Origin of the sequence: Luteibacter sp. UNCMF331Sha3.1 (assembly GCF_900109915.1) — a bacterium.
Lineage (GTDB): Bacteria > Pseudomonadota > Gammaproteobacteria > Xanthomonadales > Rhodanobacteraceae > Luteibacter.
Genome location: NZ_FOBU01000001.1, coordinates 1440346 through 1555688 on the forward strand (window position 1 = coordinate 1440346; position 115343 = coordinate 1555688).

At 67.7% G+C, this 115343-nt stretch carries 92 protein-coding genes and 1 pseudogene (2 of these 93 only partly in view); 41 read left to right on the forward strand and 52 right to left on the reverse strand.

All coding sequences use genetic code 11. The features are described 5' to 3' along the window. A protein-coding gene (gene mgrA, locus BMX32_RS06430) for an L-glyceraldehyde 3-phosphate reductase (RefSeq protein WP_170843574.1) crosses the window boundary here: on the reverse strand, positions 1-840 show its 5' portion. It extends 192 nt beyond the left edge of the window; the window shows 840 of its 1032 coding nt (coding positions 1-840); its start codon is at positions 838-840; its stop codon lies off the left edge, out of view. 128 nt (positions 841-968) lie between these two features. Here mgrA and BMX32_RS06435 point away from each other — a divergent pair, with 128 nt between their 5' ends. The 5 genes from BMX32_RS06435 to BMX32_RS06455 all read left to right on the forward strand — a co-directional run bounded on the left by BMX32_RS06435 (position 969) and on the right by BMX32_RS06455 (position 7267). After that, entirely contained in the window at positions 969-2015 is a 1047-nt protein-coding gene (locus BMX32_RS06435; protein ID WP_089975809.1) for a FecCD family ABC transporter permease, read from the forward strand. Next, positions 2012-2800 (forward strand): ABC transporter ATP-binding protein, encoded by a 789-nt coding sequence (locus tag BMX32_RS06440; RefSeq protein WP_089975812.1) that lies wholly within the window; start codon positions 2012-2014, stop codon positions 2798-2800. Before BMX32_RS06435 ends, BMX32_RS06440 begins: the two co-directional genes overlap by 4 nt. Beyond that, complete coding sequence (locus BMX32_RS06445) at positions 2797-3666, forward strand: cobalamin-binding protein (RefSeq protein ID WP_089975815.1); 870 nt, start codon at positions 2797-2799, stop codon at positions 3664-3666. The genes BMX32_RS06440 and BMX32_RS06445 overlap by 4 nt, the downstream gene beginning before the upstream one ends. A gap of 88 nt (positions 3667-3754) precedes the next feature. Then, entirely contained in the window at positions 3755-5515 is a 1761-nt protein-coding gene (locus BMX32_RS06450) for a response regulator (RefSeq protein ID WP_089975818.1), read from the forward strand. 138 nt (positions 5516-5653) lie between these two features. Continuing rightward, a complete protein-coding gene (locus tag BMX32_RS06455) occupies positions 5654-7267 on the forward strand; it encodes an ATP-binding cassette domain-containing protein (protein WP_089975823.1) in 1614 nt (537 codons plus the stop codon). Positions 7268-7272: 5 nt separating this feature from the next. Here BMX32_RS06455 and BMX32_RS06460 read toward each other — a convergent pair whose 3' ends face one another. Next, positions 7273-9177 (reverse strand): LTA synthase family protein, encoded by a 1905-nt coding sequence (locus BMX32_RS06460; protein WP_244511436.1) that lies wholly within the window; start codon positions 9175-9177, stop codon positions 7273-7275. A gap of 130 nt (positions 9178-9307) precedes the next feature. Here BMX32_RS06460 and BMX32_RS06465 point away from each other — a divergent pair, with 130 nt between their 5' ends. After that, the gene (locus tag BMX32_RS06465) at positions 9308-9931 is read left to right on the forward strand and encodes a YrbL family protein (RefSeq protein WP_170843575.1); all 624 of its coding nucleotides are present in this window, start codon (positions 9308-9310) and stop codon (positions 9929-9931) included. 29 nt (positions 9932-9960) lie between these two features. On the opposite strand, the gene BMX32_RS06470 is transcribed toward BMX32_RS06465, so the two are convergent. Continuing rightward, positions 9961-11643 (reverse strand): ArnT family glycosyltransferase, encoded by a 1683-nt coding sequence (locus BMX32_RS06470; protein WP_089975832.1) that lies wholly within the window; start codon positions 11641-11643, stop codon positions 9961-9963. Between the two features lie 243 nt (positions 11644-11886). Here BMX32_RS06470 and BMX32_RS06475 point away from each other — a divergent pair, with 243 nt between their 5' ends. The 3 genes from BMX32_RS06475 to BMX32_RS06485 are packed head-to-tail and all read left to right on the forward strand — an operon-like array spanning position 11887 to position 15949. Continuing rightward, a complete protein-coding gene (locus BMX32_RS06475) occupies positions 11887-12429 on the forward strand; it encodes an RNA polymerase sigma factor (RefSeq protein ID WP_089975836.1) in 543 nt (180 codons plus the stop codon). Further along, complete coding sequence (locus BMX32_RS06480; RefSeq protein WP_089975839.1) at positions 12426-13457, forward strand: FecR family protein; 1032 nt, start codon at positions 12426-12428, stop codon at positions 13455-13457. Before BMX32_RS06475 ends, BMX32_RS06480 begins: the two co-directional genes overlap by 4 nt. An 8-nt stretch (positions 13458-13465) precedes the next feature. Beyond that, positions 13466-15949: a TonB-dependent siderophore receptor gene (locus BMX32_RS06485; protein ID WP_244511437.1), complete on the forward strand. Its 2484-nt coding sequence runs from the start codon at positions 13466-13468 to the stop codon at positions 15947-15949. Positions 15950-15977: 28 nt separating this feature from the next. On the opposite strand, the gene BMX32_RS06490 is transcribed toward BMX32_RS06485, so the two are convergent. The 6 genes from BMX32_RS06490 to cyoA all read right to left on the reverse strand — a co-directional run bounded on the left by BMX32_RS06490 (position 15978) and on the right by cyoA (position 21870). Further along, positions 15978-16919 (reverse strand): DUF535 family protein, encoded by a 942-nt coding sequence (locus BMX32_RS06490; RefSeq protein ID WP_139206683.1) that lies wholly within the window; start codon positions 16917-16919, stop codon positions 15978-15980. A gap of 34 nt (positions 16920-16953) precedes the next feature. Next, a complete protein-coding gene (locus BMX32_RS06495) occupies positions 16954-17733 on the reverse strand; it encodes an SURF1 family protein (RefSeq protein WP_211664177.1) in 780 nt (259 codons plus the stop codon). Beyond that, positions 17730-18140: a cytochrome o ubiquinol oxidase subunit IV gene (cyoD, locus tag BMX32_RS06500; RefSeq protein ID WP_089975848.1), complete on the reverse strand. Its 411-nt coding sequence runs from the start codon at positions 18138-18140 to the stop codon at positions 17730-17732. Before cyoD ends, BMX32_RS06495 begins: the two co-directional genes overlap by 4 nt. Then, entirely contained in the window at positions 18137-18763 is a 627-nt protein-coding gene (cyoC, locus tag BMX32_RS06505) for a cytochrome o ubiquinol oxidase subunit III (protein WP_244511474.1), read from the reverse strand. Before cyoC ends, cyoD begins: the two co-directional genes overlap by 4 nt. 1 nt (position 18764) lies before the next feature. Continuing rightward, entirely contained in the window at positions 18765-20738 is a 1974-nt protein-coding gene (cyoB, locus tag BMX32_RS06510; RefSeq protein WP_211664197.1) for a cytochrome o ubiquinol oxidase subunit I, read from the reverse strand. Between the two features lie 70 nt (positions 20739-20808). Then, positions 20809-21870: a ubiquinol oxidase subunit II gene (gene cyoA / locus BMX32_RS06515; RefSeq protein ID WP_211664178.1), complete on the reverse strand. Its 1062-nt coding sequence runs from the start codon at positions 21868-21870 to the stop codon at positions 20809-20811. A gap of 154 nt (positions 21871-22024) precedes the next feature. Between cyoA and BMX32_RS06520 the strand changes: the two genes are divergently transcribed. Further along, the gene (locus BMX32_RS06520) at positions 22025-23371 is read left to right on the forward strand and encodes an MFS transporter (protein WP_089975858.1); all 1347 of its coding nucleotides are present in this window, start codon (positions 22025-22027) and stop codon (positions 23369-23371) included. A 92-nt stretch (positions 23372-23463) separates the two neighbouring features. Continuing rightward, positions 23464-24513 (forward strand): bifunctional transcriptional activator/DNA repair enzyme AdaA, encoded by a 1050-nt coding sequence (locus tag BMX32_RS06525; RefSeq protein WP_089975861.1) that lies wholly within the window; start codon positions 23464-23466, stop codon positions 24511-24513. Positions 24514-24552: 39 nt separating this feature from the next. Here BMX32_RS06525 and BMX32_RS06530 read toward each other — a convergent pair whose 3' ends face one another. Both BMX32_RS06530 and BMX32_RS06535 read right to left on the reverse strand, forming a co-directional pair. Further along, positions 24553-25536, reverse strand: coding sequence for an NAD-dependent epimerase/dehydratase family protein (locus BMX32_RS06530; RefSeq protein WP_089975864.1), 984 nt, complete (start codon positions 25534-25536; stop codon positions 24553-24555). Positions 25537-25547: 11 nt separating this feature from the next. Further along, positions 25548-26093, reverse strand: coding sequence for a DUF2058 domain-containing protein (locus BMX32_RS06535; protein WP_089975867.1), 546 nt, complete (start codon positions 26091-26093; stop codon positions 25548-25550). 103 nt (positions 26094-26196) lie between these two features. Between BMX32_RS06535 and BMX32_RS06540 the strand changes: the two genes are divergently transcribed. Next, positions 26197-29307, forward strand: coding sequence for a discoidin domain-containing protein (locus BMX32_RS06540; RefSeq protein WP_089975870.1), 3111 nt, complete (start codon positions 26197-26199; stop codon positions 29305-29307). Between the two features lie 38 nt (positions 29308-29345). Here BMX32_RS06540 and BMX32_RS06545 read toward each other — a convergent pair whose 3' ends face one another. From BMX32_RS06545 to BMX32_RS06555, 3 genes and pseudogenes are all read right to left on the reverse strand, one after another. Next, on the reverse strand, positions 29346-30317 hold the full coding sequence (locus tag BMX32_RS06545; protein WP_089975872.1) for a fimbrial protein: 972 nt from the start codon (positions 30315-30317) through the stop codon (positions 29346-29348). A gap of 65 nt (positions 30318-30382) precedes the next feature. After that, positions 30383-30568: pseudogene (locus BMX32_RS18880) on the reverse strand (conjugal transfer protein TrbN); the annotation flags it as partial. 158 nt (positions 30569-30726) lie between these two features. Beyond that, positions 30727-31287, reverse strand: a complete 561-nt coding sequence (locus BMX32_RS06555; protein ID WP_170843576.1) for a fimbrial protein — start codon at positions 31285-31287, stop codon at positions 30727-30729. 532 nt (positions 31288-31819) lie between these two features. Between BMX32_RS06555 and BMX32_RS06560 the strand changes: the two genes are divergently transcribed. After that, positions 31820-32578: a GAF domain-containing protein gene (locus BMX32_RS06560; protein WP_211664179.1), complete on the forward strand. Its 759-nt coding sequence runs from the start codon at positions 31820-31822 to the stop codon at positions 32576-32578. A 3-nt stretch (positions 32579-32581) separates the two neighbouring features. On the opposite strand, the gene BMX32_RS06565 is transcribed toward BMX32_RS06560, so the two are convergent. From BMX32_RS06565 to BMX32_RS06580, 4 genes are all read right to left on the reverse strand, one after another. Next, complete coding sequence (locus BMX32_RS06565; RefSeq protein ID WP_089975884.1) at positions 32582-33001, reverse strand: VOC family protein; 420 nt, start codon at positions 32999-33001, stop codon at positions 32582-32584. A gap of 59 nt (positions 33002-33060) precedes the next feature. After that, on the reverse strand, positions 33061-34380 hold the full coding sequence (locus BMX32_RS06570; RefSeq protein ID WP_089975886.1) for a methyl-accepting chemotaxis protein: 1320 nt from the start codon (positions 34378-34380) through the stop codon (positions 33061-33063). A 134-nt stretch (positions 34381-34514) separates the two neighbouring features. Next, positions 34515-36881, reverse strand: a complete 2367-nt coding sequence (gene pbpC, locus BMX32_RS06575) for a penicillin-binding protein 1C (RefSeq protein WP_089975889.1) — start codon at positions 36879-36881, stop codon at positions 34515-34517. 11 nt (positions 36882-36892) lie between these two features. Next, entirely contained in the window at positions 36893-42898 is a 6006-nt protein-coding gene (locus BMX32_RS06580; protein ID WP_089975893.1) for an alpha-2-macroglobulin, read from the reverse strand. A gap of 305 nt (positions 42899-43203) precedes the next feature. Here BMX32_RS06580 and BMX32_RS06585 point away from each other — a divergent pair, with 305 nt between their 5' ends. From BMX32_RS06585 to BMX32_RS06605, 5 genes are all read left to right on the forward strand, one after another. After that, positions 43204-43851: a sensor histidine kinase gene (locus tag BMX32_RS06585; protein ID WP_089975897.1), complete on the forward strand. Its 648-nt coding sequence runs from the start codon at positions 43204-43206 to the stop codon at positions 43849-43851. A gap of 123 nt (positions 43852-43974) precedes the next feature. After that, the gene (locus BMX32_RS06590) at positions 43975-44406 is read left to right on the forward strand and encodes a YciI family protein (protein ID WP_089975900.1); all 432 of its coding nucleotides are present in this window, start codon (positions 43975-43977) and stop codon (positions 44404-44406) included. A 22-nt stretch (positions 44407-44428) separates the two neighbouring features. Continuing rightward, on the forward strand, positions 44429-44890 hold the full coding sequence (locus BMX32_RS06595; RefSeq protein ID WP_089975903.1) for a VOC family protein: 462 nt from the start codon (positions 44429-44431) through the stop codon (positions 44888-44890). A gap of 10 nt (positions 44891-44900) precedes the next feature. Further along, positions 44901-45671 carry a YciI family protein gene (locus BMX32_RS06600; RefSeq protein ID WP_170843577.1) on the forward strand — a complete coding sequence of 257 codons (771 nt, stop codon included), beginning with the start codon at positions 44901-44903 and terminating at the stop codon, positions 45669-45671. Between the two features lie 52 nt (positions 45672-45723). Continuing rightward, the gene (locus tag BMX32_RS06605; RefSeq protein WP_089975910.1) at positions 45724-46980 is read left to right on the forward strand and encodes an RNA polymerase sigma factor; all 1257 of its coding nucleotides are present in this window, start codon (positions 45724-45726) and stop codon (positions 46978-46980) included. A gap of 101 nt (positions 46981-47081) precedes the next feature. On the opposite strand, the gene BMX32_RS06610 is transcribed toward BMX32_RS06605, so the two are convergent. From BMX32_RS06610 to BMX32_RS06620, 3 genes are read right to left on the reverse strand one after another with little or no spacing between them, the layout of a single operon-like run. Beyond that, a complete protein-coding gene (locus BMX32_RS06610) occupies positions 47082-47558 on the reverse strand; it encodes a T6SS immunity protein Tdi1 domain-containing protein (RefSeq protein WP_089975913.1) in 477 nt (158 codons plus the stop codon). A 31-nt stretch (positions 47559-47589) separates the two neighbouring features. After that, positions 47590-48750: a serine hydrolase domain-containing protein gene (locus BMX32_RS06615; protein WP_089975916.1), complete on the reverse strand. Its 1161-nt coding sequence runs from the start codon at positions 48748-48750 to the stop codon at positions 47590-47592. Next, the gene (locus BMX32_RS06620; protein ID WP_089975919.1) at positions 48747-49691 is read right to left on the reverse strand and encodes a lysylphosphatidylglycerol synthase transmembrane domain-containing protein; all 945 of its coding nucleotides are present in this window, start codon (positions 49689-49691) and stop codon (positions 48747-48749) included. Before BMX32_RS06620 ends, BMX32_RS06615 begins: the two co-directional genes overlap by 4 nt. A gap of 128 nt (positions 49692-49819) precedes the next feature. Here BMX32_RS06620 and BMX32_RS06625 point away from each other — a divergent pair, with 128 nt between their 5' ends. After that, a complete protein-coding gene (locus tag BMX32_RS06625) occupies positions 49820-50614 on the forward strand; it encodes a TOBE domain-containing protein (RefSeq protein WP_089975925.1) in 795 nt (264 codons plus the stop codon). Here BMX32_RS06625 and BMX32_RS06630 read toward each other — a convergent pair. Genes BMX32_RS06630 through modA form a run of 3 tightly spaced genes read right to left on the reverse strand, consistent with a single transcriptional unit; the run spans position 50611 to position 52697 of the window. Continuing rightward, positions 50611-51273, reverse strand: a complete 663-nt coding sequence (locus tag BMX32_RS06630; RefSeq protein ID WP_089977053.1) for an ABC transporter ATP-binding protein — start codon at positions 51271-51273, stop codon at positions 50611-50613. The genes BMX32_RS06625 and BMX32_RS06630 overlap by 4 nt on opposite strands. After that, positions 51270-51944: a molybdate ABC transporter permease subunit gene (modB, locus tag BMX32_RS06635; protein ID WP_089975928.1), complete on the reverse strand. Its 675-nt coding sequence runs from the start codon at positions 51942-51944 to the stop codon at positions 51270-51272. Before modB ends, BMX32_RS06630 begins: the two co-directional genes overlap by 4 nt. Positions 51945-51950: 6 nt before the next feature. Beyond that, the gene (gene modA, locus BMX32_RS06640; protein ID WP_244511439.1) at positions 51951-52697 is read right to left on the reverse strand and encodes a molybdate ABC transporter substrate-binding protein; all 747 of its coding nucleotides are present in this window, start codon (positions 52695-52697) and stop codon (positions 51951-51953) included. A 151-nt stretch (positions 52698-52848) separates the two neighbouring features. Between modA and BMX32_RS06645 the strand changes: the two genes are divergently transcribed. The 5 genes from BMX32_RS06645 (at position 52849) to BMX32_RS06665 (ending at position 59724) form a co-directional block, all read left to right on the forward strand. Continuing rightward, positions 52849-53841 (forward strand): HlyD family secretion protein, encoded by a 993-nt coding sequence (locus BMX32_RS06645; RefSeq protein WP_089975934.1) that lies wholly within the window; start codon positions 52849-52851, stop codon positions 53839-53841. Continuing rightward, the gene (locus tag BMX32_RS06650) at positions 53838-55265 is read left to right on the forward strand and encodes an efflux transporter outer membrane subunit (RefSeq protein WP_089975937.1); all 1428 of its coding nucleotides are present in this window, start codon (positions 53838-53840) and stop codon (positions 55263-55265) included. Before BMX32_RS06645 ends, BMX32_RS06650 begins: the two co-directional genes overlap by 4 nt. Then, entirely contained in the window at positions 55262-56863 is a 1602-nt protein-coding gene (locus BMX32_RS06655; RefSeq protein ID WP_089975940.1) for an MFS transporter, read from the forward strand. The genes BMX32_RS06650 and BMX32_RS06655 overlap by 4 nt, the downstream gene beginning before the upstream one ends. 131 nt (positions 56864-56994) lie before the next feature. Further along, a complete protein-coding gene (locus BMX32_RS06660; RefSeq protein WP_089975943.1) occupies positions 56995-57393 on the forward strand; it encodes a DUF2946 family protein in 399 nt (132 codons plus the stop codon). Between the two features lie 42 nt (positions 57394-57435). After that, positions 57436-59724 (forward strand): TonB-dependent receptor, encoded by a 2289-nt coding sequence (locus BMX32_RS06665; RefSeq protein ID WP_089975946.1) that lies wholly within the window; start codon positions 57436-57438, stop codon positions 59722-59724. A gap of 83 nt (positions 59725-59807) precedes the next feature. Here the strand turns inward: BMX32_RS06665 and lanKC are convergent, their stop codons facing one another. The 5 genes from lanKC to BMX32_RS06690 form a co-directional block, all read right to left on the reverse strand. Further along, positions 59808-62501: a class III lanthionine synthetase LanKC gene (lanKC, locus tag BMX32_RS06670; RefSeq protein WP_089975951.1), complete on the reverse strand. Its 2694-nt coding sequence runs from the start codon at positions 62499-62501 to the stop codon at positions 59808-59810. A 487-nt stretch (positions 62502-62988) separates the two neighbouring features. Next, positions 62989-64338: a sensor histidine kinase gene (locus BMX32_RS06675; RefSeq protein ID WP_170843578.1), complete on the reverse strand. Its 1350-nt coding sequence runs from the start codon at positions 64336-64338 to the stop codon at positions 62989-62991. Positions 64339-64342: 4 nt separating this feature from the next. Further along, positions 64343-65728 carry a sigma-54-dependent transcriptional regulator gene (locus tag BMX32_RS06680; RefSeq protein WP_089975956.1) on the reverse strand — a complete coding sequence of 462 codons (1386 nt, stop codon included), beginning with the start codon at positions 65726-65728 and terminating at the stop codon, positions 64343-64345. 12 nt (positions 65729-65740) lie between these two features. Then, positions 65741-68128, reverse strand: a complete 2388-nt coding sequence (locus BMX32_RS06685) for an ABC transporter permease (RefSeq protein ID WP_170843579.1) — start codon at positions 68126-68128, stop codon at positions 65741-65743. Continuing rightward, positions 68125-68889, reverse strand: a complete 765-nt coding sequence (locus BMX32_RS06690; protein WP_089975963.1) for an ABC transporter ATP-binding protein — start codon at positions 68887-68889, stop codon at positions 68125-68127. The genes BMX32_RS06685 and BMX32_RS06690 overlap by 4 nt, the downstream gene beginning before the upstream one ends. A 361-nt stretch (positions 68890-69250) precedes the next feature. On the opposite strand from BMX32_RS06690, the gene bglX reads away from it, so the two are divergent. The 5 genes from bglX (at position 69251) to BMX32_RS06715 (ending at position 77556) form a co-directional block, all read left to right on the forward strand. Beyond that, positions 69251-71428 (forward strand): beta-glucosidase BglX, encoded by a 2178-nt coding sequence (bglX, locus tag BMX32_RS06695; RefSeq protein WP_089975965.1) that lies wholly within the window; start codon positions 69251-69253, stop codon positions 71426-71428. A 115-nt stretch (positions 71429-71543) separates the two neighbouring features. Then, positions 71544-73184, forward strand: a complete 1641-nt coding sequence (locus tag BMX32_RS06700; RefSeq protein WP_089975968.1) for an alpha/beta fold hydrolase — start codon at positions 71544-71546, stop codon at positions 73182-73184. A gap of 94 nt (positions 73185-73278) precedes the next feature. Next, positions 73279-74964 carry an alpha/beta fold hydrolase gene (locus tag BMX32_RS06705; protein WP_089975971.1) on the forward strand — a complete coding sequence of 562 codons (1686 nt, stop codon included), beginning with the start codon at positions 73279-73281 and terminating at the stop codon, positions 74962-74964. Positions 74965-74993: 29 nt separating this feature from the next. After that, positions 74994-76697, forward strand: coding sequence for an alpha/beta hydrolase (locus tag BMX32_RS06710; protein WP_089975974.1), 1704 nt, complete (start codon positions 74994-74996; stop codon positions 76695-76697). A gap of 82 nt (positions 76698-76779) precedes the next feature. Then, positions 76780-77556 carry a 3-hydroxybutyrate dehydrogenase gene (locus BMX32_RS06715; protein ID WP_089975977.1) on the forward strand — a complete coding sequence of 259 codons (777 nt, stop codon included), beginning with the start codon at positions 76780-76782 and terminating at the stop codon, positions 77554-77556. 45 nt (positions 77557-77601) lie between these two features. Here BMX32_RS06715 and BMX32_RS06720 read toward each other — a convergent pair whose 3' ends face one another. After that, positions 77602-78780, reverse strand: coding sequence for an OprO/OprP family phosphate-selective porin (locus BMX32_RS06720; protein WP_089975980.1), 1179 nt, complete (start codon positions 78778-78780; stop codon positions 77602-77604). A 189-nt stretch (positions 78781-78969) separates the two neighbouring features. Between BMX32_RS06720 and BMX32_RS06725 the strand changes: the two genes are divergently transcribed. Beyond that, the gene (locus BMX32_RS06725; protein WP_089975982.1) at positions 78970-79377 is read left to right on the forward strand and encodes a cupin domain-containing protein; all 408 of its coding nucleotides are present in this window, start codon (positions 78970-78972) and stop codon (positions 79375-79377) included. A gap of 7 nt (positions 79378-79384) precedes the next feature. Here the strand turns inward: BMX32_RS06725 and BMX32_RS06730 are convergent, their stop codons facing one another. Both BMX32_RS06730 and glnA read right to left on the reverse strand, forming a co-directional pair. Beyond that, positions 79385-80161: a glutaminyl-peptide cyclotransferase gene (locus tag BMX32_RS06730; RefSeq protein ID WP_089975985.1), complete on the reverse strand. Its 777-nt coding sequence runs from the start codon at positions 80159-80161 to the stop codon at positions 79385-79387. Between the two features lie 90 nt (positions 80162-80251). Further along, complete coding sequence (gene glnA, locus BMX32_RS06735) at positions 80252-81664, reverse strand: type I glutamate--ammonia ligase (protein ID WP_089975988.1); 1413 nt, start codon at positions 81662-81664, stop codon at positions 80252-80254. 350 nt (positions 81665-82014) lie between these two features. Here glnA and BMX32_RS06740 point away from each other — a divergent pair, with 350 nt between their 5' ends. Both BMX32_RS06740 and acpA read left to right on the forward strand, forming a co-directional pair. Then, a complete protein-coding gene (locus tag BMX32_RS06740) occupies positions 82015-83829 on the forward strand; it encodes a family 43 glycosylhydrolase (protein WP_089977063.1) in 1815 nt (604 codons plus the stop codon). A 40-nt stretch (positions 83830-83869) separates the two neighbouring features. Next, positions 83870-85555 carry an acid phosphatase gene (gene acpA, locus BMX32_RS06745; protein ID WP_089975991.1) on the forward strand — a complete coding sequence of 562 codons (1686 nt, stop codon included), beginning with the start codon at positions 83870-83872 and terminating at the stop codon, positions 85553-85555. 116 nt (positions 85556-85671) lie between these two features. Here acpA and BMX32_RS06750 read toward each other — a convergent pair whose 3' ends face one another. Genes BMX32_RS06750 through BMX32_RS06760 form a run of 3 tightly spaced genes read right to left on the reverse strand, consistent with a single transcriptional unit; the run spans position 85672 to position 90131 of the window. Next, positions 85672-87201 carry a DHA2 family efflux MFS transporter permease subunit gene (locus BMX32_RS06750; protein ID WP_244511440.1) on the reverse strand — a complete coding sequence of 510 codons (1530 nt, stop codon included), beginning with the start codon at positions 87199-87201 and terminating at the stop codon, positions 85672-85674. A gap of 21 nt (positions 87202-87222) precedes the next feature. Further along, the gene (locus BMX32_RS06755; protein ID WP_089975997.1) at positions 87223-88617 is read right to left on the reverse strand and encodes an HlyD/EmrA/EmrK family protein; all 1395 of its coding nucleotides are present in this window, start codon (positions 88615-88617) and stop codon (positions 87223-87225) included. After that, on the reverse strand, positions 88614-90131 hold the full coding sequence (locus tag BMX32_RS06760) for an efflux transporter outer membrane subunit (protein ID WP_170843580.1): 1518 nt from the start codon (positions 90129-90131) through the stop codon (positions 88614-88616). Before BMX32_RS06760 ends, BMX32_RS06755 begins: the two co-directional genes overlap by 4 nt. A 157-nt stretch (positions 90132-90288) precedes the next feature. Here BMX32_RS06760 and BMX32_RS06765 point away from each other — a divergent pair, with 157 nt between their 5' ends. Both BMX32_RS06765 and BMX32_RS06770 read left to right on the forward strand, forming a co-directional pair. Then, positions 90289-91083, forward strand: coding sequence for an undecaprenyl-diphosphate phosphatase (locus tag BMX32_RS06765; RefSeq protein ID WP_211664181.1), 795 nt, complete (start codon positions 90289-90291; stop codon positions 91081-91083). A 6-nt stretch (positions 91084-91089) separates the two neighbouring features. After that, positions 91090-92646, forward strand: a complete 1557-nt coding sequence (locus BMX32_RS06770) for a winged helix-turn-helix transcriptional regulator (protein WP_089976005.1) — start codon at positions 91090-91092, stop codon at positions 92644-92646. Positions 92647-92689: 43 nt separating this feature from the next. Here BMX32_RS06770 and BMX32_RS06775 read toward each other — a convergent pair whose 3' ends face one another. Both BMX32_RS06775 and BMX32_RS06780 read right to left on the reverse strand, forming a co-directional pair. Continuing rightward, a complete protein-coding gene (locus tag BMX32_RS06775) occupies positions 92690-93799 on the reverse strand; it encodes a serine hydrolase domain-containing protein (protein ID WP_089976009.1) in 1110 nt (369 codons plus the stop codon). Between the two features lie 129 nt (positions 93800-93928). Next, a complete protein-coding gene (locus tag BMX32_RS06780) occupies positions 93929-94918 on the reverse strand; it encodes a LysR family transcriptional regulator (RefSeq protein WP_089976012.1) in 990 nt (329 codons plus the stop codon). Positions 94919-95113: 195 nt separating this feature from the next. On the opposite strand from BMX32_RS06780, the gene BMX32_RS06785 reads away from it, so the two are divergent. From BMX32_RS06785 to BMX32_RS06800, 4 genes are read left to right on the forward strand one after another with little or no spacing between them, the layout of a single operon-like run. After that, positions 95114-96322 carry an efflux RND transporter periplasmic adaptor subunit gene (locus BMX32_RS06785; protein ID WP_089976014.1) on the forward strand — a complete coding sequence of 403 codons (1209 nt, stop codon included), beginning with the start codon at positions 95114-95116 and terminating at the stop codon, positions 96320-96322. Positions 96323-96329: 7 nt separating this feature from the next. Further along, complete coding sequence (locus tag BMX32_RS06790; RefSeq protein WP_089976017.1) at positions 96330-99521, forward strand: efflux RND transporter permease subunit; 3192 nt, start codon at positions 96330-96332, stop codon at positions 99519-99521. A gap of 3 nt (positions 99522-99524) precedes the next feature. Next, positions 99525-100958 (forward strand): efflux transporter outer membrane subunit, encoded by a 1434-nt coding sequence (locus BMX32_RS06795; protein WP_089976020.1) that lies wholly within the window; start codon positions 99525-99527, stop codon positions 100956-100958. Continuing rightward, positions 100955-101725 carry an SDR family NAD(P)-dependent oxidoreductase gene (locus BMX32_RS06800; RefSeq protein ID WP_244511441.1) on the forward strand — a complete coding sequence of 257 codons (771 nt, stop codon included), beginning with the start codon at positions 100955-100957 and terminating at the stop codon, positions 101723-101725. Before BMX32_RS06795 ends, BMX32_RS06800 begins: the two co-directional genes overlap by 4 nt. Positions 101726-101763: 38 nt before the next feature. Here BMX32_RS06800 and BMX32_RS06805 read toward each other — a convergent pair whose 3' ends face one another. The 9 genes from BMX32_RS06805 to BMX32_RS06845 form a co-directional block, all read right to left on the reverse strand. Next, complete coding sequence (locus BMX32_RS06805; protein WP_244511442.1) at positions 101764-102927, reverse strand: AI-2E family transporter; 1164 nt, start codon at positions 102925-102927, stop codon at positions 101764-101766. Further along, the gene (locus BMX32_RS06810; protein WP_089976023.1) at positions 102924-103241 is read right to left on the reverse strand and encodes a hypothetical protein; all 318 of its coding nucleotides are present in this window, start codon (positions 103239-103241) and stop codon (positions 102924-102926) included. Before BMX32_RS06810 ends, BMX32_RS06805 begins: the two co-directional genes overlap by 4 nt. Positions 103242-103245: 4 nt before the next feature. Further along, positions 103246-103728 carry an ABC transporter ATP-binding protein gene (locus BMX32_RS06815; RefSeq protein ID WP_244511443.1) on the reverse strand — a complete coding sequence of 161 codons (483 nt, stop codon included), beginning with the start codon at positions 103726-103728 and terminating at the stop codon, positions 103246-103248. A 26-nt stretch (positions 103729-103754) separates the two neighbouring features. After that, positions 103755-104144 carry a hypothetical protein gene (locus tag BMX32_RS06820; RefSeq protein ID WP_170843581.1) on the reverse strand — a complete coding sequence of 130 codons (390 nt, stop codon included), beginning with the start codon at positions 104142-104144 and terminating at the stop codon, positions 103755-103757. Between the two features lie 148 nt (positions 104145-104292). Then, entirely contained in the window at positions 104293-104451 is a 159-nt protein-coding gene (locus tag BMX32_RS06825) for a DUF1328 domain-containing protein (protein ID WP_046965775.1), read from the reverse strand. Between the two features lie 106 nt (positions 104452-104557). Beyond that, positions 104558-105199: a YbhB/YbcL family Raf kinase inhibitor-like protein gene (locus tag BMX32_RS06830; protein WP_089976026.1), complete on the reverse strand. Its 642-nt coding sequence runs from the start codon at positions 105197-105199 to the stop codon at positions 104558-104560. A 113-nt stretch (positions 105200-105312) separates the two neighbouring features. Continuing rightward, positions 105313-106314, reverse strand: a complete 1002-nt coding sequence (locus BMX32_RS06835; RefSeq protein WP_089976029.1) for a YheT family hydrolase — start codon at positions 106312-106314, stop codon at positions 105313-105315. Continuing rightward, entirely contained in the window at positions 106311-107111 is an 801-nt protein-coding gene (locus BMX32_RS06840; RefSeq protein WP_089976032.1) for a lysophospholipid acyltransferase family protein, read from the reverse strand. Before BMX32_RS06840 ends, BMX32_RS06835 begins: the two co-directional genes overlap by 4 nt. A gap of 83 nt (positions 107112-107194) precedes the next feature. Next, positions 107195-107674, reverse strand: coding sequence for an Lrp/AsnC family transcriptional regulator (locus BMX32_RS06845; RefSeq protein WP_089977082.1), 480 nt, complete (start codon positions 107672-107674; stop codon positions 107195-107197). A gap of 136 nt (positions 107675-107810) precedes the next feature. Between BMX32_RS06845 and phhA the strand changes: the two genes are divergently transcribed. Both phhA and BMX32_RS06855 read left to right on the forward strand, forming a co-directional pair. After that, positions 107811-108698 (forward strand): phenylalanine 4-monooxygenase, encoded by an 888-nt coding sequence (phhA, locus tag BMX32_RS06850; protein WP_089976035.1) that lies wholly within the window; start codon positions 107811-107813, stop codon positions 108696-108698. 71 nt (positions 108699-108769) lie between these two features. Continuing rightward, positions 108770-109018 carry a hypothetical protein gene (locus BMX32_RS06855; protein ID WP_089976037.1) on the forward strand — a complete coding sequence of 83 codons (249 nt, stop codon included), beginning with the start codon at positions 108770-108772 and terminating at the stop codon, positions 109016-109018. Positions 109019-109287: 269 nt separating this feature from the next. On the opposite strand, the gene BMX32_RS06860 is transcribed toward BMX32_RS06855, so the two are convergent. The 6 genes from BMX32_RS06860 to BMX32_RS06885 all read right to left on the reverse strand — a co-directional run bounded on the left by BMX32_RS06860 (position 109288) and on the right by BMX32_RS06885 (position 114380). Further along, positions 109288-109995: an SGNH/GDSL hydrolase family protein gene (locus BMX32_RS06860; RefSeq protein WP_089976039.1), complete on the reverse strand. Its 708-nt coding sequence runs from the start codon at positions 109993-109995 to the stop codon at positions 109288-109290. An 18-nt stretch (positions 109996-110013) separates the two neighbouring features. Next, a complete protein-coding gene (locus BMX32_RS06865; protein WP_089976041.1) occupies positions 110014-110715 on the reverse strand; it encodes an RES family NAD+ phosphorylase in 702 nt (233 codons plus the stop codon). Continuing rightward, positions 110712-111113, reverse strand: coding sequence for an MbcA/ParS/Xre antitoxin family protein (locus BMX32_RS06870; RefSeq protein ID WP_170843611.1), 402 nt, complete (start codon positions 111111-111113; stop codon positions 110712-110714). The genes BMX32_RS06865 and BMX32_RS06870 overlap by 4 nt, the downstream gene beginning before the upstream one ends. Before the next feature lie 81 nt (positions 111114-111194). Then, a complete protein-coding gene (locus BMX32_RS06875) occupies positions 111195-112922 on the reverse strand; it encodes a DUF885 domain-containing protein (protein WP_089976046.1) in 1728 nt (575 codons plus the stop codon). A 48-nt stretch (positions 112923-112970) separates the two neighbouring features. Next, positions 112971-113672 (reverse strand): helix-turn-helix transcriptional regulator, encoded by a 702-nt coding sequence (locus BMX32_RS06880; RefSeq protein ID WP_089976050.1) that lies wholly within the window; start codon positions 113670-113672, stop codon positions 112971-112973. 69 nt (positions 113673-113741) lie between these two features. Next, positions 113742-114380: a glutathione S-transferase family protein gene (locus BMX32_RS06885; RefSeq protein ID WP_089977086.1), complete on the reverse strand. Its 639-nt coding sequence runs from the start codon at positions 114378-114380 to the stop codon at positions 113742-113744. 241 nt (positions 114381-114621) lie between these two features. On the opposite strand from BMX32_RS06885, the gene BMX32_RS06890 reads away from it, so the two are divergent. Beyond that, positions 114622-115343 carry the 5' portion of a class 1 fructose-bisphosphatase gene (locus BMX32_RS06890; protein ID WP_089976054.1) on the forward strand. It continues 304 nt past the right edge of the window, so 722 of the gene's 1026 nt are visible here — the first part of the coding sequence; it begins with the start codon at positions 114622-114624; its stop codon lies off the right edge, out of view.

Genomic DNA, 115343 nt, shown 5'->3' on the forward strand with positions numbered 1-115343 from the left:
CTGCGCGAGCGTCTGACCGCGACGCTGCGCGATGGCGTCGAGCGCACGGATGCGTTCGAGATTCGCCTCGTTGAGCTGACCCTTGCCGAGGGAACCGTCGCGCGTCGCGCGCGCATCGTCGGGCACGCCGTTGAGATACTTCGACGTCAGGAGGCCCTGCGCCAGCGGGGAGAACGCGATGCAACCGGTCCCGAGACCGCCGAGCGTGTCGAGCAGGCCATCCTCGATCCAGCGGTTGAACATCGAGTAGTTCGGCTGATGGATGAACAGCGGCACGCGTTCCTCCGCCAGGATCGCCGCGGCCTTGCGCGTCAGTTCCGGCGAGTAGCTCGAAATGCCGACGTACAACGCCTTGCCCTGGCGATGGAGGTGCGCGAGGGCGCCCATCGTTTCTTCCAGCGGCGTGTCGGGGTCCACACGGTGCGAATAGAAGATGTCGACATAGTCGAGACCCATGCGCTTCAGCGACTGGTCGAGGCTGGCGATGAGGTACTTCCGGCTGCCGCCGATGCCGCCATAGGGGCCGGGCCACATGTCCCAGCCCGCTTTCGTGGAGACGATCAGTTCGTCGCGGTAGGGCGCGAAGTCGCTCGCCATCACGCGGCCGAAGTTTTCTTCGGCCGAACCGTACGGCGGCCCGTAGTTGTTGGCGAGGTCGAAGTGGGTGATGCCGCGATCGAAGGCACGGCGCAGGATCGCGCGCCCGGTCTCGAACACGTCGGCCCCACCGAAGTTCTGCCAGAGTCCCAGCGAGATCGCCGGCAGGTCGATGCCGCTGCGGCCGCAGCGGCGATAAGGCATGAGGTTGTCGTAGCGATCCGGGGCAGCTTGATAGGACACGAAGGACTCCAGGGGACGGGGGGAGGGTCGGTCTTCCATGGTACGTGAGCCGGATACGAGGGTATATTCGGCTCACAGCATGAGCCGAATAGATGGGATAATCGGCGAACACCGCGACAAGGCGAGGCATGAGCGACCCTATCTGGACCCGGGAACAGCCCGCCTCGCTTCGCCCGACCACGTTCGCCTCGGCGCTGCGCCTGTGGATCGGCATGCTGCTGTGCGGGTTGGCTGTGCTGCTGGCCTCCGTGCTGATCGGCGGCGCCGATTCGTCGGTGCACGACTCCTGGCGCGCGCTCGTGTCGTCGACGGGGACGCCGATGGATACCATCGTGTGGCAATTGCGCGTGCCGCGCGCCGTCGCGGCCTACGGCGTGGGCGGACTGCTCGCCGTCTCCGGCTGCCTGATGCAGATCCTCGTGCGCAATCCGCTGGCCGATCCCTACACGCTCGGACTATCGGGCGGTGCCGCCGTGGGCGCGCTGGGCATGATGCTCGCAGGCGCCGGCGCGCTGGCTACCGCACTGGGCGCGGCCACGGGTGCGCTGTTCGCGTGCGTGGCCGTGTTCGTGCTCGCCCATCGCGACCTGCTCGCACGCACCCGCGCGGCGCAGCGCGAGGATTCCACCGATCTGATCCTGATCGGCGTCATGCTGGCGGCCGGCCTCGGCGCGATCGTCAGCATGATGCTGGTGCTCGCGCCGGACAGGAACCTCCGCGGCATGCTGTTCTGGATGATGGGCGACCTCAGCGGTGTGGCGAACTGGTCGTTGCCGGCGATCACCCTGCTCGCCTGCGTGCTGCTGGTGGTGCCGATGGGACGCCAGCTCAACCTCCTGATGCGCGGCGAGGAGTCCGCGAGCGCGCTCGGCGTGCGACCGAACGTCGTCAAGTCCACGATCTTCGCCATCGCGTCCATCGCGACCGCCGTGGCCGTGACGAGCGCGGGGACCGTCGGCTTCGTCGGCCTCGTGGTACCCCATGCGCTGCGACGTGTCGTCGGCAACGATCAGCGCGTGCTGCTTCCCGCGTGCGCGATCGGCGGCGGCATCGTGGTGACCATCGCCGACACGATCTCGCGCGTCGTCGCGGATCCGATCCAGCTTCCCGTCGGTGCCGTGATGGCGGTCATCGGCGTGCCGACCTTCATGTTCCTCCTGGTGCGGCGTCGATGAGCGCCGGCCTGGTCACCGAGGCGCTCAGTCTGTCGGTGCGCGGCCGTCTGCTCGTGCGCTCGCTCGGCCTGCGCGTCATGCCCGGCGATGTCTGGTGCGTGCTGGGGCCGAATGGCGCGGGCAAATCCACGTTGCTGCGGACATTGGCGGGGCTGCGCGATCCCGATGGCGGCCGCGTGCTTCTCGACGGACGGGACGTCGGCGACTACCGTCCGATCGAACTGGCGCGTCGCCGTGGGTTCCTGCCGCAGAGCATCGTGGATGCCTTCAGCCTCACGGTGATGGACGCGGTCATGTCCGCACGTCATCCCAGCCTGCCGTTCTGGGCGTGGGGCGAGACCGATACGAGCCACGCGCAAACCGCGTTGCAGACGTTCGAGCTGGACGAACTGGCGGGGCGCGACGTCACCACGCTGTCCGGCGGCGAGCGCCAGCGCGTGAACATCGCCACCCTGTTCACGCAGGACGTGGACGTGCTGCTGCTGGACGAACCACTATCGTCGCTCGATCTGCACCACCAGATGAAGACGCTGCATGAACTCATGCGCGTGGCGATGGATGCCGGCAAGTCGGTCGTCTACACCGTGCACGACATCAACCTCGCCTTCCAGCACGCGACGCATGCCGTGCTGCTCGACGGCAAGGGCGGCGCGCTCGCCGGCCCGAAGGACGATGTCGTCACCAGCGAACACCTGAGCGCCGCTTTCCACCATCCGATCCACGGCGTGATGCTGGACGACGAACTGTTCTTCCGCGCCGGCCGCCTCAACGGGACATCTCCATGATCCGCTCGCTCGCCCTGCTCGCGCTGTTCGTCGCGGCGCCCGTCGTCGCATCGGTGTCCGTGGTCGACGACGCGGGGCGAACCGTGACGCTACCCGCACCGGCGCACCGCATCGTCAGCCTCGCGCCCAACGTCACCGATGCCCTGTTCGCCGCCGGCGCCGGCGCCTATGTCGTCGGCACGTCGCGCTTCACCGAGTATCCGGAGGCCGCGCGAAAGGTGCCGGTCGTCGGCGACGCCACGATGATCGACCTCGAACGCATCGTCGCGCTGAAACCGGACATCGTGATCGTATGGAAAAGCGGCAACGCCGCCTCGCAGGTCGAGAAGATCGTGCGCCTCGGCATCCCGGTGTTCTACGCGGAGACCACGCGCCTCGCCGACGTCGCGGCAGCGACGCGCCGCTTCGGCGTCCTCGCCGGCACGTCCGACGCGGCCATGAAGTCCGCGCAGGCGTTCGACCAGTCGCTCGCCGACCTGCGCACGACATACGCCGGAAAGAAGCGGCTCAAGGTGTTCTACCAGATCTGGGACCGCCCCCTCATGACCATCGGCCGCGCGCAGATCATCGACGACGCGATCGCCCTGTGCGGCGGCACCAACGTCTTCGCCGATCTCACGCAGGCGGCCCCGACGGTGAGCCGCGAGGCCGTACTGGCGCGCGACCCGGACGTGATCCTCAGCGGCGGCGCGACCGGCGAGGCACTGGACGGCTGGAAGACGTCCGGTTTCCTCACCGCCGTGAAGCACGGCAACGTTTTTTCCATCGATGCGCCGACGCTGGCCCTGCCCTCGCCGTCGATACTGCCGGGGGTGGCGACGCTGTGCCACGCGCTCGACGACGCGCGGCGTCGCAGCGCGGGATGACCCCGGCCAACATGGGCCCGCTTCTTGCGTTCTTCGTCACATAGCGGCCGCTTACACTGGGCCCGATACCTCCCGGACCTTCGATGGCATGACGACCGTCCCCACGCCCCCCGCCGCCGGTACCGATCCGCTTGCCTGGCTCGATGGCACTGGCGAGACCGGGCGGCTGATCCGCTCGATGGACTGGACGCCGAGCGGCCTCGGCCCCGTGGAGACGTGGCCGCCGAGCCTGCGCGCGGTGACGGGCATGCTGCTGCTGTCGCCAGTGCCGATCGTGCTGCTCTGGGGCGAGCCCGGCATCATGATCTACAACGATGCCTATTCGGTATTTGCCGGCAACCGGCATCCGGCGCTGCTGGGTTCGGAGGTGCGCAAGGGTTGGGCGGAGGTCGCCGATTTCAACGACAACGTGATGCGCGTCGGACTTGCGGGCGGCACGCTCGCCTACAAGGATCAGGAGCTCTCGCTCATCCGGCACGGCAAACCGGAGCCTGTGTGGATGGACCTCGATTACTCGCCCGTGCCGGGTGAGGATGGCAAGCCAGGCGGGGTGATCGCGATCGTCGTCGAAACGACCGAGCGCGTCCTCGCCGAACGACGCGCGCGGGAAACCGAGCGACGATTCCGCGAGGAACTGGAAGCGCAGGTGCGCGACCGCACCGACGCGCTGGCGCGGAGCGAAGCCAACAGCCGCAAGGCCGAGCAGGCGCTGATGCAGATGCAGAAGATGGAGGCGCTCGGCAACCTCACGGGCGGCATCGCGCACGACTTCAACAACCTGCTGATGGCCGTGCACGGCAGCCTCGAACTGCTGCGCGAGCGACTGCCGGACGATCCGTTGCTGCGGCGCCTCGTCGACAACGCGCTTGCCGGCGCGCAGCGCGGCAGCACGCTGACTCGGCGGATGCTCGCGTTCGCGCGACGCCAGGACCTGAAGACGGAGCGCATCGACCTGCACGCCCTGATCGACGGCATGCGTGAGCTGATGCAGCGATCGCTCGGCGGGACGATCGTGGTGGAGACACGTTTCGCCGCGGATCTTCCGCCCATCGAAGCCGATGCGAACCAGCTCGAGTCGGCGCTGCTCAACCTGGCCGTGAACGCGCGCGATGCGATGGACGGCGTGGGCACCATCGTCATCGCGACGAGCGAAACATGGGTGAAGGATTCGGATGGCCCCGTCCTGCCAGGACACTACGTCCGCCTCTCGCTCTCGGATACCGGATCGGGCATGGACGATGCGACACTCAAGCGCGCCACCGAGCCCTTCTTCACGACCAAGGGCGTGGGCAAGGGAACCGGCCTTGGCCTGTCGATGGTGCACGGCCTGGCGGAGCAGCTCGGTGGCGCCCTGCGGATGACCAGTCGCGAGGATGTCGGCACCACCGCCGAAATCTGGCTTCCCGCCGCGCAGGCCTCCTTGGCCGCACCGCCGCCGGCACCCGTCGCGGCGACGAGCGTCCGTCGCTGCGTTCCCGCACAGACCGCCACCATCCTCACGGTGGACGACGACGACCTCGTCCGCATGACGACCGTCGAGATGCTCGAGGACCTCGGTTACTCGGTCACCGCGGCACGCTCGGGCGCCGAAGCCCTGAAGCTGCTGGAGGAAGGGTGCGTCGACCTCGTGATCACCGACCACGCGATGCCCCAGATGACCGGCGCACAGCTCGCGGCCACGCTGCACGAGCGGTATCCCACGTTACCCGTGATCATGGCGACCGGTTACGCGGACCTGCCCGCGGGCCAGCCACTCGGCCTGCCCCGACTGGCCAAGCCGTACTCGCAACAGTCGCTGGCGGACATCGTGGCGCGCACCATGCCCCGGCCGGAACAGCCAGGCACCTGATTCCGGCGTGATGATATGATGCCCGTCCGATCCCTTCCGCACGAGGTATTCGTCCGATGCGCAAGTAATGCCCTCACCCCTTTTGGGTGACTCGACTCTCCCGCCCGCGGGAGCCGATGGCATTGCCTGGATTCGCATATGACGACGACGTACCTGACGCTCGATGGCGTCTCTTTCGTTCTGCCGGACGGCAGGACCCTCTTCTCCGACATCACCGCCTCGTTCGACGAGCGCCGCACCGGCCTCGTTGGTCGCAACGGCGTGGGCAAGAGCGTGCTCGCGCGCATCCTCGCCGGCGGTCTCGCGCCCGGCGGCGGACGCTGCGCGCGGTTCGGCCGCGTGTACTACATCGCCCAGCGCGTAGCCGACGACGCGCGCGAGTCCGTGGCCGCGCTGGCGGGCGTGGGCGACGCGATGGCCGCTCTGGCGCGCATCGAGGCCGGCAGCAGCGATCCGGCCGATTTCGACGCGGTGGGCGATCGCTGGGACGTCCGCGAACGTCTTCGCGATGCGCTCGATCGCGCGGGACTCGCCCATGTCGGGACCGACGACTCGGCAGGCACGCTCAGCGGCGGCGAGGCGATGGCGGTCGCCCTGCTGGGCGCGCGACTCGACGCTGCGGATTACCTCATTCTCGACGAACCGAGCAATCACCTCGATGGCGCGGCCCGCGACGCGCTGCTCGCATGGATCCGCGCATGGAAGGGCGGCATGCTCGTCGTCAGCCATGATCGACGCCTGCTCGGCGCGATGGAGCGCATCGTGGAACTCACGCCGTCGGGTCTGCGCCACTACGGTGGCGACTACGATTTCTACGTGCAGGCGCGCCGCGAGGAGCGCGAGGCGTCGTTGCGCGCGCTCGACGCAAGAAGGGCGGAACGCCGGCGCGGCGAAGCGGCGTTGCGCGAACAACAGGAGAAGCTGGCCCGACGCCAGTCGCGTGGGCAGCGCGATGCCCGCGGCGCGAATCAGGCACCGATCCTGCTCGGCGGACAAAAGAGCCGCAGCGAAGCCGCCGCGGGCAAGCTGCGACGTCAGCAGGACGCGCTGCGCGACGATCTCTCGCAGCGTGTCGCGGAGGCCGCGCGCCGTGTCGACGACGACGCGTCCGTGGCGGTGCTCGCTCCGGCCGTCGCGCAGGCTTCGCGTCGACGCGTCGCCCTGCTCGAAGACGTCGTGCTTCCCTTCGTCGGCGATGCCATGGCACCGATCGCGATGACCCTGATGGGCGGGCAGCGGGTCGGCGTGACCGGTCCGAACGGAAGCGGCAAGTCGACGCTCCTGCGCGTGCTCGCGGGTCGGCTCGCGCCGGTGGCCGGGCGTTGCGACGTGTCCGTGCAAACGGCGTGGCTCGACCAGCGCCTGTCGACGCTCGACCCGTCACGACCGTTGATCGAGCAGATGCGCGAAGCGAATCCGGCGACGGGCGACGACCTGCTGCGCCTGCGCCTGGCGCTGCTCGGTATCGACGCCGATCGGGTCTCGGTCGCCGTCGGGCACCTGAGTGGCGGCGAACGCCTGAAAGCGGCACTCGCGCACGCACTGGTCGCCGAGCCACCACCGCAACTCCTGCTCCTCGACGAACCGGGCAACCATCTCGACCTGGCCTCGCTGGAAGCGCTCGAAGCGATGCTGCTCGACTACGACGGCGCGCTCGTCGTGGTGTCGCACGACGAGACGTTCCTCGATCGCCTGGGGCTCACGCATCGTCTCGCGGCCGGCCAGGGCCGCTGGACGATGCAACCGGTCTGACGCCGTTATTTCGTCTCCGCCTTGGGCGGAAGGCGGTAGCGCTGGTGGCCGTAGGCCCAGCTCGGCCACAGCGCATGCGCCAGCGCGGTCTTTTCCAGCGTCGCATCCACGGCTTCCGGATCCAGCTTCTCGCCCTGCACGCCGTAGTGGTACTGCGTGGCGGGCTGGTTCGGGCGCAGCACCACCAGCGTATCGTTCTTCAGATACCCGTAGTTGTCGCCGTACTGCATGATCGCGCGGTCGGGATAGCGTTGCGTGAGGTCGGCGCCGAGCATGGGATGCTCGCTGCTGATGCCGATCAACGACAGCAACGTCGGTGCGAGATCGATCTGGCTGACGATGTGGTCGTCCTTCTTCACCGGCACGCCGGCACCGATGATCAGCGCCGGAATGTGGAAATGGCGCACCGGCACGAGGCTCGCGCCGAACACGCGGGCGTCGTGGTCGGCCACCACCAGGAACACCGTGTGGTTCCAGTACGGTGCCTGTTTCGCCTTCTCGAAGAAACGACCGATCGACCAGTCCGCGTAGCGCACCGCGTTGGCGTTGCTCGCCGCCTCGCCTTCCGGCTGGATGCGCCCTGCCGGGTATTCCCACGGCGTGTGGTTGGACACGGAGAAGGCCACGGTGAGCGCGGGCTTGTCGCCATCGTCGAGCAGGCGCTGATGCAGCTCGTTGAACATGTCCTCGTCCGACGCGCCCCACGAACCGACGAACGACGGCCGGGTCTTGAACGTCGCGCGGTCGACCACTTCGTTGAAGCCGTTACCGAAGAAGAACGAACGCATGTTGTCGAAGTGCGCTTCGCCGCCGTACAGGAAGCGCGTGTGATACCCGAAGGTGTCGAGCAGCGCGCCGAGCGTGAAGAAGTCGCGCTGGCTGCGCGGCAGTTTCAGCACCGCCTCGGCAGGCGTCGGCAGGAAGCCCGTGGTGACCGCTTCGAGCCCGCGCGCGCTGCGCGTGCCCGTGGCGTAGGTGCGCTCGAGCCACCAGCCCTCGTTCGCGAGCTTGTCGAGCTCCGGCGTGTAGCCGGCGCCGCCCAGGCTGCCGACGAACTGCGCGCCGAGGCTTTCCTCGAGGATGATGACGAGGTTGAGCGGCTTGCCGTCCTGTCGCGTCGCCTGCTGGCGATGCAGGCTGGGGTAGGTCGGATCGATCGGCGCGCCTTCGAAACCGGCGGTGGCGCGGACGATCGACTGCATTTCCTCCTCGGGCATCTTGCCGTACACGGCGGACGCGGAGCGTTCGTTGCCCAGCGCGATGGCCGCGTTGAGCACGTTGTAGAGCGAGTTCAACGGCAGCGTGTTGACCATGGCATCGCTGGTGAAGGCGACCTGCGACGCGTTCAGCGGCCGATGCTGCAGCGTGCCGCGTCCGGCGAGGAAGGCCACGGCGAAGATGACGACGGTAGCGATCGGGCGCAGCCATCCGCGCATCGGTACCGGATCGGGACGACGGGTGGGCAACAGCCGGAAGCCGATCCATCCGAGCAACAGGAACACGACGAGGCCGGCACCGACGGACAGCTTATAGCCGTGCCACAGCATCGCCGCGACTTCGTTCGGGCTGGTGAGGTATTCGAACCACAGGCGGTTGGGGCGCGTGTCGTACTCTACGATGAACTGCGGCGTGGACACCTCGAGCAGCACGAACGCGAGCCACCAGAAGCGCAGCCACCAGGCCGTGATCCGCGTGGGCCATTCGCGATGGCCGAGCCAGGGCGAAAGCAGCGCGGGCCAGGCCACGATCATCGCCACGAGCGAGAGGTCAATGCGCCAGCCACCCAGGAGGATCGGCCAGATGCCGCCGGCATCGTGGACACGGGTCCCTTGCCATAGCGACAGGCCGACGCGCGAGAGCGTCAGGAAGACGAGGGCGGCGACGATGAAACGCCAGGAAAGCTTGCGCACGAGAGGGGTCCTGGTGGAGCGCGGCACGCCGCCGCGCATGGAAAACGCATGTTACCGGGCAGTGACTTTACACTGTGCGCCTTGTCGCCAACTTACGGCCGCCTTTCGGGCGCCCCTGCGAGGATCCACGATGTTCAGACTGGCCGATGCCACGCCGATCGCCACGGGCCACGTGCGCGAGGTGTACCAGCACCCCGACGACAACGACCTGTTGATCAAGGTGATCTCCAGCGCGTCGATCGAGGAACGCTGGAACAAGGCGCCCTGGTACCGGCGCCGCGCGCGCAGCGGTCCCTACAAGGACTTCGTGCGTGAGTTCCGCGAGTACGTCACCGGGGTCTATACCGGTGGCTACGACACCTCGCCCATCGCACGCGTGGTGGGTCTGGAAATGACCGACATCGGCCTCGGCCAGATCGTGGAGAAGGTGCGCACGCCGGATGGGCGGCTCGCGCCGACGCTGCACGACTGGGTGGCGCGCGAGGGCTTCAGCGCCAGGGTGCAGTCGGAGCTGGAGCAGTTCTATGCCCGGCTGCTGTCGCACAACACGATCGCGGCGGACCTCCACGCATGGAACGTGGTGTACGGCGAAGACTCCCGCGGCGGCCCCCGCCTCGTGATGATCGACGGGTTCGGCGAGAAGAACATCATCCCGCACTGCTCCATGAATCGCGCGCACAACGCGTCGCGCACGAAGAAGAAATACGAGCGGATGCTGCGCCGGACGAAGGCCGAAGCGCCGTCGCGCGCCTGAGCCATCCGGTGGGAGCCAGCATTCCCGGACTACGGTGTCGGAGTGCAGCCCGGTTTCGACGCCGCCGCCGGTAGCAGCGAGAAGCTGACGCGGTTGGCCTGGCCCAGTGCCACGATCTTGTCCTTCACCACGCACTCGTCGAGCGCGTGGTCGTTGACGAGGATCCAACGGTGGGTGGGGTCGGCGGCCTGCCATGCGCGCGCGTCGCGTAGCTGGCTGGCGGCGTCGCGTGCGAAGCCGAACTCGGCGACCGGACGGCGCGCCTGGTACATCAGCTCCTCGCGCCACAGCACCAGCGCCAGCTGGCCATCGGGGCCGATGGCCGTATCGGCCTCTTGCATCAGCTGACGCGTCGACTGATTCGCATCGAGAAGCGGATACGTGCCCAGCGGCCAGATGATCCACGCGAGCGCCATGCCGCCGAGCAGCGCCGCCACGCCCCGCCGGGGCCGGCCGATGACGGCGGCCAGCAGAAAGCCCGCGCCGACCAGGATCACGCACACCCATAGCGCCTGCCCGTGGCCGCCCAGCTCGTAACCCTGCGCGATGCGACGCGCGGCCGCCGGGGCCTTGACCAGCGCCCACGTGCCCACCGCGGCGAAGATCGCGGCGCAGGCGATGGTTACCCAGAACGCCAGGCGCTGGAGCCAGCGGGCCTTCAGGAGGTCGAGGACGTACGGCGCCATGGCGAGCGCCAGCATCGGCAGGGCGGGAAGGATGTAGATCTCGCGCTTGCCGCTGGGGATGGAGAAGAACACCAGCACGAGCAGCACCCAGGTCAGCGGCATCCACACGCGCGGCTCGCGCAGGCGCAGCGCCTCGCGCCAGGGACGCAGCACGAACGGCACGAGCAGCCAGGTGGGAATCCAGTGCGTGAGGATCACGATGCCGAAGTACCAGGGCGCCTCCTCGTGCTGCCAGGAGTTGGCGTAACGCTCCGCGGTCTGCCGGAACAGGATGTCCTGCACGTACGCGAGGTATTCGGGCGTGCGGAAGCCGTACGCCCCGATCAGCATCGGCGCCAGCCAGAGCGCGATCGCCAGCAGGAACGCCAGCGCGCCGCCTGCCCAGCGCCAGCCGTCGCCGCGCGTGGACACGACGCCCGGCCAGCCGCGCAGGCGCATCGCGACGTAGGGCACGAGCATCAGAAGCGCGATGACGCCGACACCCTTGGTGATGACGCCGAGCCCGGCCGCGAAACAGCCCATCCAGTAGAGCCGCCAGTTCGGGCCGCGCAGGCAGTGCAGCAGGATCCCGGTGTTGCCCAGCGTGATCCAGAACAGATTGAGCGGGTCGATCTGCGCGTGGCGGATGACGTCGACGAACTGCATGGTGGCGAGCAGGAGCCCCGCGGCGACGAGGCCCACGCGCGGGCTCCACAGGCGGCGGCCCAGGTGCCAGACGAGCGCGAGCGTGCCTAAGCCGGAGAACAGCGACGTGAGGAGGAAGGCGCCGCGCCAGCCACCGGTGAGCCACATCCAGAACGCCTCCGTCCACATCAGCATGGGCGGCTTGTCGGAATAGAGCTCCATGCCCCGGTGGGGAAACAGCCACTGGCCGGATTCGAGCATCTGGCGCGCGACCAGCGCGAAGCGGGGCTCGTCGGGTGGCCATGGGTCCCGCATGCCGATGCCGGCCGCGAGGACGATCAGCGCGATCGCCATGAACCAGCCGAACTCGCGGCGAAAGGTGCGTTCGTCGTTGCTAGGCATCGAAAACCGGGGTCCTTGGCAGGCTGGAGGATCCTAAGGGATGGAACGAGTTTCTACCTGATCAACGGCTTATGACCAGTGAAGAGATTTTGTCCGCCTTCCATTTCAATTTTTCGGAGCTGGCACGTCTTAAGGGTTCGCCGGTGCGGAAATCGGCGTTCGTCCCTGCCCGTACGGGCGTCGATTTCCCACCGTGCGACCATAAGCATCCACCCAGCCCCCATGAACGCGGTCAGGCACACCATGGATCCATCCGAGGCTGCCGCTTCACCGGGCGGCAAGCGGGCCCGACAGGTCGTCGACCTCTTCCGGGAGCACAACGCGGCCCTCGTCGCCTTTCTGCGTACCCGGCTCAATTCGCTGGCCGACGCGCAGGAAGTCGCCCAGGAGGTCTATCTCAAGCTGCTCTCGCTGGGCGAGGACACCGTGATCGACTCGCCGCGCGCCTTTCTGTTCCGGGCAGCATCGAACCTGGCCGTGGATCGCATCCGGATGCGCAACGTGCGTGCCCTCGCGCCCGTCGATCCGGACGCCGACGACTGGCACGTCACGCCCGTTCCCGAGCAGCATGCCTCGGCCCACGAGCAGTGGCGAGACCTGCGCCGCGCGCTGGACGAACTGCCGCCGAAAACAAGCCGTGCTTTCGTGATGCACGTGATCGACGGGCGCGACTTCGCGGCCATCGCACGTGAGATGAACCTCAGCGAGCGCATGGTGCGCTACCACGTCGGCAATGCCCTGGCGCATTGCCGCGAACGCCGCGATCGTGCGGAGACACCCCGATGAAACCGACTCACTTCCCGTTCGACCGGCAACTGGAGCACACCGCCGCCGACTGGTGGGCCCGCCTGCGCGATCCGTCGCTTCCCGACGACGAGCTCGTCGCCTGGAGCGAATGGCTCGACGCGGACGCGGCGAACGCCGCCGCGTATGAACGCGTCTCGGCCCTCGCCGAGCTCATGGGTGGCATGGACGAGGTCAACCGCAGGGCGTTCGTGGCGCGCTTCGCGCCGGTACCGGCGCGTACCGCCCCGGTCGCACGTCGCCCGCGCGCGCGGCTCGCCATGGCCCTGGCCGCGGGTGTGACGCTCGCGCTGCTCGGCGCGGGCGCGTTCCTCGCCCTGCGCCCGGCCGCCACGGACACCGAAGCCCGCTTCGCCAGCGCTCATGCCGGTCATCGCGACATCGCCCTGCCGGACGGTTCCAGCATCGAGCTGGGCGGCGCCAGCTCGGTCACCACGCGGTTCGGCCGCGACGAGCGCCTCGTCGATCTGGACGCGGGCGAAGCCTTCTTCCGCGTGGCGCACGCCGAACGCCCTTTCATCGTCCATGCCGGTCCGCTGCGCATCCGCGACCTGGGCACGGCCTTTAACGTCCGCCGAAGCGGCGAACGCGTGACGGTGACCGTGACGGAAGGCCGCGTCCGCGTCTCGCCGCTCGCCGCCCCGAACGACGCGGGCACTGTCGAACTCGGCGCGGGTCGCGAAGTCTCATTCGACGCCGAGACCCAGGCCATGCGCATTCTCGATGTCGATCCGGCCAGCGCCACGGCCTGGCGCAGCCACCGGCTGGAGTTCGTGAACGAGCCGCTGGCCTCGGTGGTCGAGAACGTGAACCGCTACGCGGCCCGCCCGATCCGCCTTCAGGATCCTTCGCTGGGCAAGATGACGTTTACCGGTACCGTCGAGGTCGATACCATCGACAGCTGGGTCGCCGCCCTGCCGAGGGTTTTCCCGGTGCGCGTCGTCACCTACCCCGATCGACTGGAGCTCGCCCGTCAGACGACGATGGCGCGGAGTGCCCAGCCGCGCTGACGAATCACTTGGGGCCGCAGGTCTTGCCGTATACGTATCGCGGGCGCCGGCGCGCACTCACCGGCGCGTTCGCGCTGGTCGTGGCGATCCGTGCCGCCTGCGCGGCCGACGCGGCCGCCGACGGCACCCTTTCCCCCAAGGCCTTTTCGATCGCACCCCAACCGCTCGCCACCGCGCTACTCGCGTGGGGCCAGCAGGCCAACGTGCAGGTGCTCACCGCCTCCGGTTCCATCGCCAACTGGCGCAGCGGTGGCGCCAGGGGGGTTCTCACGCCCGATCAGGCGCTCGACGAACTGCTCGAAGGCACGGATCTGGAGCGCGAGTCGTACGACACGCGAACGGTCGTGGTGCGCCAGCGGCAGAAGCGGGACAACGCGACGCCCGGCCCCATCGACCCGGGAGTGACCCTCGACCCGTCGACGGTGGTGCCGCTGGCCACCGTGGACGTACGCGGGCTGGTCTCCGAGAACGGCTACAAGGCGGATTCCACGCGTACCGCGACACGCAACGAGACCCGGCTCACCGACGTACCGCAGTCGGTGTCCGTGGTGACGCGCGAGGTGATCGAATCCCAGCAGGCCGTCGACATCGGCGACGTGGCGCGCTACGTCGCGGGCGTGCAGTACGTGGACGGTTACGGCGGCTCGCCGCTGTTCCTCATCCGCGGCTTCGACGCCGGCCATGGCATGACGGACGGCATGCCGAACGGCATCGCACGCACGGAGGATCTCCCTCCGCTGATCGGCATCGAGCGGGTCGAGGTGCTTCGCGGTCCGGAAGCGATCCTCGGCGACGCGTCGCAGAACAACAACTTCGGCGGCTCGATCAACGTGGTGATGAAGCGGCCGCAGGCCGGGACCGTGCGCAACCTCACCTGGTCGCTCGGCGAATACGACGGCGCGCGCGTCGGGCTGGACCTGGCCGGCACGGCATCGAAGGACGGTGCGGTGACGTACCGCTTCGTGGCCGCGGGACAGCGCGGCGAAAAGACCCCCCAGGGCTTCGGTGGCGGCCGCGGCGCGTACCTCGCGCCCTCGCTGGCGTGGCAGGGCGATGCCACGCGCGTGATGGTCGGTGCCGAACTCGTGGACAACCGCGTGCCGGGACCGGATCACACGGTGCTGCTTGGCCCTACCCTTTCCACGGCCACGCTGACGAGGTCCCCGTCCCGCGATCCGTCCGACATCTCCACGTTCCGCACCAGCCGTGGCGTGTTCGAACTGGACCACGAGTTCGGCGACGACTGGACCTTCCACAGTCAGGGTCAGTACGTGCGCCAGCACAGCGACGGCCGCAGTCAGTCGTACCTGATCAGCGGCATCGTCGGCGCGCTCGACGCGGTGGACCGGCGCTTTCGTTACTCGGGCACGTACTGGACCTGGCAGAACGATCTCACCACGCGCTTCCAGCATGGCGACGTCACGCACACGGTGTTGATGGGCGTCGATCTCGCGCGCACGCACGCCGGCGACGATGGCAGCGGCAGCGTGGAGGTGGGCGACGCCACGGCCAGCGCGCGCGACCGCGACGCGGTGATCGTCACCCGGCCGCTCGCCTACGACCTGCGCACGACGAGCGACTTCTCGGCGAAATACAACGCCATGATCGCGCCGGTCAGCACCACGGTGCAGAACCTCGGCGGTTCGTGGCAGACCAACGCGGGCCTGTTCCTGCAGGACCAGATCGCGATCGGCGACGACTGGAACGTGCTGGCCGCGTTACGCCGCACGAGCTATCGGCTCGAGACGCGCTGGGAAGACGGATCGCCCCGCCGGGTGGACCAGTCCCGGTGGATCCCGAAGTTCGGCGTCGTCTACAAGGTGTCGCCGGACGTGGCGATCTACGCCGACACGTCGACCGGTTTCCAGCCCGATCCGCTGCTCGGCAAGGATGGCCAGCCGCTGCCCGTGGCGACCTCGCGACAGATCGAGGTCGGCGGCAAGTTCGACCTCTTCGAGCAGCGAGCGCGCCTCACGGCGGCGCTCTATCGCATCCATGTCGACCACAGCGTGGACCTGGTGTCGCCCGAGCCGCCGTTCTTCGCGACCCCGGGGCCAGGGCAGACGAATCGCGGCGTCGAGGTCGAATTCGCCGGCCAGGTCGCGCCGGGGTTCGACATGCTCGCGAGCCTCACCGAGGCACGCATCCAGAACAACGACGACACGCGACCGACCGGGGCGCCGAAACATCAGGCCGCCGTCTGGGCGAGTTACCGTTTCGGCGGGGGCGTGGTGAAACCGTGGGGCGTGGCCGCCGGCGTGCTCGCACGCAGCCGCAGCCTGGGCCGCACCAGCGCCGACGGCACGTACTTCGGCATCCCGGGGCAAGCGAGCGTCGAGACCAACGTGTCGCGCTACGGCGAGCGCTGGCGTGTCACCCTCGGGGTGAAGAACCTCTTCTCGCGCACGTTGTACGCGGTGAACTTCGACGAGACGTTCGTGCCGATCCGGCAGGGGCGCACCGTGCTGCTCACGGGCTGCTACGATTTTTGATGGTGGGAGCCAGCCTGCTGGCTCCCACCTACATAGCAAGCTGAGGGCGTGCGAACGACTTGAGCGCCACGTCGCAGGCTTCGCGGCGAAAGGCATCGCGTTCCGCGCTGCCAGTCGCCATGTCGATGCGCGATAGTTCGAAGCACCCGTCCGCACCCGGCACGCCACCATGGCGTTTCCAGAATCGATCGTAGGCTGCCGTGGTCACGCCGTGCCGACGGTCCAGCGGATGGGCGGCGCGCGATACCGCGCGCACGCGCTCGATGCCGTAATGCGTCGCCAGCGCACGGACCACGGCGAGCAGCAGGTCGCGCGGACGCAGGCCGCCGGTCGCGCGGGTGAAGCGGGCGATGGCGTTCCGGCCCAGGTAGGCCCAGGAGCCACGCATCGCGCCCACAAGCACGCCATCCGCACCCGCGAAAGTCACCGTGCACGACGACACCACTTCCTTGTCCGCGTTCAGCAGGTACAGACCGAGCTCCCCGGTACATTCGTGCTCGGGTGCCCGGGCGTGCAGGTAGGCGATCTCGCCATTGCCGAGCGGCAGCGTCGCCAGCCGCACGTCGTGACCCTTCAGCATGCGGCTGCTCAGCCGCGCCGGGAACTCGCGGGCCACGAACCGGTAGTGGGCTTCGATCATGCGGGCGCGCGCATCGAGGCTGAAGGCGCGCGAGATGTAGTGCGACTGCCAGCGCTCGTAGACGCGCGGGTTGGACTCGGCGGCCGCGCGCATCACGCGTGACGTTCCCACAAGACGCAGCCACTCCGCCTTGCGACGGAAGGCGGCCAGCGTCTTCAGGAGGTACGCCAGGCGCCGCTCGGGCAGGGGCCGCGAGCGGCTAAGGGCGGCGCGGCGCCGGGCATGGCCGATGATCAGGGCCAGCGGGCCGCGCTCCGGCGCCTGGCGGGGCGACGACCAGCCCCGGGGCAGGTCGTCGAACGGCGCGGTGTGTGGGTAGCGGGACTGCATGCCTCTAAGACGTGCGAGCCCGTGAAAATTGAAATCAGCTCCGGCGCTTACGCCGTTCGTCCCGCCATACCACCCACGCGCCGACCAGTGTGAGCAGGGCGAGGCCATACCAGGTCAGCGCGTAGCTCAGGTGGTTGTCGGGAAAGGCGATCACGGTCAGGCCGCCCACGGGGCCGTCGTTGCCCTCGCCCCGGCCGGGCGACGAGGCCGCGTCGGCATCGACGAAATAGGGAGCAACGTCGGTCAGGCCCTTCGCCTTCGCGATCGCCGCGACGTCGCGGGAGTACCAGCGATCGTTCGCCGGGTCGTTCGGCTGGAAGAGCGCGCCCTTCGGCTCGCTGATGCGCAGGAGGCCCGAGATCGTGGTCTCGCCCGACGGCCCGGGCGTGCACGAGGCCTTGCCACCGCACCAGGTGGGCGACACGAAGCCACGGTTCACGACGACCACCGCGCCATCGCGCTGCAGGAACGGCGTCAGCAGCCACGACCCCATGCCCAGCGCCGTGCTGGCCCGCACGCGAACGCTTCTGTCGTCGAGGAAACGCCCGGTCAGCCGGACGCGACGGTACTCGTCGTTGGCCGCGCTGACGAGCGGCCACTGACCCCGACGCGGCGCGTCGACCGGCGGCGAGTGCACGCGCGCGTCGACGCGCGCCACGAGGTCGTGCTTCCACGCGCTCCGGTGTACCTGCCACGTGCCGAGGGCGACGAAGCCGGCGAACAGCAGCGCGCCCAGCACGACGAGCAGGCCCAGAACGAAAACGCCGCGCGGTCGGCGCGGCGTTTTCGGCTCGTTGGCGGACGTCGCGCTCAAGGCAGGTTCTTCACCTGTTGCTCGGTCATCTGGTGCGACATGCCCGGCATCATGTTCGAGTTGAGGTGGAACATGACCCAGATGGAACCGGCCAGCGTGATCACCACGATGATCAGCGTGAACATCAGTGCCAGCATGTTCCAGCCGCCTTCCGACCGCGGGTTCATGTGCAGGAAGTAGATCATGTGAACCACGATCTGGATGGCGGCGAAGGTCAGCAGCACCACCGCCAGCGTCTGCGCGTTGGGGATGACTTTTTCCATCACGAGCCAGAACGGAATGGCCGTCAGCACCACGGCGAGGAAGAACCCCGTCATGTAACCCTTCAGGGTGCTGTGGCTGGCGCCATCGTCGTCGTGGTGATCGTGGCCGCCATGGGCGTCATGCGATTCGGTATGCGCACTCACGAGAGGGACCCCATCAGGTAAACGAAGGTGAAGACGCCGATCCAGACCACGTCGAGGAAGTGCCAGAACATCGACAGGCACATGATGCGACGCTTGTTCGCCGGCGTGAGGCCGAGGCGGCCCACCTGGAACAGCAGCGTGATCAGCCACACGATGCCGAACGTGACGTGCAGTCCGTGCGTGCCGACCAGCGTGAAGAACGACGACAGGAACGCGCTGCGCTGCGGACCCGCGCCCTCATGGATGAGGTGCGAGAACTCCCACAGTTCGATGCCGAGGAACGCCGCGCCGAAGAGGCCGGTGATGATGAGCCAGGCCATCATCGAACCCTTGCGGTTCTTCTGCATCTCGAGCACGGCGAAGCCGTAGGTGATCGAGGACAGGAGCAGCATGGTCGTGTTGACGGCCACCAGCGGCAGGTCGAACAGGTCGGCACCCGAAGGGCCGCCCGCGTAGCTGCGGCCGAGCACGCCGTAGGTGGCGAACAGGCAGGCGAAGATGAGGCAGTCGCTCATCAGGTAGACCCAGAACCCGAGCAACGTACCGTTGGCCGGGTGGTGGTCTTCCTTCATCCAGAACTCGACGTCCTGGGTCGCGACGGCCGCGGAAGGGGTGGCGTGCATATCAGACATGGGCGGCGAGCTCTTCCGTGCGGGCAGCCTCGGTCCGGGCCACTTCGTCGGCGGGAATGTAGTAATCACGCTTGTAGTTGAACGTGTGGCCGATCGCGGTGGCGATGAGCGCCACGAACGCGATGCCCGCGATCAGGAACATGTGCCAGATCATCGCGAAGCCGAACACGAACGAGATACCGGCGAGGATGATGCCCGCGCCCGTGTTCTTCGGCATGTGGATCGGCAGGTAGCCTTCGAGACGACGGCCCGCGTTGCGCTCCTTCATGTCCCACCAGGCGTCGGAATCGTGGATCACCGGGGTGAACGCGAAGTTGTAGTCGGGCGGCGGCGACGACGTCGACCACTCGAGGGTACGGCCGTGCCACGGATCGCCCGTGACGTCGCGCAGTTCGTCGCGACGCTTGTAGCTGACCCACAGCTGCACCAGGAACGAGCCGATGCCGAGCGCGATGAGGAAGGCGCCGAACGCGGCGATCTGGAACCAGATCTGCAGCGACGGATCGTCGAAGTGGTTCATGCGACGGGTGACGCCCATGAAACCGAGGACGTACAGCGGCATGAACGCGACCCAGAAACCGACCAGCCAGAACCAGAACGAGCACTTGCCCCAGAACGGATCGAGCCGGTAACCGAAGGCCTTCGGGAACCAGTAGTTGATACCCGCGAACAGGCCGAAGATCACGCCGCCGATGATGACGTTATGGAAATGCGCGATCAGGAAGAGGCTGTTGTGCAGGAGGAAGTCGGCCGGCGGCACCGCGAGCATCACGCCGGTCATGCCGCCGATGACGAAGGTGACCATGAAGCCGACGGTCCACAGCATGGGCACGTCGAACTTGATGCGCCCGCGGTACATGGTGAACAGCCAGTTGAAGATCTTCGCGCCCGTGGGGATCGAGATGATCATCGTGGTGATGCCGAAGAACGAGTTGACGCTCGCGCCGGATCCCATGGTGAAGAAGTGGTGCAGCCACACGAGGTACGACAGCACCGCGATGACGACGGTGGCGTAGACCATCGACGCGTAACCGAACAGGCGCTTGCGGCTGAAGGTGGCGACGACTTCCGAGAACACGCCGAACACCGGCAGCACCAGGATGTAGACCTCGGGATGGCCCCAGATCCAGATCAGGTTCACGTACATCATGGCGTTGCCGCCGAAGTCGTTCGTGAAGAAGTTGGTGCCCGCGTAACGGTCGAGCGCCAGGAGCACCAGCACGGCCGTCAGCACCGGGAAGGCGGCGATGATCAGCACGTTGGTCAGCAGCGAGGTCCAGGTGAAGATGGGCATCTTCATCATGCTCATGCCCGGCGCGCGCATCTTGACGATGGTGGCGAGCAGGTTGATGCCGGAGAGGGTCGTTCCCACGCCGGCCACCTGTAGTGACCATATGTAGTAGTCGACACCGACATCCGGACTCTGCGCGAGGCCGGAGAGCGGCGGATACGCCAGCCAGCCGGTGCGGGCGAACTCACCGACGAACAGCGACGCCATCACCAGCATCGCGCCGGCCACGGTCATCCAGAAGCTGAAGTTGTTGAGGAACGGAAACGCCACGTCGCGCGCGCCGATCTGCAGCGGCACCACGTAGTTCATGAGGCCCGTGACCAGCGGCATCGCCACGAAGAAGATCATGATCACGCCGTGGGCGGTGAAGACCTGGTCGTAGTGATGCGGCGGCAGGAAGCCGGGGTTGCCGTTGAAGGCCATGGCCTGCTGGGCACGCATCATGATGGCGTCGGAGAAGCCACGCAGCAGCATCACGATGCCGAGCACCATGTACATGATGCCGATCTTCTTGTGATCGATGCTGGTGAACCACTCGCTCCACAGGTAACCCCAGAGCTTGTGCTTGGTAATCAGCGCCAGCAACGCGATGCCGCCGATGGCGACCGCGATGAAGGTGCCGATGAGAATCGGCTCGTGATACGGGATCGCCTCGATGGTGAGGCGTCCGAAGATCAGTTTGGCTAGATCGGGCATGTTCATTACCGGACTCGGCAAAGGCTTGAATACGTGGGAGGCGTCGCGCTCAGAGCGGACGTCCGGCAGGGGTCATCGGCTTGCCGTCGGTGGCGGCGACGCACAGCGCCCCGACGTAGCGACGATCGTCGTCCTTCAGGCCCACGCGCGCACGGGTCGCGGCATCGAGCGAAGTGACGTTGTAGGCACCGACCACGCCTTGGCCGCCGCGGGCGTCGAGCGCCATCATGTCGTTGGCGCACATGCGGTTGGATTCGACGCAGCGATTGAGGATGGCGTTGTACAGGCCCGGGGCGACGCTGCCGTAGTAGCGGACCGGCTCCTTCTCGCTGGGCTGCTCGAGCTTGAGGTAATCCTCGCGGCTCAGCTCGCCGCCACCGCCCTTGGCCTTCGCGACCCAGGCGTCGAACTCGCCCTGCGACAGGCTATGGAAGCGGAAGCGCATGTCGGAGAACCCGGCACCGCTGTAATTGGCGGAAATGCCTTCGAAATCGCCGGTTTTGTTCATCACGGCGTTCAGCTGGGTTTCCATGCCCGGCATCGCGTAGATCATGCCCGCGAGCGACGGCACGAAGAACGCGTTCATCACCGTGGAGGCGGTGATGTGGAACTCGATCGGGCGGTCGACCGGCGCGGCCATCTCGTTGACCGTGGCGATGCCCTGTTCCGGATAGAGGAACAGCCACTTCCAGTCGAGCGCGACGACGTCGACGCGGAGGGGTTTGACCCCCGGGACGAGCGGACGGCCCTGGGCGACCTGATCGAGCGGCCGGTACGGATCCAGCTTGTGCGTGCTCGTCCAGGTGATGGCGCCCAGCGCGATGATGATCAGCAGCGGGGCCGACCAGATCAGGAGCTCGAGGACGGTGGAGTGGTTCCAGTCCGGCGCGTATTCGGGCTCGGCGGCCTTGTTCGACTCGCGGTACTTCCACGCGAAGTGCAGGATCATCACGATCACGGGCACCACGATGAGAAGCATCAGGACCGTGGAAATGATGATCAGGTCGCGCTGCTGCCGGGCGATGTCGCCGGACGGCGAGAAAAGCACGGCATCGCAGCCCGAAAGGAGCAGGGCGAGGGCGGGGATCAGCAATCCGCGCAACATCTTCATGGACATTCGCATGATGGAGGCAACCGTGGGGACACGAAAAAATACGCCGATCCGCCTGCGCTCACCATAGGACACTTTGTCCCATGGCCCTACAAGCCGAGTAGTGCGATCCTTCGCTATCCTGCCATCTACCTCCCCGAGCCGGCCGAATCCGATGTCGAGCATTTCACACGCCCATCACAATGCCGCGGAAGGCGCCGAACAGGACGTCCGCCGCCAGCACCAGACCAGCCACGCGCCCGTCGCCCCCGGTGAGATCGCCGTCGGCGTCGTCATCGGCCGCGCTTCGGAGTACTTCGACTTCTTCACGTACGGCATCGCGTCCGTCCTCGTGTTCCCGTCGGTGTTCTTTCCGTTCCTGAGCCAGCTGGACGGCATCCTGCTGGCCTTCGCTATCTTCTCGTTCGCGTTCATCGCGCGCCCGATCGGCACCACGCTGTTCATGGCGATCCAGCGCGAATGGAGCCGTGGTACCAAGCTCACGGCCGCCCTGTTCCTGCTGGGCACCTCCACGGTCTGCATCGCCTTCCTGCCGGCGAACACGTCCCACGGCTACACCGTCATTGTGATTCTCTCGGTACTGCGGTTCTTGCAGGGCATTGCGCTGGGCGGCTCGTGGGACGGCCTGCCGTCGCTGCTGTCCCTCAACGCCCCCAAGGAGCGCCGCGGCTGGTACGCGATGCTCGGCCAGCTGGGCGCCCCCACCGGCTTCCTGATCGCGGCCTCGCTGTTCCTGTTCCTCAACACCCAGCTGTCCCGCGAGGACTTCCTGGGCTGGGGCTGGCGCTACCCGTTCTTCGTGGCGTTCGCCATCAACGTCGTGGCGCTGTTCGCGCGCCTGCGCCTCGTGGTTACCGAGGAGTACACCCAGCTGCTCGAAGAGGGCCAGCTGGAGCCGATCGGCATCGTCGACATGTTCCGCGCGCAGGGCTACAACCTGTTCATCGGCGCCTTCGCGGCTCTGGCTAGCTATGCCCTGTTCCACATCGTCACGATCTTCCCGCTCTCGTGGATCACGGTCCACCAGACCCAGGAAGTGGACAGCGTCCTGATCGTCCAGATCGTCGGCGCCTTCGTCGCCATCCTGGCCACCGTGGCCTCGGGCGTCATCGCCGACAAGGTCGGCCGCCGCAACACGCTGGGCACCATGGCCGTGCTGATCGGCCTCTTCGCCATCGCTTCGCCCTGGCTGCTCGGCGGCGGCAAGATCGCGCAGGACGCCTTCCTGATCATCGGGTTCGCGCTCCTGGGCCTCTCCTACGGCCAGGCCGCCGGCACCGTCACGGCCAACTTCTCGAAGCGCTTCCGTTACACCGGCGCGGCCCTGACGTCCGACTTCGCCTGGCTCATCGGCGCGGCCTTCGCCCCGCTCGTGGCCCTCGGCCTGTCCATGCGGTTCGGCCTCGGCGCGGTCAGCGTCTACCTGCTGTCCGGCGTCGCCTGCACCCTGCTCGCCCTGCGCATCAACAAGGCGTTCGAGACGGACCGCAACAAGGCCTGATCGGCGGGTGGGAGCCAGCCTGCTGGCTCCCACCGATATAGCCGCCCGATTTCCGGCGGCACCGTGCGCCGTCCCGGCGTAACCTCCCGCCCATGCTCTTCGACCTCCCCGACCACGAGACCCTCTACCGGGCCCTGCTCGAGCGCGACCCGTCGTACGACGGCCACGTGTTCGTCGGGGTGACCAGCACCGGGGTCTTCTGCCGGCTGACCTGCCCCGCCCGCAAGCCGCTGATGGAGAACACCCGTTTCTTCGATTCGGTGGCTGCCTGCTTCGAGGCCGGGTTCCGTCCGTGCCTGCGCTGCCGCCCGCTGGACCCGGTCGGCGAGCGCGAGCCGATGGTCTCCGCCCTGCTTCGCCACCTCGAGAACGAGCCGGAGCGCGTCTGGTCCGAAGAGGACCTCGTCCGGCTCGGATACGACCCGTCCACGGTCCGGCGCGGCTTCAAGCGCCACCTCGGCCTGACCTTCCTCGACATGGCGCGCCTGCGCCGGGCGGGGCGTGGCATGGACAGGCTCGTCGCGGGCGCCAGCGTGGTGGATTCGCAGCAGGCGGCCGGCTACGCATCGGGCAGCGGTTTCCGCGACGCCATCGTGCGCCTGCTCGGCGACTGCCCCGCCGACCTGCGTGGCCGCGAACTGCTGAAAGCCGACTGGATCGAGACGCCCATCGGCAGCATGCTCGCCGTCGCCGACGCGCATGCGCTCCACCTGCTGGAATTCTTCGATCGCACGGCGCTGCCGAGGGAGCTGAAACGTCTCCGGCTAGCGACGCGCTCGACCATTACCTTCGGGCGCACGTCGGTGATCGATCGCATCGAGGCGGAACTGCGGGATTACTTTGCCGGAACGCGGCACGTGTTCGAGACGCCGCTCGGGCTGCATGGGTCGGTCTTCACCCGCAGGGTCTGGGACGAACTCATGGCCATCGCGCCGGGAACGACGCGCAGCTACGCGCAGATCGCCGCCTCGGCCGGGCGGCACACGGCGGTCCGCGCCGTGGCCCGAGCCAATGGCGCGAACCAGCTGGCCATCGTCATTCCATGCCACCGCGTGATCGGCGCCGATGGGTCGCTCACGGGGTACGGCGGTGGGCTATGGCGCAAGGATTGGCTGCTGAGGCACGAACGCAAGTTCGCCTGACTCCACAGAACACCGGCAGCTTTTTTGGTGGGAGCCAGGTCAAACCACCGGGTACGGGCCGTGCTCGAACGTTGTGTCGTGGTAACCCTTTTTGCCGATCGCCAGGGCCATCGGGCTGCGGAACTCCTCGCCGCGGCGCAGGCAGTCGAGCACGAAGGCGAAGTCGCGCTTCGGACGCCAGCCGAGATCGCGCACAGCGCGTGAGCTGTCGTAGACACGGTCGAGCGTCGGCAGCAGTTTCCAGCCGCGCTGCGCGTAGAGCGCATCGACCTCGGGGTAGAGACGCCGCACGACGGCGCCCGCGTCGGCACGCAGCGCCGCCAGGTCGTCGCGTGAGAACGGCGGCGGCGCCGAGACGATGTAGCGTCCGAAGCCGAGCGCCGGTGCGCGCTCGAGCGCCCGTAGATGCGCCTCGACGATGTCTTCGATGTCGGCGCGGCGGTAGAGCAGCTCGTTGGCCTGCATGTTCGCGGTGTCGTAGTCGGCGCGCACGCCCGCGTTGTCGTCGTCTTCCGGAAAGAACCGCGAGGTGCGCAACACGAGCACAGGCAAACCGTCGTTGCGCGCGACGAGTTCGCACAGGCCCTCCGCCGCGATCTTGGTGGCGCCATAGATGTTCTTCGGGATCGGCATTACGCCTTCGTCGATCCAGGCGGCCGGCTCACCGGCCGCGGGCGACAACGCGGCGCCGAACGCGCTCGTCGTGCTCGTGAACACGAACGACTGCACACCCTGCGTGGCTGCCGCTTCGAGCAACGCCATCGTGCCGGCGACATTCGTCTCGACGAAATCGCGTTTCGAATGCGTGGCGACATGCGGTTTGTGCAGCGTCGCGGCGTGGATGACGCCGGACACACCCGCCGTCGCGTCGCGCACGAAGCCTTCGTTGGCGATCGAGCCCACCAGGTCGGTGAAGGGCGAGGGCTTGATATCGAGACCGATGACATGACGGCCATCGTCCCTCAGCCGCCGGACGAGCGCTTCGCCGAGGTGGCCGGCACTGCCCGTGACGAGTATCGACATCGGGTGGCCTCTTACCAGATCAGGTCGTCGGGCACGACGAACTGCTTGTAGTAGTCGTCGACCTCTTCGTCGGACGGCGCGGCGTCGCCTTCCTTGCGCCCGTGGTCCAGCACGATGGTGTCGGTGGAGCGCGCGTGGATCTTGTCGGCCGGACCACGCGGGATCAGCTCGTAGCCGTCGCCGAGGCGCGCGATCGCGAGCGCGCCGGAGGCGAGTTGCGCGCGCAGGCTCTCGTTGACCAGCACCGTGGCGATCTTCCCGCCATCGGTGAAGCGGTAGGCGACGTCGCCATCGCGCTTGACGCGTGTCGTCTCGACGATCTGGCGCACCTGGGCGCGGATCTCTTTCGCGCGCGCCTCGGCGTTCCGTTCGGCCGCCAGCGCACGATCGCGCTCGGCACGTTCGGCCTGCAGCCGGCGGGCATCGACCTGGTCGTCGACGGCCGGCGCGGGCGCCTTGCCCTGGCGCTGCTTCGCCTGGTCGCGCACGATCTTCGCCGCCTTGTCCTTCTTGACCAGGCCGGCCTTGAGGAGCTGTTCCTGCAACGGATTGCGCATGGGTAGACGTTTCTGGCGATCGGGAGCACGAATTCTAACGCCGAAGGCTTGGTTACATCCCGTTACGTGCCTAGGCTTGAGGACCTCTCCGGAGGATATCCCCATGCAAGCCCGTCCTTTCCCTCGTTCGACGCGCCTCGCGCTGGTTCTCGCGTCGCTGCTCGCGTCGCCCGTCTTCGCCGCCGACGGCCTGCCGCCCCGCGACGGCTGGCAAGCCAGCAGTTCGTCCCAGCAGGTGCCCGCCCTCGCGCCGGCCAAGGGTATCGATGGCGACGAGACCACGCGCTGGGGCGGCGCCTTCAGCCCCGGGCACTGGTTCCAGGCGGACCTGGGCAAGGTCTCGAACGTCGGTGGCGTGCGCATCCACTGGGACAGCGGGTTCGCCGCGGCGTATTCGATCCAGACCTCGATCGACGGCAAGGATTTCCATCCGGTCTACACCGTGACGGACTCCCCCGGCGGTACCGAATATCTCGTCTTCCCCGCCACGAAAGCCCGTTACGTGCGTCTGGCCGCGCCCGCCCGCACGGCCGACTGGGGCGTATCGGTCTTCGAATTCGAGCCGTTCTCCGCCGATCAGGCGGCGCGCATCGCCGGCCTCGACGGCAAGGACGATGGCGCGACGCTCTGGGCCGACGGCACGTCGCGCGGCATCGCGGGCAAGGGCCCGAAGGGGGCCCGTCAGCTCGACATCGCCCTGCCCCATCCCATCGACATCGCGGGTCTGGAGGTGTCGTGGGACGGCCCGCGCGACGGCGCGACGCTGGAAGGCCGCGATGCGCAGGGCCACTGGTCGACGCTCGACAGCGATCCGGGCAGCGTCGGCGACACGTCGTACCTCGCCGCGCGCGCGTCGCGGCCCCTCACGGCCCTGCGCCTCGTCGTGGGCGCGAAGGGCAACGCCACGCCACGGGTGAAGCGCTTGCGCTTCCTCGGCCCGCTGCGCGTCATGACGGCCATGAAGCGCTACCAGATCGCCGCGTCGCGCGAGAACGCCGCGCTGTTCCCTTCGTCGCTGCACATGCAGCAGGTGTACTGGACCGCGGTCGGCGTGCCGGCGGGTCTGCAGAAGTCGATCTTCGACGAGTACGGCAACCTGGAGCCATTCAAGGGCGGTCCGCAGATCCAGGCGATCTGGCGCGACGCCTCCGGCCGTACGGCCGTATCCGATGGCGCCGAACGACGGCACGCGCTGCGGGACCGATGGAAGCCCATGCCGTCCGTCGCCTGGACGGTGCAGCCGGGACTCACGATGACGAGCGAAGCCATCGCCGTCGAGGGCAACGGGCAGCCCGTGGTGCTCCTGCGCCATCGCCTGCGCAACGAAGGCGCCACGACGATCGACGGCACGCTCTCGCTGGTCGTGCGCCCGATCCAGATCAATCCGCCCTGGCAGAACGGCGGCCCTTCGCCCATCCACGACATCGCGATCCAGGGCGATGGCGCGCACACCGACGTGCGCGTCGACGGCCGCTCGTTGCTCGCCTCACTCACACCGGTCGACGCCGCGGGCGCCGCGCCGTTCGGCGACCACGGCGAAACGGAGATCACGGCGCAGGTCGCCGCGGGGACCGTGCCCGACGCGCGCGAGGCGCACGACGCCGACGGTCTTGCCGCTGGCCTGCTCGACTATCGCGTGCACCTGGCACCGGGCGAGCAGCGCGATGTGGTCGTCGCGGTTCCGCTCGGCAACGCGCCCGCCGACGCAAAGGGGCATCTGCCCGAACCGCCGCCGGTGGATCGCACGGCGCTGACCGCCGACGGTTTCGATCGCGCGGCGGATCGGGTATCCGCCGCATGGCAGAAACGGCTCGGCGGCGTGGGCCTGTCGCTGCCCGACGAGTCGCTGGTCGACATCCTGCGTTCGCAGGCGGCGTACATGCTCGTGAACCAGACCGGCCACGCGATGCAGGCCGGACCACGCAACTACAATCGCTCGTTCATCCGCGACGGCGCGGCGACCGCGTCGATTCTTCTACGCATGGGCGAGGTCAAGACCGCGCGCGACTACCTCGACTGGTACGCGGCGCACGCCGTGCACGAGAACGGACTGGTGTCGCCGATCCTCAACGCCGACGGCACCGTGAACACCGGCTTCGGATCGGACATCGAGTACGACAGCCAGGGCGAATTCATCAACCTCGTCGCGGACGTCGCGCGTTTCGGCGGTGGCCCGGCCAGCGTTAAGAACTACCTTCCCAAGGTCAGCGCGGCGATGCACTTCATGCAGGCGCTCCGCGAACGCACGATGGTGCCCGGCTATCTGGCTGACCTGCCGAGACCCGAGCGCTTCCACGGCATCATCGCGCCGTCCATCAGCCACGAAGGCTATTCGAGCCCGACGCACAGCTACTGGGACGACTACTGGGCCCTGAAGGGCTGGCACGACGGCGCGTGGCTCGCCGAGCAGTGGGGCGACAAGGCGCTCGCCTCGTACGCGCGGGAACAGTACGCGGCGCTGCGCGAATCGCTGAGGAAATCGATCGAGGCGACGATGGCATGGAAGGGCGTCGACACCATCCCCGCGGCGGCCGATCTCGGCGATGGCGACCCGACCAGCGTCTCCATCGCGCTCGATCCGGCGGGCCAGATGGATGTGCTGCCGCACAAGGCGCTGGTGACGACGTTCGATCGGTATCTCGCCGACGTGCGCAAGCGCAAGGCACCCGGCGAGCTCTATGCGTACACACCGTACGAACTGCGCAACGTGCTGACGTACGTGTACCTCAACCGGCCCGCCGATGCGCAGGAACTGCTTACCGATGTCGTCGGCGACCGGCGCCCACCCGAGTGGAACATGTGGGCGGAAGTGGTGCACTCGCGCCTTCGCCATCCGGGTTACCTCGGAGACATGCCGCATACGTGGATCGGCTCGGAGTACGCGCGCACGATCTTCGGCATGCTGATGCGCGAGGCCGACGACGGCCTCTACCTTCTGCCGGGCACGCCGCCTTCGTGGGTGGCCGGCAAGGGCCTCGCCATTTCGCGCCTGCCGGTCGCCTACGGCACACTGACCATGACGGCGCGCCGCGATGGAAAGACGTTCACGGTGACGCTCGACAAGGGCATCGCGGCGGGCACGGCGATGCGCGTGTTCTGGCCGGATCGGGTGAAGCCGGTAACGGTCACGGTGGATGGAACGGCGGTGACTGATTGGGACGCCGATGGCGTGCGCCTGGTCAAGCCGTTCCATCGCCTTGTTGCCGAATACTGAGATGGACGCGGGCCGGCCTCGCCGGCCCGCGCGGTCGATCAGTTGAAATCGACCTGCACGCGCACGGGCCGGACGAACGCGCCCCCGCCCTCGACCGACGGGCGTGTTTCCCGGAGGCGGGCCGCGAACACGAAGTCCTTGCCCGTGCCGAGCGCATTCAACTGTATGGGCTCGCCCGGCTCCATCGTACGGTGATCCTCGTCGCCGAGTTCGAGGCCCACGTTCTTCGATCCCGATCCGGCCATCGAGAAGACCTCCGGAAGGTCGGCATCCGCATCCGAAGGCATCCCGAAAGTGAACTTCGCGATCATGCCGACGGGCTCCAGGCACTCTTCGACGCGGAGCCTGAAATCCACCCACGGCGTAGCGCGATCCGCGGTCGCGAAGTTGCTCGGGTTGTAATCTCCCAGCTTCACCGTCTGATTCAGCGTCTCCGCGGAGATGCTGCACGCGGGCCGGCGAAAGATCAGCTTGAAGATCTCCATCGAACGGAACACGACGAGCGCGCCGTTCGGCTGGTCGACGCTCGATTGTGCGATCGGCCCCGGATCAACATCGCCGAATTCCACGGGTCCACCCAGGCGAACGATCTCGTAGCCCACGCGATCGTCGCTGCTGGTGACGGTCTCGCCCTGACGGAAGGTTCGCGTGAAATCGTGCGGAAAGGGGCGGGTCGGACCGCCGACGCCTTCCTGTAGCGTGAGCCGGATCCCGAATCCGGAAGGCCTCCCACGGACGGTGAGCGGCACGGGGTCCGTCGTAGTCTGGCCGCCCTCCCAGCGACCGCGAAAATGGGCATCGCCCGCCTCGCAGACGAGCAGGACCTTGCCCTCGCCGACGGCGCTTCCGGTGCGGATCACGTCGCCCTGAGCCATGCCGTTGTGCACGTCGACGTACGTCGTCTGGCCGATCTGGTAGGTGGCGAGATTCTCCTTGCGACAACCCGCATGGGCGATAGAGCTCGCGAGGGCACCGGCGATCAGAAGGCATCCTGTCGCGAGTGGCCGCATGGCATGGGGTCGACCCCTATTCATCATTAAGTACCTCTCTCCGTAAGGTCGGCGCCCACGACGGCGTCGTGGGTGGGGAAGTGGCGATCGAGCCACGTGGTCCAGCGCACCGCCCGGCGGATGAGATCCGCCCGGTAGCGCGCATTGAATGTCGGCGTGCGCGAGTGGTAGTTGGCGGCGCGCGTCCACACGTCGCCGGCGTCCTTGCGCAGATGCCCCCGTATTCGCCAGGCGGCGAGCAGGTAGGGATAGATGTATCGCGTTCCATTCATGACGACACTCGCGTTCGCGGAGCCGAACAGACCCAGTGCGATCGCCGCGAATGCGTGACGGATATTTCCTTGTCTCATGCTGCCGTTCCTTCTCGACGTACATCGATCGCCGGCGACGCCGGCGATCGACTCCATGCTTAGCTTTCGTAGCGGACCGTGTAGATGACGGAGCTGTTGGCCGCACCGGCCGCTACCGCACCGACGGCCTCGTAACCCGCCGCGTAGACCAGGATCGCCTGGTTGTCGGCCACGGTTTCCTTGACGCCATCGTTCTGGCTGTTGCCCAGGATGTCGATCGGCGCGTTCAGCTTGTCGAACAGGCGGATCTGCACGCCGGTGGCGCTGCCGGCACCCGGGGTGACGACGAGCGCGCCCGTCGCCGGGTCGACGGTCGAGCCGTTCTCGAAGGTCGCCCACACCTTGGTGCCGTTGGCGCACGCGGCTTCACCGGTCTTGCCGATATAGATGCGGAAGCCGATCACGCCGGCGACGTCACCGACGTTGTCGAGATCCTTCGCGCTCACCGGACCGATGTCGACGGTGAAGTTCGGATCGTCCGTGCCCGGCGTGCCGCCGCTGACGGAGCAGGTGACGTTCGAGATCGAACCGGTGAACTGGATTTCACCGGTCGACGCGAAAGCGGAGGGAGCAGCCATGCCGGCGAGCAGCAGGGCGGAAGTCATAATTTTGAGGTTCATCCGATTAACCTTGATAGCGTTCATGTTTGAACAACGTTTCCTTCGGGAAACGTCGGCCTTGAGAGACACGGGTCTCCCCGCGCATCGCGTAGCCGAGCTCGACACCGCGAGCGCCAGAGAAGTTTGTCGGATTACCCCTACTCGCAATATAGAAATTTCCTCAAAAATCGGAATTTTTCCTGGGCGGCCGGAAACCTCCCCTCGGGCTGCGAGGCTTCATGGCGACGGTGGGGGGGGCGACCCGTCAGCGCATCACTGACCGATACGACGCAGCGGCTTGCCACTCATGAAGTCGCGTCCCTCGACTGGCTGCACCTCGGAACACCGCGTCCAGATGAGCGGGCCAGCCGACATCGCGAATTCAGGCGAATCGACCACAAGGGGATGCGCGTTTTCGGCAAATGACACCATGCCTGTCGCCGGTACAGGGCATCGTGGCGGAGGCCGGGCGGGCAGGCGCGCGTCGTGCCAGGCGTCTCGTGTGAGGCCCTGTGATAGCGTCGGTGCGTTTACCCGACGGATGCTGCGCGCCTTGTCCACCATCACGCCCTCTCCTGCCGACGAGCACGACCCTGCCCTGACCACCCGGGAGGCGGCCGCTTTGCTCGGGATTTCGGTCAGCACGGCACAGAAGTGGATCGAAGGCGGGGCCGTCGAATCCTGGAAGACGCCGGGGGGCCACCGCCGGATGCGGCGGAAGGCCGTGCTCCGGCTCCTGGAAGAGCGCACGGCGATGGCCAGTGCGGCACCGGACACCGCCACGCACGAGCTGCGTCCGCTTTCCTCGCCCACCTACGCCGTGGCGCCCAGCGAGGCCGCCCGCCTGCGCGCCGTTGGCCGCACGGGCCTTCTCGATACGGATGCCGAGCCGACCTTCGATCGCATTACCCGGCTGGCCGCCATCATGGCGGGCACGCCTTTCTCGGCGATCTCGCTCCTGACGGCGACGCGGCAGTGGTTCAAGTCGCGACAGGGGATCGAGGCCTGCGAAACGTCGCGCGATGTCGCCTTCTGCAATCAGGTCGTCGTGACGGAGCAGCTCGTCGTCGTGGAAGACGCCCGCGACGATCCCCGGTTCCGCGACAACCCGGCCGTGACCGGAGAGCCCTACGTACGGTTCTACGCCGGCTGCCCCCTGCACGCGCCCGATGGCCTGGTCGTCGGCACCCTGTGCGTGTTCGATCGCACGCCGCGGCGGCTCGACAGCACGCAGCTGGAATGCCTGCGCGCGCTCGCGGAAATCGCCGAAGACGAGATCCGACTCTATATGGTGGAACGCGGCCGGCGCTGAGGCCTAGGGCGACGCCCAGGGATCGTAGCTGCCGAAGTACCAGAGGTGACCCTCCGGGTCGCGTGCGGAGTAACCCGCGCCGCCGTATTCCTTTTCGTCGTAGTCGTCGACGATGACGGCGCCTGCGGCCTTCGCGGCGTCGTAATGGGCGCGCACGTCCATCACGGTGATGCACGCGCACTGCGTTTCGCGCCCGCCGATCTCGTCGGGCTGGACCATGTGGCGGCTGAAAGGCGTGTCGTCGCGCACGGAGCCCAGCATCACCATGCCGCTACCGAACGTCAGCTGGGCATGATCGACGAGCGTCGGATCGCTGGCGTTCGCGTACACGGCCTGCGCCGTGAAACCGAAGGCACGGCATAGAAAATCGATGGCGGCCGGCGCGTCGCGGTAACGCAGGCAGGGAATGATCGTGCTGCTCATGGGGGCCTCCGGTCTGGAAGCCCGACCGTACCCCGAAACCCGACGCGACGTAACTGCCGTCAGGCGAGTTCGGCCACCGCCCGGCGCACGGTATCGATGCCACCGGCCTGGCGGTCGGTCGCCTGTGCCACGTCGGACACGCGCTCGAGCAGCGTGCCCACCGAGGCGAGGATGTCGCGCATCGCCACGCCGGCTTCGCCGCTGCGTTCGCTCCCTTCGCGTACGCGTTCGAGCGTGCCCTCGATCAGGGCGCGGATCTCGCGGGCGGACTCGGCACTGCGTTGCGACAGCGTGCGGACCTCCTGCGCCACCACCGCGAAGCCCTTGCCATGCACGCCGGAACGCGCGGCCTCGATGGCCGCGTTCAGCGCCAGGATGTTCGTCTGGAACGCGATGGAGTCGATCATCGAAACGATCTCGGCGATGTCGCGTGCACCGTCCTGGATCGCGGACATGGTGGAGATGACCGCCTCGACCATCGCGCCGCCGTCCGCGGCCGAGCGACTGGCTTCGTTCGCCAGAGCGTTGGTGGCGCGTGCCTGCGCCGCGATGGCGGGCACGGTGTCCGCGAGTTCGGCCAGCGACGAGTGCAACGTACGGGAGGCGCGGGTCTGCGTCGTGACGTCGGTGGCGTACTTCACCACCTTGAACGGGCGACCCGCCATGTCGAGGATCGGGTTGTAGCTGCCCTGGATCCATACCTCGCGCCCACGGCGGTCCATGCGCCGGTAGAGGCCTGCGTCGTATTCGCCGCGACCGAGCTTTTCCCAGAAATCGAGGTACGCGGCGCTGGCGCGGTCGGCCGCCGCGACGAACATGCGATGGTGCTGACCCAGCACCTCGTCGCGCTCGTAACCCATGGTGGCGAGAAAGTTGTCGTTGGCCTCGAGGATGATGCCGTCGAGCGTGAAACTGATGACCGCCTGCGCCTTGTCGATCGCCGCGAGGCGTCCTTCCATGTCGGCGGCACGCAGGCGCTGCTCGGTGACGTCGGTCGCGAACTTCACCACGCGTACCGGGCGGCCCGCACGGTCGAGCACCGGGTTGTAGCTGGCCTGGATCCATACTTCGCGACCGCCCGCGCCGATCCGCCGATAGAGGCCGACGTCCGGTTCGCCGGAGCCCAGGCGCTGCCAGAACGGGGCGTAGTCGGGCGAGTCGACTTCTTCCGGCGCGACGAACATGCGGTGATGGCGCCCGACGATGTCCGCGCGCTCGTAGCCCATGGCCGAGAGAAAGTTCGCGTTCGCATCGAGGATCGTGCCGTCGAGCGCGAATTCGATGACCGCCTGGGTGCGGTTGAGTGCGTCCATCTTTCCGCGCACGCCCAGGGAGCGCCGTGCCGCGTGGCGGAGTCGTGCGAACGGATCGAATGCCATGGGTCGTAATACTCCGCGGAAGGTGCCCGGACCCGGTTATCGTCCGTGCGGATGGCGAACTTGACGGCCGCACTGGCTCCCTGCCGATTCGGCGCATAGTTAGGGAGCCCGCCTGCACAGGCGTAAGGGAAAACTCAGTCAGCCTGCCCGATGACGAGCGGGCGCGCATCGGAGCGGCCCGCGTCGTCCACCACGCGCACGAGGAAACGTCCGGTGCGGTCGGGCGCCCACATCAACCCCTGTCCGCTCGGCACGCTGCCCAGAAAGGCATCGTCCACGAACCAGTAGAGGCGATGCGCGGACGCGTCGACGGTGGCCGTGAAGGCGATCCGCTCGCTTCCCAGGCGCGACGCGCGGATCTGGTAGCTGCTGCCGCGCGTCGGCGACGTGATCCGTGGTGGCTCGCCCGCCAGCTGGCCCCCACCCTGACAATCCGGCAGGGGCGGCGGGGCACGTCGCGGCATCCCGGCCTGCGCGAACACCCGCGCGAGATCGGACGGCCAGTACTCGTACACCTCCGTCCGTGTGCGATCGGGGTCGTACGGCGGGCACGCGGGCCTGCCGGTCGCGGTATCGACGATCACCGGACGATGCACGTTGCTGACGCGTATGGGCGACTTGCCGGGAATGAACCAGGTGGAGCCCACTTGTGGGCACCATGCGTTGGGAAGGTCGCCGCTCGCGATACACACGGGCACGCGACGCAGGTTCGCCGGATTGCGGCGAATCGGCTCGGCGAGTCCGGGACGCTCGGCACGCAACGCATCGGCGATCCGGAAGAACAGCGGCGCAGCGGCGTCGACACCCACGAACGCCGGGTTGCCCGCGCCGTCGAAGTTGCCGATCCATACCACGAGCACATAGGGCCCGAAGCTGCCGGCCGTCCACGCGTCGCGGAAGCTCCACGACGTTCCGGTCTTCCAGTACACCGGCAGACGCGCCGGCTGCGCCGCGACGACGTCGTCCGGTCGCGGGTTCTGGCGCAGCATGTCCATCGTCATGAAGCTCGCCTCCTCGCTGAGCATGCGCGTGCCCTTCGTCTTCGGCGTGCCCGCGAGCAGGCGCAGCGGACGCAGCTCGCCGCGATCGGCCAGCATCGCGTACAAGCCCGCGAGCTCCTGCATCGTGACTTCGCCGCCGCCGAGCACCAGCGCAAGACCATAATGTTGTTCGCTCGCCATGCGCGAGATGCCCGCGTCGCGCAGGAACTGGTACAGCGAGGGGTGGGCGAGCTTCGCGGCGATCTGCACGGCCGGGATGTTCCGGCTGCGCACGAGCGCCTGCGTCGCGGTCACCGGACCGAGGAAGTGCCCATCGAAGTTCTCCGGCGTGTACGGCCCGAAGGCACTGGGTACGTCGCGCAGCACGGTTTCGGGATGCAGGATGCCCTGGTCGAAGCCGAGCGCGTAGATGAAGGGCTTCAGCGTGGAACCCGGCGAGCGCTTGGCGAGCGTGCCGTTTACCTGCCCCTGGATGTCGCCGTCGAAGTAATCCGCGGACCCCACCATCGCCTTGACGCCCATGTCGCGCGTGTCGACGAGGATGGCCGCGGCGTTGCGGATGCCCCGATCGCCGGCGCGCGCCACGTACTGGCGCACCTGACGCTCGAGACTGTGCTGGAGCCCGAGATCCAGGGTGGTCGTCACGCGCATCTCGTCGTCGCCGTCGAGTCGCCGCGCGGCGAGTACCTGCTCGACGAAATGCGGCGCTTCGAAGGGCAGCCGCGACAGCGGGCGCAGGCGAAGCGGCAGGGCGAACAGGGGGCGGGCCTGCGCATCGTCGGGATGCCGCGCGACCCAGCGTGCGAAGAGACGGTCGCGCGCCGCCTTGAGCGCCTTGTCGATCACCGCGCTGCCGTTCGCCTCGCCCGGCAGACCGCGGGCGGGCTCCTGGGGAATGACGGCCAGCGTCAGGGCTTCGGGCAGGCTGAGGCGAGCCGGCGATTTACCGAAGTACGCGAGGCTCGCCGCGCCGACGCCTTCCACGTTACGGCCATAAGGCGCGGCGTTGAGATAGGCCTCGAGGATGTCGTGCTTGGAATACAGCAGTTCGAGCTGCACCGCGCGCAGCGCCTGGACGACCTTGCCCGTCGGGCTGCGCGTGTCGAGACGCCACATCAGTCGCGCGAGCTGCATGGTGATCGTCGAACCGCCCTGCGGACTCGCGCGGCGCGCGTACGTCATCCACGCGCCACGCACCAGGCCCCACACGCTGACGCCCGGGTGCCAGCGGAACCAGCGATCCTCGTGCAGCAGCACGGCATCCACCATGGCCGGCGCGACGTCCTCCAGCGGCACCCACAGCCGGTAGCGCTGGTCGCTGGCCAGCGTCAGTCGCAGCAGGTGGCCGTTCGCGTCGTAGACGGCGGTCGACGAGGGAAACGACAGGCGCAGCGCATCGTGCGGCCATAGCCGTACCGCGATGGGTACGGCGATGACCAGCAGCGCGGCGACGAGCGCGTTGTGCCATGTGATGGCGCGAAGGCGGGCGACGAAGGTCACGACACGGTCGCTTAGGGCTTCCGCTCCACCGAGATCGCACCGCCGCCCGGTGCGCGCGCCTGCACGCCACGGTCGTAGAGCGACTCCGCGAAGACCGGCGGGATCGTGAACCTGCCTGCGTTCGTCGCCTTGATCCGGTACACGAATTCCTGCACGTCGCGGCTTGCGTAACCGTAGACCACGACGCGATCCTCGCGAACGTCGGCGTACTGCGGCGTCCAGGTCGACGCCGCCGTGCCGACCGGCGAGTGCCATGTCGGCGTCTCGTCGGTCGCTTCCCCGGCTTCATCGCCCTCGTCGCCCTCGTCGCCTTCCCCGGTCGTGCCCGATACGTCGTCCTCGCTCGTGACGGCGACCTCGGCCGGCGCCGGCGGCGCGGTATCGAGCACCGGTTCGAATCCACCCGGCAACAGGTCGACGATGGCCACGTCGGGTACCCCCTCGTCGCGCGTGGAGCGAATGCGCAGGTGCACGTCGATCTCGTCGCCGGTGTTGACGGTGTCGACCGCCTTGCCCTTCGCGTCGGTGTACGCACGCGTGATCTCGAGCCCGTCCTTGCGCGTCTCGATCGCGGGTTTCCGGTCGAAGCCCGTCTGCGAGACCGCGTACCACGCGGTGGCATCGGCATCGTCGACCATGCGCAGGCGCTGCGTGCCGGCCGCCCAACGACCGTCGACAAGCGCGCCGCGTGGCGCGCCGATCGGCGTGACCTTGCCGTCCGCCGCCACCGCGCCGATCGACAGCCGGGCAACGTCGCCGCCCGCGTCCTTCGCCCACGCGTCGAGCGCCAGAATGATCATGCCCGACGACAAGGTGTTGTAGTGCCCCTTCCCCAACGGACGCACGAGGTTCTCGATCGTCTCCGGCGGCAGGGCCTTCGCCTGCTCGGGGAAATGCTTCGAGAGCAGGTACAGCACCGTGGCGTCGCGGATCGGCGCGTCGTAATACTCCGCATACGCGTACGTTTCGTCGGCGGGCTTCCTGCCGAGCAGCTTGCGCGGCGCCGCCATCAGGTCGGCCGCGAGACGGTCCTGGTGCAGCATCTGGTACGAGGCCGCGAGCCATGCCGCGGCGAGGTCGCCCTTCCATTCCTTCGGATGCACTTCCTGCAGGCGACGCTGCACCGATGCGAGATCGTTGGTGGTGACGTTGCCCTGGCGCGTCAACAGGTAGATCGCATACGCGCGCTGGCGCATCGCGGCCAGCGAATCGTCCGTGTCGTCGGACGCGATCTGGCGCAGCGCGTTGTCCGCGGAGGCGAGCAGGTCGCCGGGCACGGCGACGCCACGGTCGGCCGCCTCCACCAGATAGTGCACGGCGTAGTCGGTCGCGAACGCGTGCGTATCGGGCGTGGCGGTCCAGAGGCCGAAACCACCCTGCCCGTTCTGTCGCGCGCGCAGCGTGTCGAGCAACGCGGCCACCGGATCGGCCGGCGCGACATCTCCATCCAGCATCCGCGCGGGCTTTACGTCGCCGAACTCCGGCCGCTTGCCGAGCACGAGGGCGGGCATCGCCGCACTGATCACCTGCTCCGTGCAGTAGTGCGGGAAGTCCACGAGGTAGGCCGCCAATCCGCGCGCCAGCACCAGCGGCACCGTGGACAGGGCCGCGTCGCGGCGCGCGTATTCGTCGTGCATGTCGCGCAGGCCCGTCACGTCGTCCCGTCCGTGCGCGTCCACGCGCCCGAAGACGAGGTCGGTCCGCAGCGGCGAGGCGGGACGCACGGAGAGATCGACGGCCTGCTTCGCCGACTTGCCGTTATAGCCGGCGGTGAAGGTCATGTTGCCGGAGCCGAGACGGTCCGTCGCCCGAACGCGGAAGATGGCGACGCCTTCGCGCATCTCGCCGAGCGTCAGCGTGCGCGACGCGTCGCCCACGACCTGCAGCTGCGGGCCGACCCGGAGCGCGACGGCGACGGGGACATCCTTGCCGCCGAGCCCGGTCAGGTTGTTGGCCACGCCAACGCTGATCTCGGCCTCGTCCCCAGGCGCGAGCGTGGTCGGCACGTTCGGCGACAGTACGAAGTCGCCGCGCACCGTGGTGGCGCCTTCGAAGATGCCGATCTTCTCCGGCGACACGCTGACGGCCATGACGCGCAGCTTGCCGTTGAAGTAATCCGGCACGGTATAGGTGAGGTCGCGCGATCCGTCGACGTCGACGATTCCCGACCAGTACGCCACGGGCTTGTCGCGTTTGCGGCGGAATGGGTTGAGCTGACGCCCTACCGCGCCGTCCGCGTCGCCGCCCGGTGCGGCCATCGCCATGAGCTTGCCGAAGTCGGGGATGATCAGGTCGAGGATCTGCGACGTCGAGACCTCCAGCATGCGCTTGCGGAAGAAGTACTGGAGCGGATCGCCCAGCTTGTAGCGGGCGACTTGCAGGATGCCCTCGTCGACCGCGAACACCACGGCGCGCGTGGGTACCGGCGATGTCACATGGAAGGTCACGGTGTCGCCGGGCTTGACCAGGGCAGGCGATGCCACGGCGATGCCGTTGCGACGCGCATCCATGTTCACCGAGAACGGCACCACGCCGAACGACAGCGGGCTCATGAAGATCTCGTCCGACGACGGGTCGCGCACGTACTGCACGTTGACGTAACCGTTGCCTTCGAAATCCGCCGGCACCGTGATGTGCTGCACCGAACTGGTCGAGTCGGCGTGGAACCACGCGTGCGCGTACACGCGGTCGCGCTCGATGGTGATGAGGCCGCTGCCCGCATAGGGTGCGCGGATGGCGATGTCCACCGCCTCGCCCTGCACGTAGTCCTTCTTCGACAGCGTGAGCTGAAGTTCGGCGTTGCGTTCGAGCGAGCGCGACACGTTACCCTCGCCCGCCACGGACCAGGCGACCCGGTTCACTTCCTTGCCATCGGCGTTCTTCACGACCAGCGCGAAGTTGCCCGGCTTGTCCGTCGGCAGCGTCACGTCGATGCCGGCGGCGGGAATCGACAACGGCGTTTCCGAGACCGTCGTCTCGCGCGCTTTCGACTCGTACTTGAACACGCCCGAGTCCTGCTTCGTCAGCACGGACACGTAGCGCGTCTCGACGATGGCCTGCTTCAGGCCGCCGAGCGGGATGCGCTTCGCTGCCGGATCGATGGCGACGAGGTTGACCGAGCGCTTCGCGTCGCGGCTCACGTAGTCGAGATTGTCGACGGACTTGTAGCCCACGAGCCAGTCGTTCGACGAGACCATCCCCTGCGTGGCCGCCGCGACGCTCCGGCCGCCTTCGGCCTCGTACGCCTTGGCGAGGAAGTAGAGCTGGTAGGTGGCATCGGCGTAGCGCGACAGGTCGAGCGCGAACTCCGCGTGGCCCTTGTCGTCGGTCTTCGCATCCGCGAGCTTTTCTTCGAAGCCTTCCTTCGCGCGGCGGATGTCGTAGAAGTGATAGTCCTTGTAGCTCGGAAACGACGGGAACGCGGGCCGCAACACGAGCGAGCCTTCCACGCGGCGATCCGCCGCGGGTGTGCCGAACAGGTTCTGGACGTCGACCAGCGCCTTCAGCTGCGCTGGCTTCACCCAGCCTTCCGCCACGGCCGACGAGAGCTTCGCGGAGACCTTCATGCGGTCCGGCTGGAACTCCTTGACCTGCACGGTCGTGCTGCCGATCTGCGAATACGGCTTGCCGTCCTTCGCGATGTACAGGTTCACCGTCCAGTTACCCGTCGGCGACGTCTCGGCCGTCGTGTGTTCGAGCTCGGCAAAACCCGCGGGGTCCATCGACACGGCCTGCTGCCGCACCGTCGTGCCACGCGGGTCGACGACCTCGGCGATCAGCGGCATGCCGGCCACGCTGCGCGTCCAGCTGTTGGCGCGCACGATCATGCCGATATGGAAGAGATCGCCGGGGCGATAGATCCCGCGGTCGGAGAACAGGTAGCCCGACAGCTGGCCCTGGCTATGCGCGTTCGGCTCGCCACCGATGTCGAACCGCGAAAAATCGAGCGAGCGGTCGTACGAGGTGACCGGCAGGAACGAGAGATCCTCGCCCTGTCGCACCACGTACATCGCCGGCGCTTTTTCCTGTGTGAAACCCTTGAGGTTCGCGAAGTGCGCGAGGCCGTCGGCGCCGGTGGTCTGCGTGAGCAGCGTGCTGCCGTTCTTCGCGATCACCGCCACGGAGGCGCCGCCGACCGGCGAACCGCTGCGAATGGACTGCACGAAGATGTCCTGGCTGCCGTCGAGCGATTTCTTCGCGATCACGCCGAGATCGGTGATCACGACGAGGCGCTCGTCGCGCGGCCAGTCGTATGGCGCGCTGTCGTTGTCGTCGTCCCGCGCGGCGTCGGCCGCGGCGGCGTCGGGGTCGCTTCCGGCCTCGCGGGCGGCCGCTTCGCGAGCGGCCTTCTCACGGCGTTCGCGAGCGTCCTGTTCCGCCTTGGCGTCGTATCCGGAAAGCTTGAGCAGGAATACGCCGCGCTTGCCGGCCGCCAGGTACTGGCCGAGGTCGAATCCTTCGTAATGCGCCTTCCCCGGGCCCTCGTCGGGGAACGAGACCTTCTTCACGAAGCGGTCCACGATGTGGTCCTGGGTGAACCCGTACATTTCCGGTTTCGAGTAGCTGCCCGAATTGAGCGAGACGAGGTGCTGCAGCTGGTCGGGCAACACGCGGCCGATCTCCATGCGCATGCCGGGCATGTTGCGCGAGACCACGGACAGGCGCCGGTCACCGGTGAGCGACAGCAGCGAACCGTCGGCCATGAAGCGGAGGAGGCGCGGGTAGTCGGGCACGGTGAGCAGGTCGGTGCGCGGCCTGGGCATCACGTAGCCACCGAAAGAGGTCATCCCCTTGTCGATCCGCACGTAGATCCGCTGACCCGGCTGCGCGTGGTAGCGGAAGCTCTGCGATTCGGACCAGTCGTTCTCCGTCGGCACGACCTCGGGCTTCAGCGGCGTGAATCCGCGCAGGTCGGCCTCGCCGATGCTGCTCATCGCGTAGTGCTTGTCGTCGTCCAGCGGCAGCGCCCACACGTGCAGCTTCTTCGCCAGCTCGGCATCGCTGACCGGGCCGCCGAACTGCATCACCACGACCTGCTCGGGCTCGAACCGTTCGTTGTCCACCAGCGTGGCCGTGACGTCGTCGACCTTCAGGCTGTAGAGCCCCGGTACCCGCACCGACGTCTCCACCGGCTTTTCGGTGCCGTCGCCGCCGCGACTGCTGCGCACGCCGTCGTCGAGACGCAGGCCGACCGAGCCGTCGTCCCGCGGCAACTGCAGCGGCTGGGAATGTATGAACGCGTTCAGGCGGTGCTCGTCGTACGTCACCGTGTATTTCAGCGCGTCGCCGCGCTTCTCGTTGCCGTTGCGTAGTTCGAGCGCGATGCGCTTCTCCAGCTGGGCCGCGTCGACCGGGTAGTTGAAGCCGAGCTGGACGATGGTCTTCTTGCGCGTCGGGTCCTGCGGATCCTGATAGAACTCGCCATTGACCACGCGTGCCGTGAACGGCGCGGTGGCGAAGGTGAGGTGGTCGTCCGCCAGAAGCGCCTGCGGCGCGAACACCTTCGCCTTGTCGAACCGCACGTCGACCTTGCGGCCGACCGGCCAGTCGCCGGCGGGCGTGAAGCGGAGCACGCGGTCGTTTTCCCATGCCCACTGGCCCGGCAGCTTCGGGTCCATCGCGATACCGTCGGTGACCGGTTTACCCAGCGACTCCAGCTTCGCCGCGGAGCCGGAGAACGTCACCGTCAACGGGCGGATCACCGCCGGGACGTGGTCGTAGTCCGTCACGGCGGGCGCGGCCACCTCGAAGGTGATCCGGTTCGGTTCGGCCGGCCGCGGACGGTTCTGCCACCAGTGCCATCCGAACCACCCAGCCGCGACGAGGGCGATCGCGGCGGCGAACGTGCCGGCGAACTTCAGTGGGTGGGCACGGGCGACGCGACCGGTCGCCGGCATCCATGCCGGCGCGGACCACGCCATGTTCCCGAACAGGGGCCGCAGCACCCGGCCAAGCACATGGAAAAGGCCGCGCACGAGGCGCAGGGGCAGCAGTGCGAGGAAGCGAAGCAGATCCATATGTCCGGAGTCCATTGCGTGAAAGACGGCGCCAGCGCCATGCCACGGATACGTGAACGCCAACCCACCGCGTGAGCGGCGAGCCGAACGTCATTGCGTATCCCCATGCCCATCGTGCGCGTGGTTCGGGCCACGGCGACGACCGGATTCTGGCATATCGCGGCAAGGCTCCGGTCCGTTTTCTGCCCAATGCGCAATGGAACAAATCTCAAATTCGCGTCGGATCGTCCGCCGCGTGATCTGGCTCACGGCGGTTGCGTAACGTCGTGTAACGCGCGGGCTTATTCCTTTATCTTCGCCCGACGATGAGAAACGACGCGACCCGATCCCCGGACGATGTGGCGGTACTGCGCGACACGGCGCGCGCGCAGCGCGTGGTGATCGACGACCTCAACCACCGGATGAAGAACCTGCTGATGGTGGTGCAGGCCATGGCGATCCAGAGCTTCCGCGACGACCGCCCGCTGGCCTGTTCGCTGGCGGCGTTCGGCACGCGCCTTCGCGCCCTCGCGCGCGCCCACGACCTGCTGCTCTGCCGGCCCTCCGGCCACATGGCGCTGGAGGCGGTCGTCGCCGGTGCCGTGGCGCCGCACGATCCGGACCATGAGCGGGTCAGCTTCGGCGGCCCAGGCCTCGTGGTCGACCCCGAGACGGCCGTTTCGGTCACGATGGCGGTGCACGAGCTGCTGACCAACGCCACCAAGTACGGCGCCCTCTCCGTACCGGACGGCACCATCGCCATCGAGTGGTCGTTCGACCCCGCGCGCGTGCGGGGCGAAGCGCGTATCGAATGGAAGGAGCGCGGGGGCCCGCTCGTGTCCATGCCCGCCCGTCGTGGCTTTGGCACGTGCTTCATCGAGAAGGTCGCCGGGCGTCCCGCCGGCATGCCGGCGATCCGCTTCGAGCCCGACGGCGTGCGGGCGATCTTCGATGCGCCGGCGAGCGCGGTCTGAGCCCGACACGGCCCGCTGGCCGGGTTGAAAAAATGTCGGTCGCCCTTGTCGATCCGGGCGGGGCACAATCGACGTCTCCTTGAAACGCCGGGATTCGCTCCGGCCAGCCGAGGAGTGCGTGCGATGCGATTCATGGCGATTCTCCGGGCGACGAGCGCGTCCGAGGCAGGCGAGATGCCGAGCGAGGCGACGATCACGGCCATGGGCAATTACAACGAATCACTGGTCCGCGCCGGCGTGCTGCTGGCGGCGGAAGGCCTCCACCCTAGCCGGGAGGGCGCCCGCATCCGGTTTTCCGGCGACACCCGCGAGGTGATCGACGGACCCTTCGCCGACCCGCGCGACCTCGTCGCCGGCTTCTGGCTGATCCAGGTCCGCTCGCTCGACGAAGCCATCGAATGGGTCAAGCGCGCCCCGAACCCTTTCGAGGATGGCACCTCCGAAATCGAGATCCGCCGTATCTTCGACGCCGAGGACTTCGGCTCCGAATTCACGGCCGAGGCCCGCGCGCAGGAAGAACGCCTGCGCCGCGAGGTCGCGGCCCGCCCCCTTTGACCACCGACACAAGGAAATCGTCATGACCGTACAGCCGTACCTGTTCTTCGCCGGCACCTGCGAAGAAGCCTTTCACTTCTACGCGAAGGCACTCGGCGGCAGCATCGTCGAAATGCATCGCTTCAAGGACATGCCGCCCTCCCCGCCGGGCGACGACGCCGGATGCGGCGGCCCGAGCCCGGAACAGCTCGCCGCCATGGGCGAGAAGATCATGCACGTGAGCCTGTCGGTCGATGGACAGATCATCATGGGCTCCGACAATCCCAAGGATGCCGGCGAGGGCTTCAAGGGCTTCTCGATCTCCCTGGGGTTCCCCAGCGTCAAGCGCGGGCACCAGGTGTTCGACGCGCTGTCGGAAGGCGCGACCGTGACCATGCCCTTCGGCGAGACGTTCTGGGCGAAGGGTTTCGGGATGCTGACCGACCGGTTCGGGATTCCGTGGATGGTCAATGCCGGCGACAAGCCGTCTCCCCCGTCGAAATGAGGAGTGCCGCATGCGATTCCTGATCGTGCGCAAGGCCGACCACGACACCGAAGCCGGAACGCTGCCGACACGCGAACTCCTGGAAGCCATGGGCGACTACGTCGACACGCTGGCGGCCGAGGGACGGTTCCTGGCGGGCGAAGGCCTGAAGCCGAGCCGCCAGGGCGTGCGTGTCACGTTCGGCGCGGACCGCAAGGCCATCGTCGTCGACGGGCCCTTCGCCGAAACGAAAGAACTGGTGGCCGGCTTCAGCATCATCGACGCCGAATCGATGGACGACGCCGTGCGATGGGTGAAGGACTGGCCTGCCGAAGATGCGGGTGGCGACGTGCGGATCGACATCCGGCCCATCGGTTGTCCGGGCGGTCTTTCCGGTTTCGGCGATCCCAGCGAGAACGATTCGCCACGTCCGCGCTACATGGTGATGCTGAAGGCGAACGAGCGCAGCGAGACCGATTGGAATCCCGGTCCGGAGCTGCTCGGCCGCATGGCCGAAGCCAACCGCGCGGGCGCCGAGGCGGGCGTGCTGATCGCCGGGCATGGGCTCTCGTCGAGCAGGCATGCGAAGCGGGTCGCCTTCGCGAAGGGCAAGGCCACGGTGATCGACGGTCCGTTCGCCGAGATCAAGGAAATGGTCGCGGGCTTCTGGGTCCTGCGCGTCGACACCATCGAAGACGCGATCGCCTGGACGGAATCGTTTCCGTTTCCCGACGGCGACCAGGCCCGCCTCGAGATCCGCGAGCTCTACCGCATGGAAGAACTGATGCCCGTGGCATCCTGATTGCCGCGACGCGGCTTGCCACGCATGGCGGCGGATGCTGTCATGCGTGGCCATGACGGTTCACGATACCCATCGCGCCATCGACGCGATCTGGAAGATCGAGTCGCCCCGGCTCATTGCCACCATCGCGCGCATGGTGCGCGACGTCGGGCTCGCCGAAGAGCTCGCCCAGGACGCGCTCGTCGTGGCGCTCGAGCGTTGGCCCACCGAAGGCGTTCCGAAGAATCCCGGCGCGTGGCTGACGCAGACGGCGAAACATCGCGCCGTCGATCGCATTCGCCGGGAACGCATGGCGGGACGCAAGCTCGAAGCCCTCGGCCAGGACATGGAAGGGCTGCTCGAATCCGACGAAGACCGCCTGATCGACCGGCTCGACGACGATATCGGCGACGACATGCTGCGGTTGATCTTCACCGCCTGCCACCCTGTGCTGTCGGTCGAAGCGCAGGTGGCGCTGACCCTGCGGCTGCTCGGCGGCCTGTCGACCGACGAGATCGCACGCGCCTTTCTCGTGCCGGAGGCGACCATCGCGCAACGCATCGTACGTGCCAAGCGCAGCCTCGCCGACCCGGCGGTGGTCTACGAGGTACCGCGCGGCGAGGCTCTCGGCGAACGGCTCGCCGCCGTCCTGCACGTGATCTATCTCGTCTTCAACGAGGGCTACGGGGCGACGGCCGGCGACGATCTGTTGCGCCCGGCCCTCTGCGAAGAGGCGCAGCGCCTCGGGCGCGTGCTGGCCGAACTCGTGCCCGGCGAAGCCGAGGTGCACGGTCTCGTGGCGCTGATGGAAATCCAGGCGTCGCGGCTACGGTCGCGCGTCGATGCGCATGGCGAGCCGGTGCTGCTGCCGGATCAGGATCGCCGCCTTTGGGATCGCCTGCTGATTCACCGCGGCGAAGAGGCGCTGGCACGCGCCGGGCGACTCGGCGGCGCCCGCGGCCCCTACGCGCTGCAGGCCGCCATCGCCGTCTGCCATGCGCGCGCCGCGCGCGCCGAAGACACCGACTGGGCGCGCATCGCGGCGATATACGGTGAACTGGTCGCCGTGGTGCCGTCGCCCGTCGTCGAGCTCAATCGCGCCATGGCGGTGTCGATGGCCGAGGGACCGGCCGCCGGGTTGTCGATCGCGGAGGCCCTCGTCGACGAACCGACGCTGCGCGGCTACCACCTGCTGCCCAGCGTGCTGGGCGACCTCCTGTTCCGGCTGGATCGTCGGGACGAGGCGCGCGATGCGTTTCGCCGCGCCGCCGCACTCACGCGGAACGATCGCGAGCGCCGTCTGCTCGAAGCACGGGCCGCCGGCTGCTGACGATGTGCGTGCGGCGCGCGGGCAACGTGCCGGGTCACAAGGCCCACGTCACGATCGTCGCCCCCCGCCATCAGCGCGAGGACGACTGGTTCGCCTGAGCCTCAGTGCGTGATGTCGATGTTGACGTTCGTACCGTCCGGCACGTCCTGCAGCTGCTGCAACACGGAGCCCGTCAGCTCGAAGTGCTCTTTCGCCGATACCGGGTTCAGGTTCTCGACGCTGTACTCGCCTTCGGCGAACACCGGCAACGTGACGTACGTGTAGCACTCGCCTTCCGCACGCGTCTTGCCAGCTTCGATCAGGGCCTCGATCAGCGGTGGCAGCAGCCAGTCGTCGGCGATCTCCTCGCGCAGGAGCTGGTTGAAGCCCGGGACGCTTTCCGCCACGCGTTCGAGCTCCGCCGTGCCGGTGTTGAGCCAGAAGATGCCGCCCTCGTCGGCCTCGTAGAACATGTCGCCCAGCGCCGTGAAGAGCAGCGGAGTGAACGCGTCGCCGATACGCCAGCTCCACGACGCGGCAAGCGCTTCGATGGCGTCGCTATCGGGAGTGCAGATGAGGTCGTTCCAGTCGAGGGCCATACGGGGACACGTCCAGCGGGGAGCCGCCAGTTTAATCCGATCGACCGTCGACCGCGCGATTGACCGCCTGCACGAATGCCGCCCTGGCCTTCGCCTGCGCGTCGTCGGTGGCGACCGGCCACGCGGCGAATTGCACGATCACGAGATGACGGCGCGGGTCCACGTGCAGTAGCTGGCCGAAGATGCCAATACCTTCGTACGTGCCGTCGGCGTAGGTCCACCATTGGTAGCCGTAACCCCGGCCCGGCACGTGCATGTCGGCCTGCGATCGCGTGGCCGCGTCGAGCCAGCCGTCGGCAAGCACCGGCTTGCCACCGGCGATGCCGCCATCGAGCAGGAACTGCCCCAGCCGCGCGTAGTCGCCGAGCGTGGCCGATACACCGGAGCCACCGGCTTCCGTCCCGTCGACATCGTCCTTCAGCCAGATGGCGTCCGCGGCCATGCCGTAGGGAATCCAGATCTTTTCCGCGAGATAGGCGGCCAGCGTCTTGCCGGTCGCGCGCGTGACGAGGATGCCGATCAGATCCGTCTCGCCCGTCTTGTAGGACCAGCGGGCGCCAGGCGCGAACTCGCGCGGCAGGTGCGACATGTACGACACGAGCAGGGGCACCCCGGGCTCGCGCTTGCCTTCGTACATCATCGCCACGTCGGAGTGCGGGTCCGCGTAGTCCTCGTTCCACTTCACGCCCGACGTCATCGACAGCAGCTGGCGCACCGTCACGTCGCGATAGGCGCCGGCGGAGAGTTCGGGAATGTAGCGGGTCACCTTGTCGTCGAGGCTGTGGATCGCGCCGTCGCGCAGTGCCGCGCCCACGAGCGTGGACGTGAACGACTTGGCGACGGAGAACGATGTCCAGCGCGTCGCCGGATCGGCGCCGAGACCGTAACGCTCGAGACGGATCCTGCCGTCCTGGAGCACCATCACGCCGGCGACATGATGGTCCGCCATGTACGCGTCCAGCGTACCGCCGCCATCGAACACCGGTTGCAGCGCCGCGCCGGGCGGCAACGCATGCGCCTCGCCGTGGTGCACGACGTTGCTGGCGTACAGGGTCTCCATGGCGCGGAAGTTCGCTTCGCGCTGTGGCTCGTTCCAGAAAAGGACATCGGTGCGACGCGCATGCGGCGGCGCGCATGCGGCCAACCACACCAGCGCCGCGACGACGAGTACACGTCTCCCCACGATGTTCATGCGCGCCTCCGTAAGCGTCGATGCACTTCGAAGGCACCGAACCCGACCGATGCGAGGATCAGCGGCCCGAAGCCGTAGATGACGCGGTACGCCAGCAGCGCCGCGAGCACCTGCGCACGCTGCTCCTGGGGGAACGCCGCCAGGGTGAGGGCCTCGAACGCGCCGATGCCGCCCGGCGTATTGCTGATGATGCCCGCCAGGATCGCGCCGACGTAGATCGGCGCGAAGTCCAGGAAGCTGCCGGCGATGTCGGCGGGCAGCAGAAAATACATGGTCGCGATGGCAGCGATCATCTCGACCACGCCGATCGCGATCTGAGCCGTCGCCGAGCGTGCCGACGGCACGGGCGTGCTGAACTTCCAGATTTTCAGCTCGTCGTGCTTGCCGGCGAGCCAGCGCAGCAGCAGCGCGAACAGCACGACCAGCACGACACCGGGCCAGCGGCCCCAGCCATGCGCGATCGAAGGCTCGAGCAGCAGTGCGAGACACGTGACGCCCGCGAAACCCAGCGCCACTGCGAAACCCACCAGACCGACCACGCGGGCCACGTCGGGCGCGCTCACGCCCTGTGTGGAAAGCAGCCGATAGCGCAACGCCGTGCCGGTGATCGCGTGGAAGCCCAGCGCGTTGCAGATCGCGTGCGTCGTGAAGCCCGAAAAGATCTTCATGCGCATGGGAACCTTGCCGGGCACGACGGTCTCGACCGCGAACACATCGTACGCGGTGAGGCAGCTCCAGCTGACGAGCATGGCGAGGATGGAGCAGGCCACGTGCCAGCGGGGAATGCGGTCGATCGCGTCCCGCACGTCTTGCCATGCCATGCGGCCGATGTATCGATGGAGCAGGAACGCCGCGCCGCCGACGATCGCGAACGTCAGGAGGTATTTCATCGCCCGCAGCGCGATGGCCTTCGCGCCGTTCGTCTCTTGCTTGTCCGCCACCACAGCACTCGGTCCGGGCGGGCATGGGCCCGCGAATCCGGCATGATCCCACGAGAGCACCCTGTCGCGGACAGGGCCTGGCCACAGGCCCTAAACTCCGCGGAGTTCTTCCGGCTCGCGGTGACACGATGCTCCACTACGAAGGCTCGCTCTGGCTGACCGACGGCGCCCGTCGCTGGGGCGGCGTGGACCGCGTCGAGCTGCTCGCGCAGATCGGTGCCACGGGGTCGATCACCGCGGCTGCGAAGGCGGTGGGCATGAGCTACAAGGGCGCCTGGGATGCGGTGGAAGCCATGAACAACCTCGCCGGCGAGGCGCTCGTGCTGCGCTCCACCGGCGGGCGTGGCGGCGGCGGCGCCACCCTCACGCCACGTGCGGAGCGCCTGATCGCGTCGTTCCGCGCGATCGAGGCCGAACACCGCCGGTTCGTCGACCGGCTCGCGACGCTGGGCGAAGACGCGAGCGACGACCTCCACCTGCTGAGGCGATTCACCATGAGAACGAGCGCGCGTAACCAGCTGGCCGGCACGATCCGGCACGTCGCCGGAGGCGCCGTGAACGATACCGTCCAGATCGAGCTCAACGGTGGCGCGACCGTCGTGGCCACGGTCACCCGCGACAGCACCGCCAGCCTCGGGCTCGCGGCCGGTCGTCCGGTGATCGTGCTCGTGAAGGCGAGCTGGGTGATCCTCGCCCTGCCCGACGATCGGCTGCGGGTGTCCGCGGCGAATCGCCTGCCGGGGACGGTCCGGCGGATCGTGCCCGGCGCGGTGAACAGCGAGGTCTCGGTCGGGCTCGACGGCGGCGGCAGCATGACTGCGATCGTCACCCGCGAGGCCGTGAACGGCCTGGCACTCGCGGAAGGAGCGGCCGTGCTGACCGTCTTCGACGCGTCGGCCGTGATCCTCGGCGTCACCGACTAAGCGACGCGTCCGTCCCGCAGCTCGATCGTGTGTCCGTCGAGCACGTCGACGTCGGCCGGATCGTGAGTGATCACCAGCAACTGGAGGTCCAGCCGGGCCTGCAGCGCCAGCAGTTCCGCGCGCATGCGTCCGCGTAACGCCGGATCCAGCGCAGCGAACGGTTCGTCCAGCAGCACGAGCCGCGGCTCCGCGACCAGCGCGCGGGCCAGCGCGACGCGCTGGCGCTGGCCGCCGGAAATGCGCGACGCGTAACTCCCGGCGACGCCCGCCAGTTCGAACGCGTCGATCCAGTGCCGCACGCGCGCGTCGTGGATGCCGCGACGCGGATTGAGCCAGCCGCGATGCAGGCCGAAGCCGATGTTCTGCGCCACCGTCAGGTGTGGGAACAACGCGTAATCCTGGAACACGTAGGCCACGCCCCGTTCGCTCGCGCGCAGATCGACACCGGCGTCGCGGTCGAAGAGCGCGCGGCCGTCGACGCGCACATGGCCCTCGTCGGGCGACAGCAGGCCCGCCATCGCACGCAGCGTCAGGCTCTTGCCCGCGCCCGACGGCCCGAAGAGCACGATACGCCGGTGCTCGGACCGGAACGCGACGTCCAGCCGGAACGACCGGTCGTCGGCGCGGAGCTCCTTGCGGATCGCGACGTCGACGCTCATGAGCGCACCCGCCGCGCGCGTCCCGGCGCGAGCCATCCCGCCAGCAGGAGCGCCACCACGCACGTCGCCGACACCACGGCCACCATGAGGCCCGCCGTCCGATCGTCGCCTGCCTGTACGGCGGCGTAGATCGCCACGGAAAGCGTCTGCGTGCGTCCCGGCAGGTTGCCGGCGATCATCAGGGTCGCGCCGAATTCGCCGAGCGCACGGGCGAAGGCGAGCAGCGCGCCCGCGGTGATGCCCCGCGCTGCCAGCGGCAGCGAGACACGGAAGAACACGGCCATCTCACGCAGTCCGAGCACCCGGGCGGCATCCTCCAGCTGCGGGTCCACGGCCTCGAACGCGGCGCGGGCCGCTTTCTGCACGAGCGGAAACGCGACGAGCGTCGAGGCGATCACGGCGCCCTGCCACGTGAAGACGAGTTCGATACCGAGCCGGTCGAGCCATGCGCCGAACACGCCCCGCCGGCCCAGCAGCACCAGCAGGTAATAACCCAGCACGGTCGGCGGAAGCACCAGCGGCAGTGTGAGTACGGAATCCACCACCTCGCGCGCGGGCGAGCGCCAGCGCGCCAGCCCGAAGGCCACGGCGACGCCGAGCACGAGGTTGATCGCGGTCGCCCACAGGGCGACCTTGAGCGTCAACGCCAGCGGGACCCAGATGCCGTCCACGGCCGGTCAGGGCGCCTGGAAGCCGAAGCCGGCGAGAATCCGACGACCTTCGGGCGACTGGACGAAGGCCTCGAACGCCGCCGCGTCCTTCGGCTGCTTCGAACTCGCCACGACGGCGATGGGGTAACGGATCGGGGTGGGTGTCGGCACGACGGCCGCGACGACGACGCGATCGTGCGCCACCGTCGCGTCGGTCGCGAAGACGAATCCGGCCTCCACCTCGCCTCGCGCCACATAGTCGAGCGCCTGGCGCACGTTCTGCGCGAGCACGCCCTTGGCCGCGACGGCCGGCCACAGGTTCTGCTGCTCCAGCGCGGCCCTGGTGTAGCGGCCTGCCGGGACCGAAGCGGGGTCGCCGTAGGCCACGCGCTTCACGCCGGGCCCCGCGAGGTCGCCGATTCCCGACACCTTCGCGGGGTTGCCGCGCGGGACGATCAGCACGAGCCGGTTCAGCGCGAAATCCTGGCGGGTGGCCGGGTCGATCGCCTTCGCCGCGGCGGCCTTGTCCATCGCCGTCTGGTCGGCCGAGGCGAACACGTCGGCCGGGGCGCCGCTGGCGATCTGGCGCAGCAGCACGTCCGAGGCCGCGAAATTCAGCACCACGTGCGTTTCGGGATGCTTCGCCTCGTAGGCCGCGCCGACGGCACGGAAGGCGTCGGTCAGGCTCGCGGCGGCCGAAACGACGAGGTCGGCGGCGCCGGCGGATCCGGAAGCGACGAGCAGGAACAGCGCGGCGGGGAGGCGAAGGCGCACGGGGAGAGTCCTGGGCGGGGGGCGACCGCAATATAGGAACGTAAATAGCGGATGGTCAATGACGAGGGCGCCGCGGCGAAATCTCAGGATTCGCCAAGCCCATTCGCCACGGTGATGGCAGCGTGGCGCCTGACAGACAGGGAAGGGGCCCATGAAACACGCGCTTCGCATCATCGGTGGACTGCTCGTCCTCGGCACCCTCGCGGTCCTGCTTTTCTTCTGGCTGGACCGGACGGAGACGACCACCGACGCCTATGTCACGGGGCGCATCCATCCGGTGGCGCCGCGCGTCACCGGTACGGTGCAGGTGCTGCGCGTGAACGACAACCAGCACGTGAAGGCCGGGGACGTGCTGCTCGAACTCGACACACGGGACTTCGACGTCGCCGTGGAGCAGGCGCGCGCCGAGATCGAGCGCGCACGGGGACAGGTCGCCAGTGCCGAAGCGCAGATCGCCGAGGCCTCCGCCGCGATCGTCGCGGCCGCCGCCTCCACCCGCAAGACCGCGCTCGACCTGCGCCGCGCCGACGAACTGGTGAACGAGACGCCACGTGGCATCTCGCGCCAGGAATTCGATGCCGCGCGCGCGGCGGCGGATGCCGCGGTGGCCAACGCCAGCAGCGCCAATGCCCGCAAGGTGGCCGCCACCGCGGCCCGCGCGTCGGCGGTGGCGCAGGTCGCGACCGCCGAGGCGGCGCTGCACAATGCCCAGCTCGCTTATGGGTATACGAAGGTGATCGCCCCGGTCGGCGGCTACGTCGGCAAGCGCACCGTCGAAGTGGGCGCCCGCGTGAACGCGGGACAGACCCTGCTCGCGATCGTATCGGACGACGTGTGGGTCGTCGCCAACTTCAAGGAGACCCAGCTGCGCGGCATCCGGCCCGGCACCGTCGCGCATATGACGATCGACGCCATCCCCGACGCGGACTTCACCGGAAAGGTCGACAGCTTCGCACCGGCCTCGGGCTCGCAGTTCGCGCTGCTGCCGCCGGACAACGCGACGGGCAACTTCACCAAGGTGGTGCAGCGCGTGCCGGTGAAGATCCTCTTCTCGGCGGAGGACCTGCAGCGCGACCGGCCGCGCATCGTTCCGGGCCTCTCCACCATCGTCAAGATCAGAGAACACGACAGGCAGCCGCAGTGACACGTCGCATCGTCATCCTCGTCGCGGGCGTCGCCTGTCTCGCGGGCTGCGTCGTCGGCCCCGACTATCGCCGACCGGCGCCTTCCGCGCCCGCCGCGTGGCGCGACGCGGCGTCGACGGCGTCTGCCGTTCCGGACGACTGGTGGACGTTGTTCGGCGACGATGAACTCGGCCGCCACGTGGACGCCACGCTCGCCGCGAATCTCGACCTCGCAGGTGCCCTCGCGCGCTACGACCAGAGTCGCGCCCTGCTCGGGGTCGCTCGCGCCGACGAATTTCCGAACGTCACGTTCGATCCCGCCTATGCGCGTGCGCGCACGTCGGGCAACGTGTCGAACCGTCTGCCGGAACTCGAGACCACGCTATGGCGCGCGCCGGTCGACGTGGCCTACGAAGTGGACCTGTGGGGACGCGTGCGCCGCAGCGTGGAGGCCGCGGGTGCCGACGTCGAGGGCAGCGCCGATACGATCGCCGCGCTGCGCCTCAGCCTCGCGGCGAATACCGCATCCACGTACCTCACGCTGCGCAGCACCGATCGCGACATCGCCGTGCTGGCGCGCACGGTGACGTTGCGCGAGGAGGCGTTGCAGCTCGCGGATCGCCGCGCGCATGCCGGTGTCGTGGGCGATCTGGACGTGCTCCGTGCGCGCGCCGACCTGACCCAGACGCGCGCGGACCTGGCGGATGCGCACCGTCGCCGCGACAATCTCGTCCATGCTCTCGCCGTGCTCGAAGCGCGTAACGCGCCCGACTTCGTCGTCGAGGTGCGACCATGGACTCCGGTCGTGCCCGATGTTCCCGCGGGCCTGCCGTCGTCGTTGCTCGAGCGGCGCCCGGACGTCGCCGCGAACGAGCGCGCCCTCGCGTCCGCCAGCGCGCGAATCGGCATCGCCAGGGCCGCGTTTTTCCCGCAGGTGCGCCTCACGGGATCGGCCGGCATCGCGAGCAACAGCCTCGGCGACATCACGGACCGCGACAGCCGCCTCTGGTCGATCGGTCCGTCCGTGACCCTGCCGATCTTCGAAGGCGGCCGCAACAAGGCGCGACTGCAGGGCGCCGAAGCCGCATACCGGCTGGCGCTGGCGCAGTGGCGGCAGAGCGGCGTGGTCGCGTTCCGCGAAGTGCAGGATTCGCTCGACGACACGCGCTGGCTGCGCGAGCGCGGCGACGCGCTGAACGCGACGGTGGATGCCGCGACGGCCGCGGCGAAGGTATCGCGCTCGCGCTACGACCGTGGCCTGGCGGGCTACTTCGAAGTCGTCGATTCCGAACGACAGGCGCTCGCCAGCCAGCGCGCGGCCATCCAGAACGACCAGCAGCGGCTGCTCGCGGCGGTCTCGCTGATCAAGGCGCTCGGCGGTGGCTGGAGCGAAGGCGAACCCGTGCCGCGGCAACCGGTGGCCGACGCGGCGACGTCGCCATGAACGCGACGGCCGCGGCCGCCGCCACGCCTGCTCCCACGCCGACGGCGCAACTTCCGTGGCTGGGTATCGTCGCCGTGCTCGTCGGCGCGGTGGCGACGACGCTCACGTCGCGACTGACCTCGATCGGCCTCGCCGACGTGCGTGGCGCGGTGGGCGCCGGCTTCGACGAAGGCGCCTGGATCCCGACGGCGTTTTCGGGTGCCCAGATGTTCATCGGCCCTATCTCGATCTTCCTCGGCCGCGCGTTCTCGCCGCGACGCGTGCTGCTCGTCGGCTGCGTGCTGTATGGCCTCGCGGAGTTCCTGATCCCGTTCGCGCCCGACCTGCGCTCACTGATCGCGTTGCAGGTCGTCGCCGGTCTTGGCTCCGGCACGTTCATCCCGCTGACCGCGGCCTTCATCCTCACCTCGTTGCCGAAGCGCCTTTGGCCGTGGGGGCTCGCGGCATACGCGATGAACATCATCCTCGGCCTCAACGTCGCCTCCACGCTGGAAGGCTGGTACGTCGAACACGTGACGTGGCACTGGATCTTCTGGCAGAACACCGTGCTCGCCGCACCCCTGTTCGGCCTGTACTGGTTCGGGCTGCTGCGCCTTCCCATCGACCACGCCTTCCTGCGCGCGGGCGACTTCCGCGGCATGGTCGTCGGTGCGTCGGGTTTCACGCTGATCTTCGTCGCGCTCGACCAGGGCGACCGGCTCGACTGGTTCTCGTCGACGCTGATCGTCAGTCTGCTCGCGCTCGGCGTCATCGCCGTCGGACTCTTCTTTCTGCACGAGTCGACGCTGAAGACACCGAGCATCGATTTCACCCTGCTCGTTCGACGCAACGTCATGATCTGCATCCTGCTGGTGCTGGCGACGCGCTTCCTCGTGACGTCCAGCAACACGCTGGTCGCGAACTATCTCATCACGGTGCAGGGTCTTCGTCCGCTGGAGGTCGGCAGCGCGCTGCTCTGGGTGGCGTTGCCCCAGGTGGTGATCGCGCCATCGGTCGCCTGGCTGCTCAACCGCATCGACGCGCGCTTCGCCATCGGGACGGGACTGACGATCGCGACGGCGGGGTTCCTTCTCGCCACGGGCATCACATCGCAGTGGGCGGAGACGGACTTCCGCATGGCGCTGCTCCTGCAGGCCGTCGGCGAGACACTCGAACTCACGGCGGTCATCTACTTCTTCGGTCACCACGTCGGCCCGGCCGACGGCATCACGTTCGGCGCCCTCATCCAGACCGCGCGACTGTTCGGCGGCCAGCTCGGTACTTCGCTGCTGATCATGTTCACGCGCAAGGCCGAGCAGGTGCACTCGAACCTGATCGGCCAGCATGTCGCGAGCGGCGATCCCGCTACGCTCGAACGCATCGCCGCCTATGCGCAGGCGGTCGGCGCGTCCACCCAGGGCGTCGGCGACGCGCAGGCGCGCGGCGTAGGGCTGCTGGCGGGCGCCGTGCGCGCGCAGGCGTTCACGCTCTCCACCCTCGACGGGTTCCTGCTGGCGTCGTGTGTCGGGACGCTCGGCGTCGGCCTCGTGCTCCTGCTGCGGGAACCGCCCGTGATCGTCACCGCGCCGGCCGTACCGCCCATTCCAGCGCGCACGTGAGCGCGCCAGCGACACCGTGTCGCAGGGCCGTCACGCTATGCCGTGCGATCATCCCCGGACCCGGATCCAGGGTTGAGCGAAGGGGTGGTTCCGTGCGCCGGACCGCGGCACGAAAGCGATGGCTGGGATGGATGGCGCTCGTCGCCGTCTGGCTCACCGCGCTCGTGCCGACCGTATCGCGCACCGTCGACTGGCTCGCCTTCCCCGACCTGGGGGCATGGTGCGAAGCCATGCCCGCGTCGCACCATGGCATGTCGCACGGCGACATGGACGACATGGACCACGACACCATGCCGCACGCGGCCATGGGCCACGCCACCGGCGGACACGACGCGTGCGACCCCGATGCCGCGTGCGGCTATTGCACGCTCTTCGCCCAACTTCCGGCCGTCGCGGGCGCCGTGTTCGTCGGTCATCCGTTGCTGGCGGTGCTGCACGTGCCGGCACCACTGCCTTCGATCCGCGCCGGGCCCACCGTCGCGCTCGTCCATGCCCCGCCTCGAGGTCCGCCCGCCGTCGCGCACGCCTGATCGCACCGATCCCGTACGCCAACGACAACGGACTTTCCCGACATGCCCCTGCATCCTTTCCATGGGCGCGCACTCGCGCGTGCCATCGCCTGCGCCATCGCGAGCGCTTCGCTCGGCGCGCACGCGGAAGACGACCCCCAGCGCGCGACGACATTGCGCGAAGTACGTGTCTCGGCCGCCAGCCACGACACGAGCGTGGACCCGGACCTGCCGTCGGTGGTGGAAACCGTCAGCGCCGCCCGGCTCGACCGGCTCAACGTGGTCAACGTCGAGGACGCGCTGAAATACCTGCCGTCCTTCGGCATTCGCAAGCGGTTCATCGGTGACGAGAACGCGACGTTCTCCGTGCGCGGCACGAGCAACCAGCAGAGCGCGCGTGGGCTCGTCTACCTCGACGGGCTGCTGCTTTCCAACCTGCTCGGCAACAACTGGGCGAATCCGCCGCGCTGGTCGATGGCGTTTCCGGAGAACCTGGCCCGCGTCGACGTGATCTACGGCGCCTACTCCGCGCTGTATCCGGGTAACGCGATCGGCGCGACGGTGCTGATGACGACCCGCATGCCGGATCGTCTCGAAGTGACGGGCGAGGTGCAGGCTTTCACACAACACGTGCACGACTACGGCGTCGACCGCGACTACGGTGGCAGCCGGCAGAGCGCGACGATCGGCGATCGCTCCGGACGCTTCGCCTTCCTGATCGGCGTCTCGCATCTGCGATCCAACGGGCAGCCGCTCGTCTACGCCACGCAGGCGCTGTCGTCGGCGACCGGCGGGCCGCGCCCGGTGACCGGCGCCATCGCCGACACCGGCGCCAACGGCCTGCCGCGCCAGGTGGTGGGCATCAACGCCGAGGGACAGGAAGCGACGGATCAGGACGAAGCGCACGCACGACTCACCTACGACATCACGCCCGACGTGACCGCCGGCCTGACCGTGGGCTACTGGAGTCAGGACATGTCGCACCGCACGGAAACCTTCCTGCGCGACGCGAACGGGCAGCCGGTGTATGCCGGACCGGTCACCATCGATGGCAGGCGCTACACGCTGCCTGCGAACTACTTCGCGCCGAGCACGCGACAGAGCCGCAATTATCTATACGGTGCCTCCCTCGGAACGCACCGCGACACCGGGTGGAACGTCGAAGGCAACGTGTCGTACTTCGACATGGACCGCAACCGCGATCGCGTGGCATCGTCGGTCAGCTACAACGGCGCGGGACTGCTCACCGCAGGCGACGGCAGTCGCTGGCGCACGCTCGACCTTCGCGCGAGCCACACGCCGGACAGCATCGCACCCGACACCCACACGGTGAGTTTCGGTTACCACTACGACGGCTACCGGCTCGCCAACGCCAGCTACAACCTCGACGCGTGGCGCCGTGGCGGTGCCGGCATGCTGACCGCGGCCAACGGCGGCAGCACGCAGACTCAGGCGCTGTACCTCCAGGACGCCTGGCAGCTCGTGGATGGGTGGCGGCTCACGGTGGGTGCGCGCTACGAGCAGTGGCGCGCATTCGACGGCTCGCGAGCGACCGCGACGGCAGGTGTGCGATATGCGGAAAGGAAGGAGACGCATACGTCGCCGAAGGCGTCGCTCGCCTGGACGGTCAGCGACACCGTGCTGCTCCGGCTCTCGGCGGCGCGCGCCTATCGCTTCCCGACCGTGAACGAGCTTTTCCAGGGGTCGTTCAACGGTATCGCGCTGGTGAACAACGACCCGCGGCTGAAACCGGAGAACGACCTGTCACGCGAGCTTTCCGCCGAGTGGTACCGCCCCAACGGCGTCGCGCGCTTCACGGTCTATCGCAGCGACACCCGCGACACCCTCTTCAGCCAGACGGACACCACGGTATTTCCCAATGTGACGAACGTGCAGAACGTGGGTCTCGTGCGGACGCGGGGGGCCGAGGCCAGTTACGACGCGCGCGACGTGATCTGGCCCGGTTTCGATCTCACCGCGAACGCCGCGTACACGCAGGCGACAACGGTACGGAACCGCAGGAATCCCGCCTCCGAAGGCAAGCAGTTCTATCGCATCCCACGGTGGCGGGCGAATCTGGTCGCGACATGGCGGGCGACCGGACGCATGGCGCTGACACTGGCGGGCCGCTATTCGGGACGGCAGTACAACACGCTGGACCACAGCGACATCCATCCGGACACGTTTGGCGGCGCGAGCGACTTCCTCACGTTCGACGCCAGGGTGACGTGGAAGGCGAGCGACCACGTCGACCTCGGTGCCGGCGTCGACAACCTCACCGACCGTCGCTACTACGTGTACTACCCGTACCCCTCGCGCACCTATCTCGTCGAAGCGAAATTTCATCTCTGACGTTTCGTGGCCTCTGGCTCCCACCGCTGCCCGTATGCGGTGGGAGCCACGTCGTCGACGGCGTCAGGGAGCGCCATCGTGCATCATGCGGCCGCATCGACGTGGCGATGCACGTGCGTCAGCGGCAGGTGCTCGTCGAGCATGAAGGATGCGGTGGCACCGCGACGGAGCCGGTCGAAGAAGGCGCCGACGCCGGCATTGCCCGTCGCGAGATCGCAGCTGAGCCGGAGCAGTTCCGTACCCGGGATGGCGAGGCCGCCAGCGCGACGGACGAAGAACGGCTCGATGCCTCCGGCCACGCGATGGGCAGCCGCGATGCAGGTCCCGGCGTTTTCGGGGAAGAAGGTCGCAAGATCGAGCAGCACTTCTCCGATGCCTGCGAGCCCTTCGAACATGCCGGGGGCGATCGCGTGCCGCCGCATCAGATCCCGCTGCATCTCCATGGCCATGTCGCGATACCGCGTTTCGCCGGTCGCGGCGTGGAATCGCGCGACCACGGCAAGGATGCCGGCGGTACCGTGGCGCAGGTAGGGGTACAGCGTCGGGGCGTCGACCTGCTTCGGCCAGCTCGGATCGCCGTCCGGATTGGCGCGACGCTGGGCGAGATCGAAGGCCAGTGCTTCGCGCGCCGCCCGCAGAAAACGCGCGTTGCCGTCGGCCGCGACGTGGAGGTGCAGGAGAAAGAGCGCGACGCCGGCGGCGCCGTGGCCGAGGCCGATCGCCTGGGGTGCGGCCGTGGACCAGTGCAGGGTGCCGTCGCCTCCCCGGTCGTATCCCGCATCGTGCAGGAGCGTCTCGCCGGCGTCGATGGCGGCATCGAGGAACATCGGGTCGCCGCTTGCGTACCACGCCTTGAGTCGCGCCATGCCCCAGCCCGCCATGCCATCGTAGTAACCCGGCCGGGCGCGTACGGCCGCGTCGAGCGGCGCGCGGAGCAACGCGAGCGCGGCGTCCTTCTCACCGGCGTCCATCAGCACCCAACCGATGCCCGAATCGCCATACATGAGGCTCGATCCGCGCTCTCGCGTCGATCGGACGCCGTCGATCACGTAATCGAGTAGCCCGGCTGGCGGCCTGCGACCACCGCGCAGGTAAGCATGGAGTATCCCCGCCGCCCCATGCGCGACACCCCAGGGGTGGGTTTCGAACACCTCGGGGCCCGCCGGCACGTAGCGGTCGGCGCGTGCCGTCGGCGCCATCGTGTCGATGTAGCCGAACAGGTCGCCCGCGGCGTCGATGGACGGCCGGGGTGCGAGCACCTGAAACGCCAGGGGACCATCGTCGACCGTCATGGCCTTGACCGCGTCGCGCAGTGTCGCCATCGCCTGCACCGGCGACGGACGATGTCGTGCATCGGTGGCGAGGAGTGCGTCGATGACCGTCAGGAACGCGAGCGGATAACCGAGATCCGTGCACATCGTGCGCGTGAACCGGAGTGCCGCGTCGCGATCCAGCGGCAGCATCGCGTTCATGGGCATCATCGCGGCGAGCAGGTTCGAGCCGAACGCGTAGATGTCTTCCGCGCGCGCGCCTTCCGGCTCCTCGCGACGGGGACGAGGCGAGGCGAAGCCGGGCGTGCGGAGGTCGATGGGAGCGTCGAGGCCATCTTCCACCGCCGCTTCCATGTCGATCAGACGGACGTCGCCGGCGGACGTGACGATGCAGTTGTGGAACGAGAAGTCGCCGAGCGAAACCCCTTCGTCGTGCACACGCTCGAGCATCGCGGCCATCCGACCGAACACCGCGACGACCTCGTCGAGATACGCGCGCACGTCGCGCTGGGTGGCGCGCGTCCTGAGCCAGGGATACCGACGGGCGAGCCAGCTTCGCAGCGTGTCGCCATCGATGTATTCCTCGACGAGGTAGCTGTGCTCCCAGTCCTGGAAATGTGCGACGGGTGCCGGAGCGACATGCAGCGGCGCGAGCCGGCGGAGCAGGCGGAACTCCTTGCGCAGGCTCGCCGTCGCCATCTCGCCGCCACCGATGTACGGACGCGCTTCCTTGATGATGACGGGCCGGCCTTCGTCGAGATCGTCGCCGAGATAGACACCCCCGGCTGCCGAGAAGGCGAGGGCGCGCCTGATCCGGTAGCGCCCGCCCGCCAGGTGCGCGACGCGTCCCGGGTTTCCCGCGTCGTCACGAGGAAACGGATCGCGAAGCCAGTCCGGAAGATGAAAGTGGGGCTTGCGCTCGTCGGGATCGAGGCCGCCGTCCGGTCGGCGAAGCAGCCACTCGCGACGTCCGTCGGACAACGTGCGATGTTCGCCGGCAATACCGCCGTACCGGTAGTAGAGGACGCGGGAATCGCGATACCGGCGATCGCTCAGGACGTACGGGCCGGCATAACCGGACAGCGCCTCGTAGAGATCGTCCAGAATCCGGCGGAAATCGTCGACGCCGCGCGGGTAGATCGTGATGAATTTGCCGGAGCCGCCACGCGGCCAACGCTTGCCGTTCACCGCCAGGTGGATCCGGGCGTCGGCGGCGAATTTGAATGCGGTGCCCGACGCGACGAGCACGGCGCCGGCGATCGAGAGCACGATGCGCGCCGTCGACGCGATGCTCGACACATGGATCTTCCAGCCCTGGGCGGGAAGGACCACGTTGGGGGGCGTGCAATGCATCCAGATGCCCGACCGGCGCATCGTCCAGGTGTCCGGGACGATGCGGCGCAGGGGCTCGACGAAATCCGTCGTGTCGATGGCGCGTCGCCCGTAGGGCTCGAAGAACTCGCGGTCCACCGCGGTGTAGTGCAACAACTCGCTACGTCGATCCATGGCGCTCGCTGATCCTTTGTTTCTCAGGGTGAACCCGGCGAGGGATGCGTACAGGGTCACATCCCTCGCCTTCGCTTCCCGTGTCCCGTCGACGCCTTGCGGCGCTGCCCGTGCCGGTGGCGTCCCGCTTCCCGCGCGTCGTCGCGCGTCCCCTACTCTTCGAATCCGTCCGCGTTGGCGACCAAGCACCCGCGATGACTCGCGCTGCTGTAGTTCGTATCCGTTACGTCCGCCTGTCCCATATCCGCCTCAAGGCGTTGCAAATCGAGTATCCGGTCCATCGTGCCTCCTTCGCTGGTTTGGAAACGTGCGCTCGCGGGAAGTGCGGGCGCGGAACGAATCTATGCCCGCCCGCGAACGGGCTTCAATCGGATGCGAGGGCCTTCGGCACGATTGAAACGCCTGTTCGTGATGTTCTTGTCGATCCCGTATCGAAATCGGTCGGCCGTGTGTCCGGAAACGGACGCCGCCGTCCGTTTGTGGACGTCTACCGGCACGACTCGCGCGGAAGCCGGACGACCGCACGTGCGCCTCGCGCCTCGCGTCGGGACGAAAGGTCGACGGCGCCCGCGTGGGACTCCACGATGAGCCGGACCAGGCTCAGGCCGATACCCGATCCCCCGGGTTTCGTCGTGAAGAACGGGACGAAGAGCGTGTCGCTATCGGGAAGCCCCACCCCGTCATCCTCGATCGTCACATGGACGAACCGTTCGTCCGCCGTCCAGCCGAGGCGAACGCCGCCGCCCACCGGCAACGATGCTTCCACGGCATTGCGGAGCAGGTTGATGAAGGCCTGGGTCAGCTGATCCTCGTCGCCATGCACGATGACCTCGGAGGTGCCGGTCACCACGACGCGCATGCGCGTTTCGAGCATGGCCAGCCGTCCGAGGCACAGGTCCAGGCGGAAGGCCGCGACCCGCAACGGCGGCAGGCGTGCGAGCTTTCCGTATCCCGCGAGAAAGCGGGCGAGCGAATCCGCGCGGCGCCCGATGACTTCCAGCCCGAGGCGCATTTCGTCGTTGCCGCCACCCACCGTCGGACCGATCAGCGTCGATAGCGACCCCGCGAGCGAGGCGATGGGGGCCAGCGAATTGTTGAGTTCGTGGCTGAGCACCCGGATGAGCCTCTGCCATGCGCGCCGCTCTTCGTCGGCGAGCGCGACGCTCAGGTCGCGAAGCATGATCAGGCGGTGTTCGCGGCCTTCGCTGTACCAGATGGTGCGGCGCACGGCCCATTTGCCGCGTCCCCCGGAAAACCTCCCGGCGATGACGGCGTTGTCGGGTGCGTTGAGCGCATCGCCGAGGTCCAGCGTGGCGAGGTCGCGGCCGACGACCGACGTGCGCTCCGCACCGATGAGGCGACGTCCCGCCGGATTCACCAGGCGCAGCCGATTCGCGTCGTCGACGACGAACACGGGATCCTGCAAGGCGATGAGCGTCTTGCCCAGGGACCGCGACGTCTCCGTCCGTTTCCGCCGTCCCTCGCGAAGATCCTCGCCGAGCAGGTTCACGTTGGTGATCAGGCCATGCAGCGGGTCGATGGCGCGCCGGGCGCTGGCGCGGAAAGCGAAATCGCCTTCGCGCAGCGCGCCGAGCAGGTCGGACACCGTGTCGAGCGTGACCAGCAGCCGGCGGGTGGCCAGCCAGCCGATGAGCAGTGTCGCGCCCGCGCCGACGATGAGGCAGGTGGCCCTGACCCGCTGCGACGGGATGTCCAGCGTGGCCAGCGTGGCGCATGCGACGGCAACCGGTGCGACGATGGCGCCGAGCCACGCGACGATGCCCCGGTGCATGCGACGCGCCGAGATGCCCTGCTGGCCGAATGCCGCCGCGCTCATTCGGTCACCCGAGCCCCGTCGCTTCGCATTCGTGGCGGGCGCGCTGTTTCTCGAGGCGGCGATAGAGCGCCTGACGCGAGATCCCGAGATCGTCGGCGGCGCGTTGCAGGTTGCGGCCATGTCGCTCGAGGGCCTGGCGTATGAGCAGGTCTTCCGCGTCCGGCAGCGTGAGCGTGTCCAGCAGGAGCGGCGGCGCCGCCGGGCGGTCGAGTGCCAGCACGTCGGCGTCGATGGTATCGCGCGTCGCGAGCAGGACCGACCGCTCGATGGCGTGTTCGAGCTCCCGCACGTTGCCCGGCCAGTCGTAGCCGCGCAGCGCACGTTCGGCGGACGGCGCCAGCGTCATGGCGTTGCGACCGCGCCGTTTGCATTCGTGGACGAGGAAGTGCCGCGCCAGGGGCACGATGTCCTCCACGCGCTCGCGCAGGGCCGGCAGTCTCACCTGCACCGCGTTGAGGCGGTACAGCAGGTCGCGGCGGAACCGCTCGCCGCGGACCGCGCTGTCCAGGTCCATGTTCGTCGTGGAGATCACGCGGACGTCGACGCGGCGGGTCCGCATGGTGCCCCCGCGTTCCAGCTCGCCTTCTGCGATCACCCGGAGCAGCTTCGCCTGCTGGCTGGGGTGGATGCTTCCGATCTCGTCGAGGATCAGGCTGCCGCCATCCGCCAGTTCGAACCGGCCCGGACGCGACACAGGCCGATACTCGCCGAACATTTCGTCCTCGAAGCGGGACTCGGGAAGACTGCTCATGTCGACACGTATGACGGGCCGCTCCGCGCGTGTCGACCGGGCGTGGATCTCGCGCGCGAGGAGCGACTTGCCCGTGCCGTTCTCGCCGATGATCAGAACGTGCGAATCTCCGACCGCCACGCGTTCGATCAGCTCGACGACGCGTTTCATGCTGGACGACTCGGACGTCCTCAACATGTTGATGCCCGTGCGGCCCAGCGCGGTCTCGGCCCGGAGCCGGCGGTTCTCTTCGCTCATGGCGTGAAGCGCCGCCTGACCCCGGATCGCCTGGATCAGCCGGGTGTTGTTCCACGGCTTCTCGACGAAGTCGGCCGCACCGAGCTGCATGGCCCTTACTGCCACGTCGATGCTCCCCCAGCCGGTCATCGCGATGAGAGGCAGATCGGGCGCCTCCTGACGAAGGCGCGTCACGAGCTCCAGTCCTTCGTGCCCCGACGTCGTGTCGACCGCGTAGTTGAGATCGACGAGCGCGCAGGCGAATTCGCGGTGCGCGACCGCCTCGAGCGCCGCCGCGGGCGAATCGACATCCTCGGTCGCCATCCCCTCGGATCGCAGGAGGATGCGCAGCGCCAGGCGGACGTCGGGCTGATCGTCGACGACGAGCACGGGAAGGGTGACCAGACTCTCTTCGTACAGCATGACGACCTCCGGTCATTCGCTACGGGAAATTCGCCAGGGCTCCACGGACGCCGCGCGGATGGCGGGGCGTATCACGGCCAGTGCGGTAAAGAAGACCATCGACAGGGCAGCAACGACGATGCCGTCGATGCCGGCGTGCCGGGTCCCTGGCAGGAGCGGCGCAAGCCATGGACGCGACGCGACGATGGCGATGACGCCGAGCACGATGCCCATACCCGCGTTAAGCAATGCACCGCGCATGACGAGCATGGCAAGACGCATCGGCGTCGCCCCGAGTGCGCTGCGCACGGCCAGTGCACGGCGCCGGGCGACCACCTCGAAGGCCTGGGTCGAGAAATGACCCACGCAGGCGAGCGATACCACGATGCCGGCCAGTGTCGCGAAGAGCACCGCATCCCTGCGCGGCGCCGCGGTCGCGGCGCTCGCGACCTGATCGAGCGATCGCGGCTGGCCGAGCGCGAGCGACGGCGCCATGCGCCGCATGATTGTCGTGAACGCATCACGTGCGGCGTCGCCGGCCCCTGTACCGCGAAAAATCGCGTAGGTCGGCATCAGTTCGCGCATCGCGGCATACGTGCCGGCCGCCTGTGCGAAGGGCAGCATGACGACGGGCTCGCCTTCCGTCGCGTCGCCGTCGCGCAGGGTGTTCGCGAGCACGCCCACGATTCTCGCCGGTGGATCACCCGGTCTCACGGGCTGGAGTTTCGTGTTGAGGCCGCGTCCGTCGATCTGATCCAGGTAGGCCTGGTTGACGAGCGCGACCGGTTCGCTGTCACGTCGGTCGCCGTCGTCGAGCCAGCGGCCCGACAGTTTGCGATAGCCGAGTGCGCGAGCGGCGCCTGGCGTGATCAGCGCGTATCGTACGTAGACCGTGCCGCCATCGCCCCGCGTGTAGGGCATGACGAAGCGCGTGCCTACCGGCAGATCCGTGGACCAGCCGAACAGGTCGATGCCGGGAAGCAGACGCGCTTCGTCGCGGCTCGCCTCCAGCACGCCTGCGACGTCTTCCGGCGCGGGGAACCGTTGGCCGTCGAGATGGACCTCGACCACGAACGTATCCGCGCGATCGAAGCCGAGCGGTACGCGGTCGGCGCGCAGGTAATGCTGTAACGCCGTGGCACCGAGGACGAGGAGCATCGTCGCGAGCGCCGATTGTGCCAGGGTGAGAAGCGACCGGGCGCGTTGCATGCCCGCGCCGCCATGAGCCGTTCCGTTCATCGAAAGCTGGGTGCGCATCAGCATGTCGGACGAGCGTCGGGTCGACAGGCCGAGCGCCATCGCCGACGCCAGACAGATGGCGACGACCGACGTGGCGGCGATGGTTCGCGAACAGGGAAAGGGCGGCAATGCCGACGCGAGCCATTGCGGCGGCACATAGGGCCGGAAGACGAGTGCCAGCAGCATGCCGATGGGAACGGCGATCACGATGGCCAGGGCGGTGACGACCATCGCATCGGTGAACGGCGCCAGCCGCGAGCGCCATGCCGACGCGCCCAGCGCCACCTGCAGCGCCGTCTCGTGGGCTCTCCGCAGGCGCCGTGCGAGCATCAGGTTGGCGAGGTTGGCCCCGGCGAGCATCAGCACCAGCCACGCACACGCGAGAAACAGCCAGGAGGGTCCGACGCCGCCGCGTGCCACCAGGTCGCCGATGGGCGTCGCGCCATACCAGCGCAGATCGTCCGGGCCGAGGCGCAGGACGCCCGCCTCCCGTCGTGCGATCGCCGCGACGCGGGCGGAAAAGGGACCGGCATCGCTCCTGTCGGCGAGGAGTGCGATGCCCGTCATGTTCTCGGCGGTCGCACTCCCTTCCGGCGGGACCCGAGGCAGGAGGAGAAGATCGACGTCGCTGAAAAAGCGATAATCCTCGGGTAGCACGCCCGCGATGCGTACGGCTTCGCCATCGATCCATATCGTGCGCCCCTCGACGCGAACGTCGCCGTCGTACCAGCGCTTCCACATGGCATAGGACAGCATCGCTTCGGCGATGCCGTGCGTCGCGGAGAGATTGCTCCCGACATGCGCCACCACGCCGAGGACGCCGAGAAACTCCGCGTCGACCCGTTGCGACCGCAGCAGTTCGCGATGACCCGCGTCGACCGCGTTGACGGTGGTCGGGGCGTACGCGAGGCCGCGGGGTGTATCCGGATCCGATGCACCCACCGCCTCGTACAGATAGGGGGACACCGCCCGCATCGCGTCATCCTCTGTTCGGCCTCCGAAGATCACGACGCGATCGTGGTTCGGCCAGGGTGGCGACCTCAGCGCCAGCGCGTCGATCAGGCTGAAGGCGGCGAGCAGCGCGCCCAGGCCGAGCGAAAACGTACCGCTCGCCAGCAGCGCGAACCCAGGCTGTCGTACGAGCGCGCCCAGCGTTCGCGCCGCCTCCGACAGGTAGCTCACCAAAGCACCTCTCCCGCACGGAATGTGCCGAGGCCGGACTCGGACTCGTCGCGCATCTGCCGGAAGGTGCATTCATCGACGATACGCCCGTCCAGAAGGCGTATCGTGCGCTCGGCCATCGACGCGAAACGGTCGTCATGGGTGACCATGCACACGGTCCTGCCCGCGGCGTGTTGCTCGGCGAGGAGACCCATCACGATCTCGCCATTGCGAAGGTCCAGATTTCCCGTGGGTTCGTCGGCGAGGAGGATCGGCGGGTTCCCGACCAGCGCCCTGGCGACGGCCACGCGTTGCTGCTGTCCCCCGGAGAGTTGCGGCGGAAAATGGCGCGTGCGATGCGCCATGCCGACGCTGGCGAGGGCCGTGGCGACGAGCCGGGTTCGTTCGCGCCACGCGATGTCCTTGCGGAACGACAGCGGCAGGGCGACGTTATCGGCGACGCTCAGATCGTCGATGAGGTTGAACGCCTGGAAGACGAAGCCGATGTGCCGGTTGCGTACACGTGCGCGCGCCGCGCGCCCCAGCCCATCGAGCGCCTCGCCGAGCAACCGGAAGGACCCGCGGGTGGGAATGTCGAGCAGACCCATGAGCGACAACAGGGTCGTCTTGCCGCAGCCCGATGGCCCCCCGATCGCGATGAACTCGCCCGCGCCGACGGCAAGGTGAATGTCGGTGAGGACGTGCGACTCGATGGCTCCCGTGCGGAAGACCTTCCCGATGCCCTCCATCTCGATGATCGCGGATCTCGTCGGCGCGTGCATGCGCTCGCATCCTGGGATGTGGGATGGGCAGCGTAGCGCTGCGTCTTCACATTGTCCCGGCGCTTAACGCGCCGCGCGGGAGGAATCTGTCAACGGTGCCGAATCGACATAGCGATTGCACGCTCCTGCGCTTCCTGTCGCAGAAGCAAACAACAAATTAACGATACGGCGACGTCGCGCCTCGGTCGCCTGGGAAGTTCACCGTGTCGCGGGGCGATCGCCACAAGTGAAGACATTGCGGCGCAACGCCGTAATCGTTTACGTGTAACGTGATTTACGTGCCCACTTCGCCTGCCGATGCCGGTATCCTTGCCCGCCTGACGTGCCTCTTCGCCGTCATTTCGTCCCCAAGGCCATACCCATGAATCGTGACCCGCGCATCGAAGACCTCATCGCCCGCATGACCGTCGAGGAAAAAGTCGGCCAGCTGGGCGTGTTCGCCGATGCCGTGCGGCCGTTCGCGCCCGACATCAATCCCGAGGTGAACGCGAAGGGCGCGGCCGAAGTGCTCGATCAGGTGCGGGCCGGTCGCGTCGGTGCCTTGTTCAACGGCGTCGGGGCGGCGGAGGGCCGGGAGGCTCAGCGCGTCGCCGTGGAAGAGAGCCGCCTCGGCATCCCGCTGCTCTTCGGCGCGGACGTGATCCACGGCATGCGCACCGTGTTTCCCATTCCGTTGGGCGAAGCCGCCTCGTTCGAACCGGACCTGGCCGAGCGCACCGCGCGCGTGACCGCCGTCGAAGCGACTGCGGCGGGCGTGCACTGGACGTTCGCCCCGGCGGTCGACATCGCGCGCGACCAGCGCTGGGGCCGCGTCGCCGAAGCCGCCGGTGAAGACGTGGTGCTCGGCTCGGCGTTCGCCGCCGCGCGCGTCCGCGGCTTCCAGGGCGACGATCTCACCGCGGACGATGCGCTGCTCGCCACACCGAAACACTTCGCCGCTTACGGCGCGGTCGCGGGCGGCATGGAGTACAACACCGTGGACATTTCGCCGCAGACGCTGCGCGACGTCCATCTGCCGCCGTTCAAGGCGGCCCTCGATGCCGGCGCGCTGACGTTCATGAGCGCGTTCAACGACATCAACGGCGTTCCGGCATCGGGCAATCGCGAACTGATGACCGACATCCTTCGCGGCGAATGGGGCTTCCGCGGCCTCGTCGTATCCGACTACACCGCCGACATGGAACTGATCGCGCACGGCTTCGCCGCCGACGAGCGCGATGCCACCCGTCTCGCGTTTCTCGCGGGCGTCGACATGAGCATGCAGAGCGGTTTCTATGCCGATCACCTGGGCGAACTCGTCGCCTCGGGCGAGGTGCCCATGGCCGTGCTCGACGAAGGCGTGCGCCGCGTGCTCACCGTGAAGAACGCCATCGGCCTGTTCGACAACCCGTATCGGTCGCTCGACGCCGCCGTCGAGGCGGATACGTCGAAGGATGCGGAGCACGCGGTTCTCGCGCGCGACGGCGCACGCCGTTCGATCGTGATGCTGAAGAACGACGGCGTGCTTCCGCTGCGCAAGGCCGGCCAGAAGATCGCCCTCGTCGGTCCCTTCGGTGCCGACGTCGACAATCTCGAAGGCTGCTGGACGCTCTTCGGTGATGCGCGTCGCCACGTCAACATCGAGACCGGCCTCCGCGACGCGCTGGACGACGCCTCCGCGCTCGAGGTCGTCGCGGGTTCCGGCATCGAAGAAGCGATCGACGGTGGCATCGAGGCCGCCGTCGCCGCGGCGCGACGTGCCGATGTCGTGCTCCTCGCGATCGGCGAACCGCAGAATTACTCGGGCGAAGCGCAGTCGCGGACCCAGATCGTCGTGCCACCCGCGCAGCAGGCGCTCGCGGAGGCCGTCGTCGCCTCGGGCACGCCGGTCGTGGTGTTGCTCAAGAATGGCCGCGCGCTCGCGCTCACCGGCGCCGTGCGTGCCGCGAACGCGATCCTCGTCACGTGGTTCCTCGGCAGCCAGACGGGCCCGGCGATCGCCGACGTCGTCTTCGGCGATTACAACCCGGCCGCGCGCCTGCCCGTCAGTTTCCCGCAGGATGCCGGCCAGCAGCCGTACTTCTACAACCATCCGCGCACCGGCCGCCCGGAGCTGGCGGACCAGCCGCCGGCATTCAAGTCGCGCTACCGCGACATCACGTTCGACGCGCTGTATCCGTTCGGTCACGGTCTCAGCTACACCACTTTCGCTTACACCGCGCCACGCGTGAAGGCGAACGTGGCGTGGAACGAGACGATCGTCGTAAGCGCGACGGTGACGAATACCGGCGCCGTCCCGGGCGAGGAAGTGGTGCAGCTTTACGTTCACGATCGCGTCGCGAGTCGCGTGCGGCCGGTGCGCGAACTCAAGGCGTTCCGCAAGATCATGCTCGCGCCCGGTGCCTCCGAAGAGGTGGCATTCGAACTCACCCGACGCGACCTCGCCTTCACTCATCGCGACGGAACGACCTTCGACGCCGAGGCCGGTACGTTCGACGTCTGGATCGCAGGTTCATCGGCCGCCGGCGAGGCCGCGATGTTCGAGCTTCTGGCGAGCTGAAGTCCGGGGCCGCGACGCGCGCGCCGGGTCGACTTACCTCGACCGTCTGTAACGACCGATCCTGTCCGCCGTCGCGCCGTCCTACGGTAGCGCTCCCCCTCAAGGAGCACTGCCCATGCGCATACGTCCGCGCGTCCTTCCCCTTGCCATCGCCTTGTCCGCGCTCGCCCTCACGGTCCTGAGGGCGCACGCGCAGGACACCGCGGGCGACATCCGCTGGTCCACCTGCACGACGGATCTCGTCGAGGCCGAGTGGATCGACGCGCTGGGCGAACGCCTGCAATGTGGCCGCATGCGCGCAGCACGCGACGACGACGATCCGGCCATGGGGACGATCGACGTGGGGCTCGTTCGCGTGAAGGCCGCGGACAGCCCGGCGCGAAAAGGCTCGCTCTTCTTCAATTTCGGCGGCCCGGGCGGCAACCCGCTCGACTTCCTGCCGCTGTACGACTACGCATGGTCCCTGGCGGATGCGAGCGAACCGGTCGCCGGTCACCGTCGGCGCATCGCCGATCGCTTCGATTTCGTCGCGGTGATCCCGCGTGGCCTGAAAGGCGGCACCACGTATGCATGCACGCCGAGTCCCGCCTTCGCAGCGGCGCACGATCCCACCGTCGACACCGATGACGACGCATGGCGCGGACTCGTCGAGGCGAGCGACGCGTTCGCGAAAGGCTGCGCTGACGATATTCAGCCCTACGTCCGCACGCTGCAGCACGTGCGCGACATGGAGCGGGCACGCGTCGCGCTCGGCGAGCCGGCGATGAACTTTCTCGGGATCTCCTACGGCACATGGGTCGGTGCCTACTACGCCGCAGTCTTTCCCGAGCACACGGGGCGCATGGTCCTCGACTCGTCGATGAACTTCGCGGGCACCTTCGAAGACCAGCTCGACGACACCCCGGCCGAGCGCCACGCGTTGTTCGTAGGCAGGGCGCTCGGCCCCGCCATGAGGGAACCCGGGTACGGGCTGGGCAGCGATGGCGACGCGATCATGCGGCGACTGCGCACCATGCCGCATCGGGCCCGCGAAGCATGGGCGTCCCGCATCGACGACGCCGCGCAGCTGGCCGCGGCATTGACGCTCGCGGACTGGTTACGCGAGCAGGGCACGCCGGACACGGCACCGCTGATCGAACGCATCGAACGTCACCGATTCAGCGACGTGCCGGCGCTGGACGACGACATTCGCGCCGCCGCGATGGCCTTCGTTGACCGGCCCCATCCATCGCCCGCGGACATGGCCGTGTACTACGGCGTGGTATGTGGCGATACGCCCTGGCGGAAGACCGATGACGACCTCCGCGTCGTCGCACGCCAGATCGCCGGGACGACACCGGAAGCCAATGGCGATGGCGTCGTCGCGGGCCTCGTATGCCGCCGCTGGTCCAGCGCGCCGCTTGCCCGTCCGCCACACGACGCACTCGCCCGGGCAACGCCACTCCTGATGGTGCAGGCGGAATTCGACCCCGCGACGCCGCTCGCGATCGCACGGAAAGCCTTCGCCGCGACGCCGGGCGCTTACATGGTGGTCGCTGAAGGCATGTATGGTCACGGTGTCTTCGGCATGACCGACACACCGTGCATCGAAAACGCCGTGGGCAACTACCTGCTCGACGGCGTATTGCCTGCCGCCCACGAAACGCGCTGCGACGTCGCCACGTCACGATCATCCTCCCACGCAAAGACCTCCCTGCGCGGTCCGGATGAGGCGGCGGTACGCGCCGAACTCGCACGTCGGTTGAGGCTGCTCTGAGTTGCCGACATCGCCTACGGCTCACTAAGGTTCGCCCGCTCCCGCGTTGAGCTGGCATCTCCTACGGTGGCGCTCCCCGAATGGAGCGCCACCCATGACACGACACGGCCGTCTTTTCCCGCTCGCGCTGCTCGCCGCATGCCTGCCCTTCTCCGTCCACGCGAATAGCGCACCCCCTGCCAGCGATCCGCACGTCGCGTGGACCCGTTGCGGACCGGATCTCGTCGACCCCGGGTGGATTCGCACCTGGGGCGATCGACTGCAGTGCGGCACCATGCGTGCACCGCTCGACTACGACGATCCATCGTCCGGCGACATCGACATCGGCCTGGTGCGCGTCGCGGCCGCCCTGCCCGCTGAGCGACAGGGCGCGATCTTCATGCACTTCGGCGGCCCTGGCGTGAGTCCGCAGAACCTGCTGGCCGAAATGGCGGCGATCTTCCAGGTGGCGTCGCCTGCGCATCCGATCGATGGGCCGAAGCGGCGCATCGCCGAGCAATTCGATCTGATCGCCGTGATCCCGCGCGGGTTGAAGGGAAGCACGCCGTTTACCTGCCCCACGCCCCTCGGCATCCCTGCGTGGCGCGATACGACGGTTTACCTGGCCGACTGGAACTGGGCGGGCTTCGTCCGCGACACCCGAGATTTCGCGGATACCTGCCGTGCCAGTCCCCTGAGAGACCACCTTGGTGCGTATGCGCACGTGCGCGACATGGAACGTGTGCGCCTCGCGCTCGGCGAACCGGTGCTCAACTACCTGGGCGTGTCGTACGGCACATTCATCGGCGCCTACTACGCCGCCACGTTCCCGAGTCACGTGGGCCGCTTCGTCCTCGACTCGGTGATGAATTACGCGGGTACGTTCGAGCAACAACTCGCCGCGCACGCGCCGGCGAAGCACGGCCTGTTCCGGCGTACGGTCCTGCAGCCCGCGCTAGCCAACGCCGCCTATGGTCTCGGTTCGGACGCGGATGCCGTCATGCAACGCCTGAGCTCCATGCCCGCCCGCGTGCGGGGCCCGTGGCAGGCACGTATCGAATCGCCGGCGGAACTCGCGGCGACCCTCGTCCTCGCCGACTGGGTACGCGACGACATGGCATCCTGGACGACGGACGAGGCATGGGACTCGCTCGGTGTCCGGTTGCTCGCGCGGATCGGAACCCATCGGTTCAGCACCGACGATGCGATCGATGCCGCGATACGCGCTTCCGCGACGTCGCTGGCATCGCCTCTGCGCCCGCACACGGCAGCGCCCCGCGATCTGTCCATGTACTACGCGGTCGTATGTGGCGATACCGCGTGGCGCAAGTCGCCCGCCGACCTTCGCACCATGGCCAACACCATCGCCGCCCGGTTTCCGACGGGCAGCGGCGCCCCCGTGACCGTGGGTCTGATATGCCATCACTGGCGAGCCACTCCGCGTCCCTCCCCGCCGCTTTCCGCGCTCGCTCAGGCGCGCCCGATGCTTCTCGTGCAGGCGGAGTTCGATCCGGCAACGCCCCTGGAGGGCGCCTTGAACGCGTTCGACGCCTCACCGGGAAGCCGTATCGTCGTCGCCCGTGGCATGCGGGCCCATGGCGTCTTCGGTCTGTCCGCCACGCCCTGCGTGGAACGTGCCGCAGGCATCTTCCTGCTCACCGGCGAGCTTCCCGTCGAACGCTTCAATCATTGCGCCTACGTGCCCGAAGACCCGCTTGCGCGTCCCGTGCGCGAAACGCACGACCTGCCTCCGGCACATGACATGCGCGCGGACCTGCGCGACGCGCTACGCCATAGCTGACACCGACGCCCGATCAGGAATTCACCCCCATGAGCCATCGTATCTCCGGCCCGGCGTTGCCGGTCGTCGTCGCCCTCATCGCGGCCCAGTGTTTCCAGGCCAACGCGCTCGCCGCGGCGAGCCTTCCTCCGCCGGCGACCATCCACTGGTCGGCATGTTCCGCGGACCTCGTCAGCGAGGAGTGGACCGCCGCGTGGAGCGGCCGCCTCGAATGTGGTTCGATGCGGGCACCGCTCTCTTACGCTCGCCCGGAATCCGGGTACGTCGATGTCACCGTTCTCCGCGTGAAGGCAGGCGTGCCCGCCGAACGGCAAGGCGCGATCTTCTTCAACTTCGGAGGCCCCGGCGCGCACCCTGCCGATTACCTTCCCCTCACCGCGGCCACATGGAACCTGGCCTCGGCGAACAGCGTCATCGATGGCGACAAACGGCGTCTTGCCGACCGGTACGACCTCGTTGCCGTCGTCCCCAGAGGCCTGAAAGGACCATCGTTCGATCCCTGTGGAAACGCACCCGGCCTGGGCAGCGGTCCCGACCCGATCATCGACCTGGCCGACTGGAACTGGGCCGGCTTCGTGCGTGACGCGCGCGAGTTCGCGCGGCGCTGCGGTTCGCAGGCGATGGCGCGGTACGCGGGCACACGCGCGCACGTGCTCGACATGGAGCATGCGCGACGCTCCCTCGGCGAACCGGTGCTCAACTATATCGGCGTGTCGTATGGCAGCTGGGTCGGGTATCGCTATGCCGTCCTCTTCCCGGAGCACATGGGCCGATTCGTTCTCGATTCGTCCATGGATGTCACGGCGACCGTAGAGCAGATCCACGAGACGCTGCCGGCCGTCGCGCAGGATCTGTTCGAGCGTCACGTCATCCGGCAGGTATTGACCATGCCTGCCTACGGCGTGACCGAGCCGGACACGAAGGCCGTCATGACGCGACTGAACGGCATCGCCGCCCATGCCCGACGCGCCTGGATGACGAGGATGCAGACCCCGGAAGACCTCGCCGCCGTCCTCACGCTCGGCCGATGGATCGACGACGAGCGGCAGATGTGGCTCGACGGGGAGCACTGGGACACGGTGGGCGCGCGGCTGCGGACGCGCGCGGAGGCACATCGCTTCAGTACGGTATCCGGCGTCGACACGGCCATTCGCACGGCCGCGGAGAGCTTCATCGACATGCTTCGTCCGTCGGACGAAACCGACGACGGCAGACGCATCGGCACGTATCTCGCCGCGACCTGCGGCGACACGCCGTGGACGAAGTCGATCCGGCAATGGCGGGCCACGGCGCAGTGGACCGCTGCGCGATATCCGGTCAAGGGCGGGGGCGGCGTGATGACGGGGCTCATCTGCCACCACTGGCCCGTCGACGCCGTCGACGCGTTCCCCGTGCCGGGTCTGATCGCCGCACCGCCCATGCTCCTCGTACATGCCGAGCACGATGCCGCCACGCCACTCGCAGGTGCACGCCGGACCCTCGAAGCACTACCCTCGGCTCGCATGATCGTTTCGCGCGGCATGCTCGGCCACGGCGTCTTCGGTATGTCGGGCACGCCATGCGTCGAGAAAGGGGTCGGCCGGTATCTGCTGACCGGCGTACTGCCTCCGGCGCGATCGACCGTGTGCGACTTCCGGCCGTCCCCACCCTCGCGACGCATCCGCGAACCGGGTGCCTGGCCCACGACGGGCGATCTTCACGAGGCACTGCGGTTACGCCTGCAACGTAGCTGACGCGAGGCTCGATGCACCTTCGTACGATGTCCTCGCGACATGGCCGGCCGCATAATGGCGCGTGCGAACAGGAGACCGAGGCATGAACGAACTGCAGGGTAAAGTGGCGCTCGTGACCGGTGCGGCCAGCGGGATCGGTCGCGCCATCGCGAGCGCGTATGCGCAGGCGGGAGCGCGCGTCGTCGTCGCCGACATCGCCGCGGAAGGCGCCGCGGAGGCCGCCGCCGCGATCGGCCATGGTGCGCTGGGGATCGCGATGGACGTCACCGACGAGGCGCAGGTCGACGACGGCTTCGCGCGCACGCGCCGCGAGCTCGGGCCTGTCGACATCCTCGTCAGCAATGCCGGTGTGCAGATCATCTCCCCGCTGGTCGACCTGCCGTTCGCGGACTGGAAGCGAATGCTCGCCATCCACATGGACGGCGCCTTCCTGACCAGCCGGGCCGCCATGCGGCAGATGGTCGAATCCGGCCGGGGTGGCTCCGTCATCCTGATGGGCTCCGCGCATTCGCACGTGGCGTCGAAGTTCAAGGCGCCATACGTCGCGGCGAAGCATGGACTGCTGGGCCTTGCCCGCGTGATCGCGAAGGAGGGCGCGCCCGACGGGATTCGCTCGAACGTGATCTGCCCCGGCTTCGTGCGCACGCCGCTCGTCGAAAAGCAGATCCCCGAGCAGGCGCGCGAGCTTGGTATTTCCGAAGACGACGTCATACGCAACGTCATGCTGCGCGACACCGTCGATGGCGAGTTCACCACGCTGGAGGACATCGCCGACGCGGCGCTCTTCCTCGCCGGCTTTCGCTCGAACGCGCTGACGGGCCAGTCACTCGTCGTCACGCACGGCTGGCACATGCAGTAGGCGAAGGCCGGACCGTCGTGCGGCCTGGCGTCACGGGCGCGCGGATCAGAACATGATCTGCGCGCGTATCTCCATGATGCGCGGATCCACGCGCACGTCGCGCCGGTCGCTGATCGCGCGCACGTAGTTGGCCTGAAGCTTCAGGTACTTCGTGAGGTACCAGTTGGCGCCGAGCGTCCAGTCGTGCTCGGTGCCGCCGAGTACCGGGCCATCGTCGAGGTCAAGGGTGCTGTAACGAATCAGCACTTCCACGGCGCCCCACGGACCCTTGGGTACGACGTCGGCGACGTTGCCGGCGCTGTAGCCGCGCGACTCGCCCGTGAGCACCCAGCTGCCGAACGTATACCAGCCATGCGCCTTGTACGCCGGCTTCTTGTCCAGTTTCACGCGGGCATCGAGGTATTCGCCCTGCACCGACCACGGTCCCTGTATCCACAACAGCTCCGCGCTGCGACGGTCCACGTGGTCCGCCACGCTGAGGACGCCGGAATCGACGAGGCGCTGCGTCGCGAGTCCCGCTTCGGGCGTCGCGCGCAGGCGCACGCCGGGCGGGGTGTAACGGCCACGGCCGTCGGTGCTGCCATAGGGCGATTCGCGCGACACCGATACGCCGAGGTGGAGCACGTCGCCCGGCGCGTTGTGAGGCGTCCAGGCGGCACGTCCCGCGACCATGCGCCCGTCGAGGTCGCCCTGCAGGTTGCCGCCGTTGTAATACCCGAGCTGGACGAGGTAAGCCTTCTGGATCGAGGCCCATTCGACACCGATACGGCGGTTCGCGTAAATCGCCTGCATGGGCAACGATGCCTCGAGGAACGACGTGCTTCCCGTACCGGTATTGCCCTCGAAGCCGACCGGCGTTTTCATGAAACCCACGCGCACGGCGCCGAGGTCGCTGCCGAAGAGTGCCTTCGTCTGCAGCCGGAAGAACACATCGAGCCAGGCCTTCGCCTGGAAGTCGTAGACCGCCGTGGCGTCGTAGACGCCCTTCTTGCGCACGAAGAAACCGAACTCCTTGCGCCGGTTCGTCTGCGCGTTCTCGAAGACACCGCCATCTTCCGAGAAACGGTCGATGTCGTACTGGTACTTCACCGTGAGACCGAGATCCGTACCGTCCGCGAAGACGTGATGCGTGGGCCAGTTCGTGCGCCAGTCGTACGCGGTGTCACCCGCACTGGCGGCCCATGGCATGAACAGCGCCAACGCGCCGAGGATGATTCGCTTCAAAGGATGCCCCTACAAGGCGCGGCGCATGGCGCCCGCGCGGTCGTGCATGGAATGGTCGACGGCGGCTGAGCGGCCTCGACACGAATGGGCAGTATACGACGCCCTTGGTACACGGCGATTCACGATTTTTGGTGCTTCTTCCGAGCCCATCGTCCGCGCAAGCTGATGCCATCCACCGGAGCCCACGTCATGCACGCCAGAACGATCCTTGCTTCGCTCGCCCTACTCGCCACGACCACAATGGTCCAGGCTGCGGCACCTTCCGAGACGGTCAAGCCGAACTTCTCGGAGGCGATCCCGAATCTGCCCGGGAAGTCCCTGACCGCCGTCGAGGTGCTGTTCCCGCCGGGCGCGGCCTCGCATCCGCACAAGCACGCCCACTCCGCGTTCATCTACGCGTACGTGGTCTCGGGCCGCATTGTGAGCCAGGTGGAAGGGCAACCCGCGCGCACCTACACCGCCGGCGAAAGCTTTCACGAGGATCCCGGCGCGCACCACCTCGCTGCCCGCAACCCGAGCAGCACGGAGCCAGCGAAGCTGCTGGCGGTGTTCGTGGTCGACAGCGACGAGAAGGCCCTGACGACACCGGACCCGTGAGCCCACGTCAGCGCGGTGGGATCACCTTGATCTCGAACAGCTTCGGCCAGTGTTTCCCGGTTACGAAGAGGCGATCCTTCGCCGCGTCGTAAGCGATGCCGTTGAGCACGTCGTCGATGGGGTTGCCCAGCCGCGACGTATCGAGCAGGCCGGTCAGGTCGATCCACCCGACGACATGGCCGGTCTTCGGATCGATGCGGGCGATGCGGTTCGTCTGCCAGACGTTCGCGTAGATCTCGCCCTTCACCCACTCCAGTTCGTTGATGTTCCGCAACGGCGCGCCATCGGCGCTGACCTCGATGCTGCCCGTGCGCTGGAAGGTCTCGGGATCGAGCACGCGAATCGTCGGCGTGCCGTCGCTCATGTAGACGTGCGTCGCGTCGCGCGTGAAGGCCCAGCCTTCGCCGGGATAGCGAAAGCCGCCGACCAGCTTCATCGTGGCCTTGTCGTACACGAACGCCACGCCGTCCTGCCACGTGAGCTGTACCAGCTTCGTGCCGGACGCGACGATCCCTTCGCCGAAGTAGCCCGGCGGCGTGTCGACCTTCTGTACCACGATGCCATCGTCGAGACGCACCTTGCGTACCGTCGACGCGCCCGGCTCGCCGGTGCTTTCGTAGAGAAACCCGCCGTCGTAGAAAAGGCCCTCGGTGAACGCGCCGGGGTCGTGCGGATACGCGCGTACTACCTTGTAGCGATAGACGGGAATCGACGCGGCGGCCGCGGGCAGCGCGCCAGCGAGGGCGGCAAGCGCGACGACGAGACGGATGGCGGGCGGTTTCAATCGGGCGACTCCACGGCAGACGCCGCATCATAAAGAAAAGGGGCGCCGAAGCGCCCCTTTTCTGCCGCATGCGACGATGATCCGAAGCGATCAGATCGCGTAGTACATCTGGAACTCGAGCGGATGCGTGCTGGCACGGTAGCGCGTCACTTCCTGCATCTTCAGCGCGATGTAACCGTCGATGAAGTCGTCGGTGAACACGCCGCCCGCCTTCAGGAACTCGCGATCCTTGTCGAGCGCGGCGAGCGCTTCGTCGAGGCTGGCGCAGACCTGCGGGATGTTCTTCTCTTCTTCCGGCGGCAGGTCGTAGAGATCCTTGTCGGCCGGCGCACCCGGGTCGATCTTGTTCAGGATGCCGTCGAGGCCCGCCATCATGAGCACGGTGAACGTCAGGTAGCCCGACTGCATCGGATCCGGGAAGCGGATCTCGATACGACGACCCTTCGGGCTCGACACGTACGGGATGCGGCACGACGCCGAACGGTTGCGCGCCGAGTAGGCGAGCATCACCGGCGCTTCGTAACCCGGCACGAGGCGCTTGTAGCTGTTCGTCGTGGAGTTGGCGAAGGCGTTGATGGCCTTGGCGTGCTTGAAGATGCCGCCGATGTACCACAGCGCCGTCTGCGACAGGCCGCCGTACAGGTCGCCCGCGAACAGGTTCTCGCCGTTCTTAGACAGCGACTGGTGCACGTGCATGCCCGAGCCGTTGTCGCCGACGATCGGCTTCGGCATGAACGTCACCGTCTTGCCGGCCTGGTGGGCGACATTCTTGATGACGTACTTCATCGTCATCAGTTCGTCGGCCTTCTTCACCAGCGTGTTGAAGCGCGTGCCGATCTCGCACTGGCCCGCGTTCGCGACTTCATGGTGGTGCACCTCGACCACCTGGCCGAGCGACTCCAGCACCTTGCACATGTCGGCGCGCAGGTCGCCCAGGCTGTCGACCGGCGCAACGGGGAAATAGCCACCTTTCACGCCCGGGCGATGGCCCGTGTTGGTGCCGTCGTACTTGTAACGCGAGGCCCACGCGGCTTCTTCGGAGTTGATCTCGTAGAACACGCGGCCCATGTCGTTCTGCCAGCGGATCGAGTCGAAAATGAAGAACTCGGGCTCCGGACCGAAGAACGCCGTGTCGGCGATGCCGGTCGACTTCAGGAAAGCTTCGGCGCGCTTCGCGATGGAGCGCGGATCGCGGCCATAGGCCTGCATGGTGCTCGGCTCGAGCACGTCGCAATGCATGATCAGCTGCTTGTGGGCGCTGAACGGATCGAGATGGGCCGTTTCCGGGTCCGGCATGAGGACCATGTCGGATTCGTTGATGCCCTTCCAGCCCGCGATGGACGAACCGTCGAACATCTTGCCGTCTTCGAACGTGCTCTCGTCGATGGCATGGTGCGGGAACGTCACGTGGTGGTGCTTGCCGAGGATGTCGGCGAAGCGCAGGTCGACGAACTCGATTTCCTCGTCCTTGATCAGGTTCAGCACTTTGGAGACGGCGGACATACAAACCTCGAAATGGGTGTTGGGCTTCGGGGAAGGAGCAAGCGTCGTGCCAGAGCGCCCTGTCGAACGGATCGGCTCTGACCAGCCTCCGCATCATAGACCGCTCCCTCAGGGCGGCGGTAGTTGCACCAGAATGGTGCGATCGTTGGTCGGTATGCACGGGGCTAGTGCGCCCTCGACGCGCTCGGCCAGTCCAACCGTCAGCGCGCCTCGCTCAGGCGTCGAGCGAGCTCATCGGGTCGGCAGTGTGTCCTCCCCCCATGGTCCCCGAGCCTATCCACGGATGAATCGATCCGGCGCAACGATCGTTACGCTGGCAGGATGACGACGCCATCCCGTGGGTAATGACCATGCGAGCCATCCGCGTCGCCATCGCGCTCTCGTTCTGTACCACCGCCGCCCATGCGGCGCAGCGTACGTACGCCAATCCCGTCGACATCGATTACCGCTACAACTTCGAGCAGATGAACGAGGGCATCTCGTACCGCACCGGCGCCGATCCGGCGATCGTGCGCTTCGGCTATGCGTACTTCATGTTCCAGACGCTCGCCGACGGGTACTGGATGTCGAGGGATCTGGTCGACTGGCGCTTCGTGAAACCCGATCACTGGCCCTTCGACAGCGAAGTGGCGCCGGCGACGCTCGTCGCCGGTGGCAGGCTGTTCCTCATGCAGTCGGCGTTTTCGCCGCGGCCACTGATGGTCTCGACGGATCCGGCGAGCGGGCGCTGGCAGTTCTGGACGCGGCTCCTTCCACCGGTACCGGGCGCGACGCAGTACGACGAAACCGGAGCGCGCGTGGCGAGCGGCGCGTTGGCGCCGGGGCCGTGGGATCCGGGCCTGTTCCAGGATGTCGACGGCAAGGTGTACCTGTACTGGGGTTCGTCGGATACGCATCCGCTGTACGGCGCGCAATTCGATCTGCGGCTCGGCGCGACGGAGGGCGAAGGCAAGCGCCTCGCTTTCGCCACTGCGCCGAAGGCCTTCATCCATTTGGACCCGGCGAACCATGGATGGGAACGCTTCGGCCCCGATCACACCATGGGCGACAGGCCGGCCTACATGGAGGGCTCGTGGATGAACGAACACGGCGGCCGTTACTACTTCCAGTACGGTGCGCCCGGCACCGAGTACAACGTGTATGCCACAGGCGTCTACGTCGGCAAGGGGCCACTCGGTCCCTTCGAGTACGCGCCGTACAATCCCGTCGGTTACAAGCCGGGCGGGTTCGTGACGGGTGCGGGCCACGGTTCGACGTTCGAAGACGCGTACGGCAACGCGTGGAACGCGGGCACGGCGTGGCTCGGCGTGAACTGGACGTTCGAACGTCGCATCGACCTGTTTCCCGCGGGCTGGCACGACGACGGACAGATGTGGATCGACACGCGCTTCGGCGACTTCCCGCAAAGGATGCCGGACCACAGGCTGCGCGCCGGCGAGAGCACGTTCGCCGGCTGGATGCTGTTGTCGTATCGCAAGCCCGCGGTCGCGTCGTCGTCGCTGCCGGACCATGCGGCGTCGACCGTGACCGACGAGGATCCGCGTTCGTTCTGGGTCGCGCGCGACAACACGGCCGGCCAGACGTTGACGGTCGACCTGGGCGGCACGCCCACCGTGCGCGCCGTGCAGGTGAACTACGCCGATTACCGGTCGGAGCGGTTCGGTGACGCGCCCGATATCGTGACGCGGTTCGTGCTTCAGGGTTCCCTCGACGGCAGGCACTGGCAGGTGCTCGCCGATCTCTCGAACGAGTCACGCGATCGACCCAACGCGTACATCGAACTGAAACGGCCGGCGTCGTTGCGCTACGTGCGTTACGTCCACGGGCATGCCGGCGCGAAGCATCTTGCGATCTCCGATATGCGGATCTTCGGAAACGCGGAGGGCCCCGCGGCCGCCGCACCGGTCGGCGTCACGGCGCAACGGGGCGCCGATACTCGCGAAGCGACGATCTCGTGGACGCCCGTCGAGGGCGCGGTAGGCTACAACGTGCGCTGGGGATTGGCTGCCGATCGCCTGCACGCCACCTACCAGCGTTTTGCGGACCAGCCGACATCGATTACGCTTCGCTCCTTGAACAAGGGCGTTCGCTACGTCGTGGCCGTGGAAGCTTTCAACGAGCATGGCGTATCGCCGCTGTCGCAGACCGTTGTCATCGCTCCGTAGCAAACCGGGCGGGGCCACGCACCACCCGATGGAATTTCGCATGACCAGCAGACACGACGACGATACGCCCGACGAAGGGCGCCGCCGCCTCCTTGGCGGCATGGCCACCACCGGCGCGCTCCTCGCGCTGGGTGGCGTGGACGCCGCCGCTGCGGCGGACGGAAAACGGACGGCAGCGCCGGCGCCGACCGACAAGGCCCTCGATGCGCTGCTCGCGAAGCACATCCATAACGTCGTGGTGATCTACGCCGAGAATCGCAGTTTCAACAACCTCTTCGGTGATTTCCCCGGCCTGCAGCAGCCGTTGAGCGCCGTGCCGGCCGAGCGCCTCGTGCAGCGCGATCGCGACGGCACACCGCTGAAGACGCTGCCGCCGATCTGGGGCGGGATGGTGCCGCACGAGCAGGTCGTCGATCACAAGACCTACAAGATCGGCGAGAAAGACATCGTCGACCTGCCGAACGCGCCATGGGCGCTTCATACCGGCGACGGTACACCGCTGCCGCATGGCGTGGTGACGCGCGATCTCGTGCACGCGTTCTACAACAACCAGCTACAGATCAACGGCGGCAGGAACGATGGCTTCGTCGCCTGGGGCGACAACGGTGCGCTGACGATGGGCCACTATGCCAGCACGCCGGTCCACCTGCGCCTCTGGCGGCTGGCCGAGCAGTTCACGCTGTGCGACAACTTCTTCATGGGCGCGTTCGGTGGTTCGTTTCTCAATCACCAGTACCTCGTGGCGGCGCGCCCGCCGCTCTATCCGGATGCGGACAAGAGCCCGGCGCAGTTCAACATCGCGGTGACGGAGAGTGGCGAAGCGACGGATTTCCGCCTGAAGATGGCGGACGATTCGCCGAAGAGCGCGATGGACGGCAAGCCGAAGTTCGCGCACCACAATACGCTCACGCCCGACTTCTACGCCGTCAACACGATCGGCCCGCCGTACTCGCCCGGCTTCAACGTCGACCGGAAAAACCCGCTGCTCGCCGATGCGACGAGCCCGAACACGCTGGTGGCGCAGACGCACAAGCACATCGGCGACATGCTTTCGGCGAAGCACGTCGACTGGGCGTGGTACGGCGGTGCGTTCCAGGCGGCGCTCGACGGCAAGGGCGATGGCGACGACGGCAGTTTCCCGCAGACGCCGAATTTCCAGCCGCATCACCAGCCGCTGAATTACTTCGCATCGCTCGCGCCCGGGACCGACGCTCGCAAGGCTCATCTGCGCGATGGTGGCCTCGGCGAAACGCCGAAGACGAACCGATTCCTCGCCGACGTCGCGGCCGGGAAGCTGCCGGCCGTCACGTTCTACAAGCCTCAGGGCGACCTGAACATGCATGCCGGCTACTCGGATGTCGAAGCCGGCGATCGCCACATCGCCAACGTCGTGCATGCGCTGCAGAAGAGCCCGCAGTGGAAGAACATGCTGGTGGTCGTCACGTTCGACGAGAACGGCGGCTGGTGGGACCACGTCGCACCTCCGAAGGGCGACCGTTGGGGTCCGGGCACGCGCATTCCCGCGCTGGTGATCTCGCCGTTCGCGAAGAAGGGTCACGTGGAGCATACGATCTACGACACCGGCTCCATCGCGCGCTTCGTGACGCGACGCTTCGGGCTTGAAAAGCTGCCGGGCCTCACGATGCGTGAAGAGGCGATGGTGGCGGCCGGTGGTCCGGCACCGGGCGACCTGACCGAGACGCTGGTGTTTCCCACTCACGCCTGATCCGGCCTTGGCTGCGATGGGGCTCGCCGCGAGCGCGCTCCCACAGGGCGGGTTCGTGCTCGTGTGGGAGCGGCCTTGGCCGCGATGGGGCTTGCCGCGAGCGCGCCCGCACTGGGCTAGTGCCCGCCGGTGCCGCCCGGCGCGAACGGCGGTTTCGCGAACCATACGGCGATCATCGCGATACCGAACATCAGGCTGAATACCCAGAACACGTCGTTGACCGCGAGCGTGGCGGCCTGCATGTCGACGATGCGGTTGAGTGCCGCGTTCGCCGTCGGCCCCTGCGCGCCAAAGGTCTGCAGGCGATCGAGGTACTCGGTGGTCGCGCGGCCGCCCTCGGTCACGTTTTCGGAGAGCACGGCGTGGTGATACGTCGTGCGGTGCGAATACATGGTGGTGCTGACCGCGGTGGCGATGCTCCCCGCCAGCGTGCGGAAGAAGTTCGACAGGCCCGAGGCGCTGGCAACCTGGTCGTCGCGCAGACCCGCCAGGATGATCTGGTTCACCGGCACGAAGAACAACGCCACACCCGCGCCCATGCATAGTCGTGGCAGCGCCAGCTCGCCGTACGGTGCGTTCGTGCTCAACGTCGACATGTAGAACGACGCGGCCGCGAAGATCGCGAAGCCGATGGTGTTCAGCAGTCGCAGGTCGAACCTGTTCTGGAACGCGCCGACGAGCGGCGACATCACGATCGCGAGGAGGCCGATGGGTGCCACGACGAATCCCGCCCACGTGGCCGTGTAGCCAAGCACCTCCTGCACCCACATGGGCATCACCACGGTGCCGCCGAAGAAGGCGAACATGCCCAGCGACAGGCAGAGCACGCCAACGAAGAAGTTTCGCTTGGTGAGCAGGCGCAGCTCCACCACCGGATGCTTGTGCATCAGCTCCCACGCCACGAGGAACGTGAGGCACACGACGGCGACGATCGCCAGGACGACGATGTTGGTCGACGTGAACCAGTCGTCGTCGTTGCCGTTGTCGAGCATGAACTGCAGACATCCGACACCCACCGCGAGCAGGAACAGGCCCACCGCGTCGATGGGCAGCTTCGCGGTCTTCGATTCGCGGTCGCGCAGGAGTGCGTAGGTAATGACCAGCGCGAAGATGCCGACCGGGATGTTGATGAAGAAGATCCACGACCAGTGGTAGTTGTCCGTGATCCAGCCGCCGAGAATCGGGCCGAACACGGGAGCCACGACCACCGTCATCGCCCATAGCGCGAGTGCGATGGGCCGTTTCGCGACCGGGTAGTTGTTGAGCAGGAGCGTCTGCGACAACGGCACCATCGGACCCGAGACCGCGCCCTGCAGGAGGCGGAACACGATCAGCATCGGCATGCTCTGCGCCAGGCCGCACATCGCCGAGAAGACCACGAAGAGCAGCACGGAGATACCGAAGGTGCGCACCTCGCCGAAGCGCCTGGCGATCCAGCCGGTCAGTGGCTGCATCACCGCGCTCGCCATCGAGTACGCGCTGATCGCCATCGTGCCTTCGTTACTGCTGACGCCGAGATTGCCCGCGATGGTGCGCACCGACACGTTGACGATGGAGATGTCGAGCACCTCCATGAACGTCGCGAGTGCGACACCCGCCGTGAGCAGCGCCAGCGCGCCACCCTTCAGCGGGGGCCTGGCCTGCATCTGCGCCGCGCCGGCCATCGGTCAGCTACCGCGCCGTGCCGGCACAGGGGCCGGCGTGTCGTCGACCGTGTTGGCGCGGATGATTTCCAGGGCGCGTTCGTCCGCGCGGGCCATTTCCTTCTCGTAGACGTTGGTGACCGACAGCGGCTTCGTCCTCGGCGTCTCGGCGAGCACCTTTCCGTCGCGGTCGTGCGTGTCGATGTTCACGTCGGTCGACAGCCCCACGCGGAGCGGATGGCGTCGCAGGTCTTCCGCGTCGATCGCGATGCGCACCGGCAGGCGCTGCACCACCTTGATCCAGTTGCCGGTGGCGTTTTCCGCCGGCAGCAGCGAGAACGCGCTGCCGGTACCCGCGTTGAGGCCGGCGACCTTGCCGTGGTACTCGACGTCGGAATACATGTCGGTGCTGATCGTCACCGGCTGGCCGATGCGGATGTGTTCCAGCTGCGTCTCCTTGAAGTTCGCGTCGACCCACAGATCCGACAACGGTACGACCGTGAGGAGATCCTGGCCCGGCTGCACCCGCTGGCCGACCTGCACCTGCCGCCGCGCCGCGTAGCCCTCGATCGGCGACACGATCGCATTGCGACCGCTGTTGACCCATGCGTTGCGGAACTGCGCGCGTGCCTGCACCACCGCCGGATAATCTTCCACCGTCGTGCCGTCCACCTGCGCGTGCGCCGCGGCGGCTTCGCGCTGGGCCGCCTGCAGCGCCGCCAGCGCCTGCTGCATCTGGCGCCTGCCGGTATCCACTTCCTCGGCGGACACGGCGCGACGCTCGAGCAGCGGGTGGCGTCGATTGTACTCATCGCGCGCCTGTTCGTACTGCGCGCGACGCTGCGGAATCGCCGCGTCGGCCTGATTCGCCTGCTGCATACGCGCCTGCGCCTCGCGTACCGCCTGCGCGAGCTGGCCTTCCGCGTTCATCAGGGTCACACCGGCGTCCACCGGATCCAGCTTGATGAGCACCTGGCCGGCATGCACGCGATCGGTTTCTTCCACGGCGACTTCCACCACCGTGCCGGCGACACGCGAGGAGATCGTCACCATGTCGCCCTTGACGTAGGCATCGTCGGTGGTTTCCCGCTGCGAGAAGACGAAGAGGTAGAGCAGCAGCCAGGCGAGACCGGCGAGCAGGAACACCGCGGCGATGACGGAGAGCACGATGACCTTCCGGCGCTTCGCCTTCGGATCGTCTTTCTCGTCCTTGTCGTCCTGCTTTTCCTCTGTTTCCTTGTTCTTTTCCTTCGCGTCGTCGCGCGGGTCATCGTGCTTTCCGTCGTCGCCGTCGTCGTCGCGCGCACTTCCAGCGGGTGCGTCGCCGTACTTGTGCAGATACTTGTAGCGATACTTGTACGGCTGCGGCGTCTCGGCGCCTTCGCGGGGTTCGCGCGTCTCGTCGTCGTTCGGGGTCATCGCGTGGATTCCTTGCCGTCGTTCGCGGCCGGGAGGTCGGGCAGCCCGTCGGCGCGGTAGCCGCCGCCGAGCGCATGGATGAGGGAGAGATGGGCGGAAAGCGTGCGGCTGGCGAGTTGCAGTCGCGCGTCGCGTTGCTGGTCGAGCTGCATGTCGGCGTCGAGCCAGGTGCGGTCGTCGATCAGACCTTTCGAGCGCCGGTCCGCCGCCTTGGCCTTCTGCGCCGCGCTGGCGTCGAATTGCGCATCCACCTGCGAGCGCTGTCGCGCCAGCGTCTCCAGCGTGGCGACGCCTTGTGCCACCTGGCCGGCCGCCTGCACCACGGCCGCGTCGTATTGCGCGATGGCCGAGTCGAGCTGCGCCTGCGCCCCTTCGTACTGCGCGCGCAGCCGACCGCCACTGAAGATCGGCAACTGCACCGACGCACCGATGTTGCCGAGTGCCAGGTCGGTGCGCGTGCCGGAGCCGAGGTCGGGATACGTGCGGAGGAACGCGCCGAGGCCCGTGAGACTCACGTCGGGGTAGTAAGCCTTGCGCGCCTGGTCGATGTTCTTGGCCGACGCCTCGATCTGCCAGCGGGCGGCGGCGATATCGGGACGACGGGCGAGCAGGCCCAGCTTCGCGTCCGCCGGCAGGCTGGTGTCGGCCGCCGGTAGCGGCAACGGCCGCAGCTCGCCGAGCCCGTCCGGCGACACGCCGGCCAGCGCGGCGAGTTGCACCACGTCGAGTTGCGCGCTGCCGTCGAGCTGCGCGACGGCCAGCCGCGCCTGCGCGAGACGACCATCGGCCTGATCGAGCGTGGAGGGATCGTCCAGACCGCCGCGCACGCGCAGCGCCACGAGTTCGCGGAACTGCGCGGCACTCGCGGCCGCGTGATGGGCGATCGCCAGCCGCGCCTGCTGCGCCTGCCAGTCGTAATAGGTGTTCACGACGTTGTACTGCAGCGACGTGGCCGCCGCCGCGCGTTCCGCCTCCGCCGCGCGCGCCTGTCCGACGGCGGCCGCCACCGCGTCTTTCTGCTTGCCCCAGAGATCGAGGTCCCAGGTGGCGAGCGCGCCGGCCGCGCCGCTGTTGCTCCAGCGGTTACCCGGATCGAGCTGGAAGCCTTGCGCGTTGCCGGCAGCGCCTGGCACCTCGCCGCGCACCGTGACGTCGCTATAGCCGTGACTGCCGCTCAGGAGGCCGCGGACCTGGGGATTCAGCTCTGCCTTCGCGCTGTCCACTGCCCGCAACGCGGCCCGGTAGCGCGCCTCGGCCTGCTCCATGTCGGGCGAACCGCGCATGGCGAGGCCGACGATGCGGTCGAGCTGCGGATCGGCCCAGGTCCGCCACCATTCGCTCGCGGGCCAACCGGACTTCCCTCCGGGCAGACCGGCGAGCGGCGCCTCGTCACGCGGCACGAAGGCGGGTGGACGAACCGGCGGCGCGCATGCGCCGAGCAACAGCGCCGTGGCGACGACGATGCCTCGCAGGCCACGGCATCGGCGGCACGGCGTTGGAAAGGAATACGCCATGGCGAAACACTCTGGAAGTTCTTGCGAATCGGGCGGTCGCATGCGCGCTCCGTCACGTCTTCGGGACCTTATCAGCGCCCGCCGTGGGCATCGCGTGACGGCGCGGGGGGCTCAGCGGCTAAGCTATGCCGTCGTCCCCCACTGGAATCCCCGCCACGTGAACGATCTGCTCAGCGCCATCCTCCTCGGCATCGTCGAAGGGATCACCGAGTTCCTGCCCATCTCCAGCACCGGGCACCTGCTCATCGCCGAACGCTGGCTCGGTGCGCGGTCCGACCTCTTCAACGTCGCCATCCAGGCCGGCGCGATCCTCGCGGTCACGTTCATCTACTGGCGCACGCTGTGGAGTTTCGCGATCAACTGGCGGCGTCCCGAGACGCGCGACTACCTCGCCAAGCTCAGCGTGGCATTCCTCATCACGGCCGTGCTCGGCCTGGTCGTCGCCAAACTCGGCTTCAAGCTGCCCGAGACCGTCACTCCCATCGCGTGGGCGCTCATCGCCGGCGGCATCTGGATGATGGTGGCCGAGAAGGTCGCGGAGAAGCGCCCCGAGCGCGCGGCGATCACCTGGAAGGTCGCGATCCTCGTCGGTCTGGCGCAGATCGTCGCCGGCATCTTCCCCGGCACGTCGCGCTCGGCGGCCACGATCTTCATCGCGATGCTGGCGGGTACCAACAACCGCGCCGCCGCCACGGAGTTCGCGTTCCTCGTGGGCATCCCCACCATGTACGCCGCGACGGGCTACGAGCTGCTCAAGACGTTCACGCACGGCGGTGCCGCCGGCGAAGACTGGAGTGGGCTGGGCATCGCGTTCGTGGTTTCCACGGTCGTCGCGTTCGTGGCGGTGAAGTGGCTGCTCGGCTACATCCGCTCGCATCGCTTCACGGCCTTCGCCGTCTATCGCATCGTGCTGGGCATCGCGCTCCTGCTGCTCCTGCCCGCCGGCGGCTGATCCGCCATGGAAACGACCCGCTATCGCTTGCTCGACCTCACGATCGACACGGCGCGCCAGCGGGTCGAGCGGAACGGTCAGCCGCTCGACGTCTCCGGACTCAGCTTCCGGCTGCTCGCCTGCCTGATGGAGCGCGCGGATCGTGTGGTCGGTTTCGACGAACTGATGGAGGCGGTCTGGGCGCCCGCGGTGGTCAACGAAGAAACCGTGACCCAGCGCGTCCGGCTGCTACGACAGGCGCTGGGTGACGACGCGCGGCAGCCGCGCTACGTGCGCACCGTCCGCGCCCGCGGCTATCAGCTCGGCGCGCCGCCAGTGCCTCTCGCCGTCGACGAGCCCCGGCTACGGCACCTGTGGCCGGCCGTAGCCGCCGTGTGCGTGCTCGCGGCGGCGGCGATCGGCGTCGGTTTCCTCGCCCAGGACCAGCGACCCGCGCCAACGGTGCAGCGCGAGTTGATCGAGCGCGCCCATTGGTACGCGTCCATGGGCCAGCGCGACAACAACGAACGCGCGTTGGCGCTGTTCGACCGCGCGCTTCGCGATGCGCCCGACGATGTCGACGCGCTCACCGGCGCGAGCCGTGCGCGCTCGGCGCGTACCTGTCTCTACAACACCGGCCCGCACGACGCGCGGGACGCCCTGAAGCTCGCCACGCGCGCGGTTTCCGCGCACCCCGACAGCGCGAAGGCGTGGTCGACGCTCGCCTACGCGCGCGACTGCCTCGGCGATATCGCCGGCGCGATCAACGGCTACGAACGCGCCGTGCGGCTCGAGCCGGGCGACGACGCGAGCCGCGCTTCCGCCGCCTATCTGTATCAGGAGCAGGGCCGGCTCGCCGATGCGCTGCACGCGAACGTCGACATGCGCGGCGATCCAGCGCGCGTCCGGTTTCGCGAGGTGCAGGTCGCTCGCGAATACGAGCTTCTCGGATTCCCCGCGCAGGCCGAGGCACGCTATCGCCACGTGTTCGACCTCTCGCCCGACAACGTGTTCGGCAACATCGGATGGCCCGCGTTCCTGTTTTCGCAAGGTCGGCTGGACGAGGCCCGCCGTGCGATCGACGACGCGCGTTCCCGCGGCACCGCGCGGGCGGAGCTCGCGCAACTCGACGGCGAAATCGCGCTGCTGCGGGGCGACCGTGCGGCGGCCTTGCGAGCATTCGCGGAAGCGAAGCGGCTGCGACCGGACGCCTCGCTACCGGTCACGCTCGAGACGTTGTATGGCGAGCATCCGGTGGACCCGCGTTGGTTGCGCGAGCGGATCGCGACGACGCGGGCGGCCCTTCGTGACGATCCGTGGGCGTCGAGCCGGCTCGAACTGGCGCTCCTGCTGCTTGCCGATGCCGACAGACCGGGAGCCGTCGGGGCGCTGTCGGACGCCGTGGACAAGGGGTGGCGAGACGCGGCCTATCTGCGCGTCTCGCCTCTGTTTGCATCGCTGCACGACGATCCGGGCTTCGCCGATGTGCTGGATGCGATCGCGCGACGCGTCGCCGCCGACCGGCAACGGGTGCTGGAAGCGCCGTGGTGCCCGGAAGAGCTCAGGACCGTGCTGCCTCGTTGAACCGCTTCGGTGGGAGCCAGCCTGCTGGCTCCCACCGAAACGCTCAACGCGGCAACGCCCCAAGCACGATATCGCGGAAGATCCCCTGCGATTGAGGGTGGGCGAAGCTCTGGTTGTACCCCTGGCTCGTGACCACCGCGACGAGGCCGCGCTCCGGCAGCACGAAGACGTAGTTGCCACCGTTGCCGCTCATCGCCCAGACCCCCGTTTCCACGCCATGCACGGGGAAGCGGAACTGCCACCACTGGTACCCGTAGTCCGCGTCGTCGCGCGCTTCCGCGTGCACCGTGAGCATCGCGCGCACCCAGCCGGCCGGAAGCACCTGCGTGCCCTTCCACCGACCCTCGTCCACGGCGAGCTGTCCCAGTTTCGCGAGATCGCGCGAGCGGTAGCGCGTGCCGCCGCCGCCCATGCCGATGCCTTCACTGGAGGTATTCCACTGCACCCGGCGGATGCCGAGCGGCGACTCCAGTGCGTCGTGCGCGAACGTCGCGAGGGGCAGCTTCGTGGCGCGCTCCACCACGGCGCCCGCGACGAAGCTGCCGACCGTGCAATACGCGAAGGCGCGTCCGTGCGGCGAGTCGGCGGGGCGTTTCACCCACGGGGCATAGCCACGTATCGGCAGGCTCAGTGCGAAGTCGAGCCAGCGCTCGGTGACGTACATACGCTCCTCGTTGCCCGAGGAGAACGGATTCTCGTCGTCGCATTCCCAGATCGAGCTCATCGTGAGAAGGTCTTCCAGCGTGATGCCCGCCAGGCGCGGATCGGGACGGGCGATACGGACCTCGGGGAAGAACGCGTAGACCGGCGCCTTCACGTCGCGGATGGCGCCGCGCTGGATCGCGGCGCCCACCAGCATCGCCGTGACGCTCTTCGTCGCCGAGCGGACGTCGTTGAGCAGGTCCACCGAACCGCCATTGAAGTAGCGCTCGTAAACCAGGCGTCCGTGATCGGCCACGACCACGCTGGTGATCTTCTTGTAAGTGCCGTCGGCGACTTTGCGGTCGAGGGTATCGAGGAGGGTCGTGTTCCAGCCGGCCTTACCGGCATCGGCAACCGCCCAGCCATCGTCGCCGGCCTTCGGCGGTTCGTAACGGGCGGCGGCGGGAAGCGCGGCGAGGGACAGCGCGAGGATCAGGATGCGACGGTGCATGGCGGGTCTCCGTAGTGGGAGATCCGAGTCGGCCATAGGGCCGCGTGAAGCGCCTGAAATCGGGATGAAGAATGATGAAGGGCGGCATGTCGGGCAGGAGCCAGCAGGCTGGCTCCTGCCGCGAAGCGCTCAGGCCACGGCCGCGATCGGCTGTTCTTCCGCCTTCGCCATGCGCAGACGGGCGAGTTCGGCCTGCTGCTTCTCCACGATCTTGCACTGGGGATCGCTGGTCCGCGTGAACAGCTCGCTGGTCCACTCGATGAAGGCCTGCACGCGGGCCGACAGGTGGCGCTTCTGCGGGTAGACGATCCACAGGTTGGAGCCCGTGGAGATCGTGTCGGTCATGATGATCTGCAGCAGCCCCTTGTCCAGCGCCGTTGCCGCGAGGCAATGGGGCGCCTGGATCACGCCCAGTCCCGCGATGGCGGCCTGGATCACCGACTCGCCGTCGTTGATCAGCATGTGCGCGTCGACGTCCACCGACACCCGGCCGCCCGGTGAATCGAACTGCCACTGGTACGGCTTGCCCGTGCTCGGGTGAACGAAGTTCACCGTCCTGTGCGATTTCAGGTCCTCGATCGACACGGGCATGCCGTGGCGGGCGAGATAGGAAGGCGCTGCGCAGAGGACATTGCTGAAGTGGCCGATCTTCCGGGCGATCAGGCTGGAATCGGCTAGCTCGCCCATGCGGATGGCGCAATCGAAACCCTCCTCGTTCAGATCGAAGGGGAAGTCGCACATCGTCAGTTCCAGGCGGATATCGGGGTAGCGGCGTTCGAATTCGGCCAGATTGGGGATGATCGCGGCACGCCCGACCGCGGACGACGCCGCGACGCGCAACTTGCCCGCCGGCTTCGTCTTCGCGTACCCGAGCGCCTCCGTCGCTTCAGTCAGGTCCGCCAGGATCTCCTTGCAACGCGCATAGAACGCGGAGCCATCGTCCGTCAAACGCAGCGAACGTGTGGACCGGAAGAACAGGCGGGCGCCCAGGCTTTCCTCCAGCCGCGAGATCGCGCGGCTGACGCCCGAGGGGGTCATCTGCAGGTGCTGCGCGGCCGATGAAAAGCTCTTGGCCTCGACCACGCGAACGAAAACGCTGATAGCGGAAAAGTCTTCCATCGCCGACTCCGGAGGGTTGGATTGATGACTGCACGGCAAAAGCGGAGTGATTGTAGACCCATTTTTCGCTTGACGGGCAAGACCTAGATTTCGCCACCTGCGACGGACCGTCTTGACCTCGAGTGCACTTGAGGTCGTAGGCTCCGCCCCCGCTGTCCGTCTACCCCTATTCCATCCCAGCTCCAGGACCTCCCCATGAAGAAGAAACTCCTGTTCGGCTCGTCCGCCCTGGCGGTCGCCGTCGCCTCGGCGCTCTGGCTGAGCGCGGCCGGCAGTTCCGCCAGCCACGCCGCCGAGCCCGCCGCCGCCCCGCCGGCACCGGAAGTCACCGTGGCGCAGGTCCTCCTTCGCCCGGTTTCCGACGCCAACGCCTTCACGGGCCGGATCCAGGCCGTGGACACCATCCAGATCCGCCCGCGCGTCAGCGGCTACGTGGACTCGGTGCATTTCCGCGAAGGCTCGGCGGTGAAGAAGGGCGACCTGCTCTTTACCATCGACCCGCGTCCGTACCGGGCGGAGGCCGATCGCCTCGCCGCCAATCTCGCCCAGGCGAAGGCCGAAGCGAAGAACGCCGACGCCAATGCCGCCCGCGGCGCCAAACTGATCGAACAGCATGCCGTGTCGCGCGAAGAGGCCGATCGTCTCGACACCGCCGCCGCCAGAGCGAAGGCGCAGGTCGCCTCGGTACAGGCCGCGCTCGACAACGCCCGTCTCAACCTCTCGTTCACCGAGGTGCGCGCGCCGGTCGACGGCAAGGTCAGCAATGCGCAGATCACCGCGGGCAACCTCGTCACGCCGTCCGACACGCTGACCAGCGTGGTCACCGTCGACCCGATGTACGTCTACTTCGACGTCGACGAGCAGACGTTCCTCAAGCTCGATCGCCTGCGTCGCCAGAACGGTCGTGCACCCGATGTCGAAATGGGCCTGGCCGACGAAGAGGGCTATCCGCACACCGGCAAGATCGACTTCGTCGACAACCAGGTGCGCGCAGGCGCCGGCACGATCCGTCTCCGCGCCGTGTTCCCGAACGCCGATGGCGCGTACACGCCCGGCCTCTTCGCCCGCGTCGAGCTGCGCAGCGGCAACAGCCAGCCGCGCGCGCTGATCGACGACAAGGCCGTCGGGACCGATCTGGGCAACAAGTTCGTCTACGTGCTCGGCAAGGACAAGAAGATCGAATACCGCCGCGTGTCCACGGGCGCGCTGGTCGATGGCCTGCGCGTGGTCGATACCGGCCTCAATGCCGACGACGTCGTCGTGGTGAACGGCCTGCAGCGCGTGCGCCCGGGCGTGGAAGTGAATGCGAAGCGTGTCGCCATGGCGTCGCTGGTGCCCGACAACGCGCGCAATGTCGCGTCGCGTCCGGCCGGCATCGACAGCGTGGCGCAGAACCAGGACTGATCCACCCATGAAAATCGCCCAATTCTTCGTCGAACGCCCGATCCTCGCGGGCGTGCTGTCGGTGCTGTTCCTGATCGCGGGCGGTATCGCCGTGTTCAAGCTGCCGATCAGCGAATACCCCGAGGTCGTGCCCCCGACCGTCGTGGTCAAGGCGTCCTACCCGGGCGCCAATCCCAAGGTCATCGCCGAAACCGTCGCCACGCCGCTCGAAGAGCAGATCAACGGCGTGGAAGGCATGCTCTACACCTCCTCGCAGGCGACCAGCGACGGCACGATGACCCTCACGGTCACCTTCGCGCTCGGCACGAACCTCGACAATGCCCAGGTGCAGACGCAGAACCGCGTCGCACAGGCGCTGCCGCGCCTGCCGGAAGAAGTGCAACGCCTCGGCGTGACGACGACCAAGAGCTCGCCCGACCTCACGATGGTCGTGCATCTCACGTCGCCGGACAGCCGTTACGACATGCTCTACCTGTCGAACTACGCCCGCACGCGCATCAAGGACCAGCTCGCCCGCCTCGATGGCGTCGGCGACGTGCAGCTGTTCGGCGCCGGCGAATACAGCATGCGCATCTGGATGAATCCGGAAAAGCTGGCGATCCGCAACCTCACCACGGGTGACGTGATCAAAGCGGTGCGCGAGCAGAACATCGAGGTGGCCGCCGGTTCGCTGAATGCGCCGCCCGGCCCGAACAGCAACGCGTTCCAGGTGAACATCAACACGCGCGGCCGACTGGTGACTGAGGACGACTTCCTCAACATCATCGTGCGCAGCGACGCGTCCGGCTCCGTGACCCACCTGCGCGACGTCGCACGCGTCGAGCTGGGTTCCAACAACTATGCGCTTCGCAGCCTGCTGAACAACAAGGAAGCGGTCGCGATTCCCATCTTCCAGCGCCCGGGTTCGAACGCGATCGCGATCTCCGACGAAGTGCGCAAGGAGATGGCCGAGCTGAAGAAGGATTTCCCGCAGGGCGTCGATTACTCCATCGTCTACGATCCGACCGTCTTCGTGCGCGGATCCATCGAGGCCGTGGTGCACACGCTGTTCGAAGCGATCGTGCTCGTCGTGCTGGTGGTGATCCTGTTCCTGCAGACCTGGCGCGCGTCGATCATCCCGCTGGTCGCCGTGCCCGTGTCGCTCATCGGCACGTTCGCGGTGATGTACCTCGCCGGCTTCTCGCTCAACGCGTTGTCGTTGTTCGGTCTGGTGCTGGCGATCGGCATCGTGGTCGACGATGCCATCGTGGTGGTCGAGAACGTGGAGCGACACATCGAGCACGGCCTCGATCCTAAGATGGCCACGCGACAGGCGATGACCGAAGTGACCGGCCCGATCGTCGCGACGGCCCTCGTGCTGTGCGCGGTGTTCGTGCCCGCCGCCTTCATCAGCGGCCTCACCGGCCAGTTCTATCGCCAGTTCGCGCTGACGATCGCCATCTCCACCGTGATCTCGGCCTTCAACTCGCTGACGTTGAGCCCGGCGCTCGCGGCGATCCTGCTGAAGGGTCGCGACGAGCCGAAGGACAAGCTCACCGTGTGGATGGATCGCGGCCTCGGCTGGCTGTTCCGTCCGTTCAACCGCACGTTCGAACGCGCGGCGCACGGCTACGTCGGCGGCGTGAAGAAGATCCTGCGTTTCTCGGCCGTGGTGCTGATGCTTTACGCGGGCCTCGTCGCGCTCGGCGTGTTCGGCTTCATGAAGACGCCCACCGGCTTCGTGCCGCCGCAGGACAAGCAGTACCTCGTGGCCTTCGCGCAGCTGCCCGATGCCGCGTCGCTCGATCGTACCGAGGCGGTGATCCGCCGCATGGGCGAGATCGCGATGAAGGACCCGGGCGCCGAGAGTGCGGTGCAGTTCCCCGGCCTGTCGATCAACGGCTTCACGAACAGCACGAACTCCGGCATCGCGTTCGTGACGCTCAAGCCCTTCGACCAGCGCCGCTCGCCCGAGCTGTCCGCGGACGCGATCGCGGCACGCCTCAATGCGCAGTTCGCCGGCATCCAGGATGCGTACATCGCGATCTTCCCGCCACCGCCGGTCAACGGCCTCGGCACGATCGGCGGTTTCCGCATGCAGATCGAGGATCACGGCGACCTGGGCTTCGAGGAGCTCTTCAAGCAGACGCAAGGCCTCATCGCGGCAAGCCAGAAGACACCCGAACTCGCGCACCTGTTCACCAGCTACCAGGTGAGCGTGCCGCAGTTCGATGCCGACGTGGATCGCGAGAAAGCGAAGTCCGAGGGCATCGACCTGGGCGACGTGTTCCAGACGATGCAGGCGTACCTCGGCTCGCTCTACGTGAACGACTTCAATCGTTTCGGCCGTACCTATCAGGTGAACGTGTCGGCGGAACCGTCGTTCCGTCACGAGCCGTCCGACATCGTCGGCCTGAAGACGCGTAATGCCGCGGGCGATCTCGTGCCGCTCGGCTCGTTCCTCACCGTACGCCAGACCAACGGCCCGGACCGCGTGCAGCACTACAACGGCTTCCCCACCGCCGAGATCAACGGCGGCGCGGCGCCGGGGTACAGCACCGGCCAGGCGCAGGCGGCGATGGAGAAGCTCGCCAAGGAAAACCTGCCGAACGGCATGACGTTCGAATGGACGGAGCTGACCTACCAGCAGATCCTCGCCGGCAATACCGCGGTGCTGGTCTTCCCGCTGTCGGTGCTGCTCGTGTTCCTGGTGCTGGCCTCGCTGTACGAAAGCCTGAGCCTGCCGCTGGCGGTGATCCTGATCGTGCCGATGGTGCTGCTGTCCGCGATCGCCGGTGTGATCGTCACGGGTGGCGACAACAACATCTTCACCCAGATCGGTCTGATCGTGCTCGTGGGCCTCGCGTGCAAGAACGCGATCCTGATCGTGGAGTTCGCTCGCGAAGCCGAGATCGAAGGCATGAATCGCGTCGATGCGGTGCTGGAAGCCGCACGCCTGCGACTGCGCCCGATCCTCATGACGTCGTTCGCGTTCATCATGGGCGTCGTGCCGCTGGTGACCTCGCACGGCGCCGGTGCGGAAATGCGCCACGCCATGGGCGTGACCGTCTTCGCTGGCATGCTGGGCGTGACGTTCTTCGGCCTCATCTTCACCCCGCTCTTCTACGTACTGATCCGCAGCTGGAACGAGCGTTCGGAGGCCCGCCGTCTGGCGCGCCGCGAGCGTCGCCTCCTCGAACACGCGGCCCGGGAGTCCTGATCCATGAAAACCGTGTTCCGTAGTACCGCGTTGTTCGCCGCACTCGTGCTCGCCGGTTGTGCGAGCGTGGGTCCGGATTACCACGCGCCGAAGGAAGCGCCGGTCGTGCTGCAGGGGGTCGACGCGTCCGCGCAGACCACCGGCGACGTGCAGGCGCAATGGTGGAAGCAGTTCGGCGACCCGACGCTCGACGCGCTGGTGGCCCGTGCGGCGAAGAACGCGCCCGACCTCAAGATCGCGCTGGCGCGCCTGAACCAGGCGCGTGCCGCGCTGGGTACGGCGAAGTCGCAGCAGATCCCGGATATCGAGACGGGCGTGTCGTATTCGCGCAGCCGCCAGCAGCAGCCGGGCTTCACCGACCAGCGCACTACCATCACCTCGTACCAGGCCGGGTTCGACGCCTCGTGGGAGCTCGATCTGTTCGGCGGCATCCGTCGCTCTGTGGAAGCCGCGCGTGCCGATGCCGGCGCGGGCGAAGCGTCGCTGCAGGACGCCCAGGTGACGCTGTTCGCCGAAGTCGCGCGGAATTACTTCGATCTGCGCGGCACGCAGCTACGCATCGACGTGGCGAAGCGCGACATCGACAACCAGCGCGACTCGCTGAAGGTGATCTCGGCGCGCGTGGAACTGGGTACTGGCGCCGAACAGGACCTGGCGAGCGCGAAGGCGCGTCTCGCGTCCGTCGAGGCACAGCTTCCGGTTCTCGAAACGCAGGCGAGTGCGGACCAGTTCCGCCTCGCCGTGCTGCTCGGCGAGCGGCCGGGTGAACTCGACATCGACCTGTCGCCCGCCACGTTCAAGACCATCGACACCGCGCTCGCCATCGGCGGTGCGGACGAGGTCTTGCAGCGACGTCCGGACATCCGCATCGCCGAACGCGAGCTCGCCGCCGCGAACGCACGCATCGGCGTGGCGAAGGCCGAGTACTTCCCGCACATCTCGCTCGGTGGCTTCATCGGCTTCCTCGCCGGTCGCAGCAACGACTTCGGCGGCGCGGACTCGCGCGCCTGGTCGGTGGCACCGAGCATCTCGTGGTCGGGGCTCAATGTGCAGCGCGTGCGTTCGGGCGTGAAGGGTGCCGAGGCCCGCGCGGACGAAGCGCTGGCCAACTATCAGCGCACCGTGCTGACCGCGCTGGAGGACGTCGACAACTCGCTCGTCGGCTACAACCGCCAGCGCGAGCGCGTCGAAAAGCTGATCGTGCAGGCGACGGAGAGCCGTCGCGCCGCGGAGCTCGCGAAGCTTCGTTACGACGCCGGCCGCACCGACTACCTCGAGCTGCTCGACGCGCAGCGCACGCAGCTTTCGGCCGAAGACCAGCTCGCCGAAGCCGAAGCGGGCATCAACGTCCGCGCCGTGCAGCTTTACAAGGCCCTGGGCGGCGGCTGGCAGGCCTGCGGCGACATTGCGTGCAGCGAGGTCGCGAAGGTGCCATGAGCACGAATGTCCGTCGCCTGCCGGTGCAGGCGAAGCGCAAACACACGATGGCGCTCGAACCGCCGCTCGGCCAGCGCGTCGCGCTGGTCAGCGGCGCCAGCCGGGGCATCGGCCTCGAGGTGTCGCGCCAGCTGGCGTCGCTCGGCGTGACGGTGTTCATGGGCATGCGGGAGCCGGGTAAGGGCGAGAAGGTCGTCCGCTCGGTGCGCGAAATGGGTGGCGACGCGTTCGCCATCCGGCTCGACGTCACGAAGCCGAAGGACATAGCGGCGGCGATCGCACACATCGACGAGCGCTTCGGTCGCCTCGACATTCTGGTGAACAATGCCGGCGGCTTCTTCGATCCCGCCGGCCGGGCGTCGGCCGCGGACATCGAAACGCTGCGCGGCGCGCTCGACGTCAATCTGATCGGCGCGTGGAGCTTGGCGGGCGCCGCCATTCCGCTGATGAAGCGTCACGGTTACGGGCGCATCGTCAACGTGTCGAGCGAGTGCGCCGTGCGTACGAAGTGCGGCGACAACAGTCCGGCCTATCGGGTGTCCAAGGCGGCGCTGAACGCGTTCACCCAGGTACTGGCGCAGGAGATGACCGGCAGCGGCATCGTCGTCAACGCCGTATGCCCCGGCTGGACGGCGACGCAGCTCGGCGGCAGCGGCGGCCGACCGGTCGCGGAAAGCGCGGAGGGCATCGTCTGGGCCGCTCTGCTATCGGACCGCGAGAGCACCACGGGCGAATTCTTCCGCGACCGGACGAAGCTCGCGTGGTAGGCACCCCGGTGGGAGCCAGCAGGCTGGCTCCCACCCGATCAGCGCGAGATGATGTGCGCGAACCACTGCCAGCCGCGTAGCCTCGCGGTGATCAGCTTCACGCAGGTCAGCATCGGCACGGCGAGCAGGGCGCCGGGTATGCCCCATAGCCAACCCCAGATCAGCAGCCACAGCAGGATGGCGACGGGACTCAGGCGCGAACGCCTGCCCTGCAACATAGGGGTGATGAGGTTGCCCTCGATCGCGGTGATGCCGGCGAACGTCGCCGCAGGCAACAGCGCGGGGCCGAGTTCCTGGAAATGCAGTGCACCGACCACGGCGAGCACCGTGGTGGTGGTGATCGCACCGACATAAGGAATGAAGTTGGCGACGGTGGCGACGGTACCCCACAGCAGCGGGTCCGGTACGTCGTAGAGGTACAGCATGCCCGCGGTCACGAGGCCGAGCGTCACGTTGATGGCGGCGGTGAGCAGCAGGTAGCTGGACACCTCCGTCTGTATGCTTCGCACGATGCTGACCGTGTGTCGCTTGTACGAGAACGTGGGCGATATCTCGACGGCACGCCGGAGGATCTCGTCGCCATACACCAGAAAGAAGAACACGAGCAGCGCAACGGTCAGCACGCTCGCAATCACTTTCGGCGCCCCCGCGACGATGTCCCAGGCGGTGAACGCGAAGCCGTTCGGACTCTGCGGCGCGTTGCGCGCGACGGCGCCGCCGACCAGCGTCTGCGTGGCGCGACTTGCCGCCTCGATCTGCTGCGTCATCGGTTTGATTTTCGGCGCGAACGAACGCATCGCGGTCGGCGCCTGGTGGAACCAGTTCAATGCAGGCTCGGAAAGCGTGGTGATCGCCGACACCAGGCCGACGCCGAGCAGGATCATCACGGTGCACGCGGCGAGCCAGCGCGGAATCCGGAAGCGCGCCGACGCGGCGACGATGGGATTCAGCGCGAGGCCGATGAATGCCGCGAGCACGAGCGGCACGAGGATCGATTTACCGATCGCGACCGTATAGAGGATCGCGAGGAGGATCATGCCCGTGAGCGAGATACGTATCGCGCGCAGGTGGCGCGAGATGCGCCGCGTACTGCGGCTGCTGCCGGGCTTGCGCCGCGGACGCACCGCCAGCGTGGAGACGGCGACGCCTGGCGCCGCCGTCGAAGGAAGAGGCGTGGGGATCGGACTGGGGAAATCGCTCACGGTGCGGGTTCGGCGCCGTCGGCCGCTCCCACCGCGAGGTCGCCCAGCACGCTGCCGGCCGCCATCGAGATCACGCGGGTGACCAGATCGGCTGCGCCGCCCGCGACGATGCCGCTAACGCCAGGCACCGAGAGCGGATTCACCTTGATCTTGCTGAGCAGGAAGCCGGAACCGGCGGCGACGCCGAGTACCGTGAGCGGATGCTCGTAACCGCGGGCGATGAGGGCCGCGGCGGGACGCACGGTTTCCTCGCGCGCGATGGCGACGCGCGCCCGGGCCTCGGAGACCTTTGCGATGCTGCTGAAGATGCCCATACCCTTATTCCCCTGCTCTCTCGCCTTCGGCCTTGCCTTGCCGGGCGGCTTCCTTCGCCAGGGTCGCCAGCTCGGCACGTGTCGCCGGGAGGGTAAGCCAGTGCATGCCGCGGCGGAAGACGAGGATGGATCCGACCAGCAGCACCAGCTGCAGACCGGCCAACGCCGTCAACGCCCAGGCCCACGAGCCGAACCATTGCGCGAGACCCCAGCCGGCCAGTGCCAGCAACGTGAAACCCAGCGCTACCGCGAACACGATCGCGGCCAGCCCCATGAACAGCATCATCACGAAACCGCTGCGCGCGAGCCCGATCTCCGCCGAGGCCAGCTTGAGCTGCGCCGCGAAAAGATCCTTGAGGCCCGCGCCCAGGCGGCGGACGTCGTCGAGCCAGCCAGGCGCCGCCGGCGGCGGGAGGCCGGCCGGCGCACCGTCGACCGGCGGCTCTCCGCGTTCTACCCGCTGCCCCGAGGGACCGTCGTCAAGCATGCTTCGAGCCCCTTGGGAACCGTGGATCAGTTACGCAGGATGCGGCCGGCCAACCAGCCTGCGGCGAGTGCCAGCGCGATGGACTGTACCGGCTTTTCGCGCACGTATTCGCGAGCGGTATCGAGCCAGTCGTTAGCCGTGTCGACGGCATCGCCATAGGCTTCCTTCCCGCGGAGCTTGGCTTCTTCGGCCTTTTCGGCGGCGATCGTCGCCCCATGGGCGGCCTTGTCGGTCGCGTTGTGGAGGGTGGTCTCGACGCGGTCCGCGGCGCGGTCCACCGCGTCCTTCGTGCGATCGACGGCCTCGGATGTGGCGGTCTTCACTCGCTCGGCGCGTGCGTCGATGCGCTCGGCGGCCGAAACGGTGTTCGCAGCGGCTGTCGCGGCGTTGGCGACATGGTCGGCGGGCTTGTTCATGGACTTTTCTCCGAGGTGCTGGGGTCGATCACGATAGGCGATGGAAAGTGACGTCGGGGTCACGGACAGGAGCACTGACGAATACGCCGCAGGGAACCCGGACGACGCGAGCCGCCCGGGCTCCTGTGCGCTTTCGGCAACGGCTTGGCTAGACGCTTCGGCCGCGGAAGAACGAGATGATCGCCAGGATCAGGAAGATCACGAACAGGATCTTCGCGATGCCGGCCGCCGTACCTGCGATACCACCGAAACCGAAGACGGCCGCGATGATCGCGATGACGAGAAAGACAAGGGCGTAGTGCAGCATGGTCGGGATCTCCTTGGTTGGCGCGGGACCATTTAGTCCCGCGATCCGCGCATGCCGCGTGAAGCCCGGCGGCCTCGCTCAATGGGCGTTCAGCCAGCCGGCCCCGTCAGGCCCGGACTCTCGGGTTGAGCGAGTACGTGCCGGTGATGACCGCCTCGTCGACCACGTGACCCTTGATGACGTCGCGGAACTCCTCCAGCGAGAAGCCGTTCTCCAGCGCCACCCGGTCGATGTCGAGCGCATAGACCCGGTAGTGGTAGTGGTGCGGAATGCTGTCGTTCCAGGGCGGGCACGGGCCGTCGTAGCCGTGGTAGTGGCCTTCCATCGCGGCGTCGCCCTTGAACCAGGCGGTATAGTCATTGAGGCCCTGCACCGAACCGGGAGGCCCGACAAGGTGACCTTTGATCTTGCCGTTGCCCTTGCCTCTGGGCACCACGCCTTCGCCACAGGCACCCTCACCCAGCTCGCGGCACTCCAGCGGAATGTTCGCCATCAGCCAGTGCACGAACTCGACGCGAGGCAGGTCGTGGCGCACTTCGCGGCCTTCGACGTTCACGTCGTCCGGCTTCGACGGGACGTCGGTATCGATCACGGCGATGGCGAACGACTTCGTGGTCGCCGGCACTTCGGTCCAGGCGAGGTGAGGTGTCACATTGCCTGCGGGCTTGACCGGCTCGCCGCGTTCCATGAAGGCGAACGTCGGCGGAATCGGTTTGCCGTGCTCGATGCTGTCGCTCTTGAGTCGCATGGAAGATCTCCTGGCTTGGTTCTCGAAGGTCACGCGTGACCGGTCGCACCGGCACGCGGACATCCACTTCAGCACGGCCCATGTGTAGCCCGCGCCACCATGCCGGCGCTTCCTCAGCGCGCGATGGCGTCGAACCGGGCGGCGATGTAATCGTCGGTGAAGCTGGTCATCCCGTAATCGCGGATGAAACCACAGTGGCCGCCGTAGGGCGCGATATCCAGCTCCACGTTCGGCGGCAGGCGCAGCTGGTGGAACGCCGCCACCGGGATCACGGGGTCGTCCTGCGACGTGAAGATCGTGGCCGGCACGTGCAGGCCCATCAGGCGATCGCCCGCGACGGAATAACCGTCGAGATAGGCCTCGAGCGAACCGAAGTCGGTATGGCGCAGCACCAGCGAGCGCGTGAGGTCGCGCATGTTCTGCCGCAACTCGTCGAGCTCGAAGTATGTCTGCTGCGGGAATGCCTGCTGTTTCATGCGCAGCGAGCGGCGCCACTTCTTCATGAAGTACGCGTGGTAGAACCACGGCGCTTCGCTCTCGAGCGAGAACAGGCCTTCGCTCGGATCGATGATCGGGCATACGGCCAGCACGTAGTCGATGCGCACGCCTTTCGATGGCGCCATCATCGCGGCGCGCAGGGCGAAGTTGCCACCCAGTGAGAAGCCGGCCACGCCGATGGCCTGCGCGGGGAACATCGCGGCGATTTCGCCGAGTGCCACCACGACCTCGTCGATGCGACACGAATGGAACAGCGCTTCGTTGAGGCCGTGGCTATCGCCGTGGTCGCGGAAGTTGAGCCGGAAGATGTCCCAGCCGTCCTCGAGCAAACGGCTGCCGGTCTGCAGCACGTAGGTGGAGTCGACGCTGCCTTCCCATCCATGGAACAGGATGGCCAGCCCGCGCGACGGACGGCCGGTCCGCTGCGCGGTGTACCGACCGCTCAGCCGATCGCCGTGACCCACGTCGACCAGTACCTCCTGCGCGTCTTCCTGCACGCGGTGCGCGCGGCGCGGAAGCAGCTGGCGGCGGATGCCGCTGGACGAAAGCATGGTCTGGATATGGCCGCTGCGCAGCGGCCAGGGTGGATGGAAGTCGGCGCCTCTGGGCAGGCTCATGCCGGCGTATCGGTATCCAGGGCCTGCGCGATGCGCTCGCGCGAGGCCTCCGCCATGCGGCGGCGACCGTCCGGCGACACCGGCACCGGCTCGAGGAAATGCACCTCGACGTCGAGCGGCGGCTCGCCCAGCAGGCGGACGAAGTTGCCCATGAAGCTCTCGCCTTCGCGGAAACCGGCGTCGACGACGCGACGGCCATGTCGCGCGAAACGCAAGGCGACCGGCTGCACCGGTACCTCGGCGTCCAGCGCGGCCTGGAAGATGCGTGCGTGGAAGACGCGGAGCACGCCGTTGTGCCCGGTCCCGCCTTCGGGGAAGACGGCGACGGAACGGCCCTCGCGCAGGCGCTCGACCATCGCGGCCATGACGGACGCCAGCGAATGGTTGTTGCCTCGACGATGGAAGATCGTGCCGCCGCGCGCGGCCATCCAGCCGACCAGCGGCCAGCGCGCGATCTCCGCCTTGGCGACGAAGCACGCGGCGCGCTGCGAGTGCAGCAGTTCGATGTCGAGCCACGACGTGTGGTTGGCGACGAAGAGCACCGGATCCTGCAGCGGGCGACCGAAACGCCGGCTGCGGAAACCGAACACGCGAAGCAGCAGGGTCGACCACATGCGGATCGTGCGATGGGCCAGTGGCTCGCGCCCGTTCTTCATCACGCCGCCGGCCCAGCTCAGGATGAGCGCGCAGACGAGGATACCGAACAGGATATGGAGCAAAAGCAGGGGTACCCGCCAGACGTAGCGAAGCGGACGCAGGCGGTCGCGAGGTGTCAGGTTGGCGGTAGCGGCTTCCATCGAGCGCACAAGATTAACGAGGGCCGTCGCCTGCCGCTAGGGGAATGTTTCTTTATCGTTAGAAGACACAGGCTTGCAAATTCCTACGGACGCCGCTCCCCAAGGGGCAGCGCCGTCGAGGCCTTGACGGTGCGCAGGACGAAGCTGGTGTTGACGTCCGCGACGCCGGCCGCGTTGAGCAGCCGGTCGAGGAGGAATCGGGAAAAGCCGTCGAGATCCGCCACGTAGACCTGCAGCAGATAGTCCATGTCGCCCGTGAGCGCGTAGCAGGACACGACCTCGTCCCACTCGGCCACCCGGTCGGTGAACGAGTCGATGGCGTCCGACTCGTGCCGGGACAGCTGCACGCGCACGAACGCCTGTAGACCGAGCCCGAGGGCGCGGGGGTCGAGGCGTGCGCCGTACCCCGCGATGACTCCGTCGGCTTCGAGTTTCTGGACGCGCCGGAGGCAGGCCGACGCGGACAGGTTCACCTCGGCCGCGAGTTCCGCGTTGGTCATGCGCCCCTGCGTCTGAAGGATCGCGAGGATGCGGAGGTCGGTGCGGTCGAGGTTCGCTTGCATGATCATGTCGCCGTTGACGGTCTACACCACCGATTATTGCTCTGGACACGCCCAAACGCGCAAGATCGCAAGCCTATTGCGTCGCCGCGCCGCTAACCTGTTGTTTCGATAAGCCCATCGTCACCAGGAGATCGTCATGGACACCCCCCGTCGCGTCGAACACCAGCAGACCGACCGCGGATACGTGCCCGTGTATGCCACCGGCACGGTCGAGCAGCCGTGGGCGAGCTATTCGAAGACCGACCACGAGGTGTGGGACACCCTGTACCGCCGCCAGCGCGAACTCCTGCCGGCGTATGCCTGCCAGGAGTTCCTCGATGGCGTCGAACGCTTCGGGCTGGGCGATGGCGGTATCCCGCGCTTCGCCGATCTGAACAAGGTGCTCGGCGAAGCCACGGGCTGGGAGCTCGTGGCCGTGGAGGGCCTGCTGCCGGACGAGGTCTTCTTCGATCATCTCGCCAATCGCCGTTTCCCCGTCAGCTGGTGGATCCGCAAGCCGGATCAGCTCGACTACCTGTCGGAGCCGGACCTCTTCCACGACCTGTTCGGCCATGTGCCGCTGCTGCTCAACCCCGTGTTCGCCGACTACATGCAGGCGTACGGCAAGGGGGGCATGAAGGCCCACGCCATCGGGCCCGAGGCGCTGATGAACCTGACGCGCCTCTACTGGTACACGGTGGAGTTCGGCCTCATCCGCACGGACAAGGGCCTGCGCATCTACGGCGCCGGCATCGTCAGTTCGAAGGGAGAATCCATCTACTCCATCGACTCCCTGGCGCCGAACCGCATCGGGTTTGGCCTGGAGCGGGTGATGAACACTAAGTACCGTATCGATACCTTCCAGCAGACCTATTTCGTCATCGACGACTTCCGTCAGCTGTTCGACGCCACGGCCCCGGACTTCACTCCGATCTACGAGCGCCTCGCGCAGGGATCGGCCGTGGCGGCCGGCGACGTGCTTCCCACGGACATCGTGTACCAGCGCGGTACGCGCGAAGGCTTCGTTTCCGGCGGAGACAACTGAAACTCAACGGCGGCCTAACGAATGGCCCCCTACGATGGAGCCATTCCAGCAACAAACAGGGTGGGTACATCGTGGTCGTCTTCGATATTCCGTTCGAGTCCGTCGGTCCGGGCCTCTGGGCCCTCCAGAAAAACGAATGCGAGATCGGCGAGTTCTGCTCGCGGGACGACGCGCTCGAATGTGCCCTTGCCGAGGCTAAGCGTATCGAGGCGCTGAACGCGGCCTCCGACATCGTGTTGAACATCGAAGGCAACGACGGCGTCTGGCGCGCGTTCGACACGTCGATCCGGCCGTACGCCGCGCGCACGCACCACGTCTGATCCCACAGGTTTCGTTTCTCCCCGCGGGTGGGTTGGCCGAAGGCCGACCTGCCCGTTTTCATGTCCGGCGGGCGCAGCCCCCCCGGAATCCGGGCAAAATAAAACCCCGGTAGCCAGGGGAGGAGCTACCGGGGTCGCGTCGGGTCCAGGCTATCAGGGGAAATAGCGGGACCCGGGACAATCGTTCGATCCGAAGATCGTCGCTTGCCAACAGGTCGCCTCTCGGCGATCGAATACTTAGATAAGGGCGGACCCGTGAAGTTCCCGCATTACGGGGAGGGCGCGTTTGGTTGCCGTTTATCTTCGGACGCGGCGACGTGATCCGCGAGCCACGGCCGCACCTGTGCGACCCACAGCGCGTAGCCTGCGGGCGTCATGTGCAGCCCGTCTTCCCGGAACAGTTCCGGCTTCGGCTGGCCCTGCGCGTCGAGCATCGCGGGGGCCACGTCGAGGAAGGCGACGTTCTTCTGCGCCATCGACCAGGTGCGGATCAGCGCGTTGGCGCGCTCGATGTTCGGCAGCAGCGCGAGGCGGGCGATGCTCGGCTTGATCGAGATGAAGGCGATCGGCACGCCTGGCTGCTCCTGGCGCGCCTTGGCGACGAACGCGGCGAAATCGTCGCGGACCTGCTCCGGCGTGTCGCCGTTCTGCAGGTCGTTGTCGCCGGCATACATGACGATGGCCGCCGGATGGTACGGGGCGAGGATGCGGTCGGCGAAGGCCGTGGCGTCGTCGAGGTCCGAGCCGCCGAAGCCGCGGTTGATCGTGCGGTAGCCCGGGAAGTCGGTGGCCAGGGTGCTCCACATGCGGATCGACGAGCTGCCGATGAAGAGGACGCCGTTGGGCGCCACGGGGCTGGCCTTGTCGGACGCTTCGAAGGCCTGGATGTCGTTTTCCCACTGGCTGTGATCGGGCCCCTTCGCGTGCGCACCGAAGGAAAATACGAGCAGGGTGAGGAGGATCGTCAGGGTCTTCATCCGTCCGACCGTAACCCCTCAGGCCCGTGGGGGCAAACCCTGCCGTTCCACCGGCGTGACCTTCAGCACCGCTTCGATCCGCGTGCCGTTCCAGCGGTAGATGAAGTGTTCGGCCTGGACGCACGGGGCCACGACGTCGGGGTAGAACGCCGCGATGCACTCGCCGCCCGCATGCCGCGCGCTGTCGTAGACGATGCCGTTGGAGCCCTGCTCCCGCAGCGTCCGGGCGAGCTTCACGCTGGCGCCGTAGGAGTCGGGATCGTGCTCCGCGCCCCAGCCGCCGCGGATGTCGTGGAAGCGGCCCGCGATGGCGGTGCGATAGCAGCGCACCTGCACGTCCATGGGAGGCTCGTGCGTCGCCGCCAGGAAGGCCTCGCGGTGGAAGACGGTTTCCTCGATCGCGGTCGGAATGCTGTGCGCCGCGTAGAACACACCCCAGTGCCCGTCGCTGAAACGGCTGCCGTCGGGCGGGATATGCGTGAAGGCGGCCATGATCGGCGTCGTGCCCTGCCCCGACACGCGTCGCTCCGGCGGCACCAGCCGCAACGCGCCCATCTCCTCGCGCAGGCGCGGGTTGGTCAGCGACTCGATCGCCATGACGGCGTCGATGTCCTTCGGATCCGCGATGCGGTCGAACAGGCCGACGGGCGGAAACCGGCTCGGCACGATCCGGTAGGCCTGGCTCCAGCGGATGCGGCGAAGCGGCGGTTCGGCGCTCATCCGTTCCAGCCGCGCTGGGCGTCCAGATACTGGCGGACGACGTAGAGGTCGGCGACGTTGCCGGAGAGCATGCGGTCGAGCGCGGAGCGGCCGGCGAAGAGCGGCGCGTCGTTCGGTTTGCGTATCCACGCGTCGGCCTGGGTGGCGTCGGGGAAGAGGATCTGCAGGTCTTTCCAGATGCCGAGCAGGTAGCTGATGCGCTCGATCACATCGCGCGACGGCGTGCCGTCCTGCTGTTTCTTCCACTTGAAGTAGGTCGATTCGGGCGGCTCCCCGAGCAGCGTGCGCTGTTCGGCGGTCCGGAGTTTCCAGCGCTCGGCCAGGGCGAAGAAGGCACGGAGCGCCGGGCCGCCGAGGTCGGCGGCCTGGGTCGGTTCGGCATGGATGGCGGGCTGCATCATCGTGGCTTCACCTATGGAGTTGAGAACCAGTCTACTCTATTTGTGGAGTCGACGGTGTAGGGGCGGGAGCGCGCCTGCTCACTTCCGCGATTCGATCCACTCGTCGACGTGCTGCTCCAGCACGGGCAACGGCACCGAACCCAGGGCGAGTACCGTATCGTGGAACGCGCGCAGGTCGAACGTCTCGCCCAGCCGCTTCTCTGCCCGCTCGCGCAGCTCACGGATCTTCAGATAGCCCAGCTCGTACGACAGCGCCTGACCCGGCCAGCTGATGTAGCGGTCGACTTCGTTGGCGATCTCGCGATCGCTCAGCGCGGTGTTCCGTGTCAGGAAATCGATCGCCTGCTGGCGCGTCCAGTTCAGGTGGTGGATGCCCGTGTCGACGACGAGCCGGCAGGCGCGCCACATCTGGTACGTCAGATAGCCGAAGTGTTCGTACGGCGTGCGGTAGATGCCCATCTCCTCGCCGAGGTACTCGGCGTACAACGCCCAGCCCTCGCCATAGGCCGAGATGTAGCCCTCGCGGCGAAACGCGGGAAGGCCTTTCTGCTCGGCCGACAACGCCAGCTGCAGCGAGTGGCCCGGCATCGACTCGTGCAGCGTCAGCGCGGGCATGTTGAACAAGGGGCGCGACGGCAGGTCGTACGTGTTGACGAGATAGACGTCGGCACCGCCGCGCCCGGACGTGTAATACGGCGCGATGTCGGCCGGCACGGGCTCGATGGCGAACCGCTGGCGCGGGAGCAGGCCGAAGTACCTGTCGAGCTTGCCGTCGACCTGCTTGGCCACCCACGCGGTGCGCATGAGCAGTTCGTCCGGCGTCTTGGCGTAGAACTGCGGGTCCTTGCGCAGGAACGTCAGGAACGCGGGGAAATCGCCCTTGAACCCGGTCTGCTTCATCGTCTCCACCATCGCCTCGTGCAGGCGCTCGACTTCGCGCATGCCGATGGCGTGGATCTCGTCGGGCGACAGATCCAGCGTGGTGTATTCGTGGATCTGCTGGCGATAGAAGGCCTTGCCGTCGGGCAACGACTCGGCGGCGAGCGTCTTGCGCGCCTTCGGCACGTATTCGCCCCGGAAGAAGGCAAGCAGCTTGCCGTATGCCGGGATCACGCCATCGGCGATGGCCTGTCGGGCCTCCTTGCGCAGCGCGTCGGCCTCCGCCGCCGGCAGCGTCCTAGGGATCGCCTTGAACGGCGCGTAGAGTGCGCTCTGCTCGGGATCCTTCAGCTCCGCCACCGCGGCGATGGACACGTCGCGACCGTCCAGCACGGCGCGCGGCACGGTGAACCCCCGTGCGAGGCCGAGCCGCATGTTCGCGATTTCCTGATCCATGTAGCGCGGAATCTGCTTCAGCCGGTCGACGTAGTGCCTGTAGTCGTCGCGCGTGCGCAGGTCGTCGCCGTGCATCACGTAACCGATGTCCGACCAGAAGGCGGAATCGCTGTTGAACGGCATCTGCCACTGCGCGAAACGCTGCGCGGCCGCGAGGTTGCCGATCTGCTCGCGGTAGACCGCGTAATCCACCCGCACCGTGCCGCTCAAGGTCTTCGGATCGATGCGGTCCAGCTGTGCCAGCACGTCGGTCCAGTAGGCGAGGCGTGCCGCCTGGCTGGTCGCGTCCACCGTATCCAGCCTGCCGTCGCCCGGCTGCGCCTCGCCCGAGGTGAGGATGCCCGCCTGGCCGTTACGCCATGTCCATTCCTTCGTGTAGATGGATCGGAAGGTCTCGTCGGAGGTGGTGGCGGCGTGCGCGGCGCCGGCGAACAGACCGGCGAAGGCGATGGCGCGGATCCAGGGGGACATGCGGGCTCCGGGGGATGGGCAAACCCCGATCATCGCATGCGTCGCGCGCTACAGGCCCGCGTAGTGGCCACGCATGGTCTGCAGGTAGGCTTCGAGATCGCGGCCGGCCACGTCCTCGAAGGTCTCGCCGGATTCGCGACAATCGGCGATGCGGTCGGGCCGGAAATTGCGGAAGTCCTGGCGGTGCCGGCACCAGGCGCCGAGGGTCCAGGCGCCACCCCAGAACGCCAGGCAGAGCGGCTCCACTTCGCGCGTGCTGGAGCGGCCTTCGGCGTCGCGGTAGTCGAGGCAGAGCACGCGATGGCCAAGCACGGCCTCGTGCAGGCAGTCGAGCATCGTCGCGATGTGATTCTGGAACGGATCGCGCCAGATCGGCGCGAAGATCCTCGACTTCGCCGCGCGTTCGCGCAGGTCGGGTGGCAGCACGGCTTCGATCTTGATCAGGGCGGCCTGCGCCTCGCGCGCCAGCCGCTCGCCGGCGAACGACCGCACGAACCGCGTGCCGGCAACGAGGGCTTCGAGTTCGTCGGCGGAGAACATCAGCGGCGGGATGTCCGAGCCCTTGCGCAGGAGGTATCCCACGCCGGCCTCGCCCTCGATGGGCACGCCCGAGAGCTGGAGGTCCGCCACGTCGCGATAGACCGTGCGCAGCGACACCTCGAGTGTGCTCGCCAGCTGGCGCGCGGGCAGCGCGGTACGCCGCCCGCGCAGGGCGTTGATGATGAGAAAGAGACGGTCGGCGCGGCGCATGCGCGGATCATCGCTTCCCGCGAGCCACACGGGAAGCGGCGATGGTCATGGCCGGCCATCGCCCGATGCTCAGGCGGCCGCCAGCGCGTGCGACCGGGCGAGCGCCGCGTCCTGCGCCACCGCCCGCACGATGGCCGGCCGCACCATGAAACGGGCCACGTAGGCTTCGAACGCATCGCGACGCGGCACGATGCCGAACTTCATCGTCCAGTCGAGCGAGCTCGCCCACAGGATGTCCGCCGCGGTGAAGCGCTCGCCGAAGAGCCACGGACCCGTCGCGAGCTGTGCCTCCACCTGGTCGATCACCATGTCGAAGCTGCCGTACGGGCACGTGGAAACCGGCGCGGCCGGATGCTTCATGAAGCGGTCCATCACCGCCGGCTCGAAGCAGGAGCCGTAGAACGACAGCCAGCGGAGGTACGGTCCGCGCAGCGGCTCGCCGATCACCGGCGCGAGCTGCGCTTCGGGGTAGAGGTCGGCCAGATAGGTGAAGATGGCCGGGCGTTCGGTCACGAGACCGCCCAGGTGCTCGATCGCCGGCACCTTGCCCATCGGGTTCACACGCAGGTACTTCGCCTCGCGCTGTTCGCCACGGGTCAGGTCCATCACGTGCAAGTCGTACTGCGCCCCGAGCTCCTCGAGCAGCATCAGCGTGCTTCCCGACCGGCTGTTGGGGGCGTGGTGGAAGGTGATCCGGCTGGTGTTCATGCGAGTGATTCCCTTGTCGTGGGTGGCGATCTGGTAAAGCCCGTCCATCAGCAGCCCGCGAAGGCGGACCGGTGTGTAGAGGTCGGTGATCCGTTCGAGCAGGCGATGCATGTCGTTGCCCCTTCCCGTGTCGGTAGGGAAAGTCTGCACGGGGGCTGCTGACACCGTTCTGTCAGCAGTCCCTCTGGCGCCGTTCACCCACCACGCGGACAATGCGTGTTCCCGTCCCAGAGCCCGGCCGATGACGAAACCGATTTCACTGATCCAGTTCCTGATCGAAGAGAAGCGCGCCGGGCACATCAATGCCCAGCTCAGCCTGCTGATCGAGGTCGTGGCCCGCGCGTGCAAGCGCATCTCCGTCGCGACCGGCAAGGGCGCCCTCGGCGGCGTGCTGGGCAACGCCGGTTCCGACAACGTGCAGGGCGAGGCACAGAAGAAGCTCGACGTCATCTCGAACGAGATCCTCCTCGAGGCCAACGCCTGGGGCGGCCATCTGGCCGCCTGCGCGTCCGAGGAAATGGAAGACCCCCAGCCGATCCCCGACGCCTACCCGAAAGGCAACCACCTGCTCCTGTTCGATCCGCTCGACGGCTCGTCGAACATCGACGTCAACGTATCGGTCGGCACTATTTTCTCGGTGCTGCGTTGCCCGGACGGCGTCACGGAACCGAAGGTCGCCGACTTCCTGCAGCCTGGTACCGAGCAGGTCGCCGCGGGTTACGTGGTCTACGGCCCGAGCACGCTGCTGGTGCTGACCTTCGGCCACGGCGTGCACGAATTCACGCTCGACCGCGAGCATGGCAGTTTCGTGCTCACCCGCCGCGACATCGCCATCCCGGCCGACACCGGCGAATTCGCCATCAACATGTCGAACCAGCGCCATTGGGAAGCCCCGATGCAGCGTTACATCGGCGAACTGCTGGCCGGTACCGACGGACCGCGCGGCCGCGACTTCAATATGCG

What these genes read in the sequence shown, in the direction of transcription:
- BMX32_RS06435 (WP_089975809.1), top strand. Translation starts at nt 969, where the DNA reads ATGAGCGACCCTATCTGGACCCGGGAACAGCCCGCCTCGCTTCGCCCG.
- BMX32_RS06440 (WP_089975812.1), top strand. Translation starts at nt 2,012, where the DNA reads ATGAGCGCCGGCCTGGTCACCGAGGCGCTCAGTCTGTCGGTGCGCGGC.
- BMX32_RS06445 (WP_089975815.1), top strand. Translation starts at nt 2,797, where the DNA reads ATGATCCGCTCGCTCGCCCTGCTCGCGCTGTTCGTCGCGGCGCCCGTC.
- BMX32_RS06450 (WP_089975818.1), top strand. Translation starts at nt 3,755, where the DNA reads ATGACGACCGTCCCCACGCCCCCCGCCGCCGGTACCGATCCGCTTGCC.
- BMX32_RS06455 (WP_089975823.1), top strand. Translation starts at nt 5,654, where the DNA reads ATGACGACGACGTACCTGACGCTCGATGGCGTCTCTTTCGTTCTGCCG.
- BMX32_RS06465 (WP_170843575.1), top strand. Translation starts at nt 9,308, where the DNA reads ATGTTCAGACTGGCCGATGCCACGCCGATCGCCACGGGCCACGTGCGC.
- BMX32_RS06470 (WP_089975832.1), bottom strand. Translation starts at nt 11,643, where the DNA reads ATGCCTAGCAACGACGAACGCACCTTTCGCCGCGAGTTCGGCTGGTTC.
- BMX32_RS06475 (WP_089975836.1), top strand. Translation starts at nt 11,887, where the DNA reads ATGGATCCATCCGAGGCTGCCGCTTCACCGGGCGGCAAGCGGGCCCGA.
- BMX32_RS06480 (WP_089975839.1), top strand. Translation starts at nt 12,426, where the DNA reads ATGAAACCGACTCACTTCCCGTTCGACCGGCAACTGGAGCACACCGCC.
- BMX32_RS06490 (WP_139206683.1), bottom strand. Translation starts at nt 16,919, where the DNA reads ATGCAGTCCCGCTACCCACACACCGCGCCGTTCGACGACCTGCCCCGG.
- cyoC (WP_244511474.1), bottom strand. Translation starts at nt 18,763, where the DNA reads ATGCACGCCACCCCTTCCGCGGCCGTCGCGACCCAGGACGTCGAGTTC.
- cyoA (WP_211664178.1), bottom strand. Translation starts at nt 21,870, where the DNA reads ATGAAGATGTTGCGCGGATTGCTGATCCCCGCCCTCGCCCTGCTCCTT.
- BMX32_RS06520 (WP_089975858.1), top strand. Translation starts at nt 22,025, where the DNA reads ATGTCGAGCATTTCACACGCCCATCACAATGCCGCGGAAGGCGCCGAA.
- BMX32_RS06525 (WP_089975861.1), top strand. Translation starts at nt 23,464, where the DNA reads ATGCTCTTCGACCTCCCCGACCACGAGACCCTCTACCGGGCCCTGCTC.
- BMX32_RS06530 (WP_089975864.1), bottom strand. Translation starts at nt 25,536, where the DNA reads ATGTCGATACTCGTCACGGGCAGTGCCGGCCACCTCGGCGAAGCGCTC.
- BMX32_RS06535 (WP_089975867.1), bottom strand. Translation starts at nt 26,093, where the DNA reads ATGCGCAATCCGTTGCAGGAACAGCTCCTCAAGGCCGGCCTGGTCAAG.
- BMX32_RS06540 (WP_089975870.1), top strand. Translation starts at nt 26,197, where the DNA reads ATGCAAGCCCGTCCTTTCCCTCGTTCGACGCGCCTCGCGCTGGTTCTC.
- BMX32_RS06545 (WP_089975872.1), bottom strand. Translation starts at nt 30,317, where the DNA reads ATGCGGCCACTCGCGACAGGATGCCTTCTGATCGCCGGTGCCCTCGCG.
- BMX32_RS06555 (WP_170843576.1), bottom strand. Translation starts at nt 31,287, where the DNA reads ATGAACCTCAAAATTATGACTTCCGCCCTGCTGCTCGCCGGCATGGCT.
- BMX32_RS06565 (WP_089975884.1), bottom strand. Translation starts at nt 33,001, where the DNA reads ATGAGCAGCACGATCATTCCCTGCCTGCGTTACCGCGACGCGCCGGCC.
- BMX32_RS06570 (WP_089975886.1), bottom strand. Translation starts at nt 34,380, where the DNA reads ATGGCATTCGATCCGTTCGCACGACTCCGCCACGCGGCACGGCGCTCC.
- BMX32_RS06580 (WP_089975893.1), bottom strand. Translation starts at nt 42,898, where the DNA reads ATGGATCTGCTTCGCTTCCTCGCACTGCTGCCCCTGCGCCTCGTGCGC.
- BMX32_RS06585 (WP_089975897.1), top strand. Translation starts at nt 43,204, where the DNA reads ATGAGAAACGACGCGACCCGATCCCCGGACGATGTGGCGGTACTGCGC.
- BMX32_RS06590 (WP_089975900.1), top strand. Translation starts at nt 43,975, where the DNA reads ATGCGATTCATGGCGATTCTCCGGGCGACGAGCGCGTCCGAGGCAGGC.
- BMX32_RS06595 (WP_089975903.1), top strand. Translation starts at nt 44,429, where the DNA reads ATGACCGTACAGCCGTACCTGTTCTTCGCCGGCACCTGCGAAGAAGCC.
- BMX32_RS06600 (WP_170843577.1), top strand. Translation starts at nt 44,901, where the DNA reads ATGCGATTCCTGATCGTGCGCAAGGCCGACCACGACACCGAAGCCGGA.
- BMX32_RS06605 (WP_089975910.1), top strand. Translation starts at nt 45,724, where the DNA reads ATGACGGTTCACGATACCCATCGCGCCATCGACGCGATCTGGAAGATC.
- BMX32_RS06610 (WP_089975913.1), bottom strand. Translation starts at nt 47,558, where the DNA reads ATGGCCCTCGACTGGAACGACCTCATCTGCACTCCCGATAGCGACGCC.
- BMX32_RS06615 (WP_089975916.1), bottom strand. Translation starts at nt 48,750, where the DNA reads ATGAACATCGTGGGGAGACGTGTACTCGTCGTCGCGGCGCTGGTGTGG.
- BMX32_RS06625 (WP_089975925.1), top strand. Translation starts at nt 49,820, where the DNA reads ATGCTCCACTACGAAGGCTCGCTCTGGCTGACCGACGGCGCCCGTCGC.
- BMX32_RS06630 (WP_089977053.1), bottom strand. Translation starts at nt 51,273, where the DNA reads ATGAGCGTCGACGTCGCGATCCGCAAGGAGCTCCGCGCCGACGACCGG.
- BMX32_RS06645 (WP_089975934.1), top strand. Translation starts at nt 52,849, where the DNA reads ATGAAACACGCGCTTCGCATCATCGGTGGACTGCTCGTCCTCGGCACC.
- BMX32_RS06655 (WP_089975940.1), top strand. Translation starts at nt 55,262, where the DNA reads ATGAACGCGACGGCCGCGGCCGCCGCCACGCCTGCTCCCACGCCGACG.
- BMX32_RS06660 (WP_089975943.1), top strand. Translation starts at nt 56,995, where the DNA reads ATGGCGCTCGTCGCCGTCTGGCTCACCGCGCTCGTGCCGACCGTATCG.
- BMX32_RS06665 (WP_089975946.1), top strand. Translation starts at nt 57,436, where the DNA reads ATGCCCCTGCATCCTTTCCATGGGCGCGCACTCGCGCGTGCCATCGCC.
- lanKC (WP_089975951.1), bottom strand. Translation starts at nt 62,501, where the DNA reads ATGGATCGACGTAGCGAGTTGTTGCACTACACCGCGGTGGACCGCGAG.
- BMX32_RS06675 (WP_170843578.1), bottom strand. Translation starts at nt 64,338, where the DNA reads ATGAGCGCGGCGGCATTCGGCCAGCAGGGCATCTCGGCGCGTCGCATG.
- BMX32_RS06680 (WP_089975956.1), bottom strand. Translation starts at nt 65,728, where the DNA reads ATGCTGTACGAAGAGAGTCTGGTCACCCTTCCCGTGCTCGTCGTCGAC.
- BMX32_RS06690 (WP_089975963.1), bottom strand. Translation starts at nt 68,889, where the DNA reads ATGCACGCGCCGACGAGATCCGCGATCATCGAGATGGAGGGCATCGGG.
- bglX (WP_089975965.1), top strand. Translation starts at nt 69,251, where the DNA reads ATGAATCGTGACCCGCGCATCGAAGACCTCATCGCCCGCATGACCGTC.
- BMX32_RS06700 (WP_089975968.1), top strand. Translation starts at nt 71,544, where the DNA reads ATGCGCATACGTCCGCGCGTCCTTCCCCTTGCCATCGCCTTGTCCGCG.
- BMX32_RS06705 (WP_089975971.1), top strand. Translation starts at nt 73,279, where the DNA reads ATGACACGACACGGCCGTCTTTTCCCGCTCGCGCTGCTCGCCGCATGC.
- BMX32_RS06710 (WP_089975974.1), top strand. Translation starts at nt 74,994, where the DNA reads ATGAGCCATCGTATCTCCGGCCCGGCGTTGCCGGTCGTCGTCGCCCTC.
- BMX32_RS06715 (WP_089975977.1), top strand. Translation starts at nt 76,780, where the DNA reads ATGAACGAACTGCAGGGTAAAGTGGCGCTCGTGACCGGTGCGGCCAGC.
- BMX32_RS06725 (WP_089975982.1), top strand. Translation starts at nt 78,970, where the DNA reads ATGCACGCCAGAACGATCCTTGCTTCGCTCGCCCTACTCGCCACGACC.
- glnA (WP_089975988.1), bottom strand. Translation starts at nt 81,664, where the DNA reads ATGTCCGCCGTCTCCAAAGTGCTGAACCTGATCAAGGACGAGGAAATC.
- BMX32_RS06740 (WP_089977063.1), top strand. Translation starts at nt 82,015, where the DNA reads ATGCGAGCCATCCGCGTCGCCATCGCGCTCTCGTTCTGTACCACCGCC.
- acpA (WP_089975991.1), top strand. Translation starts at nt 83,870, where the DNA reads ATGACCAGCAGACACGACGACGATACGCCCGACGAAGGGCGCCGCCGC.
- BMX32_RS06750 (WP_244511440.1), bottom strand. Translation starts at nt 87,201, where the DNA reads ATGCAGGCCAGGCCCCCGCTGAAGGGTGGCGCGCTGGCGCTGCTCACG.
- BMX32_RS06755 (WP_089975997.1), bottom strand. Translation starts at nt 88,617, where the DNA reads ATGACCCCGAACGACGACGAGACGCGCGAACCCCGCGAAGGCGCCGAG.
- BMX32_RS06760 (WP_170843580.1), bottom strand. Translation starts at nt 90,131, where the DNA reads ATGGCGTATTCCTTTCCAACGCCGTGCCGCCGATGCCGTGGCCTGCGA.
- BMX32_RS06770 (WP_089976005.1), top strand. Translation starts at nt 91,090, where the DNA reads ATGGAAACGACCCGCTATCGCTTGCTCGACCTCACGATCGACACGGCG.
- BMX32_RS06775 (WP_089976009.1), bottom strand. Translation starts at nt 93,799, where the DNA reads ATGCACCGTCGCATCCTGATCCTCGCGCTGTCCCTCGCCGCGCTTCCC.
- BMX32_RS06780 (WP_089976012.1), bottom strand. Translation starts at nt 94,918, where the DNA reads ATGGAAGACTTTTCCGCTATCAGCGTTTTCGTTCGCGTGGTCGAGGCC.
- BMX32_RS06785 (WP_089976014.1), top strand. Translation starts at nt 95,114, where the DNA reads ATGAAGAAGAAACTCCTGTTCGGCTCGTCCGCCCTGGCGGTCGCCGTC.
- BMX32_RS06790 (WP_089976017.1), top strand. Translation starts at nt 96,330, where the DNA reads ATGAAAATCGCCCAATTCTTCGTCGAACGCCCGATCCTCGCGGGCGTG.
- BMX32_RS06795 (WP_089976020.1), top strand. Translation starts at nt 99,525, where the DNA reads ATGAAAACCGTGTTCCGTAGTACCGCGTTGTTCGCCGCACTCGTGCTC.
- BMX32_RS06800 (WP_244511441.1), top strand. Translation starts at nt 100,955, where the DNA reads ATGAGCACGAATGTCCGTCGCCTGCCGGTGCAGGCGAAGCGCAAACAC.
- BMX32_RS06810 (WP_089976023.1), bottom strand. Translation starts at nt 103,241, where the DNA reads ATGGGCATCTTCAGCAGCATCGCAAAGGTCTCCGAGGCCCGGGCGCGC.
- BMX32_RS06815 (WP_244511443.1), bottom strand. Translation starts at nt 103,728, where the DNA reads ATGCTTGACGACGGTCCCTCGGGGCAGCGGGTAGAACGCGGAGAGCCG.
- BMX32_RS06820 (WP_170843581.1), bottom strand. Translation starts at nt 104,144, where the DNA reads ATGAACAAGCCCGCCGACCATGTCGCCAACGCCGCGACAGCCGCTGCG.
- BMX32_RS06825 (WP_046965775.1), bottom strand. Translation starts at nt 104,451, where the DNA reads ATGCTGCACTACGCCCTTGTCTTTCTCGTCATCGCGATCATCGCGGCC.
- BMX32_RS06830 (WP_089976026.1), bottom strand. Translation starts at nt 105,199, where the DNA reads ATGCGACTCAAGAGCGACAGCATCGAGCACGGCAAACCGATTCCGCCG.
- BMX32_RS06835 (WP_089976029.1), bottom strand. Translation starts at nt 106,314, where the DNA reads ATGAGCCTGCCCAGAGGCGCCGACTTCCATCCACCCTGGCCGCTGCGC.
- BMX32_RS06840 (WP_089976032.1), bottom strand. Translation starts at nt 107,111, where the DNA reads ATGGAAGCCGCTACCGCCAACCTGACACCTCGCGACCGCCTGCGTCCG.
- BMX32_RS06845 (WP_089977082.1), bottom strand. Translation starts at nt 107,674, where the DNA reads ATGCAAGCGAACCTCGACCGCACCGACCTCCGCATCCTCGCGATCCTT.
- phhA (WP_089976035.1), top strand. Translation starts at nt 107,811, where the DNA reads ATGGACACCCCCCGTCGCGTCGAACACCAGCAGACCGACCGCGGATAC.
- BMX32_RS06860 (WP_089976039.1), bottom strand. Translation starts at nt 109,995, where the DNA reads ATGAAGACCCTGACGATCCTCCTCACCCTGCTCGTATTTTCCTTCGGT.
- BMX32_RS06865 (WP_089976041.1), bottom strand. Translation starts at nt 110,715, where the DNA reads ATGAGCGCCGAACCGCCGCTTCGCCGCATCCGCTGGAGCCAGGCCTAC.
- BMX32_RS06870 (WP_170843611.1), bottom strand. Translation starts at nt 111,113, where the DNA reads ATGCAGCCCGCCATCCATGCCGAACCGACCCAGGCCGCCGACCTCGGC.
- BMX32_RS06875 (WP_089976046.1), bottom strand. Translation starts at nt 112,922, where the DNA reads ATGTCCCCCTGGATCCGCGCCATCGCCTTCGCCGGTCTGTTCGCCGGC.
- BMX32_RS06880 (WP_089976050.1), bottom strand. Translation starts at nt 113,672, where the DNA reads ATGCGCCGCGCCGACCGTCTCTTTCTCATCATCAACGCCCTGCGCGGG.
- BMX32_RS06885 (WP_089977086.1), bottom strand. Translation starts at nt 114,380, where the DNA reads ATGAACACCAGCCGGATCACCTTCCACCACGCCCCCAACAGCCGGTCG.